The sequence below is a fragment of the Pseudooceanicola aestuariicola genome (assembly GCF_045763785.1).
GTDB lineage: Bacteria > Pseudomonadota > Alphaproteobacteria > Rhodobacterales > Rhodobacteraceae > Pseudooceanicola.
Genome location: NZ_JBJGSF010000002.1, coordinates 1 through 115,343, shown reverse-complemented (window position 1 = coordinate 115,343; position 115,343 = coordinate 1). Strand labels below are relative to the sequence as shown.

The 115,343-nt window shown below is 60.8% G+C and carries 100 protein-coding genes (1 of these 100 running past the window's edge); 45 read left to right on the top strand and 55 right to left on the bottom strand.

Features of this window, described 5'->3' with window-relative positions:
* On the bottom strand, nt 1-463 hold the 5' portion of the coding sequence (gene fliF / locus ACI3GR_RS08430; RefSeq protein ID WP_407493751.1) for a flagellar basal-body MS-ring/collar protein FliF. Its footprint begins 1,136 nt before the window's first position; the window shows 463 of its 1,599 coding nt (coding positions 1-463); the start codon lies at nt 461-463; its stop codon lies beyond the left edge, outside the window.
* A 123-nt stretch (nt 464-586) separates the two neighbouring features.
* Between fliF and ACI3GR_RS08425 the strand changes: the two genes are divergently transcribed.
* From ACI3GR_RS08425 to ACI3GR_RS08380, 10 genes are all read left to right on the top strand, one after another.
* Nucleotides 587-1,093 (top strand): flagellar basal body-associated FliL family protein, encoded by a 507-nt coding sequence (locus tag ACI3GR_RS08425; RefSeq protein WP_407493750.1) that lies wholly within the window; start codon nt 587-589, stop codon nt 1,091-1,093.
* A gap of 9 nt (nt 1,094-1,102) precedes the next feature.
* On the top strand, nt 1,103-1,468 hold the full coding sequence (locus ACI3GR_RS08420) for a hypothetical protein (protein ID WP_407493749.1): 366 nt from the start codon (nt 1,103-1,105) through the stop codon (nt 1,466-1,468).
* Nucleotides 1,468-2,070: a MotE family protein gene (locus tag ACI3GR_RS08415; protein ID WP_407493748.1), complete on the top strand. Its 603-nt coding sequence runs from the start codon at nt 1,468-1,470 to the stop codon at nt 2,068-2,070. The genes ACI3GR_RS08420 and ACI3GR_RS08415 overlap by 1 nt, the downstream gene beginning before the upstream one ends.
* 67 nt (nt 2,071-2,137) lie before the next feature.
* The gene (gene motA / locus ACI3GR_RS08410; protein WP_407493747.1) at nt 2,138-3,007 is read left to right on the top strand and encodes a flagellar motor stator protein MotA; all 870 of its coding nucleotides are present in this window, start codon (nt 2,138-2,140) and stop codon (nt 3,005-3,007) included.
* The gene (locus ACI3GR_RS08405; protein WP_407493746.1) at nt 3,004-5,211 is read left to right on the top strand and encodes a hypothetical protein; all 2,208 of its coding nucleotides are present in this window, start codon (nt 3,004-3,006) and stop codon (nt 5,209-5,211) included. Before motA ends, ACI3GR_RS08405 begins: the two co-directional genes overlap by 4 nt.
* Before the next feature lie 143 nt (nt 5,212-5,354).
* A complete protein-coding gene (locus ACI3GR_RS08400) occupies nt 5,355-5,996 on the top strand; it encodes a lysozyme family protein (protein WP_407493745.1) in 642 nt (213 codons plus the stop codon).
* A gap of 3 nt (nt 5,997-5,999) precedes the next feature.
* Nucleotides 6,000-8,072, top strand: a complete 2,073-nt coding sequence (flhA, locus tag ACI3GR_RS08395) for a flagellar biosynthesis protein FlhA (RefSeq protein ID WP_407493744.1) — start codon at nt 6,000-6,002, stop codon at nt 8,070-8,072.
* On the top strand, nt 8,069-8,842 hold the full coding sequence (locus ACI3GR_RS08390) for a flagellar biosynthetic protein FliR (protein ID WP_407493743.1): 774 nt from the start codon (nt 8,069-8,071) through the stop codon (nt 8,840-8,842). The genes flhA and ACI3GR_RS08390 overlap by 4 nt, the downstream gene beginning before the upstream one ends.
* Nucleotides 8,839-9,924, top strand: coding sequence for an EscU/YscU/HrcU family type III secretion system export apparatus switch protein (locus ACI3GR_RS08385; RefSeq protein ID WP_407493742.1), 1,086 nt, complete (start codon nt 8,839-8,841; stop codon nt 9,922-9,924). The genes ACI3GR_RS08390 and ACI3GR_RS08385 overlap by 4 nt, the downstream gene beginning before the upstream one ends.
* Nucleotides 9,921-10,304, top strand: a complete 384-nt coding sequence (locus ACI3GR_RS08380) for a hypothetical protein (protein WP_407493741.1) — start codon at nt 9,921-9,923, stop codon at nt 10,302-10,304. The genes ACI3GR_RS08385 and ACI3GR_RS08380 overlap by 4 nt, the downstream gene beginning before the upstream one ends.
* Nucleotides 10,305-10,315: 11 nt before the next feature.
* Here the strand turns inward: ACI3GR_RS08380 and ACI3GR_RS08375 are convergent, their stop codons facing one another.
* From ACI3GR_RS08375 to ACI3GR_RS08335, 9 genes are read right to left on the bottom strand one after another with little or no spacing between them, the layout of a single operon-like run.
* Nucleotides 10,316-10,813, bottom strand: coding sequence for a flagellar basal body-associated protein FliL (locus ACI3GR_RS08375; RefSeq protein WP_407493740.1), 498 nt, complete (start codon nt 10,811-10,813; stop codon nt 10,316-10,318).
* A 12-nt stretch (nt 10,814-10,825) separates the two neighbouring features.
* Nucleotides 10,826-11,551: a flagellar basal body L-ring protein FlgH gene (gene flgH, locus ACI3GR_RS08370; RefSeq protein ID WP_407493739.1), complete on the bottom strand. Its 726-nt coding sequence runs from the start codon at nt 11,549-11,551 to the stop codon at nt 10,826-10,828.
* Between the two features lie 15 nt (nt 11,552-11,566).
* Entirely contained in the window at nt 11,567-11,980 is a 414-nt protein-coding gene (gene flgA, locus ACI3GR_RS08365; protein ID WP_407493738.1) for a flagellar basal body P-ring formation chaperone FlgA, read from the bottom strand.
* Nucleotides 11,980-12,765 carry a flagellar basal-body rod protein FlgG gene (gene flgG, locus ACI3GR_RS08360; RefSeq protein WP_407493737.1) on the bottom strand — a complete coding sequence of 262 codons (786 nt, stop codon included), beginning with the start codon at nt 12,763-12,765 and terminating at the stop codon, nt 11,980-11,982. The genes flgA and flgG overlap by 1 nt, the downstream gene beginning before the upstream one ends.
* A 10-nt stretch (nt 12,766-12,775) precedes the next feature.
* On the bottom strand, nt 12,776-13,489 hold the full coding sequence (locus ACI3GR_RS08355; protein WP_407493736.1) for a flagellar hook-basal body complex protein: 714 nt from the start codon (nt 13,487-13,489) through the stop codon (nt 12,776-12,778).
* Between the two features lies 1 nt (nt 13,490).
* A complete protein-coding gene (locus ACI3GR_RS08350) occupies nt 13,491-13,757 on the bottom strand; it encodes a flagellar biosynthetic protein FliQ (RefSeq protein ID WP_407493735.1) in 267 nt (88 codons plus the stop codon).
* A 6-nt stretch (nt 13,758-13,763) separates the two neighbouring features.
* Nucleotides 13,764-14,051: a flagellar hook-basal body complex protein FliE gene (gene fliE, locus ACI3GR_RS08345; RefSeq protein ID WP_407493734.1), complete on the bottom strand. Its 288-nt coding sequence runs from the start codon at nt 14,049-14,051 to the stop codon at nt 13,764-13,766.
* Nucleotides 14,052-14,062: 11 nt separating this feature from the next.
* Nucleotides 14,063-14,455 (bottom strand): flagellar basal body rod protein FlgC, encoded by a 393-nt coding sequence (gene flgC / locus ACI3GR_RS08340; protein WP_407493733.1) that lies wholly within the window; start codon nt 14,453-14,455, stop codon nt 14,063-14,065.
* 4 nt (nt 14,456-14,459) lie between these two features.
* Nucleotides 14,460-14,849, bottom strand: coding sequence for a FlgB family protein (locus tag ACI3GR_RS08335; protein WP_407493732.1), 390 nt, complete (start codon nt 14,847-14,849; stop codon nt 14,460-14,462).
* An 85-nt stretch (nt 14,850-14,934) separates the two neighbouring features.
* Here ACI3GR_RS08335 and ACI3GR_RS08330 point away from each other — a divergent pair, with 85 nt between their 5' ends.
* Nucleotides 14,935-16,347, top strand: a complete 1,413-nt coding sequence (locus tag ACI3GR_RS08330; RefSeq protein ID WP_407493731.1) for a FliI/YscN family ATPase — start codon at nt 14,935-14,937, stop codon at nt 16,345-16,347.
* On the opposite strand, the gene ACI3GR_RS08325 is transcribed toward ACI3GR_RS08330, so the two are convergent.
* The 6 genes from ACI3GR_RS08325 to ACI3GR_RS08300 form a co-directional block, all read right to left on the bottom strand.
* Nucleotides 16,344-17,165, bottom strand: a complete 822-nt coding sequence (locus ACI3GR_RS08325; protein WP_407493730.1) for a DUF1217 domain-containing protein — start codon at nt 17,163-17,165, stop codon at nt 16,344-16,346. The two genes, ACI3GR_RS08330 and ACI3GR_RS08325, sit on opposite strands and share 4 nt — an antisense overlap.
* Nucleotides 17,162-17,566 carry a flagellar biosynthesis repressor FlbT gene (gene flbT, locus ACI3GR_RS08320; protein WP_407494876.1) on the bottom strand — a complete coding sequence of 135 codons (405 nt, stop codon included), beginning with the start codon at nt 17,564-17,566 and terminating at the stop codon, nt 17,162-17,164. The genes ACI3GR_RS08325 and flbT overlap by 4 nt, the downstream gene beginning before the upstream one ends.
* Entirely contained in the window at nt 17,566-17,940 is a 375-nt protein-coding gene (flaF, locus tag ACI3GR_RS08315; RefSeq protein WP_407493729.1) for a flagellar biosynthesis regulator FlaF, read from the bottom strand. The genes flbT and flaF overlap by 1 nt, the downstream gene beginning before the upstream one ends.
* Before the next feature lie 75 nt (nt 17,941-18,015).
* On the bottom strand, nt 18,016-19,566 hold the full coding sequence (locus tag ACI3GR_RS08310) for a flagellin N-terminal helical domain-containing protein (protein ID WP_407493728.1): 1,551 nt from the start codon (nt 19,564-19,566) through the stop codon (nt 18,016-18,018).
* A 211-nt stretch (nt 19,567-19,777) separates the two neighbouring features.
* Complete coding sequence (locus ACI3GR_RS08305) at nt 19,778-20,152, bottom strand: flagellar protein FlgN (RefSeq protein WP_407493727.1); 375 nt, start codon at nt 20,150-20,152, stop codon at nt 19,778-19,780.
* Entirely contained in the window at nt 20,145-20,426 is a 282-nt protein-coding gene (locus ACI3GR_RS08300; RefSeq protein WP_407493725.1) for a rod-binding protein, read from the bottom strand. Before ACI3GR_RS08300 ends, ACI3GR_RS08305 begins: the two co-directional genes overlap by 8 nt.
* Nucleotides 20,427-20,535: 109 nt before the next feature.
* Between ACI3GR_RS08300 and ACI3GR_RS08295 the strand changes: the two genes are divergently transcribed.
* The 3 genes from ACI3GR_RS08295 to ACI3GR_RS08285 all read left to right on the top strand — a co-directional run bounded on the left by ACI3GR_RS08295 (nt 20,536) and on the right by ACI3GR_RS08285 (nt 24,863).
* The gene (locus ACI3GR_RS08295) at nt 20,536-23,235 is read left to right on the top strand and encodes a flagellar hook-length control protein FliK (RefSeq protein WP_407493724.1); all 2,700 of its coding nucleotides are present in this window, start codon (nt 20,536-20,538) and stop codon (nt 23,233-23,235) included.
* An 11-nt stretch (nt 23,236-23,246) separates the two neighbouring features.
* A complete protein-coding gene (locus ACI3GR_RS08290; RefSeq protein WP_407493723.1) occupies nt 23,247-23,909 on the top strand; it encodes a flagellar hook capping FlgD N-terminal domain-containing protein in 663 nt (220 codons plus the stop codon).
* 72 nt (nt 23,910-23,981) lie between these two features.
* Nucleotides 23,982-24,863 carry a phosphotransferase family protein gene (locus tag ACI3GR_RS08285; RefSeq protein WP_407493722.1) on the top strand — a complete coding sequence of 294 codons (882 nt, stop codon included), beginning with the start codon at nt 23,982-23,984 and terminating at the stop codon, nt 24,861-24,863.
* Here the strand turns inward: ACI3GR_RS08285 and ubiB are convergent, their stop codons facing one another.
* Both ubiB and ubiE read right to left on the bottom strand, forming a co-directional pair.
* Nucleotides 24,864-26,402: a 2-polyprenylphenol 6-hydroxylase gene (ubiB, locus tag ACI3GR_RS08280; RefSeq protein WP_407493721.1), complete on the bottom strand. Its 1,539-nt coding sequence runs from the start codon at nt 26,400-26,402 to the stop codon at nt 24,864-24,866.
* The gene (gene ubiE / locus ACI3GR_RS08275; RefSeq protein ID WP_407493720.1) at nt 26,403-27,149 is read right to left on the bottom strand and encodes a bifunctional demethylmenaquinone methyltransferase/2-methoxy-6-polyprenyl-1,4-benzoquinol methylase UbiE; all 747 of its coding nucleotides are present in this window, start codon (nt 27,147-27,149) and stop codon (nt 26,403-26,405) included.
* Nucleotides 27,150-27,249: 100 nt separating this feature from the next.
* Here ubiE and ACI3GR_RS08270 point away from each other — a divergent pair, with 100 nt between their 5' ends.
* From ACI3GR_RS08270 to ACI3GR_RS08255, 4 genes are all read left to right on the top strand, one after another.
* Nucleotides 27,250-27,747, top strand: coding sequence for a hypothetical protein (locus ACI3GR_RS08270; RefSeq protein WP_407493719.1), 498 nt, complete (start codon nt 27,250-27,252; stop codon nt 27,745-27,747).
* A 7-nt stretch (nt 27,748-27,754) separates the two neighbouring features.
* Nucleotides 27,755-28,606, top strand: coding sequence for a bifunctional DNA-formamidopyrimidine glycosylase/DNA-(apurinic or apyrimidinic site) lyase (mutM, locus tag ACI3GR_RS08265; protein ID WP_407493718.1), 852 nt, complete (start codon nt 27,755-27,757; stop codon nt 28,604-28,606).
* Between the two features lie 65 nt (nt 28,607-28,671).
* Nucleotides 28,672-29,448, top strand: coding sequence for an enoyl-CoA hydratase (locus ACI3GR_RS08260; protein ID WP_407493717.1), 777 nt, complete (start codon nt 28,672-28,674; stop codon nt 29,446-29,448).
* A gap of 98 nt (nt 29,449-29,546) precedes the next feature.
* Nucleotides 29,547-30,335 (top strand): SDR family oxidoreductase, encoded by a 789-nt coding sequence (locus tag ACI3GR_RS08255; RefSeq protein WP_407493716.1) that lies wholly within the window; start codon nt 29,547-29,549, stop codon nt 30,333-30,335.
* A 31-nt stretch (nt 30,336-30,366) separates the two neighbouring features.
* On the opposite strand, the gene ACI3GR_RS08250 is transcribed toward ACI3GR_RS08255, so the two are convergent.
* Nucleotides 30,367-31,515, bottom strand: a complete 1,149-nt coding sequence (locus ACI3GR_RS08250; RefSeq protein WP_407493714.1) for an NAD(P)/FAD-dependent oxidoreductase — start codon at nt 31,513-31,515, stop codon at nt 30,367-30,369.
* 107 nt (nt 31,516-31,622) lie between these two features.
* Between ACI3GR_RS08250 and ACI3GR_RS08245 the strand changes: the two genes are divergently transcribed.
* From ACI3GR_RS08245 to gyrB, 8 genes are all read left to right on the top strand, one after another.
* The gene (locus ACI3GR_RS08245; protein WP_407493712.1) at nt 31,623-32,261 is read left to right on the top strand and encodes a helix-turn-helix domain-containing protein; all 639 of its coding nucleotides are present in this window, start codon (nt 31,623-31,625) and stop codon (nt 32,259-32,261) included.
* Nucleotides 32,262-32,366: 105 nt separating this feature from the next.
* The gene (gene rpsT, locus ACI3GR_RS08240) at nt 32,367-32,630 is read left to right on the top strand and encodes a 30S ribosomal protein S20 (protein WP_407493711.1); all 264 of its coding nucleotides are present in this window, start codon (nt 32,367-32,369) and stop codon (nt 32,628-32,630) included.
* 495 nt (nt 32,631-33,125) lie between these two features.
* On the top strand, nt 33,126-34,517 hold the full coding sequence (dnaA, locus tag ACI3GR_RS08235) for a chromosomal replication initiator protein DnaA (protein ID WP_407493710.1): 1,392 nt from the start codon (nt 33,126-33,128) through the stop codon (nt 34,515-34,517).
* A gap of 195 nt (nt 34,518-34,712) precedes the next feature.
* Nucleotides 34,713-35,831 carry a DNA polymerase III subunit beta gene (gene dnaN, locus ACI3GR_RS08230; protein ID WP_407493709.1) on the top strand — a complete coding sequence of 373 codons (1,119 nt, stop codon included), beginning with the start codon at nt 34,713-34,715 and terminating at the stop codon, nt 35,829-35,831.
* A 73-nt stretch (nt 35,832-35,904) separates the two neighbouring features.
* A complete protein-coding gene (gene recF / locus ACI3GR_RS08225) occupies nt 35,905-37,008 on the top strand; it encodes a DNA replication/repair protein RecF (RefSeq protein WP_407493708.1) in 1,104 nt (367 codons plus the stop codon).
* Entirely contained in the window at nt 37,005-37,442 is a 438-nt protein-coding gene (locus tag ACI3GR_RS08220; protein ID WP_407493707.1) for a VOC family protein, read from the top strand. Before recF ends, ACI3GR_RS08220 begins: the two co-directional genes overlap by 4 nt.
* Entirely contained in the window at nt 37,439-38,059 is a 621-nt protein-coding gene (locus ACI3GR_RS08215; RefSeq protein WP_407493706.1) for a LysE family translocator, read from the top strand. The genes ACI3GR_RS08220 and ACI3GR_RS08215 overlap by 4 nt, the downstream gene beginning before the upstream one ends.
* Nucleotides 38,060-38,191: 132 nt before the next feature.
* Nucleotides 38,192-40,609 carry a DNA topoisomerase (ATP-hydrolyzing) subunit B gene (gene gyrB / locus ACI3GR_RS08210; protein WP_407493705.1) on the top strand — a complete coding sequence of 806 codons (2,418 nt, stop codon included), beginning with the start codon at nt 38,192-38,194 and terminating at the stop codon, nt 40,607-40,609.
* Nucleotides 40,610-40,694: 85 nt separating this feature from the next.
* Here gyrB and ACI3GR_RS08205 read toward each other — a convergent pair whose 3' ends face one another.
* Both ACI3GR_RS08205 and ACI3GR_RS08200 read right to left on the bottom strand, forming a co-directional pair.
* On the bottom strand, nt 40,695-42,338 hold the full coding sequence (locus ACI3GR_RS08205; protein WP_407493704.1) for a sulfatase-like hydrolase/transferase: 1,644 nt from the start codon (nt 42,336-42,338) through the stop codon (nt 40,695-40,697).
* Nucleotides 42,335-42,844 carry a MarR family winged helix-turn-helix transcriptional regulator gene (locus ACI3GR_RS08200; protein WP_407493702.1) on the bottom strand — a complete coding sequence of 170 codons (510 nt, stop codon included), beginning with the start codon at nt 42,842-42,844 and terminating at the stop codon, nt 42,335-42,337. The genes ACI3GR_RS08205 and ACI3GR_RS08200 overlap by 4 nt, the downstream gene beginning before the upstream one ends.
* Nucleotides 42,845-42,983: 139 nt before the next feature.
* On the opposite strand from ACI3GR_RS08200, the gene ACI3GR_RS08195 reads away from it, so the two are divergent.
* A complete protein-coding gene (locus ACI3GR_RS08195) occupies nt 42,984-44,039 on the top strand; it encodes a TAXI family TRAP transporter solute-binding subunit (RefSeq protein WP_407493700.1) in 1,056 nt (351 codons plus the stop codon).
* Between the two features lie 48 nt (nt 44,040-44,087).
* The gene (locus ACI3GR_RS08190; protein ID WP_407493698.1) at nt 44,088-46,409 is read left to right on the top strand and encodes a TRAP transporter permease; all 2,322 of its coding nucleotides are present in this window, start codon (nt 44,088-44,090) and stop codon (nt 46,407-46,409) included.
* Nucleotides 46,410-46,422: 13 nt separating this feature from the next.
* On the opposite strand, the gene ACI3GR_RS08185 is transcribed toward ACI3GR_RS08190, so the two are convergent.
* Both ACI3GR_RS08185 and ACI3GR_RS08180 read right to left on the bottom strand, forming a co-directional pair.
* A complete protein-coding gene (locus tag ACI3GR_RS08185) occupies nt 46,423-46,818 on the bottom strand; it encodes a (R)-mandelonitrile lyase (RefSeq protein WP_407493697.1) in 396 nt (131 codons plus the stop codon).
* A 274-nt stretch (nt 46,819-47,092) separates the two neighbouring features.
* A complete protein-coding gene (locus ACI3GR_RS08180; protein ID WP_407493695.1) occupies nt 47,093-49,252 on the bottom strand; it encodes a DEAD/DEAH box helicase in 2,160 nt (719 codons plus the stop codon).
* Between the two features lie 245 nt (nt 49,253-49,497).
* On the opposite strand from ACI3GR_RS08180, the gene ACI3GR_RS08175 reads away from it, so the two are divergent.
* On the top strand, nt 49,498-50,379 hold the full coding sequence (locus ACI3GR_RS08175) for a sulfotransferase domain-containing protein (RefSeq protein ID WP_407493693.1): 882 nt from the start codon (nt 49,498-49,500) through the stop codon (nt 50,377-50,379).
* Here the strand turns inward: ACI3GR_RS08175 and ACI3GR_RS08170 are convergent.
* The 6 genes from ACI3GR_RS08170 to ACI3GR_RS08145 form a co-directional block, all read right to left on the bottom strand.
* On the bottom strand, nt 50,376-51,200 hold the full coding sequence (locus ACI3GR_RS08170) for a metal ABC transporter permease (RefSeq protein ID WP_407493691.1): 825 nt from the start codon (nt 51,198-51,200) through the stop codon (nt 50,376-50,378). The genes ACI3GR_RS08175 and ACI3GR_RS08170 overlap by 4 nt on opposite strands.
* Complete coding sequence (locus ACI3GR_RS08165) at nt 51,200-52,054, bottom strand: metal ABC transporter permease (protein ID WP_407493689.1); 855 nt, start codon at nt 52,052-52,054, stop codon at nt 51,200-51,202. Before ACI3GR_RS08165 ends, ACI3GR_RS08170 begins: the two co-directional genes overlap by 1 nt.
* On the bottom strand, nt 52,051-52,896 hold the full coding sequence (locus ACI3GR_RS08160) for a manganese/iron ABC transporter ATP-binding protein (protein WP_407494875.1): 846 nt from the start codon (nt 52,894-52,896) through the stop codon (nt 52,051-52,053). Before ACI3GR_RS08160 ends, ACI3GR_RS08165 begins: the two co-directional genes overlap by 4 nt.
* A gap of 5 nt (nt 52,897-52,901) precedes the next feature.
* Nucleotides 52,902-53,798, bottom strand: a complete 897-nt coding sequence (locus ACI3GR_RS08155) for a metal ABC transporter substrate-binding protein (RefSeq protein ID WP_407493687.1) — start codon at nt 53,796-53,798, stop codon at nt 52,902-52,904.
* Between the two features lie 144 nt (nt 53,799-53,942).
* Nucleotides 53,943-54,602: a YjbF family lipoprotein gene (locus tag ACI3GR_RS08150; RefSeq protein ID WP_407493685.1), complete on the bottom strand. Its 660-nt coding sequence runs from the start codon at nt 54,600-54,602 to the stop codon at nt 53,943-53,945.
* Nucleotides 54,602-56,638: a YjbH domain-containing protein gene (locus ACI3GR_RS08145; RefSeq protein ID WP_407493683.1), complete on the bottom strand. Its 2,037-nt coding sequence runs from the start codon at nt 56,636-56,638 to the stop codon at nt 54,602-54,604. The genes ACI3GR_RS08150 and ACI3GR_RS08145 overlap by 1 nt, the downstream gene beginning before the upstream one ends.
* Before the next feature lie 254 nt (nt 56,639-56,892).
* On the opposite strand from ACI3GR_RS08145, the gene glmM reads away from it, so the two are divergent.
* Together glmM and ACI3GR_RS08135 are read left to right on the top strand one after the other, a co-directional pair.
* The gene (glmM, locus tag ACI3GR_RS08140) at nt 56,893-58,233 is read left to right on the top strand and encodes a phosphoglucosamine mutase (protein WP_407493681.1); all 1,341 of its coding nucleotides are present in this window, start codon (nt 56,893-56,895) and stop codon (nt 58,231-58,233) included.
* Between the two features lie 12 nt (nt 58,234-58,245).
* Nucleotides 58,246-59,031: a metallophosphoesterase gene (locus tag ACI3GR_RS08135; RefSeq protein WP_407493679.1), complete on the top strand. Its 786-nt coding sequence runs from the start codon at nt 58,246-58,248 to the stop codon at nt 59,029-59,031.
* A gap of 2 nt (nt 59,032-59,033) precedes the next feature.
* On the opposite strand, the gene ACI3GR_RS08130 is transcribed toward ACI3GR_RS08135, so the two are convergent.
* From ACI3GR_RS08130 to ACI3GR_RS08110, 5 genes are all read right to left on the bottom strand, one after another.
* Nucleotides 59,034-60,422 (bottom strand): calcium-binding protein, encoded by a 1,389-nt coding sequence (locus ACI3GR_RS08130; RefSeq protein WP_407493677.1) that lies wholly within the window; start codon nt 60,420-60,422, stop codon nt 59,034-59,036.
* A gap of 70 nt (nt 60,423-60,492) precedes the next feature.
* Entirely contained in the window at nt 60,493-61,974 is a 1,482-nt protein-coding gene (locus tag ACI3GR_RS08125) for a calcium-binding protein (protein WP_407493675.1), read from the bottom strand.
* A 121-nt stretch (nt 61,975-62,095) separates the two neighbouring features.
* On the bottom strand, nt 62,096-62,956 hold the full coding sequence (locus tag ACI3GR_RS08120; RefSeq protein ID WP_407494873.1) for a glycosyltransferase: 861 nt from the start codon (nt 62,954-62,956) through the stop codon (nt 62,096-62,098).
* On the bottom strand, nt 62,953-63,633 hold the full coding sequence (locus ACI3GR_RS08115) for an ABC transporter ATP-binding protein (RefSeq protein ID WP_407493673.1): 681 nt from the start codon (nt 63,631-63,633) through the stop codon (nt 62,953-62,955). Before ACI3GR_RS08115 ends, ACI3GR_RS08120 begins: the two co-directional genes overlap by 4 nt.
* A 4-nt stretch (nt 63,634-63,637) precedes the next feature.
* Nucleotides 63,638-64,888 carry a KpsE/RkpR family capsule polysaccharide export protein gene (locus ACI3GR_RS08110; RefSeq protein WP_407493671.1) on the bottom strand — a complete coding sequence of 417 codons (1,251 nt, stop codon included), beginning with the start codon at nt 64,886-64,888 and terminating at the stop codon, nt 63,638-63,640.
* A gap of 82 nt (nt 64,889-64,970) precedes the next feature.
* On the opposite strand from ACI3GR_RS08110, the gene ACI3GR_RS08105 reads away from it, so the two are divergent.
* From ACI3GR_RS08105 to ACI3GR_RS08095, 3 genes are all read left to right on the top strand, one after another.
* Nucleotides 64,971-65,738 carry an ABC transporter permease gene (locus ACI3GR_RS08105; protein ID WP_407493669.1) on the top strand — a complete coding sequence of 256 codons (768 nt, stop codon included), beginning with the start codon at nt 64,971-64,973 and terminating at the stop codon, nt 65,736-65,738.
* Nucleotides 65,739-65,812: 74 nt separating this feature from the next.
* On the top strand, nt 65,813-68,062 hold the full coding sequence (locus tag ACI3GR_RS08100; protein ID WP_407493668.1) for a glycoside hydrolase family 99-like domain-containing protein: 2,250 nt from the start codon (nt 65,813-65,815) through the stop codon (nt 68,060-68,062).
* Nucleotides 68,040-69,041, top strand: coding sequence for a hypothetical protein (locus ACI3GR_RS08095; RefSeq protein WP_407493666.1), 1,002 nt, complete (start codon nt 68,040-68,042; stop codon nt 69,039-69,041). Before ACI3GR_RS08100 ends, ACI3GR_RS08095 begins: the two co-directional genes overlap by 23 nt.
* A 4-nt stretch (nt 69,042-69,045) precedes the next feature.
* Here ACI3GR_RS08095 and ACI3GR_RS08090 read toward each other — a convergent pair whose 3' ends face one another.
* The 18 genes from ACI3GR_RS08090 to ACI3GR_RS08005 form a co-directional block, all read right to left on the bottom strand.
* Nucleotides 69,046-70,395 (bottom strand): polysaccharide biosynthesis/export family protein, encoded by a 1,350-nt coding sequence (locus tag ACI3GR_RS08090; protein ID WP_407493664.1) that lies wholly within the window; start codon nt 70,393-70,395, stop codon nt 69,046-69,048.
* Nucleotides 70,396-70,583: 188 nt separating this feature from the next.
* On the bottom strand, nt 70,584-70,784 hold the full coding sequence (locus tag ACI3GR_RS08085; RefSeq protein WP_407493662.1) for a hypothetical protein: 201 nt from the start codon (nt 70,782-70,784) through the stop codon (nt 70,584-70,586).
* 140 nt (nt 70,785-70,924) lie between these two features.
* Nucleotides 70,925-72,664, bottom strand: a complete 1,740-nt coding sequence (locus ACI3GR_RS08080) for a DUF2793 domain-containing protein (RefSeq protein WP_407493660.1) — start codon at nt 72,662-72,664, stop codon at nt 70,925-70,927.
* An 89-nt stretch (nt 72,665-72,753) separates the two neighbouring features.
* Entirely contained in the window at nt 72,754-74,880 is a 2,127-nt protein-coding gene (locus tag ACI3GR_RS08075; RefSeq protein WP_407493658.1) for a GumC family protein, read from the bottom strand.
* A gap of 182 nt (nt 74,881-75,062) precedes the next feature.
* Entirely contained in the window at nt 75,063-75,284 is a 222-nt protein-coding gene (rpmE, locus tag ACI3GR_RS08070) for a 50S ribosomal protein L31 (RefSeq protein WP_407493657.1), read from the bottom strand.
* Between the two features lie 11 nt (nt 75,285-75,295).
* Entirely contained in the window at nt 75,296-75,679 is a 384-nt protein-coding gene (gene rplS, locus ACI3GR_RS08065; RefSeq protein WP_407493655.1) for a 50S ribosomal protein L19, read from the bottom strand.
* A 529-nt stretch (nt 75,680-76,208) separates the two neighbouring features.
* Nucleotides 76,209-77,000 (bottom strand): tRNA (guanosine(37)-N1)-methyltransferase TrmD, encoded by a 792-nt coding sequence (gene trmD, locus ACI3GR_RS08060; protein ID WP_407493653.1) that lies wholly within the window; start codon nt 76,998-77,000, stop codon nt 76,209-76,211.
* 3 nt (nt 77,001-77,003) lie between these two features.
* A complete protein-coding gene (rimM, locus tag ACI3GR_RS08055) occupies nt 77,004-77,504 on the bottom strand; it encodes a ribosome maturation factor RimM (protein ID WP_407493652.1) in 501 nt (166 codons plus the stop codon).
* Between the two features lie 191 nt (nt 77,505-77,695).
* Entirely contained in the window at nt 77,696-78,094 is a 399-nt protein-coding gene (gene rpsP / locus ACI3GR_RS08050) for a 30S ribosomal protein S16 (protein WP_407493651.1), read from the bottom strand.
* A 49-nt stretch (nt 78,095-78,143) separates the two neighbouring features.
* Nucleotides 78,144-78,449 carry a chorismate mutase gene (locus ACI3GR_RS08045; RefSeq protein WP_407493650.1) on the bottom strand — a complete coding sequence of 102 codons (306 nt, stop codon included), beginning with the start codon at nt 78,447-78,449 and terminating at the stop codon, nt 78,144-78,146.
* A complete protein-coding gene (locus ACI3GR_RS08040; protein ID WP_407493649.1) occupies nt 78,442-79,047 on the bottom strand; it encodes a GNAT family N-acetyltransferase in 606 nt (201 codons plus the stop codon). The genes ACI3GR_RS08045 and ACI3GR_RS08040 overlap by 8 nt, the downstream gene beginning before the upstream one ends.
* Nucleotides 79,047-79,610 (bottom strand): GNAT family N-acetyltransferase, encoded by a 564-nt coding sequence (locus ACI3GR_RS08035; RefSeq protein WP_407493648.1) that lies wholly within the window; start codon nt 79,608-79,610, stop codon nt 79,047-79,049. The genes ACI3GR_RS08040 and ACI3GR_RS08035 overlap by 1 nt, the downstream gene beginning before the upstream one ends.
* Nucleotides 79,607-80,164 (bottom strand): GNAT family N-acetyltransferase, encoded by a 558-nt coding sequence (locus tag ACI3GR_RS08030; RefSeq protein WP_407493647.1) that lies wholly within the window; start codon nt 80,162-80,164, stop codon nt 79,607-79,609. Before ACI3GR_RS08030 ends, ACI3GR_RS08035 begins: the two co-directional genes overlap by 4 nt.
* Nucleotides 80,161-80,703, bottom strand: a complete 543-nt coding sequence (locus ACI3GR_RS08025) for a GNAT family N-acetyltransferase (protein ID WP_407493646.1) — start codon at nt 80,701-80,703, stop codon at nt 80,161-80,163. The genes ACI3GR_RS08030 and ACI3GR_RS08025 overlap by 4 nt, the downstream gene beginning before the upstream one ends.
* A complete protein-coding gene (locus tag ACI3GR_RS08020; RefSeq protein ID WP_407493645.1) occupies nt 80,700-81,254 on the bottom strand; it encodes a GNAT family N-acetyltransferase in 555 nt (184 codons plus the stop codon). Before ACI3GR_RS08020 ends, ACI3GR_RS08025 begins: the two co-directional genes overlap by 4 nt.
* Nucleotides 81,251-82,768, bottom strand: a complete 1,518-nt coding sequence (ffh, locus tag ACI3GR_RS08015) for a signal recognition particle protein (protein WP_407493643.1) — start codon at nt 82,766-82,768, stop codon at nt 81,251-81,253. The genes ACI3GR_RS08020 and ffh overlap by 4 nt, the downstream gene beginning before the upstream one ends.
* A 262-nt stretch (nt 82,769-83,030) precedes the next feature.
* Nucleotides 83,031-83,732, bottom strand: a complete 702-nt coding sequence (gene pyrF / locus ACI3GR_RS08010; protein WP_407493642.1) for an orotidine-5'-phosphate decarboxylase — start codon at nt 83,730-83,732, stop codon at nt 83,031-83,033.
* A gap of 242 nt (nt 83,733-83,974) precedes the next feature.
* Nucleotides 83,975-84,277 carry a hypothetical protein gene (locus ACI3GR_RS08005; RefSeq protein ID WP_407493641.1) on the bottom strand — a complete coding sequence of 101 codons (303 nt, stop codon included), beginning with the start codon at nt 84,275-84,277 and terminating at the stop codon, nt 83,975-83,977.
* 200 nt (nt 84,278-84,477) lie between these two features.
* Between ACI3GR_RS08005 and clpB the strand changes: the two genes are divergently transcribed.
* The gene (clpB, locus tag ACI3GR_RS08000; RefSeq protein WP_407493640.1) at nt 84,478-87,096 is read left to right on the top strand and encodes an ATP-dependent chaperone ClpB; all 2,619 of its coding nucleotides are present in this window, start codon (nt 84,478-84,480) and stop codon (nt 87,094-87,096) included.
* 81 nt (nt 87,097-87,177) lie between these two features.
* Here clpB and ACI3GR_RS07995 read toward each other — a convergent pair whose 3' ends face one another.
* On the bottom strand, nt 87,178-87,669 hold the full coding sequence (locus ACI3GR_RS07995; RefSeq protein WP_407493639.1) for a fasciclin domain-containing protein: 492 nt from the start codon (nt 87,667-87,669) through the stop codon (nt 87,178-87,180).
* A gap of 332 nt (nt 87,670-88,001) precedes the next feature.
* On the opposite strand from ACI3GR_RS07995, the gene ACI3GR_RS07990 reads away from it, so the two are divergent.
* The 3 genes from ACI3GR_RS07990 to kdsA are packed head-to-tail and all read left to right on the top strand — an operon-like array spanning nt 88,002 to nt 90,573.
* Nucleotides 88,002-88,955, top strand: coding sequence for a KpsF/GutQ family sugar-phosphate isomerase (locus tag ACI3GR_RS07990; protein WP_407493638.1), 954 nt, complete (start codon nt 88,002-88,004; stop codon nt 88,953-88,955).
* Between the two features lie 8 nt (nt 88,956-88,963).
* Nucleotides 88,964-89,755: a 3-deoxy-manno-octulosonate cytidylyltransferase gene (locus ACI3GR_RS07985; RefSeq protein ID WP_407493636.1), complete on the top strand. Its 792-nt coding sequence runs from the start codon at nt 88,964-88,966 to the stop codon at nt 89,753-89,755.
* On the top strand, nt 89,752-90,573 hold the full coding sequence (gene kdsA, locus ACI3GR_RS07980) for a 3-deoxy-8-phosphooctulonate synthase (protein ID WP_407493634.1): 822 nt from the start codon (nt 89,752-89,754) through the stop codon (nt 90,571-90,573). Before ACI3GR_RS07985 ends, kdsA begins: the two co-directional genes overlap by 4 nt.
* 24 nt (nt 90,574-90,597) lie before the next feature.
* Here the strand turns inward: kdsA and ACI3GR_RS07975 are convergent, their stop codons facing one another.
* Entirely contained in the window at nt 90,598-91,722 is a 1,125-nt protein-coding gene (locus ACI3GR_RS07975) for a helix-turn-helix transcriptional regulator (protein ID WP_407493633.1), read from the bottom strand.
* Nucleotides 91,723-91,892: 170 nt separating this feature from the next.
* Between ACI3GR_RS07975 and ACI3GR_RS07970 the strand changes: the two genes are divergently transcribed.
* Genes ACI3GR_RS07970 through ACI3GR_RS07955 form a run of 4 tightly spaced genes read left to right on the top strand, consistent with a single transcriptional unit; the run spans nt 91,893 to nt 110,910 of the window.
* Nucleotides 91,893-108,212 carry a leukotoxin LktA family filamentous adhesin gene (locus tag ACI3GR_RS07970; protein WP_407493632.1) on the top strand — a complete coding sequence of 5,440 codons (16,320 nt, stop codon included), beginning with the start codon at nt 91,893-91,895 and terminating at the stop codon, nt 108,210-108,212.
* On the top strand, nt 108,209-109,864 hold the full coding sequence (locus ACI3GR_RS07965) for a ShlB/FhaC/HecB family hemolysin secretion/activation protein (protein WP_407493630.1): 1,656 nt from the start codon (nt 108,209-108,211) through the stop codon (nt 109,862-109,864). The genes ACI3GR_RS07970 and ACI3GR_RS07965 overlap by 4 nt, the downstream gene beginning before the upstream one ends.
* A gap of 12 nt (nt 109,865-109,876) precedes the next feature.
* Complete coding sequence (locus tag ACI3GR_RS07960; RefSeq protein WP_407493629.1) at nt 109,877-110,419, top strand: invasion associated locus B family protein; 543 nt, start codon at nt 109,877-109,879, stop codon at nt 110,417-110,419.
* A complete protein-coding gene (locus tag ACI3GR_RS07955) occupies nt 110,416-110,910 on the top strand; it encodes an invasion associated locus B family protein (protein WP_407493628.1) in 495 nt (164 codons plus the stop codon). The genes ACI3GR_RS07960 and ACI3GR_RS07955 overlap by 4 nt, the downstream gene beginning before the upstream one ends.
* Here the strand turns inward: ACI3GR_RS07955 and ACI3GR_RS07950 are convergent.
* A complete protein-coding gene (locus tag ACI3GR_RS07950) occupies nt 110,907-111,350 on the bottom strand; it encodes a DUF302 domain-containing protein (RefSeq protein ID WP_407493626.1) in 444 nt (147 codons plus the stop codon). The genes ACI3GR_RS07955 and ACI3GR_RS07950 overlap by 4 nt on opposite strands.
* Nucleotides 111,351-111,463: 113 nt before the next feature.
* On the opposite strand from ACI3GR_RS07950, the gene ACI3GR_RS07945 reads away from it, so the two are divergent.
* From ACI3GR_RS07945 to msrQ, 3 genes are all read left to right on the top strand, one after another.
* Nucleotides 111,464-112,969: an FMN-binding glutamate synthase family protein gene (locus ACI3GR_RS07945; protein WP_407493625.1), complete on the top strand. Its 1,506-nt coding sequence runs from the start codon at nt 111,464-111,466 to the stop codon at nt 112,967-112,969.
* 95 nt (nt 112,970-113,064) lie between these two features.
* Complete coding sequence (gene msrP / locus ACI3GR_RS07940) at nt 113,065-113,970, top strand: protein-methionine-sulfoxide reductase catalytic subunit MsrP (RefSeq protein ID WP_407493624.1); 906 nt, start codon at nt 113,065-113,067, stop codon at nt 113,968-113,970.
* 21 nt (nt 113,971-113,991) lie between these two features.
* The gene (msrQ, locus tag ACI3GR_RS07935) at nt 113,992-114,633 is read left to right on the top strand and encodes a protein-methionine-sulfoxide reductase heme-binding subunit MsrQ (RefSeq protein WP_407493623.1); all 642 of its coding nucleotides are present in this window, start codon (nt 113,992-113,994) and stop codon (nt 114,631-114,633) included.
* Nucleotides 114,634-115,343: the final 710 nt, after the last annotated feature.

The following is a 115,343-nucleotide window of genomic DNA, read 5'->3' as shown; positions in this document are numbered from 1 at the left end:
ACGGATTGGACCCGGCATTCGCGATATGAACCCGCGCCGCCTGAATCTGCGGAGAGGTGGCAATCGTTCGCGCCAGTTCCCCTTCTTTCGCGCGCCAGTAGGCTGCGTCAAACATCTGCGACGTCGTGCCGAACCCACTAAGCGAATCGAGCAGTTCATAGCCCTGGGAGTTGTTCCGCGGCAGCCCTTCACTGGCCAGCGTCATACGCAATTCGTCACGCGCCGCGCCTTCGACGTAAATGGCGCCGCCGCGAATCTCGTACAGGACGCCGCGCTGTTCGAGGGACCGAACAACCTCTCCGGCCTGACTGCTTTCCAACCCGGAATACAGCAGCGCCAGCCCGGGCTTGGTCGCAAGCCTGTATAGGGTCGCCAGAGTCACGGCGACGGCCACTATCGAAAGCAACGCGATCACGCGCCGCCGCATATCCATTCCCGTCCACAGATCGATGAACTGCTGCACTTCGGCCTCCTTGTCCGGGCAATTTTCTACCGCCCGCTGGAAACCCTTTTCGCCGATTGGCCTTAACAATCGGTTAGTTCCTCTCGGGTTATATCGCTGTCATCGAAAAATTCGGATGACGACATGGCGGATCAGGAAGAAGAACTGGAAAACGAAGCCCCGAAGAAAGCCTCCAAGCTTCCTTTGATACTTGGCCTTGTGGTGGCCTTGGTTGGCGGTGGCGGCAGCTTTTTCGCGATCTATTCCGGCATGTTGTTCGGATCAGAGCAGGCCAGCGAAGAGCAGGCCGAATCGGACGCCGCCAAGGACGAGATGGCCGAAAAAATGGCTCAGGTCGCTTACGTCGAGATTGAGCCGATGACGATTTCCCTAGGCCGCGCCGCTGACAATCGTCACCTGCGATTCCGCGCCAGCCTGGAGGTGCCGGTAACCTCGACCAAAGTCGTCGAAGCCATTCAGCCGCGCGTGATTGACGTTCTGAACAGCTACCTGCGGGCCGTCGAACTCAGCGATCTTGAAGACCCATCCGCCCTTGTGCGCCTGCGATCGCAGATGTTGCGCCGGGTTCAGGTCGTCGCCGGATCGGAAAATGTGAATGACCTTCTGGTCATGGAATTTGTGATGAATTGAGAGAACAAGATGGACATGATCGCCGATATTCTACTAGTCGCCGGGGCACTTGGGGCTGGCTTTTACTGCTATGTGCTGGCCCGGCGCCTGACCAAGTTCAACGATCTTGAAAACGGGGTTGGCGGTGCCGTGGCGGTGCTGTCGGCGCAAGTCGATGATCTGACCCGGATGCTGGCTGCTGCTCAGGCGACCGCGTCCGATTCTTCCGAGTCGCTGACCGCCTTGACGGACCGCGCCGAAGAAGCGGCCCATAAGTTGGAGCTTTTGGTCGCGTCTTTGCACGACCTACCGACACAGGCCGAACCGGACGAGCCGGAACAAAAGGTCGTTCAGCCTGTCTTTTCGCGCCGTATGGCCAGCGGAAGGGATCGCTGATGTTCGGCCTGAAGCGAAAACCGCGTAAAAAGCGCAGCAGAACGCGGGGAACACTGTTCATCATTTCCTGCCTGCTGATCGGATCGGCGCTTCTGCGTATCGGGGATGATGCGGGTCGCGCTCTGGCGAAGGTTGGCGAAAGCGATCGATCTGATCTGGTCACCGACGCATCGCCGCAGGCCTGTGAGCCGGAGCCTGACGTCGCCGCCATGTTAGAGGCGTTCAAGCAGCGTGAAGACCGTGTGGCGCTACGAGAGCAACAAGTTGCGGACCGCATGCGCGCGCTTCAAATTGCGGACACGGAAGTGACCCGCAAACTTGGTCAGCTCCAAGAAGCCGAAGAGGCCTTGCGCGCGACGCTCGCTTTGGCGGACACGGCGGCAGAGGATGATCTGTCCCGCCTGACCGCCGTCTACCAGAACATGAAGCCAAAGGACGCGGCCATTCTGTTCGAAGAAATGGACCCGCAATTCGCGGCCGGTTTCTTGGGTCGGATGGACCCGGCCGTCGCCGCTGGCATCATGGCGGGTCTGTCCCCGCAAGCGGCCTACACCATCAGTGTGATCCTGGCCGGTCGGAACGCAAATGTTCCGACGGAATGATCCCGTCCTGACCATATTTTAACCTGCGCCGGGCAAACTGCCCGAAGGAATCGAAACGGAGCCTTAGATGATCGGTTTTGTCGGGATCGGCGTGATCTTTGTTATGGTGTTTGGCGGCTACCTCCTTGCGGGGGGCAAGCTTGGCATCATCCTAAAATCGCTGCCGTTCGAAATGATGATGATCGGCGGCGCGGCTGTCGGGTCATTCCTTGTCGGCAACGACATGGGCACTGTCAAACATACGATGAAGGACGTTGGAAAGGTGTTCAAAGGTCCGAAGTGGAAGCACGAGGACTACCAGGACCTTCTGTGCCTTTTGTTCGAATTAATCCGCCTTGCCCGGCAGAATCCGGTCGCGATCGAAGAACATATCGAAGCGCCCGAGGAGTCTTCGATCTTCTCCAAATACACCAAGATCATGACCGACAAAGAAGCGATCGGACTGATCTGCGACACGATGCGCTCCGCCTCCATGAACTACGACGATCCGCATCAGGTCGAAGAAGTTCTGGACAAGCGGATGGAGGCGAACCTGCATCATGCCCTGCATTCCAGCCACGCGCTGCAATCCATGGCGGACGGTTTGCCCGCGTTGGGAATCGTTGCGGCCGTTCTTGGTGTGATCAAGACGATGGCCTCGATCGACCAGCCGCCGGAGGTTCTGGGTAAAATGATCGGTGGCGCGTTGGTCGGCACCTTCTTGGGCGTGTTCCTAGCTTATGGTCTGGTCGGTCCGTTTGCGGGCAAGGTGAAGGCCGTCGTCGAAGAAGACGCTCATTTCTACCACCTGATCCGAGAGGTGCTGGTGGCCAACCTTCACAACCACGCCACCAACATTTGCATCGAAGTGGGTCGTCAGAATACGCCTTCCCATAACCGCCCAAGCTTCTCTGACCTTGAAGAGGCGTTGAAAGCGGTCAAGCAGGACGCGGCATGATGCGGTACGTTGCGGCGATCTTTCTGCTCGTTATTCTGCCAAACTTTGGCTGGTCTCAGACCGTTTCTATCCGGTCAGGAGAGCACGATGGTTTCACCCGTCTTGTCGTCTACCTGCCCAATGGTGTCGAGGCTGACGTGACACGAACGGCAGCAGGATCTGAGGTCACCACCAGCCGCCCGGTGAGCTTTGATATCTCCGGCATCTACGACCGGATCGGCCGTGACAGATTCCAGAACGTAAGCATCGGACAAGGCGGGAAGGTCCTGAGCCTGAGTTACGAGTGTGACTGCCAACTCCGCAAAGAAGTGCTTGTCGGGAACGTATTGGTTCTTGATCTGGTGGGAGGAGAGCAACCCCCGACAGTTGTTCCCGAACCCCAAGTTGCAGCGCCCGTACTGCCCGTCGTGCCGGAAACCCCCAAGCCCAGCCTTGAAGACGCCCGCCGCCTGACAGAGGCCGTGACGATGTCTATGCCCAAGCCGGGCCCGGAAAGTGGTACTAACCGCCTCGCCCGGTTGGCTGAGCTTGAGCGCGCGATGATAGATCAGGTCGCCCGGACGGCGACGCAGGGCCTCTTGGATATTGCCGAGGGCGGGGTCGAAACGTCGACTCCTGAAAAGCCCATCGAGCCTACTCAAGAAAAGTCAGCATCTGATACCGAGCCGCAAAGCGACCAGAAGATATCGGGTGGCGCGCGGGTCCATACGTCGCTCTTGTCCGAAGACGAGACAACAGCGCCGGTAACCTCCGATGGGGTCGCATGCATTCCGGGGTTCGATTTTACGTCTTGGACCGAAGCCGGGGATTTCAACGCAGAGCTTGGCGCGCGTCGTGCCAAGGTATTTGGAGAGTTTGACAAGGTGGATGACAAGTCCGCCTTGGACCTTGCGAAATTCTATCTGGCGTTCGGCTTTGGGGCAGAAGCGCTGCGTGCCATGGACTTGATGATCAATCCCGAGCCGGACGTTAGGGTGTTGTCCTCGCTCGCTCGGATTGTGGATCTGGGGCACGATCCAAGGCCATCGCCCCTCGCTGGCATGACGGACTGCGACTCTGATATCGCGCTGTGGTCCGTTTTGGCGTCAAAACCGCTGTTGCATGAAACAACTGTGGCCAAATCAGCGGTTTTAAGGGCTTTGAACGCCCTGCCTGATGGCCTCCGCAAAAGCCTGGGTCCCGAGCTGGCCGAGAGATTTTTGTCCGCGGGCGATACCGAAACATCCCAAGCCGTTATGCGCATCTTGGAACGTTCCGATCCCGCACAATCGCGGGATGAGAAAATGATATCTGGGTTGATCGACTTGACCAAAGACGAGCCCGAAAAAGGCCGCGATCAGTTAACTGACGTGGTCGAGACGGCTAGCGAAAGGTCACCGGCTGCACTGATTGCATTGATTGACGATACTCTGTCGCGCGTTGATCCGATCGATCCGGAAATTGCCGAATTGGCAGGCGCATACATAGTCGAATACCGTACGACGCCTTTGGCGAATGACCTCGCAAAGGCAGAACTGCGGGCAAGGGCGGCGGCGGGCCAGTTCGAGGCTGCTTTCAGCCTGCTTGAAGACCGTTTGGATCAAGGATTGGTCACAGAGCCGGCAGTGCTTCGAAGTGAGATCGCCTCATACGTGTTGAAGGTCGGCTCTGATGAGCAGATCCTGCGTCATGGTCTGAACCTTGCACAAAATCATGCAGAGGATCTGTCGCCCCAAGTCAGCGTCGATCTGGCAGAGGCGTTGCGAGATCTGGGCTTCCCTGATGTTGCCTTTCAGCTTAGCGCGTCTTTGACCAATATCGCGGACGAACGCGGTCGCCTGGTTCGCGCAGAAGCGGCCCTGCTCGCCGGGCGTCCACAACGCGCGAAGGCCGAATTGATCGGCGTTGAGGGCCCCGAAGCTGATGCGCTTAGGGCCCGCGCGCAGGAAGCTGCGGGCGATTTCGCCGCGGCATCGCAAAGCTACGCGGCCACCGATCAACCTGATCTGGCGGAACAAAGTGCGTGGCGCGCTGGTGACTGGGATCAATTGCAAGGATCGGACGACACCTTGAACGCAGCGCTATCGACGCTGATGCGGTCAGATCGGCCTGAACCCACAGGCGGAATGATCGCTACCAATCGTCGCCTTCTGCAAGACACCCGCGCGTCGCGGGAAACGCTGCAGCAGATGCTGGATCGTTACGCGATTGCAGAGCAGGAATAATCGCTGTGACGGCGGCCGCGCTCATTCTTCAGTAAGGATTTTCGCAGAGACTGGAGGGGACTCGCAGAAGGCAGTTCTCTAAAATGATCAATATACTTGGGCGTTTTCTGTCCAGCAGGTATCGCGGCTTTGGGACGGCACTTTTGGTGTCCACGCTTGCGGCCCCTGCGGCTTTATTTTCAGCGCCAGTAAATGAATGTGATCGCGTCGCACGGATTGCGGCCCAGGAACACGGTGTTCCATTCAAAGTCATGGCCGCGATTGCCCGTGTCGAAACCGGGCGAACCATTGATGGTGACTTCCAGCCTTGGCCTTGGACACTCAATGTGGCCGGTGACGGGGCTCACTTTCCGACCCGGTCGGAAGCCTTGCAAGCTATGCATCACGTGACGGCGACGGGACAAAGCAATTTCGACGTCGGATGCTTTCAGGTGAATGCCCGGTGGCACGGTGATCAGTTTGACACGGCGCAAACTATGATCGACCCACTGGAAAATGCCCGCTATGCCGCTGGCCTTTTGGTCGAACATTTTGAGGTAACCCAAGATTGGACATTGGCCGCCGGTCGGTACCACTCCAAAACGCAAGACTTCGCGACGGCCTACATCGAGAAATTCACAGATGTACTGAATGCACTGCCCGACCTGGCGACCCCGTCCCGCCCGACCAGTAAACGAGAGAACAGCTTTCCTTTGCTGATCGTGCAGGACGGCGTCACCGTTCGAAGGGGCTCTCTTGTCCCGATTACGACCGACGCCAGCCGGTCGCGATTGATCGGAGGGTAGGGCATGGGCAAAGCGATTTTCCAGCCGACGATCCTTTTGGCGTTGGCCCTGATGGCGATCATCGTGATGATGATTCTGCCGATGCCGGCGATCGTGTTGGACGTCGGCCTTGCCGCCAGCTTTGCCCTGGCGATCCTGATTTTCACGGTTACGCTTTTCATTGATCGGCCATTGGACTTTTCGTCATTCCCGACGATCCTCCTAGCCTCGTTGATGTTGCGCCTGTCGCTTAACGTTTCGTCTACCAAACTGATCATCGGACAAGGTCACACCGGGACGTCGGCCGCCGGCGAAGTCATTGAAGGTTTTGCCGATTTCGTCATGGGCGGCAGTGTTTTTCTGGGGCTCGTCGTGTTCGGCGTGTTGCTGATCGTCAACTTCATGGTGATCACCAAAGGCGCCGCGCGTATGGCCGAAGTGGGTGCGCGTTTTGCTTTGGACGGGATGCCCGGCAAACAATTGGCGATCGACAGCGACATGTCCGCCGGTGCCATCGATCACGCCGAAGCGAAAGCCCGCCGTGAAAGGGAACAGCAGGAAACGACGTTCTTCGGGTCGCTCGACGGTGCGTCCAAATTCGTCAAGGGCGACGCGGTCGCTGGCCTGTTGATCACGCTTTTGAACCTGATCATGGGTCTGATCATGGGCGTGATCGTGCACAATATGCCGATCGGACAAGCCTTTGAAACCTATGCCATCCTGACCGTCGGTGACGGCCTCGTCACCCAGATTCCCGCCGTGATTATTTCGATCGCTTCGGCCCTCCTGTTGGCCCGCGGTGGCACGACCGGCGCGACCGACATGGCGCTGGTCGGACAATTGGGCCGCCACCCCGCGGCGCTGGCGACGGTTGCGGCGCTGATGTTCATGTTTGCGCTGGTTCCCGGTCTTCCCTTCCTGCCCTTCGTCGTCGGCGCAGCCACGCTCGCAGGTGCGGCTTGGGTCATTTCGCGCAAGAAGCCCGAGGAAGAGGCGAGCGAGACGCCAGATAAAGATCCCGAAACGCCGATGCAGAAGCCTTTGGGAGACTTGCTGGATCTTGATGATATTCATGTCGAGTTTGCGCCTGACCTTGTCGATCTGGTTCTGGATCCCGGCACCGGTTTGGACGCGCGTATCGCCAATATGCGAACTCACATCGCGACCCACTACGGCTTGATCCTGCCAGAGATTCGCCTGACCGACGACCCGTCACTGCCCGCTGGGTCGTACGTTGTGCGCCTGCAAGGCGTGGAGGTCGCGCGCGCAGCTCTGCGTCAGAACCACGTCATGGCTTTGTTGCCCGATGGGGGCGCCGACGTTCCCCCGGGCGAGGACGTCAGCGAACCGGTCTATGGGGCCGCTGCGCGCTGGATCCCCGAGCAGGATCAGGATCGTGCAGCCCTTTCGGGCGTCACCCTCGTGACCCCGACCGAGATTTTGGCGACCCATCTGTTGGAGCTGATCCGCCGAAACCTTCCCCGCCTGCTGTCGCTTAAATCTCTGCGCCGTTTGCTGGACGAATTGACCCAGCTTTCTGATCAACGCCGGGCAGAGGCGAACCGTAAGCTGCTGGACGAAATGATCCCAGACCGCGTTCCAATGGACGTGCTGCATCAAGTGCTGCGGTTGCTGCTTGAGGAACAGGTCTCGATCCGAAACATCCCCCTCATTCTAGAGGCAATTGCCGAGGCTCGGATGACCACGACTCAGCCTGAAGGCATCTGCGAACAGGTGCGCCAGCGGTTGGGTTTCCAGTTGGTGGGCAACCTACGCCGCGAAGACGGGACGATCCCGCTGATCCAACTTGCCCCGGAATGGGAAGATACGTTCAACACCTACCAGATCGATAGCGATCGTGGCGGGATTGACGTCGCGCTCCCGCCGGATCTGTTCAACATACTGGCCGCGAATATCGCCGAAAAAATCACTCAGGCCAACGATCGTGGCGTGTTCCCGGCGATTGTCACCTCGACCCGCCGCCGACGGTTCCTCCGCATGGTGATGAGTGCGAAAGCCATCAGCAATCCGGTCCTCGCATTCGAGGAAATTGGTCTGGATGCGCGGCCCTCCTTGGTCGGCGTGGTCGCCGCATGACCTCGGCCGCGGCACTTTTGGACTGGGCGAACGCCGGGCTGTGGCACATGGCCTTGGTGTTTCTCAGGGTCGGCGCCTTGATGGCGGTGATGCCCGGATTTTCTGAACAATCCGTTCCGGTTCGCGTTCGCCTTGGTTTGGCGATTGCATTCACCATGATAGTGGCGCCGGCCGTCGAACCTTTGACCCCGCAAGCTCCTTGGGCCTTGTCGGTCTTTCTAACTTACCTCACCACGGAAACCATCGCGGGTCTGGCATTGGGCATTGGGCTGCGGCTTTTCGTGATCGCCTTGCAGACCGCGGGCGCCATGGCCGCGCAGGCGACGTCGCTGTCTCAGATCGCGGGCGCAGCGGCCGAACCGCTTCCTGCCATCGGCCATCTGTTGGTTGTGGGCGGTCTGGCGCTGGCGATGATGATGGGTCTGCATGTGGCTGCAGCGGAATACTTGATCGGCAGCTATCAGGTTCTACCACCGGGTCGGTTTCCGCAGCCTTCTGATCTGTCCCAATGGGGCATCGCGGGCGTGGCGCACGCGTTCTCTCTGGCCTTCACGTTGGCCGCGCCTTTTGTGATCGTGTCGGTGATCTACAACATGACGCTGGGTGTGATTAACCGGGCGATGCCGCAGCTGATGGTGGCCTTCGTCGGTGCACCTGTCATCACGTTTGGCGGTCTTGCGCTGTTGTTCCTGTTGATGCCCACCATTCTGATTGTCTGGCGCGATGCGTTTTTCGGCTTCATGATCAATCCCTTCGGTGCGCAACCATGAGCGACGAAGACACCGGCGACAAACCGCACGAGCCGACACAGCGCAAGCTTGAGAAAGCTCGCGAGAAAGGCGAAATCCCGCGATCACAGGATATTTCGGTCGCGGCCTCATATGCTGGATTGGTGCTGGCGGCGACCACGGTCGGTGCAACCGGCCTTGGGTCCATCGGCACGTCCTTGATGGTCTTGTTGGACCGCGCGGAGGAGTTCGACCAGCTGTTCCTATCCGGCGCGGCTGCCGCACCGATGATGGGCTTGATGGGTGCCATCGTCTTGGATTTGGCTCCGCTATTTCTGATCCCGGCGGCCGTCGTGCTTTTGGTGATCGTCTCTCAAAGGGCGTTTCTTGTGACGCCCAGCAAGATCGCGCCCAAGATGTCGCGTATTTCGATCCTGCAGAACGCCAAGAATAAATTCGGTCGCAATGGCCTGTTCGAATTCGCCAAAAGCTTTGTCAAATTGTCCATCTACTCGGTCATCCTCGGGATCCTGATGGGGGCCCGCCTGCCGGAAATGGCAGGAACAGTGCGCACCAGCCCGGGCCTCGCCATGGGGTTGCTGATGCGGCTGTGCGTAGAGTTCATGATGATCGTGCTCGCGGTTTCCTTGGCGATCGGCGGGGTCGATTTCCTGTGGCAAAGGGCAGAGCACATGCGCAAAAACCGTATGTCCGACAAGGATATGCGGGATGAGCACAAAGAGGCTGAAGGCGATCCGCACATGAAAGGCGAACGCCGCCAGCGGGCGCAGGAGATCGCCATGTCGCAGATGATGGCGGACGTGCCCAAGGCCGACGTGATCATCACGAACCCGACGCACTACGCCGTCGCCCTTCAGTGGAGCCGCCTTCCCGGTGAGGCTCCGGTTTGCGTCGCCAAAGGTGTGGATGAGATCGCGGCGACCATCCGACAAATCGCGCAGGAATCCGGCGTTCCGATCCACCGTGACCCGCCCACCGCACGTGCGCTGCACGCAACAACCGGGGTCGGGGATGAGATCGATCCAGCGCAGTATCGCGCCGTCGCGTCGGCAATCCGGTTCGCCGACCAGATGCGCGTGCGTCGCAAGAAGGGCTGGAAATGACCGATTTTTCTGATCTCGCCCGGATTACGGACGCGGCCTTCCAAGCTGATCTGGCCAAGCTGCGCCAACATGCCCGCGACGAGGCGCGGGTGCGTCAGGCGATTGCGGACCTTGATCGACAGATGGAAGACGCGATGGCAGCCCAGACCGAAGTGCTGTCGCCTTGGAAAGCGCTTGGTGCCGATCAGGCGTGGCGCAGCTGGATTATGCGTAAGCGATCCGAGGCGAACATGCAGTTGGCCCGTGTCCTTGCCCGTAAGGCAGAGGCCGCAGCGCGGGTAAAGCTCAGCTTTGCGCGTAATCAGGTCGGCGATGAACTGGCGGCCCGTCAAAAAGAAGAAAGCCGCCAAAGGCGGCTTTCGAAGCTGTCACAGTATTAAAGGGTCGCGCTTTAGCTGTCCTGCCGCGCGATGTCCGTGATCAGGACATCCAGCAGCTGATCCCCCATGACATGCGATCCCGCTTCTTTCAAAGAGTTGCGCAGCACGTCGAGCGTGTTCGAATTGGTGAACGCGCCCTGAAAACCGCCTTGGTTGGCGTGGTCGAACATCTCTTGCAGAAAGACATCGCGCAGCTTGGGTTCCCGCAGGAACACCGTTTCGCGCGCGCCGAGCTTGACCTCCACGCTGATCGACATGACCACCAAGGCACCAACACGGCCGTCCGCAACGACCGGAACGATGAACTGGTTGTTCAGTTTCACATATTCGCGGTCTTCGGGCAGCACCTCTTCTTCGGGCTCTTTCGCCACGGGGGCCCCGGTGCCGTCGCCGCATGGATTGTTCATCGCCATATCTTCAGGCTGCGGCGCGGGGCGTAGGGCCAGCCCGGCTCCCGCGCCCGCCCCGATTCCCAAGATAATCAGGATAAGAGGAAGTAGCTTTTTCATGACAGGCCTCGCTTAGAACGGCAGGATCATGTCGGCGACCTGCTTGCCATACCGCGGCTGCTGCACATCGGTGATCTGCCCGCGGCCGCCATAAGACACGCGCGCGGAGGCGATCTTGTCGTAGGTGATTTCGTTCTGGCGCGAGATATCCTCGGGCCGGACATAGCCGGTGACGATCAGCTCTCTCAGTTCGAAATTCACGCGGACTTCTTGCGAACCTTCGATCTGAAGAACCCCGTTCGGCAGCACATCGGTGATTACGGCCGCCACGCGCAGGGTCAGCTTTTCATTCCGCCGAACCGAACCATTGCCGCTGGAATCGCTGCTCGACCCTAGCTGGACCGCGTTCGCCATCGAGGCGCCATCCGGCAGTTCAGTGTCGATGCGTTGCGGGATCCCCAAAAGCTGCGGCACCTGCATGCTTTCGTTGCCGCTGCGCGACCGGCTGGTGGAATTCGAAATCTCGGCTTTTTCGTCGATTTCGATCACGACCGTCATGATGTCACCCCGTTTGACCGCGCGGCGATCCCCCAGCAGCGATTGACGGTTATCCATCCACAGCGATGCGCCGACGACCGGTGGTTCTTCGATCGTGCGGAAGGGCAGGCCGGGGTCCATCATCGCGTTGTGTTCCGTCGACGCGCGCGTTGGGGTGAAACTGGGCGGCTTGCCCAGATGGTCCTGACGCCCGCAGGCTGAAAGAGCGATCAACGCAAGAAAAAAGCTAAGTCTAAGCATATGAAACCTTGGAGTTTATTGAACCAGGACAGAGCCGTCCGGCTGGACCTGTCCGGTGACGGAGTTTCGGGATTGCATGTTCATGACGCGCACCGCCTCTCCGACAGAGGCGCGCCCCAGGGCGCGCCCTTCGGAGCGGATGGTCAGGCCGTTGCTGGCATAAACCAGCGGCACGATCTGGTTTCGGTCGATCACGGCGGCGGGGCCCACATCTTCGGGCAGGATCGGCCGCCCGGCGTAAAGAACCACGCGGGTTTCCTGCCCGATCAGCGCGTCGATATCGGCAAACGTCCCGGCCATATCCTGATCCGCCGTCGTCAGATCCGCAGCCGTCAGAATGGTCTGCGGCCGCACGGTCCGCGCCGCGACGACGATATCCGCCATCGCCGACGGGGCGATACAGATCAGAACAGTGGCGAGACGCAGCATCAGCGGACCTGTGTCGTCGCGCCCAGCATCTGGTCCGCCGCCGTGATGACCTTGGCGTTCAGCTCGTATCCGCGCTGCGCTTCGATCAGTTCCGTGATTTCACGTACGGCGTCGACGGTGCTGTCTTCCAGATAGCCCTGCCGAACCGTGCCCAGACCATCCAACCCGGGGGTTGAGGCATTGGCGGGACCGGAGGCTTCGGTCGGCACGAAGAGGTTCGACCCGATCGCCTCCAAACCCTTGGGATTGATGAAGCCGGACATGGTGAACTGCCCCAACAGCTGCGCCTCGGTCCCCGCTTCGAAGTGGCCATAGACCTCTCCGTCAGGGTTGATCGAAATGGATCGCGCGTCCGCGGGAATGACGATTTCGGGCGACACCGGGAAGCCATCAGAGGTGACGATCAGCCCTTCTCCGTTACGCTTCAACGACCCGTCACGGGTATAGGCGGCCTCTCCCGAAGGGAGCGTGACTTCAAGATATCCGTTGCCTTCGATCGCGATATCCAGATCGCCGCCCGTGTTCGACAGCGCGCCCTGTGCCAGTTGCATCGAAACCGATGCCGGCCGGACGCCAAGGCCCAGCTGCACGCCCGTTGGCAGGACCGTCCCATCAGAGGCGTTGATCGTTCCGGCGCGCGCCATCTGCTGATAGTGCAGGTCGGCAAACTCTGCGCGGCGTGCGTTGTAGGCGGTCGTGGACATGTTCGACAGGTTGTTCGAGATCGTCTCGACCCGCATCTGCTGCGCGGCCATACCTGTTGCCGCGATTTTCAGGGCTCTCATCGAAGCCTCCTTATTTTACGAATGTCTGGATTGCGCTTCGGACGCGTTCATTTTCGGCGTCCAGAAAGCTCTGCCCCATCTCATAGGCGCGCTGGACTTGGATCATCCGCGCGATCTGCCCGATCGGATCGACGTTGGAGCTTTCGACAAAGCCCTGCACGACCCGGGGATTTTCAACCGGTTCAGTGCCGCCTTCGGTTGCGAACATCACGCCGTCTTCGCGGATCATGGACATCGGGTCGGTGGGCCGGACAATGCCAAGTTGACCGATGGGCACGCCGTCGGCCGACAACGTCCCGTCTGCCGCGGCACTGATTTTACCGGCATTCGGGGGCACAAACATCGGCGCGCCGCCGGCGTCCAAGACGCGGAACCCGTCGTTTGTCACCAAGTCCCCTTCAGCCGAGGCGTTGAAGGACCCGTTCCGCGACAGACGCTCTCCCTGAGGTGTTTCGATCAGGAAGAACCCGTCGCCTTCGATCGCGAAATCAAAAGGGTTCTCGGTCTGCGTCAGCCCGCCTTGCATCATCGAGGTCTGGCGAACGTTCGCGTTGGCCATCGACACCGACGGCCCGTTTGGCACGCGCTGAACGTATTCGGAGAATATCAGCCCTTCTTGCCGGAACCCGGTGGTCGCGGCGTTGGCGATATTGTTGGCCACAACCTGCATCTCGCGCATCAGACCGGACTGTCGGGTCAGCGTCGTATAGGCGGTATTTTCCACGTTATCCTCCGATGATCAGCGGGATCAGGCGGTCCTGAAAGAAGGACACCAGTGTCTGAGTCATGAACCCCATCGACACCCAGAAAACGGCCACGATCGCGGCCAGTTTTGGCACGAAGGTCAGCGTCATTTCCTGAATCGAGGTCAGGGCCTGAAACAGGCCGATCGCAAGACCCACGACCAGCGCGACAGTCAGGATCGGCACCGAGGTTATCACCGCGATCCAAAGGCCCTGCCGCAGGGTGTCAAAGAAGATGGCCTCGTCCATTTGGGATCAGACCGGCATCCGCAGAATTTCTTGGTAGGCTTCGACCACCTTGTCACGGACGGTCACGGCGGTTTCGACCGCCAGTTCCGTCTGTGCCAGTGCTTGCACCATGGTGTGCGGATCAGCCTGCCCGACCATGGCGGCCTTGGCGGCTGCTTCGCCTTCGTAAAGCGTTGCGGCAAAATCCTTGGCCGCTTCGCGAATGACCGCGCCGCCGCCAGAGCCGGGGATCGGGTCCGTGGCGGCGCGGGTGTTTGCGTATTTCTGGGCCGCATTCAGGGCGCGAATATCCATTCTGGATCTCCTTATCTGCGTAACAGTTCCATCAGGCTGGACGACATTTGCCGCGCCTGATCGAACATTTTCAGGTTTGCTTCGTAACTGCGCTGCGCCTCTCGGGCGTCTGCGATTTCGATCACCAGATCGACGTTCGATCCGTCAAAGTGACCGGTTTCATCGGCCATGGGGTGCGACGGGTCATAGACCCGCGCAAGGTCCGACTGATCGAGTTTTACCCGACCTGTCTTCACCATCCCCTCGGCCTGTCCGGCGGCCACGACGTTTTCGAAGGGCACGGTTTTCCGCCGGTATCCCGGGGTATCGGCATTGGCGATATTTTCCGACACGTGGCGCAATCTTTGCGCCTGGGCTTTCAGCCCGCTGGCCGACACCGAAAGGGAATTCTGGAAATCTGTCATCTACTTACCTCCGCCCAATAGAGGTGCGCAGGATCGTAAGTCCGCTGCGATAAATGGTGATCGCGCGCTGATGCTGGCGCTGCGCCTCAACCCCTTTCAGCATCTCTTCTTCTAAAGAGACGGAGTTGCCGTTTGGGCTGACCTCGGCCGTGGTATCCGTGAACGGGATGATATTGCGGGCGCTGCCGCTGGTCGCATTCAGATGTCCGCTGCGGGACGCGCGCATGCCAGTTGGGCCGCCGCCTTGATAAACGTCGGTGAAGGCCGCGACGGTTTTGGCGCGGTATCCGGGCGTATCTGCGTTCGCGATATTCGATGCGATCACCGCCTGCCGTTTTCCGGCGTGGCTGGCCATCGCATGCGCTGTGCGAAACAGGTCCAATGATGTGAACATCGGGGCTTCTCCCTCGAGTGGTTTCAATCAAGGCTTAACGTTGATTCCTTTAAAAAGAGTTCCTGAGTGCAGAAGGATTCTCTGGATGAAGCAAAATGCTTTCGCGGGTCTGCGGGCCGAATTGGAAACGCTATCCTCCGTGCGACGGATCGGACGGGTCGCCGGTGTCGAAGGTGCGGCCCTTAAAATATCGGGTCTGGGCACGGCCCGCATGGGCGATCAGGTGCGGTGTATCCGCGTCGACGGCACCTTTCTCGGAGGAGAGGTGATCCGCATAGAAGACGATATGGTCACCGTTCTGCCTGACGATTCGACCGATGGCGTGTCCCGTGGGGATCGCGTGACCTTGCTCGGGCCCGCACGAATCGCCCCGCATGATGGGTGGATCGGCCGCGTGGTCGATCCCTATGGCGAACCCTTGGACGGGCGGCCCTTGGTTAAGGGACACAGCGCCCGCGCCTTGCGCGCACCACCTCCGAACCCCGCCAACCGCGGTCGTCTGGGCGCGCGTTTGGAAACCGGGATGGCCGTGTTCAACACGATGCTTCCGTTGGTCGAAGGCCAGCGGGTCGGCCTGTTTGCCGGGTCCGGGGTCGGGAAATCCAGCCTTTTGGCGCATTTCGCTGGCCGGATGGAGGCGGACGTGGTCGTCGTCGCACTGATCGGCGAACGGGGTCGTGAACTGAAAGATTTCGTCACGGACGCATTGGGCGAAGAGGGTATGAAACGGGCGGTGGTGATCGCCGCGACCTCTGACCGCTCTCCTCTTGTTCGTCGCCGGTGTGCTTGGACGGCGATGGCCGTGGCGGAACATTTCCGCGATCAGGGCAAACATGTGCTGTTTCTGGGCGACAGCATCACCCGCTTTGCAGAAGCGCATCGAGAGGTCGCGGTCGCCGCGGGCGAACCACCCGCCTTGCGCGGCTATCCGGCGTCGACCTCTCATACGATTATGCAGTTGTGCGAACGCGCAGGGCCGGGCGTTGAGGGATCGGGCGCGATCACGGCGATCCTGACGGTGCTGGTGGCCGGGTCTGACATGGACGAACCGGTGGCTGACATCCTGCGCGGCGTTCTGGACGGCCACGTGGTGATGGACCGTAAGATTGCAGAACGCGGGCGATTCCCGGCCATCGACGTGTTGCGATCCGTGTCTCGAAGTCTGCCCCATGCGGCCAGCGATGATGAAAATAAGACCATCGAGCAGGCCCGGACCTTGCTAGGGGCCTATGCACAGAACGAACTGATGGTCCGTGCCGGCCTCTATTCCGAAGGCAGCGATCCGGAGCTGGATGTTGCGATCAAGGCCTATCCAGAGCTTGATGCCTTCGTGTCCGAGAAAGAGGCGAATGCCGTCAAGAATTCCTTCGACAAACTGCGCCTGATTCTACGGAGGACAGGTTCTGGACGTCAGGCGCCCCAAGCAGGCCGGGCGATGTCCGGGCAGCAATCCGCGCCACAGTCCGTGGCGCGCAAAGCCCTGCCCAGGGCCGGTTAACGGCCCGAGAGCCCGCGTGCAAAGGTTGCTGCGCCTTGCAGAAGGCTTAGCGCGACATTGCTGCTGCTCGACGCTTGGATATCCGCGACCTGACTGCGCAGCAAAAAGCGCTGGACGAGTTTCGATACCTGCTCTGGATCGGAGAATTGGGCGATATCTCCACTGCCCAACTGTCGATCAGCGCGGTCACGAAAAATCTCCATTTGCTGGTCCAGATCCAGCTGGCTGAAGCTGGAGGGCAGGCCAAGAGCCGTTTCGAAAACCTGCCTTAGGGGCGCATTGCCCATGACTTTAAGCCACTTCGTCGTCTCGCCCGATTTACGTGTGGCAAGATCGCCAAGCTCACGTTCGGCGTTCAGGGCAAGGCGCAGGGATTGATCCTGCTCTCCCACCGCGACCTCGAATTGCTGGCGGCGGAATTTTTCGGTGATTTTTGGTCCGAAGTCAGAAATTTTCGAAAGGGGCGTCGCATCGTTTCCGAAACCAAACGCGCCGGCTAAATCCTTGTAGCGTGAATCAGTCAGGCGATTGGCCAGCGCATCTTGTTTGATGACGCCATCTTCCAGAATGCGCTTGATAAAAAAGCGGTTGTTGATGTCGTCTTGAAGCCCAAAGGCCCCAAGGGCCACGCGAAGAAGCCGGCGATCGCTCACCAGCTCCTCTGCAGTATTGATGTCGCCGATCTTGGCCTCGAAATACTCCGTATCCCGAGTGATCACCGGGTCCGCATCATGAACCTTGGTCTGTGTCGGCATGGTGCTTTTCAGCAGATTCCATGCCGCTACCCCAGAACCAGCCAGGATTGGTTGGAAGCTCATGCCAGTTTCGGCCGCAAAAGCCGCTCTTCCCTGGGCAGCAACGCGCGCAGAGATTTCAGACACTGATAATATTGAGCGTCGAGAACGGACGTGGTCGCATCCGTCAGCAGTTTGCGGCTGTCCGGGTCCGTCAGGATCTGGCTCAACTCCTCGATCCGGCGCAGCAGTTGCAGCTCCGTATCTTCGGGGTCAGCGTCACCCGTCAGAACCAATTGCGCCAGATAGCACACGCGGCGCACCGGTGTGTTGGCGTCGTCAGGGTGGATCGCGTCGCGCAACCGTAGAATATTGACGTTCGGCGTGACGATCGACAGCCGCGACCGGCGGTCGCCGTTTTCGATCACCGCACCGTTGATAAGAACCCGTTCCTTGGGTCCAAGTTTTAGCACCAGCCCTCCCATCATACGCCTCCCTCTTTTCTGAGGCCGCGCATCACGGCCGAGTTGATTTCAACCAGCGGGGCGACCGTCGCCTCGCGGCGGAGCACCTTGCTGCTGTGCTCCTGCGTGAATTCGGCCAGATAGAAAATCCGTGCGCGCAGCTCTTGCGGTAGCGGGTTGGCCTTGTCGGCGACATCGGTGGCCAGAATGGTCCACAGACGCCGGTTGTCATGAATGGCGTGGCAGAGTTGGTTGAACCCTTTACGCCCTTGTTTTGCGGATGCGATCAGCCGATGGGTGATCTTAGCCATTACTTCGTATTCTGTGCCTCGCGCGGTTCGCGTCGGGGCGGCGGCCTGACCATAGGCGCGCTGTGCCAGAGAGTGTGCGGTCACATTCTGTCCTTCCGGTTAAATCTTTGTCTCAGGCAGGTTGCCCGGGCCGCGTTTCGCGGCCCGGACGATCACCTCTTACCGGAAGAGCGAGAGAAGGGCCTGGGGCGCCTGGTTGGCGATCGACATGGCCTGAACCGACAGCTGCTGCTGAACCTGCAGCGCCTGAAGGCGGGCCGAGACCTCTTCCATGTTGGCGTCGACCATGGAGCCGATGCCGGACTTGAGGCTGTCGGTCAGCTTGCCGATGAACTCCGACTGGGTTTCGATGCGGCCTTCAACCGAACCGAAGGCTGCAGCGGCATCGATGGAGCTGTCGATGAACGTCTCGATGTTCTGCAGGGCAGCGGCTGCGCCGTTGTCCGTGGTCACATCCAGATCGTCCAGGCCAGCCAGACCACCGGTGGCGGTACCGCCCGCGTTACCGTCAACGGCCAGGCTAAGGTCAGCACCGTCGTTGTCCAGCTGCAGAACCCACTGTTCGTTGTCGCTGTCGTAGGTGACCTTAGTGGTCACATTCGCCAGGCCAGCACCGTCGACGGCGGTCTTCAGGCCGCGCGCAACGTCTTCAAACGTTTCGTTCTTGCCTGCGACGTAGTCGTAGTTGGTGCCGTCGATGGACACGCGATAGCCGTCACCTTCGGACACGGCCGCAGTGGCGGAGAATGCAACCTCGGATGCGCGTGCTTCCAGCGTTTCGCCAGAGAAGCCTGCGCCACCCGCCGTTGCACCACCTGCGTTCACGTCAAACGTCACAGCCGCGTCGGACGTGGTCATGTTGACTTCAACGTCGTCGAACTTCGACAGGGACGAGATGGTGATCGTGTCGGTTGCCACGGTCGCGGTGATGTCTTCGATGCCAGCGGCGTTCAGCGCTGCGGTGATACCCGCCGCGATGGAGTCGTTGGTGTTGCCCGAAGCGGCCGAGGTGAAGGTGACCGTTTCGCCTGCAACCTGCAGGTTGTAGGTGTTGGACGAACCGGCGGTACCTGCCGCGACCTGAATGGTCATCGTGTTGGCAGAGTTCGAGAATTCGTCACCCGCAACACCCGCCAGGCTGTTGGAGCCGAGCGTTTCCGAAATGTTGCCGGCCAGCGTCGCGCCGGTGCCCATGACACCTGCGTCATAGGTCATGTCTTGGCGGGTCACGGTAATGTCGGAGGACGAAACGGAGCCGTCGTTCGCGCGATCGAGCGACGACAGAACGTTGACGTCGTCGGTCCCGCTCAGCAGGTTCAGGCCGTTGAATTGCGCCGCGCCGACAACCGATTTGATCTGGTCGGTCAGGGCCGAAATGTCGGTCTGGATCTTGTTGCGGTCGACGTTGCTTTCGTTGGCCGAGATGATCTTGCCCTTCATCTGGGTCAGCAGATCGGTCACGGTTTCAGATGCGTTACGGGCCACGGCGACAGTGGATTCACCCAGCGACAGGGATTCGGAAATGGCGTTGAAGCCTTTCACGTCGGATTCCATCACCTTGGAGATCGCCCAGACGGCAGAGTTATCCTTGGCGCTGGCAACCCGCTTACCAGTCGAAATCTGGCTTTGGGTTTCGGTCATGGAGTTGTTGACCGATTTCAGCGTTTGCAGCGCCACCATGGCACTGTTGTTCGTCAGAATGCTGGACATGCATTGGTTCCTTTGATGTTGGGTGCTTTTGCACCCGTTGCACATTCCGCCCCCCTAAGAGGGCGAATTTTGTTGTCGTTCTGACGTGTGCAGGAACCGGGTCTTTCCCGGTGCCGCGCCATCCGTTGGGATGCCAGGGCACAATGACCAACAGACCCTAATGGAACCCTAAATCCCCTTCCTCAAATACTTTTCATTTGAATGAAATGCGTCAGGCTCGTTTTTCGACCTTGTTTTCGCTCAACGCGGGCAGAGAGGATTTGTGCCCAAATTCATCATAAGTTTCCAGTGACTTACGGATGCGGCGCAGGGTGGCGAACCGATTTGCCACCGACCGGATGCCCTGCAGCGCACTATCCAAAAGCGCTTGATTGCGAATGGCTTTGCCCTGCAGCGCCTCCAGCCCTTTGTTGGCAGGTCCTTCCGTCTTGGCGATCTCCTCCAACAGCTGTTCCTTGCGTTCCAGCAGCATCGAAAGCTGCTGAAGATCGCCTTCCACCAGTGCTGATCTTTCGCGATCCAGCAGTGTGTCGAGTTCTGCAAACGGGTCCTGAGACCCCTGAGTATCAGTCATGTGTTCAGTCATTCTGTCTGTCCTTCAAAGCTTGAAATAGAGATTCCGTCAGTCCGATTCCGCCCGCGCGAACCAACTGTCGGGCCTGTTCGTCGCGCATAAACGACGCGAACTGATCTTCACCGTGGCCACCGCCGAAAGACGACTGAGATTCGCCCAATCCGGCGTGTTTCAACATTTCGGAAAGGAACGAGGCCTCAAGCTCCTCAGCCACTTTGTGCAGTCGAAGCTCCTTGGCGGGGGATGCGGGCTTTGCCGCGAATCCTCCGAGTTTTTCGGATTGCATGGATATCTCCAATTCTCATCACATTTGGGGATTTTGCCCGAGATCGGTAAAGGATCGGTAACCGGAATCAGAGAGAGTGACCCCAATCGGAAGAATTCCTGAGGCCACGATGAACATCGATCTGATCCCAATACTAAAAGTGTCTGCGCCCGCGGCACCGAAAGGTTCTGTCGACAAAGACGGGGCTGACTTCTCGATGCTTTTCTTCGCATCTGAGGATCAGGACCAACCGCTTGCGACGCCTGAAGTGCTGTCCAAAACCGAAGGCGATGGCGCTGAAGCAGAAAACCAGCCGATCGCAAAGGTGGCGACGCCTGACGAGGGGTCGGAAGTTGAGCCATCGGATTGGGCCGACGGTTTGTTCGATGATCTCGCGCCGGTTTCGGAGCAGGAAGTTGTGCGTAAGACAACGCTCCCCACGGCTGCAATCGCTTGGCCTGTTTTCGAAGAAACCGTTGAGCGTACCTTGCCGATCGACCGCCCTGTGTCTGCAGTTGCGACAGAGAACAAGGTAGGCATTTCCAAAGCCGGTGAACTGGCGAAGGTGAATGTCTTCGTTCCGAACGAGTCGATTGGAGAAGAAGTCCCTCTTTTTGAGAAAGCCAAAAGCTCGATTGAGGCAGACGGTGAAATTAAAGTCGACAGCAGGCCGACAGAAAGAATGTCCCGCAGCGGTCAAACAGGCTTTGATGAGACACCGTCTAAGCGCCCTGGGCGAACAGCCGGCGAGGGGCAGCGCATTGAGCACGTAAATTCCAATGCCGATCAACCCGCAGCGTCTATGATGCCGCAGCAAAAAAATGACCCTACCGCCGCCGTGCCGCAGCAATCTCGTTCGCAGCGGCCCGAAGTCGCGGACCAACCTCCGCTCGTTTCTAAATCAAAGCCGACGACCGAGGCGCCCGCACCGGTGATGGTTGCGGGTGGGGAGGTCAGAACTGCGACTGCATCAAACAATGAACTACCGTCATCTGAAGGGCGTCGCGTTGCGCCGGTAGCTAGCCGGGAACAAGAGGCTGAAATGAATGTACCTGTGCGACTTCATAGCCGTGCGGCTCGGACTGACGGGTCTCGGGTCATGCCCGAGAACGCCCGCGATGTCGCTTCTGTTGGCTCGCAACCCAAGGCAACTCGGGGGGGCCATACTCAAGCCACACCAGATGAATTTCGACCGAATTCGTTGAGCGGCAACGGCCGGAGTACACAAGCGCCCCGCCTGCCGACAAATGACTTCAGGGCTGAAAATTCGTACGCCCTGTCCGATCGGAATGAAAAATTATCTCAATCAACAGCGGGCCTGACAGCGGAAACTGTCAGCGATTTGCGATTGTCCCTTCGGCGTATCCCACCCTCAACAATCTTCACTAAGGGGCAGGTGGTGTCCGTCAAAGCACCCGGTGACGCCGATGGCTTGGCCGATCGCGTTAAATTATGCGACATCGCTACGGGCGCAAAAGATGACGTCTCTGAAGCTGTCCGAACCCGCCGGTTCGCCAAAAATGAAATGCCTGCGGACATCATCAGGACAACATCTGTCTCGGCCCCTGAAGAGGCCGTTGCTTTGGCCAAGTTCGCTGCCAGTGAGAGAGCCGCGGTTGCGAAAATAACCGAGCAAGGCCCGCGGGGCTTGCCGGACAAAGTTGCAATGCATCCGAACACGGCGACCGATAACCAGCTGCGGACCAACCTCAAAGCCGGTCAATCAGTTGGCGCAATGGATTTAGAATCGCCATCTCCTATGGCGACGACACTCAGGTCTCAGCCGGTCGAACCGCCGCGGGCAAACAATTCGGTATCGGAGGGTACGCGTCCGAATCGAATTTCGGAGCAGGACACCGCAATGCATTTCAGCACGCCCAACACGCCTGATGATCAAAAGCGACCGGCAGAGATCGCCAGCCTGTTTCCGCCAAAGACTACAGAGGCTAAGCTCGCTTCCTCTGCGGTCGACATTCGGGTGAGAGCTGCCGATCAGGCCTCTGAAATTCCGACTCGAACTTTGCCCCAAGCCGAGCAGGAACAAAACGGTCCGGCACCCCAACCAAATGTGGCGCCGGTCGTGGCACCTGTTTCGAAGGGTTCAGACACCTTCAAAATCGTTCCCGACGAAGCTCTGGTTGCGACTAAAATCAAAGCGGACGGTGATCGTCGCGGGCACGCCGAGCCACTTGAAGTCGCGGATGACCGGCCCGAGAGAATTGTTCAGGACGATAGCCGTATTGAGCCGCGCGCGCCGATGCGAACAATCACGACCAATACTCCGCAGCAGGTCACAATAGAACCGATATCCACGCCCGTTGAGACTATCGCATCTCATGGCGGCGAGGACATTCTACCACAGGTCCGAGCCGAAGGGCTCGGCGAACAGGCGCGACCTTCGCCGTCTACAATGACTTCTCCTATACGCCCGGACATGGGGCCGCGGGTGGCGGAGCAGGTGTACCACGCCACGAAATCTCTGCCGGAAGGCGCGATTGAGATCACTCTGAAGCCCGAAGAATTGGGCCGCGTTCGGATGCAGGTTACCGCGGTTGACCAATCGGTGACCCTGACCATTACGGCAGAGCGGCCAGAAACACTCGACCTGCTGAGAAGACACATCGATCAGTTGGCGCAAGACTACAAATCGCAGGGCTTCACCGATGTGCGCTTTGATTTTGCGACCGACGGTGGAGAAGGCGATGCCGCAACCAACGGGCAGGGCCAGACGGAGCGCAATGACTTAACCGGATTTGGCGCTGAGCCAGAACAAACGACACAGGACGCGCCGACGCTGGCTTCGGTCGACGGCCTCGACATCAGAATATAAGGAGCGGAATAATGGAATTATCATCCGTCACGACGTCCCAAACGGCGTCCAAAACCGCCGCGCAAGATGGAAACAAAGCGGTCATCAGCTCGGACTTTGAGACGTTCCTGAAAATGCTGTCGACCCAGCTTCAGAATCAGGATCCCCTCAACCCGGTCGAATCTGCCGATTACGCGGTGCAGCTGGCGACCTTCTCTTCGGTCGAACAGCAGGTTCTGACGAACAATCACCTGCAGGACCTTGCAGAGCGCATCCAGGTATCCGGGATGAGCGATCTTGCCGGTTGGGTCGGGATGGAGGCGCAAAGCCTCTCGGCATCCTATTACGACGGGGAGCCAGTGACCGTTCTGCCCGATCCGCCCTCCGCCGCAGATCGTGCGGTACTGGTGGTGAAAAACGCGTCTGGCAACGTCGTGTATCGTGACGATCTGCCTTTGACGAATACGCCCTATCAATGGTCTGGCGACATGATCACCGGGGCGAAGGCGCCAACGGGAACCTATAGCTTCGAGGTCGAAAGCTCTGCCAACGGAGAGACTTTGTCGACTGATCCGGTGTCGACATATGGCCGGGTGATCGAAGCGCGACGCACGGACACAGATACGATTCTGGTGCTGGAAGGTGGCAACACGGTCAGCGCGTCCGAAGTCACCGGGTTGCGCGCGGCGCAATAATCCGCGCCTTGCGATAAGCGGCGGGCTGGATTAGCGATCCCGGGATGAGTTCAGACCCAGCCCGATCGCCCTATGTCCGCGCCGCTTGATACACCCCCGCTGTCCTTGATCGCGGCAGTGGGCGCGACCCTTGGGGCCAAGGTCGTCGGCTGGCATCCGCTGCACGGCGGCCGAACGAATAGGCTTTGGCAGGTTGAATGCAGCGCCGGGGCCTTTGCGGTGAAGCTTTACCATCAGGCCGCAGCGACCCCATTGTTCCCCAACGATCCTGCCGCGGAATTTTCTGTGCTGAAAAGCTTGCAGGGATCGACCCTGGCGCCCGAGCCGTTGGCTTTGATCCGGGGCGATTTCGGTACTGCGCTGATCTACACCTTCGTCGCAGGGTTCGGATGGTCAGGATCAGCGAAACTGGCCGGGCTATTGCACGCGGTGCATCAACAGCCCACGCCGGCAGGTTTGAGAATGCTGCCATCAGGGTCGGACGCCTTATTGGCGCAGGCCAAAGCCATTCTTGGCCAGTGCAAAGGCGATGTGAACGACGTCTTTGAAAGCCTCGAAACTCTTGGCTCCGGATCAAAAGTTCCGTCGGTCGAAGCGCCCGGTCTGATCCATACGGATCCCGTGGCGACGAATATCATTGAAACCGACAGTGGCCTGACGCTTATCGACTGGCAGTGCCCGGCGATTGGCGATGCCTGTGAAGACCTTGGCATCGTCCTGTCGCCCTTTATGCAGCGCAGTTACCTTGGTCGGCTGCTTAGCGCTGCGGAACAGGCTGAACTGTTGGCGGCCTATCCGGACAAGGAAACCACCCGGCGCTATCGTCAGCTCGCCCCGTTCTTCCATCTGCGCATGGCGGCCTATGCCAAATGGTGCATCGACGCGGGCCGGGGTGCGACCGAAGGCGACGTCCAAGCTGAACTTGCCGCCGCAAACCAGACGCTAGGCGCCTGATCAGAGAAGCGCTGCCACCGCGGACGCCACCGCGGCCCCGACCGCGACACCGCCAGCAGCCCAGAAATAGGGTTTGCGACTGCCACGATTTTTGTACCGATTGTCATCGACCGAATTCATCTGCTGGATCAGCAGACCCTGCACCAGATGCGGCAGACGCGGGCCAAAGCGTGCCAGAACTTCGCCTGTCCGACCAAGATCACGCACCAAGGCACGCGGACCAAGATTGCGGCGAATGTAGGCTTCGACCACCGGCTGCGCGACTTCCCAGATGTTCAGCTGGGGCGACAGCGACCGGGCAACGCCTTCGACAACAACCATAGTCCGTTGCAGAAGGATCAGTTCGGTCCGCGTTTCCATGCCAAAGCGTTCGGTCACGTCGAACAGGTAAGACAGCAGACGTCCCATCGAAATCTTGGTCGCGTCCATGCCGAAAATCGGCTCGCCCACCGCGCGCAGGGCGCGGGCAAATTCATCGACATCCCGGTCGGCGGGCACATAGCCTGCCTCGAAATGGACCAGCGCGACGCGGGTGTAGTCGCGTTTGATAAAGCCATAGAGGATCTCGGCGTAGACCCGGCGGGTGTATTCGTCGATATGCCCCATAATGCCGAAATCATAGGCAATGATCCGACCGTCCGGCGCGACCTTCAGGTTGCCCTGATGCATATCCGCGTGGAAATACCCGTCGCGCAGCGCATGGTTCAGGAACAGGGTCAGGACCCGTTCGCCCAGCTTGTTGCGATCATGTCCGGCGGCGTCCAGCGCATCGTTGTCGCCCATCGGGCTGCCGTCGACCCAAGACATCGTCATGACGCGGCGGCCGCTTTGCTGCCATTTGACCTGAGGCAGGCCAAAGCCTTCGTCGCCCGCGGTATTCGTCTGGAAGGTCGAGGCAGAGGCCGCTTCAAGCCGCAGGTCCAGCTCTCCTCGGACGACGCCGTCGAAATGGGCGATCACATCGCTGGGCCGTAGGCGACGCGAGGCCGGAGATAGGAACTCGATGATCGAAGCGGCCAGATAAAAGGCGTCGATATCCTTGCGAAAGGCGCGTTCGATCCCGGGGCGCAGCACCTTCACGGCCACTTCTTCGCCGGTCTCGGCTAGGCGGGCGTGGTGCACTTGGGCGATCGAGGCGGCCGCGACAGGTTCAGAAAACTCCGAATAAATCGCGTCGACGCTTTCGCCCAGTTCATCTTCGACCGTTTCTTTCGCGGCTTCGATGGAAAACGGCGGCAGCCGGTCCTGCAGAACACGCAGCTGTCGCGCCAGATCGTCTCCGACAAGGTCGGGCCGTGTGGAGAGAACCTGACCGAACTTGATGTAGGCAGGGCCTAGCGCCGTCAGCGCACGGGTCGCGGGCGGCATGGAGGGGTCGCCCTTGAGCCCTAGCCACTGAATGGGCCACCCGGCGATGCGGGCCGCCATGCGAAGCAGCGGCGGCGCCTCGTAGGCGTCCAGAATGATCTTCATCGCGCCGGTGCGTTCCAGCGTGGCACCGGTCCGCAGCAGTCGCCAGATATTGTGTGGACCGCGCATCTAGATTTTCCATCCCGAATGCAGTGCCGCGATGCCTAGCGTCAGGTTGCGGTACTTGGCCTGTTCGAAACCAGCGGTTTTGACCATATCCAAGAACGTATCCTGATCCGGGAACTGCCGAATGGATTCAACAAGGTACTGATAGCTGTCGCGGTCATTGGCGATCACCTGCCCCATCGCCGGGATCAGGTTGAAGGAATAGCGGTCATAGGCCCACTGCAGCGCGGGCGTCGGGATCTTGGAAAACTCCAGCACCATCAGGCGGCCACCGGGTTTCAACACGCGGAAGGCTTCGTTCAGCGCTACTTGTGGGCGGGTCACGTTCCGGATGCCGAAGCTGATCGTGTAGACGTCAAAGCTGTTGTCGGGAAACGGCAGCGCCATCGCGTCACCCACAACCCAGTCGAGCTGCGCACCCATTTGTTCAGCCTCGGCCCGTTGACGACCGGCGACCAGCATCGGTTCGGTCAGGTCGCAGACGGTAGCATGGCCCTGACCTGCGCGTTTAAGGAACCGGAACGAAATATCGCCCGTCCCCCCGGCTACGTCCAACAGACGCTGCCCGCGGCGCGGCGCCAGCCAATCCATCATCGCGTCTTTCCAGATGCGGTGAATGCCAAGGCTCATCACGTCGTTCATCACGTCATAACGGGATGCGACGGACGAAAAGACGCCCTGAACCTTTCCGGCCTTCTCCCCCTCGGGGATCGTTTCAAAGCCGAAATGCGTGGTATTTTGATCACTCATGAAGGTGCGTTAACCCTGCCCAAGAATAGCCTGATTTCACTGCCATAGATGGGTCAGAGACACAAACCGTCAAATCGGCGCATGAGAGGGCTGAAGCGGTATGGAGCAGGTACAATCCATCGTATTACTCGCCCTGGCGATCCTGTTGTTCGTTGTGCTGATGCGCATGTACAGCCGTTTGCCCCGTCTGGACCTGTCGCCTGACAAGGATCCGGCACGCTCGGAACATCACGTCACAATCCCCGTTCGCATGGCTTGCGCGGTACTGACGATGGCTGTGTTGCTAAAGATGGCAGAGCTGGCCCAGACCTCGCGTCCCGCAATGATCTGGGGTGGGGCGATCCTGCCGATCCTTGCCTACGTCAACGCCTATTGCTGGCAGTTCAAGGCGATCCTGCAGGGCAGCGACCTGACGATCATGACCCCGTCCTTCAAAACCAAGACCTTCGATCTGACCCGTCTGATCGATGTTCAGTCCGAAGCGCATGGCACCTATCGCCTGCGCTTCCAGGGTGGCCATACCGCGACGCTCGTGAAATATGTGAACGGTCACGATACGCTGCGCCACGCATTGGATAAGGCGCAGCCCTACTACTAGGTCGCCCATGCCCGAATTGCCCGAGGTTGAAACCGTCCGCACGGGGCTTGCCCCCGCGATGGAAGGTCAGGTGATTGCCCGCGCCACCGTCAACCGCCCCGATCTGCGCTGGCCCTTCCCTGAACGCATGGCCGAACGTCTGACCGGCGCGCGGGTCGAACGTCTACGGCGGCGGTCCAAATACATTCTTGCCGATCTCGACCGCGGGGAAAGCCTGCTGATCCATTTGGGGATGTCGGGGCGCATGACCGTGTCCGGCGATCCCTTGGGGCAGTTCGTGCACGACCATCCAGCGGCAGAGAAGCATGACCATGTGATCTTTGACATGGCGAACGGGGCGCGCATCACCTTCAACGATCCCCGGCGTTTCGGTGCGATGGATCTGCTGGAGACTGCCAATGCGGAAACGCACCCGCTGCTGGCCAACATCGGGCCGGAACCCTTGGGCAACGCGTTTAACGAGGCCTATTTCGTCGCGGCCGCCAAATCCCGCCGCAGCCCGATTAAATCGGTCCTTCTGGATCAGAAACTGGTCGCGGGCTTGGGCAATATCTACGTCTGTGAGGCGCTTTATCGCGCCCGTATCGCACCGACGCGCCGGGCCGATCGCATCTCTGCCTCCCGTCTGGCATCGCTTGTTCCGATCATCCGCGACGTGTTGACCGAAGCCATCGCAGCAGGCGGATCGTCCTTGAAAGACTACCGTCAGGCGGATGGCGAACTGGGGTATTTCCAGCACTCATTCGACGTCTATGGCCGCGAAGCCGAACCCTGTCGCACCCCCGACTGCGGCACGCCGATTCGCCGGGTCGTTCAATCGGGCCGCTCATCCTTCTACTGCCCGCAATGCCAAAGATAACTTGATCCGTGGGGGTAAGCTGTTAGTGAATCTCCCTTAACGCTCACAACGGATTGGCCGACCTCATGGCATACGAGACGATCATCGTCGAAATCGAAGACCACATCGCATTGGTTAAACTGAACCGTCCCGACGCGATGAACGCGTTGAACGAACAGGTCTTCAAGGAATTGGCCGACTTCCTGACGTCGGCCCAGACCAACGACAAGGTCCGCTGCATCGTCATCACCGGGACCGAGAAGTTCTTTGCCGCCGGTGCCGACATCAAGATGATGTCCGAGTTGAGCTTTGTTGATGCCTTCACCGGCGACATTTTCAGCGAAGAAACCGCGCAGATCATGCGCGTCCGCAAGCCGATCATCGCGGCTGTCGCCGGCTACGCGCTGGGCGGCGGGTGCGAATTGGCGATGCTGTGCGATTTCATCATCGCTGGTGACAACGCCAAGTTCGGCCAGCCCGAGGTGAACCTAGGCATCATGGCGGGCATTGGTGGCACCCAGCGTCTGACGCAAGCGGTTGGCAAAGCCAAAGCGATGGACATGAACCTGACCGGCCGCTTCATGGATGCAGAAGAGGCAGAGCGCGCAGGGCTGGTAAGCCGCGTGGTGCCCTGCAAGAAGCTGATGGAAGAAGCGATGGGCGCCGCGGCGAAAATCGCCGAAAAGTCGATGATCACCGTCATGGCGATCAAGGAATCCGTCAACAAATCCTTCGAAGTATCGCTGTCCGAAGGTCTGATGTACGAACGCCGGGTATTCAATTCGCTGTTCGCGACCGAGGACCAGAAAGAAGGCATGGCCGCCTTCTTGGAAAAGCGCGAACCGCAGTTCCGCGACCGCTAAGGCCGCTCATGACCGTCTATGCAAAAGCCGTCCCTTGGGGCGGCTTTTCTTTTGGGCCGTAACCCGCTTTGATGGCCAGACAAACCGGAGGATAGCACATGGACATCACAGGCAAGGTCGCCATAGTTACGGGCGGCGGACAGGGGATCGGCGCGGCGCTGGCACGGGCGCTGGCGGATGCGGGGGCAAAACATGTCTGCGTCTGCGACCTGAACGGCGACAACGCCAAAGCCGTCGCGGCCGAGATCGGCGGCACAGGCCTGCAGGTCGATGTGCGGGATGCGGCCCAGATCACGGCCATGATTGATCAGATCGAGGCGGATCATGGCCCCGTCGATCTGATGTGTTCCAACGCTGGTATCGCGAATGCCTTTGATCTGGCGATCACCAATGCCGCCGGGGCCACGCCCGAGGAATGGCAGATGGCATGGGAGGTCAACGTGATGGCCCATGTGCACGCCGCCAACGTATTGATTCCGCGCATGATCGAACGCGGGTCTGGCTATTTCCTTCATACGGTCAGCGCGGCGGGCCTTTTGTCCCAGATCGGCAGCGCAACCTATTCCACGACGAAACACGCCGCCGTGGGCTTTGCCGAAAACCTTGCCATTTCGCATCGTGATCAGGGGATCCGGGTGTCGATTCTGTGCCCGCAGGGTGTGGCGACGCCGATGCTGACCGGGATCGGGGCCGAAGGCCCTCAGGCCGGGGATGGGGTCATCACGGCCGAGGCGGTGGCGCAATCGGCGTTGGAAGGCATCCGCAACGAAGAGTTCCTGATTCTGCCGCATCCGCAGGTGCAGAGCTATATGGAAGCCAAGGTCGCGAACTATAACCGCTGGATCGGCGGCATGGCCAAATTCCAGCGTGGGTTTCGCCAAGGATAAGGGTGCTCGGCAGGGCGGGCCGAAGCCTGCCCTACGTGGGCCAGATCCAGTTTCGGTTGTCGCGGTCGGGGGCCAGTCTTGTCAAATTCAGGCCGGTCTCGATCAGGTCCTCGTCCAGTGCCGCGCCTGAAACCAGATGCGCCGTGATCTGGGACAGGGCCGGGGCGGTCTGGACCCCGAACCCACCCTGTGCCGCCAACCAGAAAAAGCCGGGCACCTCGGGATCAAAGCCGCAAACCGGGGATCGGTCTGGCGCAAAAGTGCGCAACCCAGCCCATTTCGATTCGATCCGGCGGACATCCAGATCGAAGGCGGTGGTGACGCGATCGATTGCGATGGCGATCTCCATCTCTTCCGGCTGCGCATCGGTTGGATCAGACAGCGTTTCGTTGGCGGGGGAGGCCAAGAGCATCCCGGCTTCGGGCTTCAGATAAAACCGCTCATCCGCGTCCACGATCATCGGAAGCTGGCCCACGTCCAGTCCTGCTGGCGGCCGCAGCGTAACCGCGCTACGTCTGAGCGGACGCAACCCAAGCGGCTGCGCACCCGCAAGTGTCGCGACATGATCCGCCCACGCCCCGGCGGCATTGACGACAGTGCTGGCTGTCACAGCCTCCGCCCCCAGTTGAACCCGCCATCCCGCGCCCTCACGGTGAAGGCCCGTGACCTCTTGTCCAGTCCGGACATGTCCGCCGTCCTGACGGAATCGCCGCAGATAGCCTTGCACAAGGGCATGCACATCAACATCCTGCGCCGCCCTGTTGGCGAACCCGCCCGCCACATATCCCGGCCTGAGAATCGGAATCTCTGCCTCCAATGCCTTAGGCTCAATCCATTCCAAGAGGTCCGATTCTAGCGCGTCATAGTCTGCCCTTAACCGAAGCAGTTGATCAGAGCGTGCGATCAGCACCAGCCCTCGCGGAGACAGCAACGGGTGGTCGCAAAAACCATCGGGCGGGCTGCGCAGGAAGCGATCGGACGCATGGGTCAGCGCGCGGATCACGTCGTTGCCGTACGTCTGCGCCAAAATCGCGGCGGATCGTCCGGTGGCGTGATAGGCGGGCTGTGCCTCTTTTTCGATCAGCAGAACCCGCGCAGACGGGGCCAGCGCGGCCGCCGCCGACACACCAGCAATGCCTGCGCCTATGATGGCGACATCGAATGTGGAATCATGTGGCATACGGCACCCCGACTGGACGTCTGGCGCCCAGCCCTAAATTAAAAACAGGCATCGACTAACAGTGTTTCCGATAGGAAAAAAGGAAATCGCCGCAGGGGAGAGTTCACATGCCTGGCACCCAACCGAATCCGACTGATCGAGCCGCCCTCGACGACAGTCGCCAGACCTTGGGCGCGCGGGTGAAATACCTGCGCGAAACCCGGGGGCTGACCCTGCAGACTCTGGCGGATCGCAGCGGTCTGGCCATTTCCACCATATCCAAGATCGAACGCGGGCTGATGGCGCCGACGTACGACCGATTCTCGGGCCTTGCGCAGGGGTTGGGCGTTGACGTGGCGGAATTGTTTGCCGATCGCGGCAGGGAATTCGAAACGGGCACCATCGCCGTGGCGCGACAGGGGGATTTTGCCTTTCACCAGACGGAAAACTACACCTACGAAATGCTGTTCCCGGATGTGCACGGCAAATCCATGGTGCCGATGCGCGGGACGCTGAAGCCGCGTGAGACCGTCCATTTCGATCATATGGTACGTCACCCGGGCGAAGAATTCCTGATGGTTCTAACGGGTCGGGTCGTCGTGCAATTCGAAGGGCAGGACGAGCTTGAGCTGGACGAAGGCGACTGTCTGTATTTCGACAGCGGGCGCGGGCACCTTTATGCTGCAGAGGGGCAGGAAGAGGCGCGGATCCTTGTGGTATGTTCGACATCAGGCGACGGATCGGGCGATGACTTGGGACCAGTTTGACCCATTCCCGCAGTTCCCGGTCCAAACCTGTTGACTTTGCGGCGAGTCGGCCCTATCAGCGCGGCTTCAGAACACACGTAACCCAAACCATGGGACGAAATCACTATGGCCAATTCGCCTCAATCCAAGAAGCGCGCCCGTCAGATGGTTCGCCGCACGTCGGTGAACAAGGCGCGTCGCTCGCGCATCCGTACCTTCCTTCGTTCGGTGGAAGAGGCGATTGCGTCGGGTGACAAAGAAAAGGCATCTGCAGCCCTTCAAGCCGCTCAGCCCGAGCTGATGCGCGGCGTGTCCAAGGGCATCGTGCACAAAAACACTGCCTCGCGGAAAATGTCCCGCCTGGCCGCACGCGTGAAGGCAATCGCCTGATCTGACGCTCAAGTCTTTGAACACCAAAGGGGCATCGCGAAAGCGGTGCCCTTTTGTCATGTGGCGCTTTCGCCACCGGAATCGGATTCGATTTCAAACAAGTCTGAGTCAAGCGCTTCTTGCCGTTGCGCGCCTCGCGCAGCAGTTGCTAAGTTCATTTCAGCGATTCACGTCGTCTTGGGGTGCTCAGCGATTCTGGGCCAGAGTTGAGAAAGCTGCCGACGCTTAAATAAAAGCGCGCTGCCATAAGTATCAGCCTGGTTACCGAACCGGTCGAGCAGACGGTAATTGCAACTTTGGGTTGCGCGGTAGGGGACTAATCCGCGCATTCGGTTGCAGTTCCTGACAACAGATTGCCAGACCTTTTGGCTGCTCCTGCTGCGGGAGCGGTCTGGGTGTGGTCTGTCCTAAGTCAATGCGATCGCTGCATCGAACGGGTCGGTGCAGGACATATAGGCGTGTTGGTTTGAAAGCATCTGGGGGCAAAGAAGTAGAATGACAAAAGATCAATGGGGCGCAGTAAAACAGAATCTTCTGAAGAACGTCGGGCAACATAATTACAAAAGCTGGATCGAACCGCTGGTGCTGGTTCAGACCGACGAAGGCGTGGCCACGATCGGTACGCCCAACACCTATGCAGGCACCTATGTGTCGCGCAATTTCGGTGATCTGATTCTGTCCGAGGTGTCGGCCGTCAGCACCGGTGTGCGCCGTCTGGAATTCGTCGTCAGCGAAGCCGCCAATACCAACATTGCAGAACCCGCCCGCCCTGCGCAGGTCGAAGTCGAGCCCAAAGCCGCAGCTGCCGCGGCCGCGCCGGCCAAACCATCGGCCTTGGATGCGATGCTGCAGCCAGCGCCGCTGGACCCGCGCTTTACCTTCGACAGCTTCGTCGTCGGCAAGCCGAACGAACTGGCCCATGCCGCGGCCCGTCGTGTCGCCGAAGGCGGCCCCGTCACCTTCAACCCGCTGTTCCTGTATGGTGGCGTCGGTTTGGGTAAAACTCACCTGATGCACGCCATCGCGCATGAGCTGCAGAAGAACCGTCCCGAACTGACCGTCGTCTATCTGTCGGCAGAACAGTTCATGTACCGTTTCGTTCAGGCGATCCGCGAACGTCGCACCATGGATTTCAAATCGCTGTTCCGCACGGTCGACGTTCTGATGGTCGACGACGTTCAATTCATCGCCGGTAAGGACAGCACGCAGGAAGAGTTCTTCCACACGTTCAACGCGCTGGTGGATCAGAACAAACAGATCATCATCTCGGGCGACCGCGCGCCGGGTGAAATGACCGATATGGAAGAGCGTATTCGGTCGCGCATGCAGTGCGGGCTGATCGTCGACCTGCACCCGACCGACTACGAACTGCGTCTGGGCATTCTGCAAAGCAAGCTGGACGCCTATCGCCTGCAATATCCCGAACTGAAGATGGCCGACGGCGTGCTGGAATTTCTGGCGCACCGCATTTCGACCAACGTCCGGGTGCTCGAAGGCGCGCTGACCCGTCTCTTCGCCTTCTCGTCGCTGGTGGGCCGTGAGATTACGCTGGATCTGACCCAGGAATGTCTGGCCGATATCCTACGCGCGTCCGAGCGTAAGATCACCGTCGAAGAGATCCAGCGCAAGGTGGCCGAGCATTACAACATCCGCATGTCGGACCTGATCGGCCCGAAACGTGTCAGGACCTATGCCAGGCCTCGTCAAGTCGCGATGTATCTTGCGAAACAGCTGACCTCCCGGTCCTTGCCCGAGATTGGCCGCCGTTTTGGCGGGCGTGACCACACCACCGTGATCCACGGCGTCCGCCGCGTGGAAGAGCTGAAGCAGCAGGATGGTCAGATCGCCGAGGATATCGAACTGCTGCGCCGCGCGCTTGAGGCGTAAATCGCGCCTTTCGCTTAGCGAAAGCACAGGAATTTCAAAAGACCGGGCCATCGCGCCCGGTCTTTGCTTGATGCCCCCGGGAATGCGGGTAAAAACCAACAAAACACTTGTGCTGACCCCTGAAACGGGTAGCTTTCCGGTCCCGGCATCGGCAGGCTTTGATCTGACGGGCAGCTTTGGACAGGAGTAAGGGTCATGAAACTCAGCATCGAACGCGCCGCGCTGCTTAAGGCGGTTTCTCAGGCGCAGTCGGTTGTGGAACGCCGCAACACGATCCCGATCCTTGCCAACGTCCTGATCGAAGCCGAAGGGAACGAAGTTCAGTTCCGCGCGACCGACCTGGACATCGAGGTGGTCGACAAGGCCCCCGCCATGGTCGAACGCGCAGGGGCCACGACGGTTAGCGCCGTGACGCTGCATGAAATCGTCCGCAAACTGCCCGATGGCGCGCAGGTCACCCTGTCCGAAGACAGCGCCGCCGGTCGTCTGACGGTGACGGCGGGCCGGTCGAACTTTAACCTCGCCACGCTGCCCAAAGAAGATTTCCCGGTCATGGCGACCTCGGAATATGCGTCGAACTTCTCGGCCCCGGCACCTGTGCTGCGCCGCCTGTTCGACAAATCGAAATTCGCCATCTCGACCGAAGAGACGCGGTATTATCTGAACGGCGTCTACATGCACATCGCCGAAGGCGAAGATGGCCGCGTGCTGCGCTGTGTCGCCACCGACGGTCACCGTCTGGCCCGCATCGATGCGCCGCTGCCGGATGGCGCGGCTGATATGCCCGGTGTGATCGTGCCGCGCAAAACCGTGGGCGAATTGCGCAAGCTGCTGGACGACGACGACATGCAAATCGCCGTGTCTGTCAGCGAAACCAAGGTCCGTTTTGCAACGCCGGAAATCACCCTGACGTCCAAGGTCATCGACGGCACCTTCCCCGACTACACCCGCGTGATCCCGCAGGGGAACACCAAGCAGATGGAAGTCGACGCCGCTGATTTCGCCAAGGCCGTGGATCGTGTGGCGACCGTGTCGTCCGAACGGTCGCGCGCAGTGAAGCTGGCGCTGGACGAAGACCGTCTGGTCCTGTCCGTGAACGCGCCGGACAGCGGCGCCGCCGAAGAAGAATTGGCCGTGGCCTATGGCGACGAACGGCTGGAGATCGGGTTCAACGCGAAATACCTGCTGGAGATCGCCTCTCAGGTCGATCGTGAAAACGCGGTGTTCCTTTTCAACTCGGCCGGTGATCCGACCCTGATGCGCGAAGGTGGCGACACCTCGGCCATCTACGTCGTCATGCCGATGCGCGTCTGAGCTGTCGTATGACCCGCTGCGCGGGTCTGCCTTCGGCGAGAGTATTTTTTTGAAAGATGAAGATGGGGGATGCATGGGGACGCTGTGTCTGACCCGGCTGACCCTATCGCATTTCCGGTCGTATCGCCGTGGTGTGGTCGAGGCGGATGGTCGGCCTGTGGCCATTCACGGCCCGAACGGCGCTGGTAAGACATCACTATTGGAAGCGGTGTCGCTATTTTCGCCGGGGCGCGGGCTGCGGCGGGCAGGGGCAGAGGATCTGATCCGGCGGCCCGAAGCCTTGGGCTGGAAGCTGACAGGTGTGCTGCGCTCGCTGCATAATGTGCATGAGCTGGAGACCATGGCCGAACCCGGAACGGCCCGGACCGTGCGGATTGATGGCAAGGCGGCGTCGCAGGCCGCATTGGGCCGGGTTGCGCGGATCCTTTGGCTGGTGCCGTCGATGGACCGTCTGTGGATCGAAGGGGCAGAAGGGCGGCGGCGATTTCTGGATCGCATGACGCTGAGCTTTAATCCGGCCCATGCCGAAGCGTCGCTGGCTTATGAAAAGGCCATGCGGGAACGCAATCGGTTGCTGAAGGACATGGTGCGTGACGAGCACTGGTATGTCGCACTGGAATCACAGATGGCAGAGGCGGGCGCGCGTATCACCGCCCACCGGGCCGAGGCGTTGTCCCTTATCGCCGCCGCCACCAGTGACACCGCCTTTCCCGCCCCCGATCTGGCGATGAGCCACGCGGAGGGCGAATTGCCCGCGGACGAACTGGCGTTGAAAGCCGCGCTGGCCGATGGGCGCAGGCGCGATCTGGCGGCCGGGCGCACTCTGATCGGGCCACACCGCGTGGATCTGGAGGCGCAATGGGCCGCCAAAGGGATCGCGGCCAAGGATGCCTCGACCGGAGAGCAGAAGGCTTTGCTGATCTCTCTGATCCTCGCCAATGCGCGGGCTTTGGCGGATGACTTTGGCGCGCCTCCCATCCTGCTGTTGGATGAGGTCGCCGCCCATCTTGACGCCGACCGGCGCGCCGCCCTTTATGACGAGGTCTGCGCCCTGAAGGCTCAGGCCTGGATGACGGGCACGGGGCCGGAGTTGTTTGCGGAACTGGGCGAGCGCGCCCAGCATCTGCGGATTACGGACACGGCGGGCGAAAGCCAGATTGAGAAGGATACGCCATGACACCGCAACGGGTGAGCCTGATAACCCTCGGGGTCGAGGATCTGGCCCGGTCGCGCGCCTTTTACGAGGCGTTGGGCTGGCAGGCCGCGGATCAAGCGCCGGGCGTGGTGTTTTTCCGGCTGCATGGCATGGCGCTTGGTCTGTTTGGCAAAGACGATCTGGCCAAGGATCAGGGTCGTCCCGGCGCGCCGCTTGGTATCGGCGCCGTGACCTTGGCGCAGAACTTTCAAGATCGCGACGGGGTCGACGCTGCCTATCAGGCCGCCATCGACGCGGGCGCGACGGAACTGAAGCGCCCGGAGGAGGTCTTTTGGGGCGGGTATTCGGGCTATTATTCGGACCCGGACGGCCATGTCTGGGAACTGGCGTATAACCCGTTCTGGACCGTGAACGACGACGGCACCCTGACGATCCCGGATCCGCAACGCGAATGACCCTGACCGCAACTGAACTGGCGTTTTACGCCGGGGCCCTGTTCATCCTCTTTCTGACGCCGGGGCCTGTCTGGCTGGCCCTAACCGCCCGCGCCTTGTCGGGCGGGTTTCATTCCGCATGGCCGCTGGCGCTTGGCGTGGTGGTGGGCGACGCGCTGTGGCCGCTTCTGGCCGTGCTGGGGGTTAGCTGGCTGGTGGAACAGGTGTCGTGGTTCATGACGCTGCTGCGCTTTGTCGGGGCGGCGATGTTCCTGATCATGGGGATCCTGCTGATCCGCAATGCCGACAAGACCATCGCCAGTGACAGCCGTCTGACGCGGCCGGGCATGTGGGCAGGGTTCATCGCCGGTCTGGTCGTTATCCTGGGCAACCCTAAGGCGATCCTGTTCTACATGGGCGTGCTGCCCGGGTTTTTCGATCTGACGAACATCACGAAATGGGACATCGCGGCGATTATGGGCGTGTCGATGGCGGTGCCGTTCATTGGCAATCTGATCTTTGCGCTGATGGTCGACCGGGTGCGGCGATTGCTGGCCTCTGGCACCGCGATGCGGCGGACGAACACCATCGCGGGCGGGCTAATGATATGTGTCGGGCTGGTCATTCCGTTCACCTAGATCCGGCGTCTGCCGCGCCTTGTGGTCATGACAAAGCTGACGCGGCTGAAACCACAAAATATTGTGGCTGAGACGTGACATTGCCCTGCCAGAACGGTATAAAATCCTACGAATATAGGGGATGTTTTCCGCATGGCTGATCCGCAGCAGGACGTACCGTCATACGACGCCGATTCCATTAAAGTTCTCAAAGGCTTGGACGCTGTTCGCAAGCGGCCCGGCATGTACATCGGCGACACCGACGACGGGTCGGGTCTGCATCACATGATCTATGAAGCCGTCGACAACGGAATTGACGAGGCGCTGGCCGGTCATGCCGACTTTGTCCGGGTCAAGATCCACGCCGATAATTCGGTGTCGGTGCGCGACAACGGTCGTGGGATTCCGGTCAACATGCACTCCGAAGAGGGCGTATCCGCGGCCGAGGTCATCATGACCCAGCTGCACGCCGGCGGTAAATTCGACCAGAACTCCTACAAGGTGTCCGGCGGTTTGCACGGCGTGGGGATTTCCGTGGTGAACGCCCTGTCCGACTGGCTGGAGCTGCGCATCTGGCGCGACGGCAAAGAGCACTACGTCCGCTTCGAAAACTCGCAGACCGTGGCGCCGCTTGAAGTGGTGGGCGATGCGAATGGCGAAAAAGGGACCGAGGTACGGTTCCTGTCTTCGACCCAGACCTTCTCGAACCTCGAATACAATTACGACACGCTGGAAAAGCGCCTGCGCGAACTGGCCTTCCTGAACTCTGGCGTGCGGATCGTGCTGGAAGATGAACGTCCCGCCGAACCGCTGAAGACCGAATTGTTCTATGAAGGCGGCGTGAAGGAATTCGTCAAATACCTCGATCGGTCGAAACAGGCGATGTTCGAAGAGCCGATCTACGTCGAAGGCGAGAAGGACGGCATCGGGGTCGAGGTCGCGATGTGGTGGAACGACAGCTACCATGAAAACGTCCTGCCCTTTACCAACAACATCCCGCAGCGCGACGGCGGCACCCACATGGCGGGTTTCCGCGGCGCGCTGACCCGGACGCTGACGAAATACGCGCAGGAATCCGGTATCGCGAAACGCGAAAAGGTTTCTTTCACCGGCGACGACGCGCGCGAAGGTCTGACCTGCGTTCTGTCTGTCAAAGTGCCCGATCCCAAGTTCTCGTCCCAGACCAAGGACAAGCTTGTGTCCTCCGAGGTGCGCCCGGCGGTGGAAAACCTCGTGGCCGAAAAGCTGGCCGAATGGTTTGAAGAAAACCCCAATGAAGCCAAGGCGATCGTCGGCAAGATCGTCGAAGCCGCGCTGGCCCGTGAAGCCGCCCGTAAGGCCCGTGAACTGACCCGCCGCAAGACGGCCATGGACGTGAACTATCTGGCTGGGAAGCTGAAGGATTGTTCGGAAAAAGACCCCTCCAAAACCGAAGTCTTCCTGGTCGAGGGTGACTCCGCCGGTGGCTCGGCCCAGACGGGTCGGGATCGGTCAACGCAGGCCGTTCTGCCCCTACGCGGTAAGATCCTGAACGTGGAACGCGCCCGGTTCGACCGGATGCTGGGGTCGCAGGAAATCGGCAACCTCGTCATGGCGCTTGGCACCGGCATCGGCCGGGACGAGTTCAACATCGAAAAACTGCGCTACCACAAGATCGTCATCATGACCGACGCTGACGTCGACGGCGCGCACATCCGGACCCTGCTTCTGACCTTCTTCTATCGCCAGATGCCCGAACTGATCGAAGGCGGCTACCTGTATATTGCGCAGCCGCCGCTGTATAAGGTTTCGCGTGGTAAATCAGAGGTTTATCTGAAAGATCAGGCCAGCCTCGAAGACTACCTGATCGCTCAGGGGACCGAAGGCGCCGTGCTGCGTCTGCCCGATGGAGAAGAGATCACGGGCAACGATCTGGTCCGTGTCGTCGAAGGCGCGCGTCAGGTGAAACGCATCCTCGACGCCTTCCCGACGCAATACCCGCGCCACATTCTGGAACAGGCCGCCATCGCCGGTGCGTTCGAAACCGGTCAGGCCGACGCCGACCTGCAAGGCGTCGCCGATAAGGTCGCCGCCCGTTTGGACCAGATCGCCGCCGAATACGAACGCGGCTGGCAAGGGCGCATCACCCAAGACCACGGCATCCGCCTGTCGCGCGTGCTGCGCGGCGTGGAAGAGTTGCGGACTTTGGACGGCGCAGTCCTCCGCTCGGGCGAGGCGCGTCGCCTTGGCCAGATGACTGAGAACCTGCGCGGCGTCTACACCGACCCCGCCAAGCTGGTCCGCCGTGACCGTGGGCAGACGATCTATGGCCCGCTGGACCTCTTGGCCGCGATCCTCGAAGAGGGTGAGCGCGGACTGCAGCTACAGCGCTATAAGGGTCTGGGCGAAATGAACCCCGACCAGCTGTGGGAAACCACGCTGGACCCCGAAGCGCGCACGCTGCTGCAGGTCCGGGTCGAGGATATGGCCGAAGCCGACGATCTGTTCACCAAGCTGATGGGTGACGTCGTCGAGCCGCGTCGTGAGTTCATTCAGGCCAACGCGCTGAACGTGGAAAATCTGGATATTTGAACCCAATTGCCCATCAAATCGAAAGGCCTCGGCTGGACCAACCAGCCGAGGCCTTTCTTATACCGGGCCCGAAAAGACCGCGCACTTATCGCCCGACAGGCTCCAGATCCTCGAACCTGATGCCGGTTGCGGCGTGGTATTCCGCCTCGTCCCAGAAACCGATCAGGATGCCGGTTTCTGCGGCTTTCTTCTGCCGCTCCAGCACTGCAGGAGTCGCGGTGATCCGGGTGTGATGGCGGGTGGCCCAATCCAGTAGGGCGGCCTCCATCCGCTCACGAACAGCGATATGCTCGGGCGTCTGTGATGCACCTAGGTCGTGCACTTCGCTCGGGTCGGTTTCCAGATCGAACAATACAGGCCGGAACCCCTCGCAGCGAATGTATTTCCAGCGCCCATCGAAGATCATCTTCGTGTGTGCATCTTCCTGCTTTTGCTCCAGCGTGCGGGCCATGTCGGACCAGTGATAGTCGTGTTCGCTGATCGCGTAAGTGCGGGCGAACCCCGGCTCTCCGTGCAGCAGGGGGGTCAGGTCGCGACCTTCGATCACATGCGGTTTCGGCTTGCAGCCCAAAGCGTTCATGAAGGTGGGGGCCAGATCGATCATCTCGACCAGCGCGTCAGATACGCCGCCCCGCGTGCTATCGGCCTGAGGCCGGGGATCGGCGATGATCAGCGGCACTTTGACCGCTATCTCGTGATAGAAATCCTTATCGCCCATCCAGTGATCGCCCATGTAATCCCCATGGTCCGAGGTGAAGGCGATGATCGTGTTTTCGGACAGCCCCTTTTCGTCCATCCACGCGAACAGCCGCCCCAGATTATCGTCCAGCTGCTTGATCAGTCCCATGTAGGCGGGGATCACGTGTTCGCGGACATGGTCGCGCGAAAAACTTTGGCAGACACGCGCCTGTTGGTAGGCCTTCACCAGCGGATGATCGGTGTCCTTTTCATCCTCGGACCGGACGGGCGGCACGATATGACTTTCGTCGTACATGTCGTGGTAGGGCGCCGGGACGATGTAGGGCCAGTGTGGTTTGATATACGACAGGTGGCACATCCACGGACGGCCATCGGCGGTGGCCTGCTCCATGAACTCCATCGCGCGGTCGGTCATATAGGCGGTTTCCGAATGCTCTTCGGGCACATTGGCGGCCAGCCGAGAGTTCTTGAGCAGCCATGCCGACAGCAGCTCTCCGTCCTCGTCGAGGCCGGAGTTGGCGAAATCGCCCCAAGGGTTATTGGATTCGTAGCCGTGCGCGACAAGATAATCGTCGTAGGCCGACCATTGTTGGCGCGGGCTGTCGGGGTGCAGACCGTCGTCGCGATCAAACGCCTCGAACCCGCATTCAGAGGCGCGGACGCCAATCTCGCTTGTCGGATCGATCCCCAGCCATGCCATCCCTTCGGCATCGGCGGTCATATGGGTCTTGCCCACCAGAACGGCACGGGCGCCGGCTTCTCTCAGGTGGTCGCCCAAGGTCGGCTCTCCGATCCGAAGGGGCATGCCGTTCCACGTCGACCCGTGGCTGCGCACGTAGCGCCCGGTATAGGCCGACATACGCGACGGCCCGCAGACTGGTGACTGCACATAGGTGTTGGTGAACCGAACGCCTCGAGCCGCCAATGCGTCGATATGCGGCGTCTTCAGATGCGGATGGCCGTAACAGCTAAGGTAATCGAACCGAAGTTGGTCGGCCATGATCCAAAGAACGTTAGGGGTGTCGGTCATTCTGCGGCCTCCGCATTCAGGATTTCGTCTACCGGTAGATGAAGGAACTCTTCCAATCGGTCCAGAAGGCCCGCGAAGGCCCGAATTTCGTCTTCGGAAAAGACCTGTCGCAGCATGGCGCGGCGCCGCGCCATGATCGGGGCGGCGGTCTGATACGCCTGCAGCCCCTGTTCGGTCAGTGCCACGATAGTTTGGCGGCCATCTTCGCTCGATCGCTCCATCTGGACATAGCCCTTGCGCTTCATCTCGGGCAGCGCGCGGCTAAGCAGGGAATGATCGGTGCGCTGAAGTGCCGACAGATCGCGGATGGTCATCGGGCCTGCCTCGTGCAGGTCCCAAAGGGTGCGCCATTCCACGATCGACAGCCCACCGCCCAACTGCAGCAACTGCTGACCCTGCTTGCGCGATGATGAATAGACCGCAGGCAGGCGCGAAAACAGGTTCAGGTCTTCGCGGGTCTGCCGCCGGCGAATCCGATCGCGGTCGATCTGTGCATCCAGGCTCATGTCTCTCCTCCGATGCCTCTGATAAGACCTGAAAAAAATTTACGTGACAAGTCATATATTTTCTGCCAGCGTTTAGGGGCCAGGTCTCGTCAGGGATCGGCCGCCTTTGGAGGAAGGCGCAAAAAACAGGGAGGATTCCATGATCAGACAGACCATTCTGGGCGCTGTGCTGGCCGTTGCACCCATCGCGGTTGCAGCCCAAGCGACGCTGACCGCCGAAACGACCACGCCCGGCTCGACCCCGCATTACATCGACACCACGCTGGCCGCCATTCTGGACAGCACCGGTGTCGCCAACCTGCAGATCACCGAAGGCGCGACGCTGACCAATTCGGTTCAGGCCGTGGCCGAAGGCCGTCTGGACATGGCGCCCGCGCCGCTGATCCTGCCCTTCCTTCTGTCGCGCGGCATTGGCCCCTACAGCGGCATTGGCCCGGAAAAGGGCGCGGAACTGGCGTCCAACATCCGCGTGTTGTTCTTCAACGCGGCTTCGGCGCAGATCCTCGGCTACTACAACAGCAACCCGGTCGAAGACATCCGCGATCTTAGCGGCCTGCGCATCTGGAACGGCCCGCCGCGTGGTGCTGCCCTGACCTCGGGTCGGGCGATGATCCAGCTGCTGTCCGGACTGAAAGACGGCGAAGGTTATGAGGGGATCCAGAACCCTTGGCCCGATACTGTGTCCAGCATCACTGGTGGTGGCGCGGACGCCTGGACCATCCCCGAAGGTCTGCCCTCGGGTCGTCAGATCGCTATCGCTGCCGCGGGCGGTATCACCATCCACGACGTGCCGTCCGACCTTTTGGCCAGTGAACTGGGTCAGCAGATCGTCGCGGCTCCGGGCCACGCGCCGTACTCTGTCCCGGTCGAAGAAGTGCGCGCCGCGTACGAAGGCAACGACATCACCATCGTGACCGACGACGACACCTTCGACAGCTTTGCCACGGCCTTTGGGCAGATCGTGTCCGCCTCTATGGACGAACAACTCGTCTACGACATCACCAAGGCGTACCTCGAAGGGCAGCAGCGGTTCGTCACCGGATCCCCGCGCGGGGCCTTCCTGATGATGAGCTTTGGTGACCTTGATGGCACCAGCCAAGGGGCCTGTGGCGCCGTACAAATCAAGATGCATCCCGGCGCGATTCGCGCGTTTGAGGATGCCGGCCACACGGTCGCAGACTGTCTGCGTCCGTAACTCTCACGGGGCCGCGTCACGCGGCCCCTTTTTTCCAAGTGACATGCCATGACCGATTTCTCAGCCGTGAAAAAGCCGTTGGGCCAGCGGATCGCTGTCTGGCTCGCCCTGATCCTTGTCGTCGTCGGCATGGTCAACACCCTGCCGGAAATTCCGGGCCTACAGGATCTGGCCCGTGACCTGACCGGGCGCCAGTTCTTCCGCGTGTCGAACTTCCCGACCGAATATTTCTACCCGCCGGTTTTCCTGCTGATGATGGTGATCGTCGCTTTGGATTCCAGCGTCTACCGCGCGTGGCGCGAAACCCGCCCCAATCTGGCTTGGCTTGGCTTTCTGCTGGATGCAGGCCTGATCTTGGCCGCGTTTCTGGCGGCCTTCGGATACCTTGTCGAAGTCGATAGCATCTGCCTGATCGACCAGATCACCGGCGAACGCGCACGGCTAATTCAAGATGCCGCCGAACGGTCTGCCGGTGTGATCCCCGGCATCTCGTTCGAGGCCGAAGTCCCGGCCTGTCAGGCCCGGTTCGGCATCTGGATCATCCCGCTGCTTTTCACCATTATCACGTTGTTTTTCTTGTATAACGTCCGGGTCTGGGGCCTTCCGCTGGTGGCTGTGGCCAGCGTGGTCGTGATCTATACCGTCGGCACCGCGCTGATCTGGATGTTTGACCTGTCTGACAACAACTTCCTTCTGACCAAGCTGGGCGCAGACAGCGGCGATGTCGCCGCCGCGGCGATCCAGAAGGCAACCAACGTCTTCATCACGCCCGACGGTTTCATGGGCCGATTCATGGAGATCGTGGTCAGCCAGGTCTTTCCCTATGTGATCCTTGGCGCGCTTTTCGGGTCGTCCGCGGGCGGCACGTCGCTGATCAAGCTTGCGGTGATGAGCACCCGACGCCTGCGCGGCGGACCGGCCCATGCCGCCATCGTATCCTCGGCCATGTTCGGCACCATTACGGGCGGGCCGGTCACGAACGTCTTGTCCACCGGGCGCCTGACCATCCCGATGATGCAGCGTAACGGATTTTCCCCCCAGTTCGCTGGCGGGGTCGAGGCGGCAGCTTCGTCCGGCGGGCAGATCATGCCACCGGTCATGGGCGTGGCGGCCTTCGTCTTGGTGGCGCTGACAGCGGTGCCTTATGACAAGGTCATTACAGCGGCTTTCCTGCCGGCGATGTTCTTCTTTTTCTCGATCTTTCTGGCGGTCGTGTTTCAGGCCCGCCGGGAAAAGGTCGAACCGATGCGCGACATTCCCGATGACCTGCTGATGAACAAACAGGACTGGCTGAACCTGATCATCATCTTCGTGCCGATCCTGACGATCCTGTTCCTGCTGCTGGGCAACAAGGACGCCTTGGGCAACAGCGCGCTCGCGGCGATCCTGCCGACGGGTGTGATCCGCACGATCACCAATTCCACCGGCGATGCGGTTTCTGCCGGATGGTGGGCTGTCGTCGTTCTGCTGCCTTTGCTGTTCCTCGACCCCGCCACGCGCGCGCGCCCGTCCAAGGTGCTGGTCTCGCTGGCCGATGGTGGGCTGCTGCTGTCGCGGTTGTTCCTGCTGCTCTTCGCGGTGTCGATCATCTCGGCCTTCCTGAACGAAAGCGGCCTGACCGGAGAGCTGACGCGCGCAGTCACCTCGTGGCTGGAAAAGGCGCAGGTGCTTCACATCTTCGGGTTCGAGCTTCACATCGTCGGCGGCGTCTACCTGATGCTGGCGCTAAGCTGCGCGATGTTCTGTGCGATCCTTCTGGGCATGGGGATGCCAACCGTTCCGGCCTATGTGAACGTGGCGCTGCTGCTGGGGCCGTTGCTGGCCAACCTTGGCGTCAGCTTTTTCACCGCGCATATGTTCGTGTTCTACTTTGCCGTCGCGTCCGCCATCACGCCGCCGGTTGCCATTGCCGCCTTTGCGGCCGCGTCGATCACCCGGACGGAACCGATGCGCACCGGTGTCGCCGCGGTTCGGGTCGGCATTGTCATGTTCACGATCCCTTTCGTCTTCGCGTGGTACCCCGAACTCCTTCTGATCGAAGAGGCGGTGACCATCACCAGCGACACGGGCCAACGCGCGATGATCGAAGGCTATTCGGGGCAGATCGAATGGGCATCACTGGGCTGGCTGACCGCGCGTCTTGTGCTGGCGCTGTATCTGACCGCGTCGGCCTTGGCGCGCTTCGACCGGGGTCCGATTGCGCGGTGGGAAATGGCGCTGCGCCTTGGTCTTGCGCTGCTGGTCCTGTGGAAGACCCCGACCATCATGTGGATCGGGATCGTTCTGGGGCTGGGCCTGATCGTCATGCATACGTTGATGGCGCGCAACGCCGAAAGCCGCATGGCAGAAGAACGCCCGGTCACAACCTGACCGGGCGCCAACCTCAACCTTCGTAGTCGCTGTCCGACACCTTTTCCATCCAGGTCACCGGCGTGCCGTCGATGCTTTCCTGAATGGCGATATGGCTCATCGCGGTGTCGGGCGATGCCCCGTGCCAATGCTTCTCGCCAGCGGGAAACCAGACAACATCGCCCTGAGAGACCTCTTCGATCGGTCCGCCTTCTCGTTGAACGCGGCCACGGCCAAAGGTGACGATCAGGGTCTGGCCTGCGGGGTGCGTGTGCCACGCGGTCCGCGCGCCCGGTTCAAAGGTGACATGCGCACCGCTGGTACGTCCCGGCTCTTCGGCCTGAAACAGCGGATCGATCCGCACGGTGCCGGTAAAGTAATCCTCGGGTCCGGGGTTCGAGGGCATGCTGCCGGATTTGATGATCTTCATGGTGGTCCTTTCCCTGCGCCAGACGCAGCTTGGCAAAACGGTAGATCAGCGCGCGGCAGATCGGTGATTTGTCGAAGGATTATATCAGCGACACTTCGGAATATGTGGGCCGCGAGTGCCCTTGCTAGGACGGATGTAGTGCGTGGCCAGCGAACGGATAATCGCCGAAAGATAGAACCCACATATGAATGCGCTTCATCAATGGCGGACAACTGAAAAACACAAAAGCCGGGGCATGACCCCGGCTTCTATTTCTGTGGATCAGATCAGGGCGTTACCGCCGCTTGCCCTTTGGCCCGTCTGACTTGGCCGCTTGCCGTGCCTCGGCGCGGGCTTTGTTCTTTTTGCTGTTGGCCTTGCCCTTGGGGGGCGGCGGCCCCTTGCCTGCGCCCTTGGATGGCGCACCCTTGGATGTGGGCTTGCGCGATGGCCGCGATTCTCCGCCCTTGGGGGCGTCCGCCCGCGACGCTTTCGGCGCAAAGGTTGCGCCCGGTTTGCCAGCGCGCGGTTTCCCTGCATCTGGCTTGCCAGAATCCGGCTTATCCGTCCGCGGCTTGTGCCGTGGCTTGCCCGCAGCGCGGTGGACGGCAGGGTCAGTCGCCTCTGCCCGATGCTCTGGCTTGGGCTTGCGCGGGGCCGGTTTCGCGTCTGCTCCGTATTCTCGTTTGGTCCCGTATTCCCGTTTAGGCTTGTGCGGCGCAGGTTTCGCGTCCGCCCGATGTTCGGGCTTGGGCTTGCGAACCCGAGGCTCGGGCGCGTCATTGTAATCGATGGGCGGCGTGTCGCGCTTGGCCGGTCCCGACCGAGGCTTGGGCCCGCGACCCGGTTTGCCGCCGCGCTTGAATGCGGGCAGTTCCGGTTCGCCCTCGACCCGCTGAACCTGTTTGTTGCCTTCGATCGTCATGTTCGCGCCGATCGCCGACAGGAACCCCTGAACGCTGTCTTCGCGGATCTGGAAATAGGATTGATCGTCGGCAATGCGGATCGCGCCAATATCGTCCTTGGTCAGATCGCCCGCCTTGCAGATCATCGGCAGCAAATGCCGAGGAGAGGCCGCCTGATTATGCCCCTCGGACAGGGAAAACCACACGCTGGGGCCAAAGTCGCGGCGCGGCTTGGGCTGGGCAGCAGCGCCAGCGGCAACCGCGCTCAGCTCTTCTGGGGCGGAATGGCGCAGCTTGTACTGGCGCAGGTAGGCGACGGCGATCTGTTCCGGTGTAAACGCCTCAATCAGCTGCGCAACAGAGGCGCGTTCGCCTTCCGTCACCTCGGCCTGCCAATCATCTGCGCCCAGCATCCGCTGTTCGTCCTGTGCGTCGACCTCTGCCGCCGAAGGGGCAGGGCCCCAGTCGGCGGTCAATTTGGCGAATTTCAGAATGCGCTCGGCCTTTTTCCGGGCCGACGGCGGCACGATCAGCGCGCTGACCCCCTTGCGCCCCGCGCGGCCCGTCCGGCCCGAGCGGTGAAGCAGCGTTTCATGGCTGCTGGGCAGTTCGGCGTGCACGACAAGATTTAGGTTCGGCAGGTCGATCCCGCGTGCGGCCACATCCGTGGCCACGCAAACCCGCGCACGCCCGTCTCGCATGGATTGCAGCGCGTTCGACCGTTCGCTTTGCGTCAACTCGCCCGACAGCGCCACGACTGAAAAGCCACGGTTCGACAGGCGGGTGGTCAGACGCGCGACCATGGCGCGGGTGTTGCAGAACACGATGGCATTCGGCGCCTCATAATACCGCAGCACGTTGATCACCGCGTTTTCGGTGTCATGCGCCGCGACTGGCATGGCGCGATATTCGATGTCGGCGTGCTGTGTCCGTTCGCTGACGGTCGAAATCCGCTCGGCCTCTCGCTGGTAGCTTTGGGCCAGCTTGGCGATCGCATTGGGAACGGTTGCCGAGAACAGCAGCGTCTGGCGCGTGTCCGGCGTTTCTTCAAGAATGAACTCAAGGTCTTCGCGAAAGCCCAGATCCAGCATTTCGTCCGCTTCATCCAGAACCACAGCGCGCACAGCGCTAAGGTCAATCGACCCGCGCATGATGTGATCGCGCAGACGCCCCGGCGTGGCGACGACGATATGCGCCCCACGGGCCAGCGCGCGGCGTTCGTCGCGCATGTCCATGCCGCCCACGCAGGACGCCAGAACCGCGCCCGCATCCGCATATAGCCAGCCCAATTCGCGTTTCACCTGCATCGCCAGTTCACGCGTCGGCGCGATGATCAGCGCCAAGGGCGTTTCGGCCCCGGCAAAGCTGTCGTCGTCGCCCAGCAGAACCGGCGCAATGGCAAGGCCGAACCCGATGGTCTTGCCCGACCCGGTCTGCGCCGACACCAGAAGGTCGCGGCCCTCCAGCTCGGGTTGGGTCACGGCCTGTTGGACGGGGGTCAGGACGTCATAGCCCTTTTGGGCCAGCGCATTTGCAAGGGTCTGTTTCAAGGTGACGGGTCTTTTCGTGGATCAGAATGGCGGGCGATTGGCTTTGGCCCGCGCGGAAGCGTCGGGCAATATCCGTTTGGGCCCCCTTTGTATAGCGCATTATACGCGATTTGCCTTAATCCTTGGTGTCGCGCCACACCTAGGGCGGTTCACCGCGCAGCGATCAGACCCTTTGACAAGCCGTGGCCTCCTTTGCTCTGATCGGATGCATTTCCAAACGACCATTTTCAACCCGCAGGTATTCGATGACCCAAACCTCGTCCCGACCGCAGTATTTCGGGCCTTTGACCGATAGCACCCGATGGGATGCGGTGACGCTACGCGACGACGACGTGATTGTGGTCTCACCACCCAAATGCGGGACGACATGGATGCAGACGATCATGGCGCTTCTGTTTTCGGGTGATCCGCAGGTCGTGCCAGAGTTTTCGATGAACATGCCGTGGATCGACATCCGCGTCCGCGATATGGCCGAGGTGACGCAAAGGCTGGACGCAAGGCCGGGCCGACGCAGTTTCAAGAGCCACACGCCTATGGATGGCCTGACCGTGGGCGATCAGGGCCATTGGATCTGTGTCTTCCGTCATCCTTTGGATGCGCATTTTTCCTTTCGCAAACACGTGCAGAATATCCCGATCCGCTGGTTTGACGACTGGTATCCGGCAAATGACCCGCGCGCGACGTTCCGCCATTTCCTGACCGGAGAGCCCGCCGGGTTCGACTGTGATGCCATGCCCTTGGCCCATATCCTGCCTCACTACACAGCGGCCAAAGCGATGGCCGACAGGCCCAATGTCACGCTGATGCACTATGCGGATATGAAACGGGATTTGCCGGGCACCTTCACCCATTTGGCGGATGTTCTGGGGATCAGCCACCCCGAAGCGGTGATGCAGCAACTGATACAGGCCGCGACCTTTGACAACATGAAACGGAACGCCGACCGCTTTGCCCCGTCAGGCGGCAAAGGGTTCTTCAAATCCGACGCGGATTTCTTTCATCGCGGCACGCACGGCCAATGGCAGGGTCAGCTGACCGACGACGAACTGGCCGCCTATGACGCGATGATGGACGCGCACTTGTCGCCAGCGGATCGCAAGTGGCTGGAGCAGGGATCGACCGCTTAGACCTGCGCGGCTTTGTCCCGAAACCGCCGCACCGTCAGTGCAATCAGGAACAGCGCGGTCAGGATCAGAACGACGGTCGGGGCAGGGGCCGCGTCCAGCCAAAACGACGCATAGATCCCCGTGATCCCTGCGACCCAGGCGACAAGGATCGACACCATCAGCATCGCGGAAAACCGTCGGGTCAGCAGAAACGCAATCGCGCCGGGTGCGATCAGATAGGCGACCGACAGGATAATCCCCACCGACGACAGCATCGCGACGATGGTCGCCGACAGGATCGCCAGCAGACCATAATGCAACACCCCGATCGGCAGTCCGATCATCCGTGCCTGAATGGGGTCGAAACTATGCGCCAGAAAATCCCGCCACTTCAGGCCAAGGATCACCGCCACCGCACCCGAGATTAGGCCAGCGGTCCACAGATCCTCAACCCCGACGCCCAGCATGTTGCCGAAAAGGATGTGATCCAGATGCAGGTCAGACTCGATCTGCGTGTACATCACGATGCCTGCGCCAAACATGCCAGCGAAGACCACGCCCATCACGGTGTCCTGCTTGATCCGCGAATGATCCTTGATGAACCCGGTGCCCACGGCACACAAAAGCCCCGCCAGAAACGCACCGATAATCAGCGGAATGCCTGCCATGTACGCCAGCACCACGCCGGGCAGCACCGCATGGCTGGTGGCGTCACCCATCAGCGACCAGCCTTTCAGCACCAGAAAAGTGCTAAGCATCGCCGCTGCGGGGGCGATCAGGGTGACCACCAGAAAGGCGTTCTGCATAAAGGGAAACTGGAAGGGGATCAGCAGGTCGCCCATCACGTCGCATCCCTGATGGCAGAGCGCGCCCGCAGCCGCGCCGCCAGCATTCCGTGTTTCGGGGCAAAGACCAGCGCGATCGCGAACAGCAGCGTTTGCAGGCAGACGATCACGCCCCCCGTAGCCCCATCGAGGAAATAGCTGACATAGGCGCCCACGGCCGAGGTGATCGACCCGATCAGCACCGACAGAACCAAAAGGCGGGGAAAGCGGTCGGTCAGCAGATAGGCCGTCGCGCCCGGCGTCACCACCAATGCGATCACCAGAAAGGCCCCGACCGTCTGCATGGCCGCGACGGTGCAGGCCGACAGCAGTGTAAAGAACACCAGCCGCAGCGCGGTGACGTTCAGCCCGATGGATCTGGCGTGCGCTTCGTCAAAAAACACTGCCAGCAGATCGCGCCATTTCGCCAGCAAAACGATCAAAGACACACCGCCGATAATCGCTAACTGGATCGTATCACCCGGCGTGATGGCCAGAATATTGCCCATGATGATCGTCTGAATCGATACGGCCATGGGATTCAGCGACACCATGAAAAGGCCCAGCCCGAAAAAGGCGGTAAAGATCAGCCCGATCACCACGTCCTCTTTCAACCCGGACCGTTGCCGTAGAAACAGCATCGCCAAGGCCGCCAATCCGCCCGACAAAAACGCGCCCACGGCAAAGGGCAGGCCCAGCATATAGGCCCCGGCAACCCCGGGCACGACGGAATGAGACAGCGCATCGCCGATCAGGGACCAGCCCTTCAGCATCAGGTAGGCCGACAGAAACGCGCAAACCGCCCCGACAAGGGCCGAGACCCAGATCGCATTGGTCATATAGGCGTATGCGAATGGCTCTAGCAGGATCATTTCCGATCCCGTGCCGTGTGATGGCGGTCATCATATATGACCAAAGGCCGCTCATCATCGGTATAGACCTCTAGCCGCCGCGGGTCTTCGTCGTCATGCAGGTGCGTGCCTTCCAACAGGAAGTGGCGAAGGACGCCGCCGAACGCCTCGCGCAGGTTGTCGGGGGTAAAAATCTCTCCGACCGGGCCATGCGCCAGCACCGTGCCTTTGACCAAAACCACTCGGTCGCAGAACTCTGGCACAGACCCAAGGTTGTGGGTCGCCACCAGCATCACCCGGCCCTCTTTGCGCAGATCGCGCAGCAGGGCGATGATCTGTTCTTCGGTCTTCACGTCGACGCCGGTAAAGGGTTCGTCCAGCAGGATCACCTTGGCGTCTTGCGCCAGCGCCCGCGCCAAAAATACCCGCTTTTTCTGCCCGCCCGACAGCTCTCCGATCTGGCGATGGCGGTACTCGGTCATGTTCACGCGGGCCAGTGCATCGGCGACCGCATCGCGATCTTGTTGCCGTGGACGACGCAGGAACCCCATGTGGCCGTAACGACCCATCATCACCACGTCTTCGACCAGCACCGGAAAGGTCCAATCCACGTCTTCGGCCTGCGGCACATAGGCGATGGCCTGACGTTTCATCATGTCGCGAACCGGCTGACCCAGTACTTCGATCTGGCCCGAGGACACCGGGACAAAGCCCATAATCGCCTTGAATAGGGTTGATTTGCCCGCGCCGTTGACGCCCACCAATGCAGTGATCGTCCCGGTGGGGATAGCAAAGCTGGCATCCCGCAGCGCCGTATGCCCGTTGCGATAGGTGACCGTCAGGCCGGTGGCGGAAATGCCCATGTCACTCAAGGTTGCAGGCCTTCCAATATGGTTTCCGAGGTGACGCGCAGCAGGTCCAGATAGCTGGGCACCGGCCCGTCCGATTCACTGATGCTGTCGACATAAAGCACCCCGCCATAGGCCGCGCCGGTTTCCCGCGCGACCTGCCGCGCCGGTTTGTCCGACACGGTCGATTCAGAAAAGATCGTCGGGATGGCATTATCGCGCACCGTATCGATGACCTGCCGGACCTGCTTGGGCGTGCCCTGCGCGTCGGCGTTGATCGGCCACAGGTAGACCTCTTTCAGATCGAAATCGCGGGCAAGATAGGAAAACGCCCCTTCCGAGGTGACCAGCCAGCGGCGATCCTCTGGCAGGGCGCGGATCGCGTCACGCAGGGGTCCGATCACGTCTGCCATCTGGGTTTTGTAGGCCTCGGCATTGGCAGCATAGGTGTCGGCGTTGTCCGGATCGGCCCCGGACAGCGCGTCGCGGATGTTGTCCAAGTAAATCTCGGCCGAGGTCAGCGCCATCCATGCGTGCGGGTTCGGCTTGCCGTCGTAATCCCCGCCCGAGATCGAGATCGGATCGACCCCTTCGGACACGGTCGCGGCAGGCACGTCGCGCAGGTTGGACAGGAACTGTTCGAACCAGCGTTCAAGGTTGAGACCATTCCATAGGATCAGATCAGCCCCCTGCGCCCGCACCAGATCGCGCGGGGTCGGGGCATAGCCGTGGATTTCGGCGCCGGGGCGGGTGATTGACACGACCTCTGCCGCGTCACCGGCAACGTTCTGGGCCATGTCGGCAATCACGGTAAAGGTCGTGACGACTTTGAGTTTATCATTTGCCCAGGCAGGTGCGACGGCCCCCACCAAGCTAAGAATGGCCAGAGTTTTCACGACAATCCGGCGAAGCGGCATAAGGATATCCTGTGTCATACGGCTCGTTTATGAGAATGGTTCGCAACTGTCAATCAAGATGCGATCTATTCGCAACTGCTGCGTAAAGTTTGAACACGCGCCAACCCCAAAGAGTTCCCGGCGACGGCCAAACTGTCGTGAAAATCAGCGGATGTGTTCGATCAGGTAGGATTGCAGGCCCGGGCTGACCCATTGGGTCGACACAGCAATACGCCCACCTGCGCCAAGCGTGTATTTGTTGGTAAAGCTCAGGCCTTCGCCCGAACAGCTCTCCACCACTTCGGCGCCCGCGCGCGCATAGCTACAGTCGAACCGATAGGGCACCAGCTGGTTTTTCCCGTCCAGATACTTGTGCGTCCGAACTGCGGTGCCGGACCCTGCGCGAATACGCTCTGACACTCCGCTGACGTCTGCCGCCATCAGATCGTATCCCAGACCCCGGCTGGCGATCAGGATCCCGTCGCGCAGGGCAAAAGTGATCTGGTCGGGCGTGATGTAGGTTTCAACGTTCTGATTAACCGACGCACGTGACAGGATCGACGACACGGGCACCCGAAGCGAAGACACCAGAAGCAGCGGAACATTCCCGCTTTGCGCCCGGAACTCGGGCGTAATGGCGGCGCGAAGCTGATCGCGCGTCGCCGTCGGGGCCGGCGCCTTGTTGCGCGTGACGGTGGCCTTCAACAGGTCGAGGGTTTGCGAATTACCGACCGTGTCGCTGCCGGTGCTGCAGGCAACAAGAAGCCCGGTCAAGGCCACGGCCATCGCGGTCCGCACAACATTTTTCCCAGTGGTCCAGAACATCACCGCCAGAACCTCCCCCAGCTTTCGCGCAGCTCGGGCTGGTGATAGCTTCGAACGTTTTCATACAACCGGTTGTCGACCTTCAGGCGTGCCCCACCATCGCGCGACAGCGACTGGATCGTGCCGGTATAGACCTTGGTCGACGGCTTGCCGGTGAAATAGCTTAGCGGGACCGACACCCGGATGCCTTTGTCGAACGACCCTTCGCCGAACTGCTGGGCCGAGACGTTGGTAAAGGTGGCATAGGCCCCGACGCGCCAGCCATTGGCGAATTCGCGGTCCATGGCAAAGGTCGCGCCCCAGTCACCTGCCAGATACCGACCGGCATCAACCTGACCGTGGAACCCATTGCCAAAGTCGTAATAGGCCGAAGCATGGCCAGTGATCACCTGGTAATTCCGCAGGCCCAGACCCTGATAGGCACGCTGCTGCACCGCGTTCACCTCTAGCCCGAGGGCAAGACGGCTGTTCACTGGCTTCCACAAAACCTCGCCCGAGACACCGGCGTACATGGTTTCAAGATAACCTGCGGTGACCCGGCCATAGAGGTTTTTGCCCGGCCGGAAATAGGACGCCAGGGTCAGCTTGGTCAGCGACGTGCCGTTCACAGAATACTGTCCAGCATTGCGTCGAACGGCAGGTAAGCTTGAAGGTTTGATAATACTCGACGGACCACGGTTGCCGACAAGGCGCTGATCCAATTGCCCCGACAGGATCAGCCCCGGGCGGATCACAAACTCACCCTTCGCACGGATGCCCAGATCGGCACGCACGGGCTGGGCCGGATCGAAATAGCTGGCCTTCACATAGGGTCCCAGCGAAAAGTCGTACCGCGGGAACTGATCCGCCAGACGGTCATCCTTGGCGGGCGTCGTCGTATGATCCATGATGGCCGCGCGCGCCAGCATCTGGTCCGCGCCATTGGGATCGTTTTCGAACACCTCAAGATCATCGCGCTGAACGACCACGGCCGAGGTCGGCACACCGTTGACCATAGGCACGATCCGGAAGGTGTTGACCGAAGACGGCGTCGCATGCGTCAGGACCCGGGCGGTCCGTCCGATCGCCTCGGCCCGCGCAAGGTAACGTTCGTTCCGGATGTAGACGGTGACTTCGCGGCCGGTATATTTGACGCCTTCAACCTGAATACCGCTTTGCTCCAGAATGGTCGCCAGACCGTCGCGCAACTGGGTTTTGATCGGTTCGTTGGTGGTCCAGCCAAGCGCTTCGGCCGATTTCCGGTCGCGAAGCTTAACTGGAATCGGCGCCTCTTCGCTGCCGCCGGGCACGGCGCCACGCTTGGGGTTCAGCTGGAAGGTCAGGCCCAAGCCGATTGTATCACCGTACAGGTAGTTCAACTTAAGGTTCGCGCCCTCGGCCAGTTTGTAATCCAAGCCGAAGTTCATCGGCGATTTCCGCTGGAACAGGTTGCCAACGGTGGTTTCCCGGGCGTAGGCGTCGGACGAATACTCTGCCTTCAGCGTCAGCCGGTCCGTCGCTTGAAAGCTGAGGCCACCAAAAAGCGCGGCGTCACCACGGAACCATTCGCCAACCTCAGCAATGCCGCCCAGGCCGGCTGTGCCGGTTGGCCGCGTATTGAACCGCGGGTCAATAGCTCCCAACGGGTTGGAAAATCCGCCATGCGTCGCCAGTCGACCCCAGCCGATGCCGCCCGTGACTTTCAGCCGAGGCGTCAAAGACTTCGTGGCGACGACGTACTCGCCGGAATACAGGCCGGTGCCGATGAAATCCTGCAGGCCGATCGCCACGGCGGGGCGATAGCGCCCCTCGTCCACGATGCGATAGCGCAGATCAAATGACCGGTCGAACGTTGCGTTGCCGGCAGACCATCGATCGATCCGTGAATACCGGAAAGACCCCGACAAGCGCGGCGTGATCTGGAAGGTCATCGTCGCGCGGGTGCTGCCTGCGAAATGAGACACCGAGGTCGCAATCTCTGCGTCAGGCGCGCTCTCTGCCGTGGGCATGTCGATCAGGCCCGGAACACCGTAGGTATTGTAGGTCGGTCGTGCCACGTCCTGCGCCAAAGAGGACGTCCCCAAACCTGCGCAAAATACGGCAGAAACAGCCAATTTTGTTAATGCAGATTGCACGTTAAAGCCCCTCACCAAACCTTTGGGCCACCTTAGACATCATGCCCTCAGACAGCAACGCCACATTTCCCGTTGTCGCGATCCTGCCACAGGCACCGGTTGCGCCCTTTGCTGGACTTGCACGTCGCACCATCGTAACACAAGCCCCTGTAAAACGACCCTGACCGGAGCAGTTAATGACACGTTCTCTTTTTGGTACCGATGGCATCCGGGGCCGGACGAATACAGACCCGATGACAGCCGAAATCGCGATGAAGATCGCTGCGGCGGCCGGGCGGTATTTCCGCCGTGATCAACAGGACCACCGCGTCGTCATCGGCAAGGACACGCGCCTGTCGGGCTACATGCTGGAAAACGCGCTGACCGCAGGGTTCACCTCGACCGGGATGAACGTGTTCATGCTTGGGCCGGTCCCGACCCCGGCCGTTGGTTTCCTGACCCGGTCCATGCGGGCGGATGTTGGTGTGATGATTTCCGCCAGCCACAACCCGGCCGAGGATAACGGGATCAAATTCTTCGGCCCCGATGGCTTCAAACTGTCCGACGATGCCGAGATCGAGATTGAGCGGTTGATGAACGAAGGCGTCGAACTGGCCCATCCGCAGCGCATCGGGCGCGCCAAGCGGATCGACGACTCGGGCGCGCGTTATATCGAATACGTCAAAACCACTTTCCCGCGCCAGTTCCGTCTGGACGGACTGCGCATCGTCGTCGACTGCGCAAACGGTGCCGCACACCGGGTGGCCCCTGCCATTCTGTGGGAATTGGGCGCCGATGTAATCCCGGTGGCGAACACGCCCAACGGACTGAATATTAACGAAAACTGCGGCTCCACTCACCCTGAAACGGCTGCCGCTCGGGTGCGCGAAACACGGGCGAACGTCGGTCTGTGCCTCGATGGGGATGCGGATCGCCTGATCCTGATCGATGAAACCGGAACCCCCGTTGATGGCGACCAGCTGATGGGCTTGATCGCGTCGCGCTGGAAGGACGACGGGCGGCTTTCGGGCGATACGCTGGTCACCACGGTCATGTCCAACCTTGGGCTTGAACGTGCGATGAACGACCGTGGCATCGGGATGGAACGCGCTCAGGTCGGCGACCGCTATGTCGTTGAAAAGATGCGTGCATCAAACTTCAATCTTGGCGGAGAGCAATCCGGCCATATCGTCATGACCGACTACGCCACGACTGGTGACGGGCTGGTCGCCGCGCTTCAGGTTCTGGCGGCCATGGTCGAAACCGGCAAGAAGGCCAGCGAACTGACCCGCGTGTTTGATCCCGTGCCGCAGGTGCTGCGGAACGTTCGCTTTGCCAAAGGGTCAGAACCGCTAAAGGCGGACGAGGTCCAGCAAGCGATTGCCGACGGTGAAAAAGCGCTGTCCGATTGCGGCCGTCTGCTGATCCGCAAATCCGGCACGGAACCCCTGATCCGGGTAATGGGCGAAAGCGAAGATCAGTCCAAGCTGAACGATGTCTTGGAATCGATCTGTAAAGCCATTGAAAAGGTTGGGTAAAGGCGCGCTGATATGGTCTTCAAACGGTTGAAATCGCTTTTCGCGACCTCCCCGAACAACCCAAAGGCGTTGTCGGGCGTCGCCACCCGCGACACGATCTTCGCGCCCGATACGCCCTTTTGCGCCATCGGCGATATTCATGGTCGCTTGGACTTGCTCAAGCCGCTGTATGAGCGGCTGCGCTCGACCTACGGCACTGATACTCCGGTAGTTTTCCTCGGAGACCTGGTGGATCGTGGCCCGAATACCGCAGGCGTTCTGTCCTATGTGCAGGGTCTCACCGAAGGTGACGCGGACCACAACATCACCATCATGGGCAACCATGAACAGATGATGCTGGAATTTATCGACGATCCGGCAGGCAACGGCACCCGCTGGCTTCGCTTTGGTGGGCAGGAAACCCTGCAATCCTTTGGGATCGCCGCTGACACCACACCGGACGATGCCGAAGACCTCGTCGATCTGGCGGACGAATTCGAACAAGCCATGCCCGAAGGCATGATCTCTTGGATGCGGAACCTGCCTGCGCTTTGGTCGACCGGTAACATGTACTGCGTCCACGCCGGGATGAATCCAGAGGTCGAGCCGACCGCCCAGAAACCGCGCACCCTGATCAACGGGCACCCGGATTTTCTGACCAAGGCGCGCAGTGACAGGGCCACAGTGGTGCATGGCCACACGGTGATGGAAGATGCGGCGATCTGGGATGGTCGCGTCTCTCTCGATACCGGGGCCTATTATACCGACAAGCTGACCGCCGCTTACATCGAACCCGGCAACTGCACCTTTATCGACTAGGCTCAGCCGATCAGGTCATAGCCCTGACCCGAGATCATTAGGTTGATGTCGGGTTGGGCCGCCCCGTCGATCAAGGCCCAGATGATCTGGCCCGTGCCACGATAGATCACGAAGGCCTCGGCCACATCGGCGGCACCCGCATCCGCCTTATGCGCGAGGTTCACTTGGAAATCGTCGCCCGTCGCGGCGCCGCGCCCCCAGACCAGAACATCCCCTTCAGCCGCATCGTAGTCCTGCACCCAATCTGATCCGTGGTCATAGATGCCGAGGTGAAAAAAACGGTCGGCCCCGTCACCCCCATTCATCCGGTCATATCCGAAACCGCCGTTCAGAAAATCATTCCCGTCCCCGCCAAAGATCAGGTCAGACCATGCGGCACCCGACAGGGCATCGTCGCCGCTTTGCCCGATCAGGTCATCGACACCGAACCCGCCTTCGATCGTGTCGTTCCCGGCCCCGCCATAGACCAGATCATTGCCGTATCCAGCGTCAATATTGTCATGACCCGCGCCACCATAGATGACATCCCGCAGGTCCAGATCGCTGTCGCCGCCAAAGATCATATCGTCGCCATCGGCCCCGTTCAGCGTATCCGCCCCGTCACCCCCGAATAGCCAATCGCCACCGCCGTTACCGCGCAGGATATCGTTGTCGTCATAGCCACGGGCAATGTCACCATCTGCCCCGCCGGTCAGAATGTCAGCCGTGTCCGCACCGGTGAAAGTCGCGCCCGATACCGGCGCAGCCCCGGTAATCGCGCCGCCGCGCATTTCGAACCCCCAGGTCCCGGCTTGCCCGCTATTCCCGATGGCGGAGGCTAAATCTGCCGCGTCGCCCCCAAGTTCGACCATTTGCGGCAAACGGACCCCGCTTAGCCCTGCCCAGGCACCGGCATCGTCATCCAGACTACCCATGGTCCAATCGATCCGCTCATAGCGCAACTCGATATCGAAATCGCCGATCCCCTGATCGCTGAGCCTTAGCTGGAATAGGTTCGTCTGATCAGCGTCCCTGCGATAATGGCCAACGTCTTCCCATGTGATGGTCACATGCCGGCCGACATCGTCGATATCCACCCAGATTGGCCCGCTTTCCGTGCCCTCGCCATCCAGACGCGTATCCACGTCGGCCCAGAATGGCGCAATGAAATCGGCGACCGGGGCGGCCTCAACCAAAGACGGATAGGCCTCCAGCCCCGAACCGAAAGACAAGACACCGTTCGTACCGACCCAAAGATCGGTCCCGCCGTAATGGTTTCCGAAATAGGTCAAACCACTGGTAAAGACCGAACTGGCGTCGATGCGGAATGCCCCGTCGTCGGAGCGGGTCAGCGCCAGATCGCCAAGCCCTGCAGCCCCGCCAAGCCCGCGGATCACTTGTCCTGTTGGCATGCCCCGACCCCCCCGTTTGCCTAACGACGACTATGCTCTGAAGGCGTTAATTTGCGGTGAAGGTGCGGGATCAAAACAGGAACATATCATTCGTTATGTCTTCCGCATTGATCCGCTGCCCGTCATGAGAAATCAGACGCAACGACTGATCCTGATACTGAAGTATCGCGCCGTCATAACGTTCCTGAACTGTCAGGCTCGAGGCATCGTAAATGCGGCCCCAGTCGCTGACATCCAGCCGATCGACGCCAAGTTCGAAATCCCGCACCTCATCCCGCATGAAGTCGCGGTCAAAGATAAACGTATCGGCTCCGGCACCACCCGTCAGGATGTCGCGCCCGTCCCCTCCGGACAGCACGTCGTCGCCGTCTCCGCCTGATAGCGTGTCGTTGCCGCCGTTCCCCCAGATCAGGTCATTCTGCGCGCCGCCCGTCAGGGCTTCGCCGGACGCCGCGCCGATCACCGACCCCGCAATCGCGGAGGTATCGACCCGCGCCAGCGTCAACCCGGGTTGCCCTGCCGCGATCACTTGGACTTCGCCGCCGAAGTCAGCCACAGTCAGCGCCGTGATGTTCTCCAACGCGCCGCCCGCCTGATTGGCCAGCGTGTCATGCTGAAACAGGGTGCGATCCGGCAGAATTTCCAGCAGGCTCAGCCCGTCGTCAGCGCCGCCTGCGACCAGAAAGCCCCGATCGCCAACTTCAAAAGACGTCACCGCATCCACTCGTGCAAAGCGGCTGTTCAGCGTGTCGTAGGCGTGGTCTTCGACAAACAACACGCCCATGTCATTCACCCGCACGAGGCTGAGCGACGACGACCCGACCGCCCCCACAGCCACGTAATCGACGCCCCCCGCCTGAACCGAGGTCACGCTATCCAGCCCCGACAGCCACATCCCGTCCTTGGCCCCAAGCGTATCCACCAGATGCGCCTGCCCGTCGGCGCCAATCAGGTAAGAACTGATGCCCCCTTCGGTGGTCGAGCCGGTGATCAGAAACGTACCGGCGTCATTTTTCACATGCGCCAGATCGGCCACGTCACCCAAAGCCGTCTTGGCGTGGTCCGTCAGCGCGTCACGCTGGATCAGGTTCGTCCCGCTCTGCTCATAGATCACCAGCCCCTGCGCATCGCGCGCGCCTGCCGCGATGAAAGAGGTGCCATCAACCTCGAACCCATGCAGCTGTGACGCCGGGGCATCGATCGTGCGACTGATTTGCCCGGACAGGCGGCCTTCGTCCCCGATGCCCACAAAGCTCACCCTTGCGTCTTCAACCGCCGTGGTCAGAACCCGAACCGAACTACCCGTGTCCACGATTTCCATGTCGGACACACGGTAGGTTCCGCTGGTTCCGGTGACGTGAAAACTGGCGGGATTGGCCATGTCCGCGCCTTCGATCAACCGGGTGCGGGTGACGGTGCCTTGCGCCTGCGCACCAGAATAGAGCCACTGAATGTCCAGCACCGGATCGCTATAGACCGCCAAGGTCTGGATCGATCCATAGATCGCCGCATTGTCCCCAACCAGCGCGTTTCCCCAAGTCAAAGCAACCATCGTAACCCCCGAATGTGTTTCGAGGGGGTGAATGCATGTCGTCAGTGATTGCGCTGGGGCGGAACGCGGGCGAAATCGGGGCCACGCGCGAAACTTTGGACAAAAACCACGTCAGATATTCTTAAACCTTTCTCGTTGATCCCTCCTTTTCTGCCTGTCGATGGGCGTGCTGGTCACCAATGATACGCTGGGCTTGGTTCAGAATTTGCTGATTGTCCGGCGTCAAAGCATCCCCAATCCGGTCAAGCGCGGTCACTACCTCGCGTACCCGGCGCAGATGCGTTCCGTCGGCCAGCCATCTTATCCGTCGCGCCATACCCCAACCGCGACGCGCGCCGAACAGGTTCGCCCCATGCTGGCGGTACAAAATTCCCGGAATAGGGTCGAAATTGACAGATCCGCCGCATCCCAAAACCAAAGCGTAAATCCACCAGTCGGGACAGCTTGGCATGTTTCTAATGCGCGGTAACATCGCCTTGATAAGGCGCGTGGCCAGTGGATTGAGTATCGTCGCATTGGCCGGCGCTGCGTTCATGACAAGCGCATTTCGGAAGGTCGTACTATTGGGCATCCAAAGCGGCTTTGAAGACGACAACTCTGCATCTGTTGCCATCCGCCGAACGACGTGCAGCGCTGGGCCAGTGGCTGCGTGGAGGGATGCCAATCCCCGCTCAATCCTGTCCGGCAACCACACATCGTCCTGATCGCAAAACGCCCAGTACCCGTCAGGCGCGTGGCTGATTAGATGCCTAATGTTTGCCGGGTATCCTTCGCGCGGCCCTTCGACGATAGAAACCTCGAAGGGAACTGCCCGCTCTGCCTGCTTGATGATTGCCCTCGTCGCATCGTCGGACCCATCGTCAGAAATCACCAGCCGATCCGGAGGGCGCGTCTGCATAACAAGACTGTCGATCTGAGCTGCCAGATACTCCGCGCCACTTTTTACGGGCATCAAGACTGTCAGAGGCTCAATCCGTCTCATGTCAGCCAAGGCGGTCGTTGTCCCCGCATCAGATAGCCATGATGTTCAATCGCCTTGGCAACCCGCGCGTAGAAAAACAGTCGCCCGTTTTCCAGCACGGCCCCAGAGGTGCACAACCGTGCCAACAACTCCATCGAGTGAGAGACGATCACCGCACTTGACCGTGACAACCGCGCTCTCAACATGTCCTCGCTTTTTTCGCGAAAAGCGCCATCGCCGACAGAGGTAACTTCGTCGATCAGATAGACATCGAACGGCATCGCCATCGACACGGCGAAAGCCAGCCGTGCTTTCATGCCGGCAGAGTAGTGGCGCACCGGAGCCTGAAGGAACGATCCCAGCTCTGCAAAGTCGGCAACGAAATCCGTCATCGCGCCAGTGTCGATCCCATAAACCCGCGCGGCGAACCGGGCGTTCTCCACTCCTGTCAAATCGGGATGAAAACTTCCCTGAAATCCGACCGGCCAAGACACAGACCCGCTACGGACGACCCGTCCTTTGTCCGGTCTCATGGTGCCTGCAATCATCCGCAAAAGGCTCGATTTGCCAGCTCCGTTGCGTCCGATCAGGGCCATGGCCTGACCCTCGGGGAACACGAAATCCAGATCACGCGCGACGATCGTGGTGGCTCCGCCGGATCGATAGGCTTTCGTCACATTCTGCAAGGCCAGTGTCATCAGGTTAGAACCTGTCCCGCAGCGAATAGACTATCAGCATTACGATCGACCAACACAGTACTAGCCCCGCCGCCACACTGGCCAAAATTGCCCACCGCTTTGGATACACGGACTTTTCTGCCAGCGTAGGCGGGCTATAGGACGCCAGATATCGTGTCTGTCGATCCGCTGCCGCTCGGTTCGCCTCATGTGCTGCCAGCGCCAGTGCATAGGCCTCTTGCGCGATCTCGACCGCGACTGTCAGTTCCTCGTACCGCCCCATCAATCGGGCCAGATCACGCGGTCCTTGGGTGTCGCCCAGTCGTGCCCGTTCCTGCTCAATCCGGTTCCGCAAAACCTCAATCCGCAGCTCGGCCTGTCCGACCCGCGTGTCATTGATCGCACCGCGCCGTGTCCCTTCGCCACCGCGCACCGTTCGACGCAGCAGTTCCATCCCGACGATCTCATCTGCCAGAGCTTGCTGCAGTTGATGGATCACCCCCATCTCACCGGTCAGGTCAGCCATTGGGTCAACCATCTGGTTACGAACGCGGAATTCGGTCAGCGCCCGTCGCGCATCGGACAGGCGCTGGCTCGCGAGGCTCAATTCAGTCTGCGAATGGGCCAGACGGTCCTCTCGGGCGATACTGCCAAGACGGTTGATCAGCGCGTTGCTCGCTTGTTCGACCTCTCTGGCGATGGACTGAGCCGCCTTTGGCGCAAAACCCCTCACCTCAACCTCCAGCAAGCCGGGACCGGTTTCGTAGGACACGTGAACCATACGCCGCCAGTAATCGGTCATATCCTCAATCGAGGCCTCTTCTTTCAGCGCAAAAACCGGGTCCGTTGCATGATGTTCCGCCCACAGCGCACGCAAATCCACCTGCGAATCCACCGCCTCGACCAGAGCCTGCGAATCCAAATAAGCGTAAAGAATATCGGCATCCTTGCTCGACGATCCTGCCAGGGCCGAGATGCCGGGAACCGATGACAGCAGTCCCGCTGCGCTCTCCTCTCCTTCTGCGTGGATCACGAATCCGAAGGTCGAACTGTATTGGTCCTGCGCACGATCAAAGAGGTACCAACCAACCACACCGGCCACGCCGGGGACCATCGCCAGAAAGATCAGAAGGGACACCACATGCCGCATGCGCAACCAAGCGCGTGCGGCAGTGGGCTGTCGGTGTCCAGCCGGAACGAGCACCGGGAAGCCATCGGGCAAACCACCCGCCTGACGCGGTTTCGTGTTTGAAACAGCCTTTCGCTGCACAGACATAGCAATCCCCATGTTGCTAATTTGTTCTTCAGGTTTCAGGTCTAGTCTGCAGGCGTGAAGAAATGGCTAACAGGGTGGCATCATGCGAAGTCACGCAGCTTTCAGGGCGATTGGGGCGCTGATAATCCGAGAAATCGCAACAAGTTACGGGCGGACGCCCGGCGGTTATCTTTGGGCGCTGCTCGAACCCATCGCAGCGGTCGGATTGCTCGCGACGATTTTTTCGATCGCCTTCGATGCGCCACCTCTGGGAAGGGATTTCGCGCTATTCTACGCCACCGGATACCTGCCCTTCGCTTTTTACAGTGACCTAAGCCATAAGATCGGCGTCGCACTGCGATATTCGCGCCCCTTGCTCGCCTATCCGTCGGTCACATGGGCCGACGCGATTACCGCACGTTTCCTGTTGAATTCCCTCACTCATTTGATCGTCGCGTCGATCGTAATCTCGGCGATGCTGGTACTGTCAGACCAACCTGCGCCAGACATTTTGCTGTGCGCAACGGGCTTTCTGCTGGCGGCGGGAATTGGACTGGGATTCGGCACGCTGAACGCGTTTCTCTTTGAATTCTGGCCAATCTGGGAACGGCTCTGGTCCATCCTGAACCGTCCGGCGTTCATATTGTCTGGCGTATTATTTTTGCCGGATGCCGTGCCGCCGCCATTCCATGATCTGATCTGGCTGAATCCCTTGGTGCAAGCGATTTCTTTCTTAAGGGCGGGCGTTTACCAAGGTTACGCCCCGCCAGAGCTGAACGGGACGATTGCCTTGTTTCCAGCGGCGGTCGCGATGCTCTTTGGTCTTCTTCTGCTGCGCAAAACAGCGCGCGATATTCTGTGGCAAAACTAGGGCGAAATCGTGGCAATTTTCAGCACTGATTAACGGCTTTCTTGGATGATTGGCTTGAATAGAGGGAATCATCCATGGTCGAGCTTCGGCGCTTATCAAAACTCAAACTGGCAATGCGGGCCCTACTGCCTGCGCCGAAAATGATCTCAACGTCCCGGCAGGCACGCCGGTCCGGGCATTTCAATCCCATGTTCTATCGCGCGCAGATCAAGGCTTTGCACCCTTTCTGGCGCATTTTTCCCATGCGTCATTATTGGTTGAGGGGGGAGCGGATGGGGCTTTCCCCATCCCCTAATTTTTGCCCTTTGACCTATCTGAAACTGAATCCAGACGTGGCGCAGTCTGGCATGTCCCCCTTGTGGCATTTCTTGCAGTCGGGGCAGGCGGAGGGGCGGCCAAATAAAGCCACCAAAACGGAGAAGCTTCCGTCCTACGCCGGTTCTATCCCAAGGTTCGACCCCCGCCGCGAACGCGCGCCTTACGCGGTTCATCTGCACCTTTATTATCCTGACCTATGGCCCGAGTTCGCGCAGCATTTATCACGGATGAAAGTCGCTTATGATCTTTACGTCACACTGACGTGGCGCGGCGCAGAAACGGAATGGCTGACCGATCAGATCAAAGACGCCTTTCCGAACGCTCAGGTTTTTCCGGTTGCTAACCGCGGTCGCGACATCCTGCCGTTCGTTTCATTGGTCAATGCGGGTGCCTTTGATGGCTATGACGCCGTATGCAAACTGCACGGCAAAAAGTCCCCGCACCGCGATGATGGGGACGCCTGGCGACAGCATCTGGTTGAGGGGATCTTGCCTTCAGACACACTGCCGCGTGACCTGTCTTGGTTCCTGTCGGATAACGATGCCGCTTTCTGGGTTGCGGACGGGCAAGCCTATCCTGTTCGGCAATGGTGGGGCTCAAATCGCCCGACGACGGACGCGATGTTGCGACGTGTCGAACTGAATGGGCAGCCCGACACCTATGTGTTCCCCGCCGGATCGATCTATTGGCTGAAACCTCTGATGATCGGCATGATCAAGGGTATGAAACTGACCACGGACCTCTTTGAGGTTGAAGAGGGGCAGATTGATGGGACGCTGGCGCACGCGTTTGAAAGGGGCATCGGTGCAATAGCGGCCGCAGCTGGTCAGAAGGTCGTGCAAACTGCAGATCTCAAGCCAGCCTACGGGCCGCCACCCCGCCGGCCCAGTTTTGTCTCGGCTTTTTACCTTCCGCAATTCCACCCGATTGAGGAAAACGACGCTTGGTGGGGCCCGGGCTACACCGAATGGTCCGCAGTCGCACGGGCCGGGTCGGTCTTTCCGGGACACCTGCAACCCGCGCACCCGGCCGATTTGGGGTTTTATGACCTGCGGCTGACAGAGGTTATGGGAGATCAGGCACGTCTGGCGCAGGGTGCCGGGATCGACGCTTTCTGTGTCTATCATTACTGGTTCGGGGGAGATCGGCTGCTGGAAAGCCCGCTAGATCGGCTTCTAAACCGACCCGGCATCGCATTCCCCTTCTATCTCTGCTGGGCCAACGAAAGCTGGCGCAGAAATTGGGATGGCCTGAGCGGAGAGGTGTTGATGCCGCAGGATTATGCCGCCGGTTTCGAACGGCACCTTGTATCGTCGACGCTGCCGTACATGGCCGACCCCCGCTACCAACGTCCCGACGGACACCGGCCGCGTTTCGTGATCTACCGCCCTGAGGATCTGCCCGACCCCGTGCAAAACATAGCAAGGCTACGTCGTGCATGGCGCGACGCGGGTGTCGGAGAGGTTGAGTTGGGAGCCGTCTCTTTCCACCTCGCCGGTCCCTCTGATGTGCCGCATGATCTATTCGATTTCTGGATCGAGATGCCGCCCCATGGCCTAGTGGCCTCAAACGCGTACCTGTTCGGCGGCGCGGATGGGAACCTGATGGGCGACGGCGCCCCGGGACCCGGCTTCAACGGGCTTATTTACGACTATCAAGCCATCGCGCGTCGCAGCACGGACCCGAAGTACCGCGCGAAACTGCCCGACAGGACCATCCCGGGCATCATGCCAAGTTGGGACAATACCGCCCGCCGAAAGAACCGCGCCCATATTGCAAAGGGGGCTAATCCCGCCACCTTCCGTGCGTGGCTGACCGATGTGCAACAGACGTCTCTACAGAATGGATACCGGGGAGAGCTTTTCATCAACGCGTGGAACGAATGGGCAGAAAAAGCGATGTTGGAACCCTGTCAGACATTCGGACGGTTGAACCTGGATGTGTTGGCGGAGTGCATCTGCGCGAACGCCCTCGGCGCGGAGGTTGCGGAAGCGCGAAATGCCTAGGCTCATTCTCCATATCGGCACCCACAAAACCGGCACGACGAGCGTGCAGGACCAGATGTCTTGGGTGCGGGCCAGCTTGGCCCGGAAGGACGTGGTCTACCCTGACCTTTCCCCACACACTGGGCATCACGGCCTGCTAACCGATTGGATCAAACTCCCCAGAGCCTATGACTTGCCCGAAGGCGGACGACACCAGCTTCGTGAGCTGGCTGAGACTTTTCGCGGTACCGGCCAAACCATTTTCCTGTCCAGCGAAGAGTTCTCTCGCGAAGGCGGGCCGGGGGGCAGGGTCGACTTCGCTGAATTGCGGGCGATCTTCTCAAACTACGAGACGACAGTGCTTTGTGTTCTACGAGAGCCGATAAGCTTCCTTCAGTCTGTCTATCTTGAAATCTCACGCCATAAACTGCCTGCCCGCCCGCCAGAGTTTTTGGCCAGCGCACTCTCAACAGGTCAGGCTGACGGCCTTTGGTGGGACTACGGCCGTTTGTACCAGCGTTTGCGCCAGGATTTTGCAGCCGATGAAATTCGCCTTATCAATTACGAGGCGGCAAAGGCCGCCCCCAGCGGTGTCATCGGACGTCTATTGGACGAAGCGAACATTCATGTCGAAGAGCATCTGGACCTCTTGCCGTGGTCAAACCTATCACCTGGCATCTTGCCAAGGTGGGCCGCTCAGGTGGTCGCTGGCTGGACGGTACCGAACGATCCGCTCATCCTTGCCGCGCAGGAGGCGTTTGATCTGGAGTTCGGCGACCTACGGCAATCCTTGTTCACTCAGGAAGAACGCGTTCAGGCCGCAAAGGTCATTAATCGCTGGACGGCCAGTTTTTCCGCATCTTTGGCCAAGGATCAAAAAGCGTTCGACCTTTCCAGATGGCAGGACTCTTCAACCCTGATGGATCGATCCCATCTAACCGCGGAATACTGGATCCGCCTTGCCAGACGCCTGTCCTTCCAACTTGGCCAGGCAGCCTGACAGATCAGTTGTTGGCGATGGCCGTACCCGTGCTCAGCAGCGTCGGCAACAGCTGCTGCAGCGCGCGGTTCCAGCGCGTGATGGGCTGTTCGGCGATAAAGACGATATCGTTGGGACGCATCTCAAGCTGCGTGGCCAGCACGAAGTTCACCGCATTACGAGCGTCCAGATGCAATGCCGTGACCTGACCCAGACGCGCCGGATCGGAGGACCCGCGAAGTACGTAAATCTGAGACGGATTGCCGGTCTGGTTCGAGAACCCACCGCCAGAGTACAGCGCATCCGCAAGGCTGGCCTGACGACCAAAGGGCAGCGGGAAGCGGCTTGGGGTCGTCACCTCTCCGCCAAGGTAGACATAGTCGCGATCGACACCGTCAAGATCAATCCGGTCTTTGTAATTCCCGCGGGCCTCGTCCAAGGCGGCACGGCGCAGGTTCACTTCGGCCTGCAACTCGGCCAATGCCTGCGTGCGCGCTGTCTGCTTGAACTGCGCCAATGCGATCTGTTCGGCGAAATAGGCCTGCGCGCGACCCAGCTGGTATTCGGTATCCACAAAAATACTGTCGCCGCCGGTCAGCCGCAGTTTCTGCAGGTTCGGACGCTTCAGGTATTCCTGCAGTGGAATCTGGTACAGCGTCCCGTCGCGATACACACGGATCGACGCGTAATCGAGGTCTTCAGTTGCGATACCGCCCGCCGCCGACATCGCCTGATCCAAGGTCAGGCTGGTCAACGTGATCGGCACGACGGTCGGGTTGGACACCGCGCCGCCGATTGCCACGCGTTTCGAATTGAACTCGGCGATTTCGACACTGAAGGACGGATCGATCTGATTCTCGACCAGCCGCTGGAACAGGGTCGCTTCGGCCTCTTCCAAGGTACGGCCTGCGACCGCGACGCGTCCAACTTCTGGGATCGCGATCGAGCCGTCGTCCTGAACCGTATACCCCTGACGCCGGTTTTGCGCGGCAAGCAGACCGGACAATTGCTCAACTGTCGATGCGTTCCCGCGCGTGGCCAGCAACAAGACGTCCCCGACACCAATCGTGTACGGCGTTTGCGGGACCTGCGGCGGCGGGTTCAGGGTCAAGGTCGCCGGGCGATTCTGCTGTTCGATCGAAGCCGGAGGCGTCGCGCCGATGCCGCGGCCAGCCGACGGACCGCCCGCATTGGCAAAGAAAACCGAAGGCAATTCTTTGGGGTCATAAGGGGTGCTGTTCGCAACCTTAATGGACTGCGCGGTCAGGGGCACGATCTGCACCTTGCCGTCTTCTTCGGTAACCTTCGGGGAAACATAGACCGCGCCGCAGCCAGATAGCAGAATAGTTAAGGCTATGACACGTAGAGATTTCATTGATTCCCCCAATTCCACCGGCCTTTTGTTTCGGCCATATTCTTTGGGCAATCAAGGCTTGGGCGACGGTTCTTTCCATTCATGTGCGAATGTGGCCATAGGGCATCTGACAACCGCTCAGAAAGATAATTTAGAAAAACAAAAGGCCCCGCCGATGGCAGGGCCTTCCGTAAGCTTGGGTCTGAAGATCAGGTGCCCGATGCGTTGTCTGCTGCTGCGACAACAACCGCAACCACGGTCAGGCCGATGATTGCAGCGGCAGGACCAAAGGCAGAGCCAAGAAGACCAACCTGAGTCGACACGGTCGGCTGCTCGGCGGTTGCGTTGTTGGCGGACGCGCCGGTGGCGGCCATTGCTGCGACGAGCGAAAGTGCTGCGATGCGCTTCATAATGAACTCCTTAAGGTTAATAGGTGCATGCTCTGAAAGGATAGGGCGCGATGCCAGCTTGGGCAATGATCTATTTTATTTCCCTTTAAAATCGTCGAAAAAATGCGCACGACCCGTCAAATTGCGATGATTTTGTGACGCTAGGGCAGGGGGATAACCTGTGTCGCGGCGGTGATCAGCTGAATATCGCCGGTTCCCACCGAAGGCTGGGGCACATACACAGAACAGCCGCCGGAGGTGAGTCGGTCAATCACGCCAAGCTCGGTCCGTCGGACGTTGGCCGCCGCGATCCAGACACGCTGGCCCGCTCCGGTATCTGGGAAACCTCCCGCCCCGCCAGGAACCAAGGACTGGTTCGGAATCCATGCCAGACGGATACCGATACATCCGGGCGCGAAATTCAGGCTTTGGTCTTCGCCCGAGCGGTCTTGGCCCCCGAGATATCCGATGATGCGATACCAGGTGTCCGCAGTGTCCAGCACATGTTGTTCTGCGATCAATTTGAAGGCCCGCCCCACCGCGGTATTGGCAACAGGCGTCCCGGCCGGCCACGTGCCCGCACCATCGTCCGGGTTGCCCATAGACGTCGGAAACCCGGATTGTAGCGTGACCACATGGGACACCTTGTTCACGCCAGTGGTCAGGAACATGCCCGTATCCGCGTGGCGCGTGTAATCGGTATATGTGCGCCCGGCGCTGTCCCGATAGGCAAGGATCGCAATCCCTAGGTTCCCGGCGTCGGTATCGGTGTCGTTCCATCCACTAGCATCGACCAGATGAATCTCGGTATCGCCGGGGGTCAGTGGGGCGGCTAGCGTGGTCAGGCTGTCGATCCCGCCGGATTTGAAGCGTACATTGTGGTGTGCGGCGATCTCGTGCCCATCGGCATCGATGCAGACGGCGCCAAAGCTCTGCGTTTGCCGGTCCTCCTGCGCGAAGCCAGAGAAATCGCCAGACATGCCTTCCTGTCGGATCAGACAGGATACCTGATAGCAGGCGTTGGGATCGACGGGGATAACCTCTGCCATGTCATGACGACCAGAGGCGTAGCCTGCGTAGGAAAACGCAGCGTGAGTTCCCGGTCCGACAGCCGGGTCACGGGTGAATGCGGCGGGATAATTGTAGTCTGACCGAAGGCTGCCAAGGCTATTGGCAAAAAGCCCCCCGTCACGACTGGCAACATAGGCGGCGGTTGCGATTGCGCTATCCGCAAAATTTGCCGGGGCAAGGCCGGTTGCGCCATTCGGGAAATGGATCTGCCCCGTGGCCGGATCTGCTGTCAGGCTGGTTTGAAACGCGGCACCATCGGCGCTGACCTTGATGGCAAAAGCATCGTCGCCGATGATCCCCATCTCGGCCCGGCCGGACCAACCGGATTGGAACAACAGGCTGGCCGTATCGGACGCTCCCGCCTTGTTCAGTTTCAGCTGATGCCCCGCGCCGGAATGCGTCAGCAAAGTCGCCGGAGAGGACACCGTCAGCCGGTTGGTCACATCTGCCGTCGCGTTCACGCCGACCTGCGGCAGGTTCTGCAACTCTGGCAGATCGACCTGCCAGTCTGCCCCATCATGCCGATATTGTTGTCCCGTGTCGCCGACCCAAGCCGCCCAGCCCGCCCGAGGGGAGAGGAAGACCCAGGCCTCCCCGCTCCACATCGCGATGTCACCGTCGTGGCCCGACCACGTGCCGCTGCCTACTGATGGCACGATGTACCTGTCACCCTCTTCGGGCGCGCCGGGGGCGGAGGCTGTCGTCGCACTGATTACGGACAGTTGGACCAGTGCGTCGAGGCGCAACAGCGCCTCATTATGGGTGACGTGTTTCTGCGCCTGTGACGGTTGCAGGTAGGGCAGGGATAGATTGGCGGATTCGTCTGACATGCGAGCCTCCCGAAGGTTATTCCGGAAGGATACTGTGACGTGGTTAACAAGACCCTATGGCACCGTGCGCAGGGTCGTTTCAGCCAAGCCTAGTTGGAATAATAGCTGTCGTAGGAACCGTAGCTGTCACCGTAGCCGTAGGCCTTCATGCCACGCTTGTTGATTTGCGTCAGCACGATCCCGGTGACTTTGACGTTCACGCTTTTGAACGACCGAAGGCCTTCGGCCACCTGCCGTTTCGTGGTCGAATCCCATTTGACTGCGTACATGATCGCGTCCACCGATTGGCCGATCACACGCGCATCCGGAACGGCAAGAACGGGCGGCGTATCGACGATGATGTAATCGTAATGCGCGCGTGCTTCGTCCAGAAAGCTGCGGAATTTTTCTGACGAAAAGACGTCAGCAGCATTTACCTTGGATTTCTCACCGATCAGCACGTCCGCACCAAGCTGTTCGTTGTAGTGAACAGCGTCAGCAAAGGACACCTCTCCGGACAATACCGCCAGCAAGCCCTTGTCGGACTTAATGTCGAAGTACTGAGAGAATACGCGCTTGCGGATGTCACCTTCGATCAGCAGCACCCGGTTGCCCATCGCGGCCATGTTCTGGGTCATCGCCAAGGAGTTGGTCGTCTTACCTTCACCCGGAATAGAGGATGTCGACATGATCACCTTAGGCGGATTGTCGAGGTCGGCGAGAAGGACGGAGGTGCGCAAGTTTCGGATCGCCTCTGCCGCGCCAGAGTTCGGCTTGTCCGAGAAATAGTTCAAAACGTTCTTTCGTTTGCGTGCCGGGATCAACGGAATTTGACCGATGACCGTCAGACCGGTGGATTTCTCGACGTTTTCGGCAATGCGGTAGGTGTTCTGCGATGCTTCGCGGACCAAAACGAAGGCCGCGCCCGCAATCAGACCCAAGATCATCGACAGCGCCAGCACCTGCGCCTTTTTCGGTGCAGAGGGGCCCACCGGGACAACCGCACGCGACAGGATGCGCCCGTCGGCCTGCTGGATGCCCTGCTGCACGCTGGTTTCTTTCAGGCGGCTCAGGAAATGTTCATAGATCAGGCGGCTGGCTTCGGCTTCGCGCTGGAACTGCTGCAGGTTGACCAGTTCGGTGGACTGACGTTCGATCCGGTCCGACAGTTCTGCGATGGAATTGTCCAAAACGGCCATCTGATTGGCAACGCGGCTGGCGTCCTGCGCGTTTCGCATAACGATGGTGCTATAGCGCGAATTGAACGCATCGATCGCGGTTCGGTCACCGTCATTCGCGTCAGCCACCAGAGAGTTCAGAACGTCGTCTTCTGCAGCAGCACTTCGAAGGTCAAAGCTTTCGCCCTGATTGCTGTCGAGCGCCGTCTTACGTAGCTCCAGCGCCTCTAGCTGTTCGGTCAGTTCCGCGCGACGATCACGGAGCTCCTTGATCTGCCGGTTCAGGGCATAAAGGCCTTCGGGGCTGATCAGGTCGGTATTTGCACTGAACGCCTTCAGTTCCGTCTCGGCGCGCTCCAACTCAATTCGCAGGTCCGATACGCGATCGGTCAGCCAGACGGTGGCCTGAGCGGTCCTCTCGAATTTCACGTTCACCTGGTCTTCGAGGTATAGCTCGGCCAGACGGTTCGCCATGCGGGCGGATTTACGCGGGTCTTGGGTGACCACGCTAATGCGGAACACGAAGGTCTGGCGGGGGTTCGAGGCACTGATCGTGGCCAAGACGTTGTCCACGACCTTGTCAAAGATCACCTGCGGATCCTGCGGGGTGCCGGTCACGTCCTGACGGAAGATTGTGCCGCGCACCCATTTAATGGCATTCCCGATGGAAAATCCGCTGGTGTCGCGCAGGGTAGGATTAAATTCGGGGTCGTTTTGCAGCCCGAGATCATTCACCAATTCGGTGACAAGATTGCGGGATCTCAGAACCTCGATTTCCGTATTGATCGTCTGCTGATCCCCGCCCAATCCGGTCATCACGCTTTCGATGTCGACGATCTGTTCTTCGCGGCTTTCCAGTGCCAGCGCCGCAGTTGCGGTGTAGACCGGCACCGCTTTGACAAAGACGTAATAGGCCCCAAGAAACAGCGTGATGGCAGTACAGGCCGCAATGATCCATTTGCCCCGCCAAAGGGTCTGAACCAATTGCCCCAGATCGATTTCGTCACCGTCATCGTGAGACGGCTGGTAATCGGTCATTTGCGGTTGGGAATTTGCCATGTGCCTGTCCGAAAGCTCTTGTTAGGCAAAGCATTTCCCACAACTGCCCGTTGAAAGCAATGCTAAGTCACGAATGTCTGATGCCTGTTCAGTGTTTCCATATTAAAATCGGCGCGTTTCAGCTTTGGAAACAAAAAACGCCGCCCCGAAGGACGGCGTTTCCGAAAAATTGGCGGCGGGGTTTAGAAGCCCAGGCCGGCGTATTTGTTTTTGAACTTCGACACGCGGCCGCCAGCGTCCAGCAGGCGGGAGGAGCCACCGGTCCAGGCCGGGTGCACGGTGGGGTCGATGTCCAGCGACAGTTGATCGCCTTCGGCACCCCAGGTGGAGCGCATCTTAAAGACAGTACCGTCGGTCATCTTCACGTCGATGAAGTGATAATCGGGATGGGTATCTTTTTTCATGTCGCCGATCCTTACGCGTTTGCGCCCGACTTGGGCTTGTAGTTGGAAACCTCGGCGATACGCGCGGATTTACCACGGCGCGAACGGAGGTAGTACAGCTTCGCACGACGCACGCGGCCACGGCGGACGACTTCGATGCTTTCGATGTTCGTGGAATAGAGGGGGAACACACGCTCCACGCCCTCACCGAAGGAGATTTTCCGCACGGTGAACGAACCAGCGATGCCGGAACCGTTCTTGCGCGAAATGCACACACCTTCGTAGTTCTGCACACGGCTGCGCGTGCCTTCGGTCACTTTGTAACCGACGCGGATGGTGTCACCCGCTTTAAAGTCGGGGATGGTTTTCCCCAGTTCGGCGATTTGTTCCGCCTCTAGCTGTGCGATCAGGTCCATCGCAATTCTCCTAAATCCAGCGGTTTTCCCGCGTTGATTACCGCCTCATAGCTCTGGTCTTCTTGTCGGGTCCCGCGTTGCAGCCCGCCAGAGGTAAGGTCACGTTCTTCTTTGCTTCGGTTGACTGTCTCGGAGGCCGGGAAGAACCGGGTCCTTGGCAACAGGCAAACGGTCCGATGGGTCGTATCGACCCCGGACGGGCGGCGTATAGGCGGGATTCGCATTTCGATCAAGGGGAAAGGGGGTTGAGGCCCGACTTGGAAGCGGTCTGGTGGACCGTTTCGGGGCCGAAGGGGCGGAGCGTCGGGGGCTTCCTAGCGCGCGTTGGTGATTTGACCCGGTGCATCCGAGAGTAGCAAGGCCCGGAATCGAGGCACGCAGTGCCGCCGGGCCATCGCCCGTCCGCCCCCTCGGGCGGGCGATTGAGTGACGTAAGCGAGGCGATTGAGGTTCTAGCTTTCACGGATAGATAAAGTGGCGACCACAGATGTGTTTCGCCCACCCGGCGGACGGGCGATGGCCCTATGTTTCAAGATTCCCTCTTATACGCTTCCCATAAATCCGGCCGACGCTCCTGCGTCAGCCGTTCCGACTCTGCCTGACGCCACTTCTCGATCTCACCGTGATGGCCGGACATCAGCACATCAGGAATCTTGTGGCCACGCCATTCGGCCGGGCGCGTGTACTGCGGATGCTCAAGCAAACCGTCGGAAAAGCTTTCGTTCTCAGTACTTTCTGAATTTCCCAAGACCCCTGGCAGCAACCTCACGGTCGCGTCGATCATGGTCTGTGCGGCCAGTTCTCCGCCGGTCAGGACGAAATCGCCCAATGACACCTCGGTGATGCCGTAGTGCTGGATGACCCGTTCATCCAAACCCTCGAACCGACCGCAGATCATCGTCATGCCATCTGCTTTGGCCAAGGTCTGTGCCATCTTCTGATCGAACCGCTTGCCGCGCGGCGACAGGTAGATCAGCGGCCACAGACCATGCGCGCTGGCCATGGCGCGGTCGATGGCGTTGCCCATGACGTCAGGCCGCAGGACCATGCCGGCCCCGCCACCCGCAGGCGTATCATCGACGTTGCGATGCCGCCCGTCGCCGAAATCCCGCAGGTTAACAGTATCCAACTGCCACTTGCCGTCCGCCAAGGCCTTGCCGGTCAGGCTTTCGCCCAGAACACCCGGAAATGCCTTTGGGAACAGGGTGATCACCCGCGCCGTCCACACGCCAGGCTTGGCCGCGGGTTCGGCCATCAGGTCGGTCGGGCGCAGGGTTGGGCGGATTGACTTGGTGCCGTGCGATCGTGTGGGGGCGGCCATGGATTAAAACAGCCCGTCCGGCGGATCGGCCACGACCTTGCCTCCGGCCAGATCGACCGTGGGCACGCAGATGCGGGTGAAGGGCAGAAGAACCGTGTTGCGAAGGCCCGGCCCCTGAATTTCCAAAAGATCCCCCGCGCCATGATCCATGACGGCACGGATGGTCCCGATCTCGGTCCCGCCGGTATCCACGACCCGCAGGCCGATCAGGTCGGCGTGGTAATATTCATCTTCCTCCGGCGCAGGCAGCCTGTCCCGAGGGGCGAACAATTGCACGCCTTTCAGCGCGTCACCCTGTTCCTTGGTGGCCACGCCGCCCAGTCGGGCCGCGAAGCCGTTCTTGATGGGGCGTGTCAGCGTGACGGTATAGCTGTTGCCAGCCTCGTCCGTCAGCGGCGCGTAATCGGCGATGGCCGAGGGTTCAGCACAAAAGCTTTTCAGCCGAACTTCGCCTTTGACCCCGTAGGACCCGGCGATTGCACCGACAATGACCTGATCGCTCATCCCGTCACCTGCACACGATATCACGCAAAATTCCGGCCTCTTCCAAACAGTTTTCGGCCTGACGTTCCCGTTCATAAAGCATGCCCGCGCCAAAGGCGATGGACAGCAGCAAAAGGGTTCGGACGGGGCGAAAGAGCATGGGCAATCAGCCGGTTCCGGCCCGGATCAAACCGGGCCGGAGAGGGCAGAAATTATTCTGCGGTTTCTTCTGCGGCAGCTTCTTCAGCAGGCGCAGCAGCGGCTTCGGCAGCTTCGGCGGCCTTGGCAGCTTTGGCTTCGGCGCGGTCCTGAGCGGCCTTACCGGGCGTACCCTTCTTGGGGTTGTTGCGCTCTTTCTTCTCAACAACGCCAGCTGCTTCGAGGAAACGTGCAACGCGGTCGGTCGGCTGTGCGCCTTTGTCGAGCCATGCCTGAATCTTCTCGACGTCCATTTTCACGCGGTCTTCCGAATCTTTGGGCAGCAGCGGGTTGTAGGTGCCCAGCTTCTCGATGAAGCGGCCATCGCGGGGCATACGGGAATCCGCAGCAACGATGCGATAGAAGGGGCGCTTTTTGGAGCCGCCGCGGGCGAGACGAATTTTCATAGCCATTGTGAGTTTCTCCTATGTGAATGGCGTTAGTTTGGCGGGTTGGGCCGCCTTACGATTGGTGTTGCCGGTGATGCCGGATCACCTCCTGAATGATGAAGTTCAGGAATTTCTTGGCGAAATCGGGGTCCAGATCGGCCTCGATCGCAAGAGTTTCAAGTCGCGCGATCTGCGCGGCTTCTCGGGACGGGTCCGAGGGCGGAAGGTCATGTTCGGCCTTCAGTTTGCCCACGGCCTGCGTGTGTTTGAACCGTTCGCCCAGCGTGTAGACAAGGATCGCATCCAGCCGGTCGATGCTGGCGCGATGGCCTTTCAGCACTTCGGCCGCGCGGGCGACGACGTCATCGGTGTCAGTCAATGGCGTATCCTTTCGGCTTGAACAAAGGGTTCTGGTACGACTTCAGCTCCAGCTCGATCCCGTCGGTGATCTGGCTGTTTTGCAGCTGTGCGGGGCTGGGGTGGCGATAGCAGACATCGTGGCCGTCCACTGTCGGCGCCTCTGGATCCTTTTTCGCGCCAAGCCGTTCGGCCAGACGGACGGAATCCAGGTTCTTCGGGTCCAGATAGCTGACCGCGCCTTCCCAGCCCAACTGGGTGTAGAAATACTTGCGCGCGGCGTTTGTCGCCTCCAGCGCATAGCCATGTCCGGCCGTTTCCGGCCAGATGATCCATGCGATTTCCGCTTCTGGCCACTGCGCCGGTTTCCAGCCGCCGGCCATGCCCAGGGTCGCGTCGGTTTTACGGTCATGGATCATCCACATGCCGTAGCCGCGGATCTGCCAATGGCCGATTTCAGCCGCGTAAAGCATCCAGGTCTCGTAAGCATTAAGCGGACCGCCCATGAACCGTGACCGGTACGAGCTGAACGTATGCTTGAAGTTCGGATAATCCTCGGGCTCTGGGCCGCGCAGGATCAACCGCTCTGTTTCGATGACCGGGATGGACTTCTGAGGCATCAGGCGTCGCCCTCGGGTTCGGGGAACCGCCATGCCGCCATGGTGTCGCCGTGGGGCAGATCGACGGTGTCGTCTTTCTGTGCGCCCATGCGTTCGACCATCTTGATCAGCGGTCCGTGATCCGCGCCAAGGATGCTGATCGGCGTCTTGATCCCGAAGTGCTCAGCCGCGGCCTTGCGGGCGGCTTGGATCGCTTCGGTCGCAATGCCTTGGCCGGAAAACTGGTCGTAGATCACCCAGATCATCTCGGGCTCGGGCCAGCCGTCGGGCTGCGTCAGGCCGACGATGCCGAGCTGCGTACCGTCGTGACGGCTTTTGATGATCCACAGGCCAAAGCCACGCAGGTGCCAGTGACCCACGCCGGAACACAGAGCTTCCCAGCTTTCCAGCCGGGTGCGAGGGCCGCCGACATAGCGCGATGCCTCGGACGAGAAGTAATCGTCCAACTCGTCCAGATCGTCGATGGTCCCAATTTCCAGCAACAGGCGTTCGGTTTCGATTTCCGGAAACGTCGTGTCTGCCTTGGCTGCGGTCTGTGCGCTGCGGGGTTTCGGGGTAATCATGCTGCGGCCTCCTGTACGGAAGGGTGGCGGTAGATCAGGCAGGGTTCGCCCAATAGCTCTGACTCCCGCTCGACCACTGCGCCAAGGCGCTCGGCCAAAGCACGAGAGCGGATATTGTCGGGGTGGATCGGGCTGATCACGCGATCAAGGCCCAGATCACGGGCGGCATAGGCACGGATCGCCAGCGCGGCTTCATACGCCAGACCACGGCCTTCACCGGCGGCGAACATGTGCCAGCCAAGTTCCGGTTCGGGCCAGCCCACGTGGTTGAGCATGCCAATCCGCCCAACGGCCTGACCGGTGGCTTTTTCTTCCAGCGTCAGAAAGCCGTAGCCGTTCCAGATCCAGTGACCAATGGCGCGGCAGAACCCGCCCCAGACGTCAAAATCGGATGCGGCCGGGCCACCGATATATTTCGTCCGCTCCGCATCTTTCGCAAAGGCGCAGACCGCGTCGAAATCCCGGCCCTCGGGGCCACGAATGATCATCCGCTCCGTCTCGAACCGGGGGGCGGGGATGTCGTGTGCGGGCATCATGCGGGGAAGGGCGGTCATGCGTAAGCCTCCGCCCCGCCGTTCACCAGCGCGTCGGGCGCGGGGTGACGGTAGACATGCAGATGGCCCAGACGCGGATGATCGAATTCGGATTCCTTTGCTGCCCCCAGACGGGTTGCGACACGGGCCGAGGCCTCATTCGCGGGGGCGACCAGCGAAATCACCGTGTTCCAGCCCAGAACGTCATAGGCATAGGCGCGGGCAGCTTCGGCGGCTTCGGTGGCATAGCCTTTGCCCTCGGATCCGGTGAACAGGTCCCAGCCAATCTCCGGCTCTGGCCAGCCCTCGGGGTTCCAGATGCCGACCATGCCCACGGCCTGATCGTTCGCGCGGTCCGCCACGATCCAGCGACCATAGCCCAGAAGCTGCCAGTGCCCCGCTTCGGTCGCCAGCTGACGCCAAGCGCGTTCACGGTCCAGCGGGCCGCCGATAAACTTGGCGCGGTCCGAGGCATAGAATTCGGCGAAGACGTCGAAATCACGCTGTTCCGGCGCGCGCAGGGTCAGGCGTTCGGTTGTCAGAACGGGGATCGCGGTCATACCAACCCCTCCAACAGCTTCTTGCCTGCCGCGGTGCGGGGCACGTGCCGCCAGATGCGGAATTCGCCTGCCATTTCGTGCACAAACGTACCTTCCGCCCGCGCCCCCAGCTTTTCCACCAGCTTGGTCGAGGCCGCGTTGCCCGGATCCACCAGCGAAATGACCGATGGCCACTTTGCATCCGTGAACAGCCAGTCAAGGATCGCCCGCGCCGCTTCTTCGGCGTACCCGTTCCCTTCGGCCCCTTCGACCAAATTCCACGATAGTTCCGGTTCGGGCCAGCCCTTTGGGAACCATGGGCCCACAAGGCCAAGTGCATTGCCGGTGGTCTTGTCGATCACGGCAAACATACCGTAGCCGCGCAGGTGCCAATGGCCGATGATGGTCGCGACAGACCACCACGTCGCCTCGGCATCCGGGTGATGATCAAGGAAATGAGGCGCCTCCGGGCCCAGAAACGCGGACACGGCGTCAAACTCGGGTCCCGCAGGGGACACGAGCCGCAGCCGTTCGGTTTCGATCACCGGAAAAGGGGGCGCCGCAACGATCATTTCTTTTTGCCGAACCCGCTAAGACCCGGGGGCAGCGCGCCGCCACCCAGACCCGGAAGACCGGGCATCTTGCCCATGGCACCGGATTTCTGCATCTGCTTGGCCGCCTGTTCGATGGCGCGGCTGTCCATCTGCGACGGGTCGAACCCTTCGGGCACATCGCCGCCTTTGCCGAACATACCTTTCATGGCCTGTTTCAGCATGCCGCCTTTGCCCATCTTTTTCATCATGTCCGCCATCTGGCGGTGCATTTTCAAAAGCTTGTTCAGGTCAGACACTTCCATGCCGGACCCTGCGGCGATCCGCTTTTTCCGGCTGGCCTGCAGCAGTTGCGGGTTCGCACGCTCCATCTTGGTCATCGACTGAATCATGGCGATCTGCTGTTTGATCACCTTGTCCTCGAACCCGGAATTCTTAGCCTGAGCCGCCAGTTTCCCCATGCCCGGCATCATGCCCATGATGCCTTCCATGCCGCCCATCTTGAGCATCTGTTCCAGCTGCATCTTCAGGTCGTTCATATTGAAACGGCCCTTCTGGAACCGCTTCATCATCTTCTCGGCCTGTTCGGCTTCGATCGTTTCCTGCGCCTTTTCGACCAGCGCAACGATGTCGCCCATGCCAAGGATACGACCCGCGATCCGGTCCGGCTCGAACGTCTCGATCGCGTCCATTTTTTCGCCAAGGCCGACGAAACGGATCGGCTTGCCGGTTACGGCACGCATCGACAGGGCTGCACCACCACGCCCGTCACCGTCCATCCGGGTCAGGACCACGCCAGAGACGCCGATCTTGTCATCAAACTCGGTCGCGACGTTCACTGCGTCCTGACCGGTCAGACCGTCGACCACCAGCAGCGTTTCGCGCGGGTTGGCCACGTCGCGCACGGCGGCGGCCTGGGCGATCAGTTCCTGATCGATGTGCAGACGGCCCGCGGTATCGAGCATGTAGACATCGTAACCGCCCAAGGATGCCTGCGTCTTCGCGCGCTTGGCGATCGCAACCGGGTCTTCGCCTTTCACGATCGGCAACGTGTCCACGCCGATCTGGGTGCCGAGGATCTGAAGCTGCTCCATAGCCGCCGGACGGTTCACGTCGAGCGAGGCCATGAGGACCTTCTTGCCCTCTTTTTCCTTCAAGCGTTTCGCCAGCTTGGCGGTGGTCGTTGTCTTACCCGAACCCTGCAGACCGACCATCAGGATCGGTGCGGGCGGGTTGTCGATCTTCAGCTTGCCGGGGTCCGCATCGGGATCGCCCGCCAGAACGTGCACCAGTTCATCATGGACGATCTTAACGACCTGTTGACCGGGCGTGATCGACTTGGTCACGGCCTGACCGGTCGCCTTGTCCTGCACGGCTTTGACGAAATCCCGCGCGACAGGCAGGGAAACGTCAGCCTCAAGCAGCGCAACACGCACTTCGCGCAGCGCGGTTTTGACGTCTTCGTCGGACAGGTTGCCCTGTTTGGTCAGACGGTCAAAGACGCCAGAGAGGCGGTCGGATAGATTTTCAAACATGCCCCGGCCCTCCTAGACCCGTTACTGACAATGCCTTCCCATGTGGGGAAAGGCGGCTCAAACGACAAGCGCACCAGTGGGCGCATCGCGCTGACTGGTGGCGATCCCCTCAACACCGGAGGGGACCGGAATCAACATAGACTCCGGGTATTGACGGGGCGTTTAGGCGCTGGGCCCCCTTGTGTCAAGGAAACGACGGGTTTCGCGCTGCCGCCAAGTATCCCCGGGGTCAGGCCGCAGGCCCAGCGGCAGCGCCCCTAAGTTATATCTTCCGAATTTCGTCTTGAATCGTCTGTGCGGCCACGCGCGGACTGTCGGCCTGCCAAATGGGCCGGCCCACTACGATATGATCCGCGCCATCGCGAATGGCCGAAGAGGGCGTCGCCACCCGTTTCTGATCGCCCAATGCCGCGCCCGTGGGCCGGACGCCGGGGGTGACGATCAGCCGACCAACGGAATTGGACAGCGCGCGCACATCTGCGGCTTCTTGTGGGGAACAGATGATGCCGTCGGCCCCGGCCTCGAACGCCCGCGACGCGCGCTCGATGACCAGATCGCGCGGTGTGCCGTCGATCATCATGCCGTCGTCCAGATCGCCGCGATCCAGCGACGTCAGGATTGTTACGCCCAAAATCTTGGTGGCCGTTCCCGCAGCGCCCTCTTTGGCGGCGCGTACCACGTGCGGATCGCCGTGGACGGTGAGGAAATCAATGTCGAACTGGGTCAGCCCGCGCACTGCGGCCTCGACCGTGGCGCCGATGTCGAACAGCTTCATGTCCAGAAAGATGCGCTTGCCGTGGTCTTGCTTCAGTTCATTCGCCAAGGCCAGACCGCCGCCCGTCAGCATACCTAGGCCGATCTTGTAGAAACTGACCGAATTGCCAAGTTGTTCGGCCAAAGACATGCCCATGAGGGCGTTTGGCACATCAAGCGCGACGATAAGCTTGTCGGAAGGTTCAGTCATATCGGCCCCCATCGTGGTTTCCGACTTGTCCTGCGCCGGGGCGCAGTGGTCAAGGGGCAGATCAGCGCGGTGCTGTGATGGATGGCCTTTTGGTCAGCCCTATCGGAAAGAAAAGAACCGGAGGCGACCCTCGCGTCTCGGGCAAACGGGGGTCGCCTCCGGTCCGGAACCCGGCGTGGCAGCGCCGGGCAACATCCCCCTTGGTGGGACAGGCAACCAAGGGGGAATTCGTGACCGCTGATTTATGCGGCGCGACCAAGCATCCGCTGCCACAGCGCGTCGGTGGCGCTGATGACCTCGGCGGGGATATGCGTGGTCAAAACATTCTCGGGACGGCGCGAGACTAATCCCTTTACGTCGCGGGCATGGCGACGCTTGGCCAGCTCGACCAGCCGACGTGCGGCAAGGGTGCTGTCCATGTCCATGGGTGCGCGAAGCGAACAGGGGTAGGTGAAAATCTCGCCACCTTCTACGATGGAAACACGGGCCTCGAACGCGCGGGCCGCGGGGTTGTAGGTGACATTCTGGATCTGGGTGGACTGCATGTGCCCCTCCTTCCTGCTTGATGGCCCCTATATGGGGGTCCTGTGCTTAAAAAACGCGAGATGAGGCAAAAAGTTTCCTCAAGCGAAATCACATCGGCTTGAATCCGCGCATACTGCTTCCCACATCTTGAGGGAGGTTCCGCGGCGGTACGCCTAATCAGGGTGCAGCCACTTGGGACGCTTTTGAAAAGGAGAAGACCATGGACTTAAGTAAGTTCACGGAACGGTCGCGTGGGTTCGTTCAGGCCGCCCAGACCATTGCGATACGTGAAAACCATCAGCGCCTGACACCCGAACATATTCTGAAGGCCCTTCTGGACGATCCCGAAGGTCTGGCCAGCAACCTGATCACCAAGGCAGGCGGCGATGCAAAGGCTGTGAAGACCTCGGTCGATGCAGCATTGGCGAAGATCCCCGTCGTGACCGGCGGTGACGATCAGGTCTATATGGACAACGCCACCGTGCGTGTTGTGGCCGAGGCCGAGAAGGTCGCCGAAAAAGCCAAGGACAGCTTTGTCCCGGTCGAACGTCTGCTGACGGCGCTGGCGCTGGTGAAATCCGCCGCCAAGGACGCGCTGGAGGTCGGTGGCGTATCGGCGCAGAAGCTGAACGAGGCCATCAACGACGTCCGCAAGGGCCGCACGGCAGACAGTGCCACCGCCGAAGATACCTTCGAGGCGCTGGAAAAGTATGCCCGCGACCTGACCAAGGCCGCCGAGGAAGGCAAGATCGACCCGATCATTGGCCGGGATGACGAAATCCGCCGGTCGATGCAGGTTTTGTCCCGCCGGACCAAGAACAACCCCGTTCTGATTGGTGAACCGGGCGTGGGTAAAACCGCGATTGCCGAAGGTATGGCCCTGCGCATCATCAACGGCGACGTGCCCGAAAGCCTGAAGAACAAAAAGCTTCTGGCGCTGGACATGGGGGCCCTGATCGCCGGTGCGAAATACCGGGGTGAGTTCGAGGAACGCCTGAAAGCCATCCTGAAGGAAATCGAAGGGGCGGCTGGCGAGATCATTCTGTTCATCGACGAGATGCACACGCTGGTGGGTGCCGGTAAGACGGATGGCGCGATGGACGCGGCCAACCTGATCAAGCCTGCGCTGGCCCGCGGGGAGTTGCATTGTATCGGTGCGACCACGCTGGATGAATACCGCAAGTACGTTGAAAAAGACGCGGCTCTGGCCCGCCGGTTCCAGCCTGTGATGGTCGAAGAACCGACGGTTGAAGACACCGTGTCGATCCTGCGCGGCATTAAGGAAAAGTACGAACTGCACCATGGCGTGCGGATTTCGGACAGCGCCTTGGTGGCGGCGGCGACCCTGTCGAACCGCTACATCACCGACCGCTTCCTGCCCGACAAAGCCATCGACCTTGTGGACGAGGCCGCGTCGCGTCTGCGGATGGAAGTCGACTCTAAACCAGAGGAATTGGACGCCTTGGACCGTCAGATCCTGCAAATGCAGATCGAAGTCGAAGCGCTGAAACTGGAAGACGACGACGCCTCCAAATCGCGGCTGGAAAAGCAGGAACTGGCCTTGGCCGAACTGCAGGAGAAATCCGCAGAGATGACCGCCAAGTGGCAGGCAGAGCGTGACAAGCTTGGTGCCGCGCGCGAGCTGAAGGAACAGCTGGACCGTGCCCGTGCCGATCTGGAAATCGCCAAACGTCAGGGTGATCTGGCCAAGGCGGGTGAGCTGTCTTACGGCGTGATCCCTCAGCTGGAAAAGCAGCTTGGTGAGGCCGAGGACCGCGAGGCCGAAGGTGTCATGGTCGAAGAGGCCGTGCGCCCGGAACAGATCGCGCAGGTGGTCGAGCGTTGGACGGGGATCCCTACGTCCAAGATGCTGGAAGGCGAGCGGGAGAAGCTGCTGCAGATGGAAGATGGCCTGCACAAGCGCGTCATCGGCCAGAACGCCGCCGTCCGCGCCGTGGCCAATTCGGTCCGCCGTGCGCGTGCTGGCCTGAACGACGAGAACCGGCCGCTGGGCTCGTTCCTGTTCCTCGGGCCGACGGGCGTCGGTAAGACCGAACTGACCAAGGCCGTGGCCGAGTTCCTGTTCGACGACGACAGCGCGATGGTCCGCATCGACATGTCGGAGTTCATGGAGAAGCATTCCGTGGCGCGTCTGATCGGCGCCCCTCCGGGATACGTCGGCTATGACGAAGGCGGTGTGCTGACCGAAGCCGTGCGGAGGCGGCCCTATCAGGTCGTCCTGTTCGACGAGGTCGAAAAGGCGCACCCGGATGTTTTCAACGTGCTGTTGCAGGTTCTGGATGACGGCGTGCTGACCGATGGTCAGGGCCGCACCGTGGACTTCAAACAGACGCTGATCATCCTGACGTCGAACCTTGGCGCGCAGGCGCTAAGCCAGCTGCCCGAAGGGGCGGATGCAGGTGAGGCCAAGCGCGACGTGATGGACGCGGTCAAGGCGCACTTCCGGCCTGAATTCCTGAACCGTCTGGACGAAATCATCGTCTTTGATCGGCTGGGACGTCAGGACATGGGCGGCATCGTGGATATCCAGCTGTCGCGTCTGCTGAAACGGCTGGCAAACCGCGACATCCGGCTTGAACTGGATGATGCGGCACGCAAATGGCTGGCCGATGAAGGCTATGATCCGGTGTTCGGGGCGCGTCCGCTGAAGCGGGTGATCCAGAAGGCCATTCAGGATCCGCTGGCCGAGGCGATCTTGGCCGGCGACGTCAAAGACGGCGACACGGTGCCGATCAGCGCCGGGGCCGAGGGCCTGATCATCGGCGACCGCGTCGGCACGACCGACCGCGGCAAACCGGATGAGGCGACAGTTCACTAACCTGACGCCTGACCAAAGAAATAGGCCCGCCAGATCGCTCTGGCGGGCCTTGTGCCGTCCGGGGACACGTTGTTGAGGAGTTTACATGGACGGCATCAGCACGGAATCGATGACGTGAATTACGCCGTTCGATGCCATGACGTCGGGGGTAACGACGGTTGCGTCGTTGATCATGACGCTGTCACCCAGCGAAACTTCGATTTCAGAGCCTTCGACCGTCGCGGCCATCATGCCGTCGGACAGGTCGGTGGATTTCACTTCGCCCGCGACGACGTGATAGGTCAGGATCTGCGTCAGCTGGTCTTTGTTTTCCGGCATCAGCAGCGTGTCGACCGTACCCTCGGGCAGGGCGGCAAAGGCTTCATCGGTCGGTGCGAAGACGGTGAACGGGCCTTCACCCTTCAGCGTTTCCACCAGACCGGCAGCTTCGGCTGCGGCCAGCAGGGTCGAGAAAGAGCCAGCTTCCATCGCCGTGTCGACGATGTCTTTTTCGGCGGCATGGGATGCGGCGAAGACGGGGCCAGCCATCAGTGCGGTAGCGGCGGTCATAGTCAGTAGCGTTCTGCGAAACATGAGTTCCTCCTAGCGTTGATATGCCGGTGTTGGCATCGCGAGAGTTACGGGGCCTCATTGACGTCGGATCACGCTCAAAAAACCGCGAGCGGGTCTGGAAATTTGCCGACGCGCGCTAAGCTGCGGGGCTTTGGAAAATCGAATGACATCTATGTGATCCGAAGACCGATTTTTTCGTATGATCCGGGGCGTTTTACCCCCGACCCACTGGCCTGATCCGCCGCGCGTGCTGGTCGAAACCGTGCCACGCGAAGGCTCAAAAGCCAACGGTATTGGACAGGGGGGCGGATCGGCGGTATCACCCGGCCAAGACACGTCCCGGAAGGCCATTCATGACAAACTCCGCGCTTTCAATCGCCAGAGAGGTGCTGCGCACCGAAGGCGCTGCCCTTGGTCAACTGGCCGAAGAACTGACCGAAGACTTTACCGACGTGATCGATGCGCTGCTGGCCGTCAAAGGCCGTGTGATCGTGTCGGGCATGGGGAAATCCGGTCATATCGCGGCCAAGATCGCGGCAACGATGGCGTCGACGGGCACGCCCGCGCAGTTCGTCCATCCCGGAGAGGCGAGCCATGGCGATCTGGGCATGATCACCCGCGCGGATGCGGTGATCCTGATTTCGAACTCGGGCGAGACCAAGGAACTGGCCGACATCATCGGCCACACGCGGCGGTTCGACATTCCGCTGATCGCGGTGACCAAGAACGCGAACAGCACCATGGCTACACAGGCCGACCACCTGCTGAAACTGTCGGACGCGCCAGAGGCCTGTTCCATCGGCATGGCGCCAACGACCTCGACCACGATGACGCTGGCCTTAGGCGATGCGTTGTCGGTGGCGCTGATGAATGCGCGCGGCTTCCAGCAGGCCGATTTCCGCACTTTCCATCCCGGTGGCACGCTGGGCGCGCAGCTTCTGACGGTGCGCGCGGTGATGCATAAGGACGACGCGCTGCCCGTCGTTAGCCCTGATACGGGCATGGGCGACACCTTGGTCGAAATGTCCGCCAAAGGGTTCGGCGTCGTCGCGGTCACCGATGGCGGCGCGCTGCAGGGGATCATCACCGACGGTGACCTTCGCCGTAACCTGACCGGCCTGCTGGACCGCACTGCGGGAGAAGTCGCCACGGCCAACCCCCGCACCATCTCGGCCGACATTCTGTTGGTCGAAGCGCTGGGGATTATGAACGACAAGAAGATCTCGGCCCTGTTCGTCGTCGACGACGCGGGCCAGTTGGAGGGGCTGGTGCATATCCACGACGCCCTGCGCGCAGGTGTAGCATGATCGTCCCCATGAGAACTGTCGTCTTCATCCCCGCCCGCTATGCCTCAACCCGGTACCCGGGCAAGCCGCTGGTCGAACTGACCGGGGCAAGCGGTGAAAAGAAAAGCCTGATCCAAAGGTCTTGGGAAGCGGCCAAGGCTGTCGATGGGATCGACGCGGTCTATGTCCTGACCGACGATGACCGCATCCGCGACGCGGCCGAGGCGTTCGGCGCGGATGTGATCATGACATCGTCCGAAGCCCGCAACGGCACCGAACGCTGCGCCGAAGGGGTGGCCAAGCTAGATCACACCCCCGACATCGTGGTGAACCTGCAAGGCGACGCGCCGCTGACGCCCGCGTGGTTCGTGTCGGACCTTGTGGCCCATATGAAAGCAAAGCCAGACGCGCAGATGGCGACGCCTGTTCTGCTGACCGACGCGGAAACGCTGGCCAATTTCGTCACTGACCGGAAGGAAGGCCGCGTGGGCGGCACCACGGCGGTGATGCGCGGCGATGGTACGGCGATCTATTTCTCCAAAGAAGTGCTTCCTTACGTCGGATCGCTAGAGGCCCCGCCGCAGGTCTGGCATCACGTCGGGTGCTATGCCTATCGTCCCGGCGCGCTGACCGCCTATGCCGCGTGGCCCGAAGGCCCGCTGGAAAAGGCCGAAGGGCTGGAACAGCTGCGGTTTCTGGAAAACGGCTGGCCCGTTGATTGCGTCGCGGTCGAAGGTAAGGGCCGGGTGTTCTGGGAACTGAACAACCCCGTGGATGTAGAGCGGATCGAATCCGTGCTGAAAAAGGAAGGCATCGCATGAAGACCGTCAAAGTCGGGCAGATCGAGGTTTCGAACGCCAACCCCTATATGCTGATCGCGGGCCCCTGCCAGATGGAGAGTCTGGATCACGCGCGGATGCTGGCCGAAAAGATCGCCGCCGCCGCCGATGCCGCGAACCGTCCGTGGGTGTTCAAGGCCAGCTATGACAAGGCGAACCGGTCGTCCCTGTCGGGCAAGCGTGGCTTGGGCATGGAAAAGGGTCTGACGGTGCTGGACACGATCCGCCGCGAATTCGGCTGCCCGGTTCTGACCGATGTGCACGAACCCGGCCATTGCGCCCCCGCGGCCGAAGTTGTGGACATCCTGCAAATCCCCGCCTTCCTGTCGCGCCAGACCGATCTGTTGCTGGCCGCGGGTGAAACCGGCAAAGCGATCAACATCAAGAAGGGTCAGTTTCTTGCCCCATGGGACATGGTGCATGTGGCGGAAAAGGTCGCGTCCACCGGGAACGACAACATCATGCTGTGCGAACGCGGCGCGTCCTTCGGGTACAACACTCTGGTATCGGACTTCCGGTCGCTGCCGATCATGGCGCAGACCGGATACCCGGTGGTTTTCGACGCGACCCATTCGGTGCAGCAGCCCGGCGGTCAGGGTGGATCGTCCGGCGGTAAGCGTGAATTCGTCGAACCGCTGGCCCGTGCCGCTGTCGCAATTGGTGCCGCCGCGCTGTTCATCGAAACGCACGAAGACCCGGACAATGCGCCGTCTGACGGGCCGAACATGGTGCAAATTGAAAATCTTGGTCCGCTGTTGAAACGACTGGCGCAGATCGACGATCTGGCCAAGAGCTTCTAAGCTGATATTAGACCCTAAACCGGGCTAAATCAGGGACGAAACCAGCGCGACCAGCTGCGCCTGACGGCGTGTGCCGGTCTTATCGTAGATGCGTGACAGATGTGTGCGGGCGGTCGACAGGGTGATCCCCAACCGTTGCGCAGCGGCTTCACGTCCGTCACCGCGGGCGATCTCCAACGCGACGCGCGCCTCGGCCCCCGTCAGGCCAAAGCGGTCTTGCAGTATGGTCAGCGCCTGATCCTGACGTTTCCGCAGATCATGCACCACCAGCAGCGCAACAGGGGCGTGCGGATCAGCGTGGCGGGGATCGTCGCCATGATGGCCGGTCCAGGGCGACACGTCGATCCGCGCAACGGGCGTGCCATCCCCATCGGCAAGGCTGAGCGTGCCGCCCCGCAACGACGCGCCCGACCGTCCGCAGGATGCGATCAGACCCATCAGGCGGTCTGCGGCGATCGGGTCATTTAGGGTCACAATCCCCTTGTTTAGGGTCAAAAGACCACTTGTAAAGGCCGCGTCCGGATCGGTGCTTTGCGGATCACGCCCCGCAGAGACGGGCCGCCCAGCCCGGTCGACGGCCAGCACATGGCTGGCCCCCTGCGTCGCAGTCATGCGAGACGAGGCCTGCGCCAGATCCAGCCGGGTCAGGCGGCGCTGAATATCGATCGCGCGCACAAAATGCGGCTGCAACAGGCGGAACAGGCGCTGCGCCTCTTCCGTAACCTCATCGCGCTTGGCATTGGCCTGCAGAACCAGCGCGGCACGGGCATCGCCTTGGACCAACAGGTTGGTTGCAATACGGTCCGCGCCCAGACCCGAATAGCGCCAGAAGTCATTGTGAAATTCAGACCCTAAAAAGGCGTTTTTTCCACATTCCGCAAGAGAGGTGAAAACCCCCACCGGCGAATGATTGGCAAAACTGACGGTCGGATCCTTTGACCACCAGTGGTCCGAATAGGCCTGCGCGACATTTGGGTCGGCACGGGGCGCGGTCACCTCGGCCAGATCGAGGTCCGGGTCCAGCAGGACCAGCGCGCAACTTTCCATACCGCATAGATCGGCCACGGAATTCAGCGCAGCGGCCCAATCCCCGTCGCCCGACGCGGCGGCGTAAATCTGGTCAATAGAACTGGTATAACGATCAAACATCAAAACCTTAGGCGATCAGCCGTTAATAAAGTAAAAGAGTTCAGCCGATTGCCGAGTCAGTCAATTTATTTCTGGCCGACAGATTATTTCAGCGGTTTATCGGACGTTTGTACGATGTTTTTTGGGGGACCCCCGGTCACAAAAGGACACTGACCTGGGGATGTTAAGAAGTGACGCGTTTGACTGGGGCCTATTTTCCCGTGCCCGGGAACTCGCATCCTGTGATGCTGCGGACCGCGTATTGCGCGTTCCTGTCGGTGACTCTTGCTCTTGCCCCCACATCTGCCGCGCTGTCCCAAGTCGTTCCCGACGGTCGGACAGCCACAACCGTGACGGGCCCCGGAGCCACGCTGGACGTGCGGACCGGGACGACCTCGGGCGGGTACGGGGTGAACAGCTTTTCGCAGCTGAACGTGAATTCGGGCCAACAGGTCAATGTCCATGTGCCCACTGGCATGGCGGGCACGGTCAACCTTGTGAACGGTCCGCGCAGCCAGATCAACGGCACCCTGCGCAGTGTTCAGAATGGCCAGACCGGCGGTAACATGTACCTTGCCAACCCCAACGGTTTCACCGTGGGGCCGGGCGGGCGTGTGGTGGCCAATGGTGTGGGCATGTCCACGCCGACGCAACGCTTTGCCGATGGCATGTTCGACGAAAACGGCGCGCCGCGCACCGGCCATGTCAGCGCGCTGGTTGGCGGCACAGCGCCGCAGTCCGGGGCGGGGATAACCGTCGACGGGCAGGTGCACGGCGATACATCCGTCCGGTTGCGGACTGGCGGGGACATCCAGATTTCGGGGCAGGTCACAGCCGGGGCGCGTCACAGCCAGATGGCGGGGGCTGTGAACTTAGGCTCGGTCAGCTTGCAGGCGGGTGGCAATGTGCGGATGGCGCCCGGTGCTAAGGTCCGCGCGGGGGGGCCCAGCGCGGGCGGTACGGTTGATATCCGTGCGGGCGGTGACATCCGCATGGACGTGGGCGCGCTGGTCGAGGTCGAAGGCCTGAACGCCGACGACGCAGGGACCGCGATCCTGTTTGCCGACAACAACGCCTACCTTGGCAGCGGCGCGGTCGTCTCGGCGGCGGCCCTTGGTGAGGGCGACGGTGGCTTTGTTGAGTTCTCGGCCAAGAACCTTGTCGAACTGGGCGGCGACCTGATGGCATGGTCCGCAATGGGCGACGGCGGCACGGTCTTCATCGACCCGGCGACCTTCACCCTGTCGGCGGACGTGTTCACGATGGGCGCGGATTACATCGTGCAGGTGTCCGACTGGATCGAGGTTGATCCCGGCGTCACCATTTCGACCCGCACATATAACGTCACCCCGGTCACCACGGGGGATGCGATCACCATGGCCTCGACCGGGGCCTCAGGTGATATTCTGTTCGACGCGCCAGAAATCACCATCGGCGCAGGTGCGCGGCTATTGGCCTTTTCCGATAACAGCGCCTTTGCCGGCGGGGATATCCTGTTGTGGGCGCATGAGGTCGATTGGGTCGATGTCGCGCAAAGTATCGTGCCGATTGGCACCGCCTCGATCTCGGTCGATGAGGCTTTGATCTGGGGTAAAACCGTCACGCTGCTGGCCGAAGCGTCGACGGATGACATCCTTGATACACCGGGTGCCGTGACGGATTACGTCAACGACACCATCGGCACCACGGGCGTTGCGCGTCTGGACAATTGGATCGCGAACAAGGCGGCGGATTACGACACGGCCCTGTCGGCGATCCTGTCCGATATCGACAGCCTCAACCTTGGCGCCTACGTCACCGCGAAGGCGCGGACCGAGGTGTACGGAAGCACCCTGATCGCCAAGAACAGGGTCGAAATTCGATCTTCGGCCACCACCACCGTCGATCAGGATCCGGCGGATGAGACGCTGGCCTTTGCTTGGTCCCGCACCGTGACCGAGGCTGAAACCCACGTCGAACGGAGCCGCATCGTCGCGGGCGGCAAGTTGATCGTCGATGCCCAGACGCATGAGACGGTGAACCTTGTCGCCGAGGCGGGCGGCACCGAGTCGCCGGAACATACTGCCATCGCCGCATCGATCCGCGAAACCAAGGCCGAGGCGGTTGTCGCGGACTCCGGCTATGGCGCGCGGGCCTTCCCCAACGCGCCCTACGGTTTCAACGACATTGAAACCGGCGGCACGGTCGAGGTGACGGCGAAATCCACCAAGGACGTGTCGGTCGTCGCTCACTCGGGCGGGAATGGTGATGGCACTGGCACGGCGCTGGCGGGGTCTTTCGAAGTCTCGACCACCCGCGCGGCTTTGGGCGTGCAGGTCAGGACCGACGACAAATCGATCAGCGTCACGGCTGATACAATCTATGACCAGAACACGGTGCTTGCCGAAACCGGGGATTTCGATCTGTCCGGGTCGCCTGCCACAGGCGGTTGGGACGGGACCGTTATGGATGCTGCGGTCGCCGATCTTCGCAGCAATATTGCCGAAGGATTGGGCTTTGGTGACCTGATAAACGGCGCGTCCGTCGTTGCCGTTCGGTCCGAAACCACGACCCAAGCCGACTTTGGCAGCGGCACCTACGACAGCCTCCGCTATGGATACACCCGCGACCTGACCAGCGCGTCCTTCTTTCCGTCGGATGGTGAGGCGGGCGCGGATGTCACCGCCACGCTGCGTGCCACGACTGATCTGGGCGACAGCAGCTATATCGCGCGGGTGGAAAACGACACCGAAGCCAACCGCAGCCGTGGCGGCACGGTCACCTTCGTCGATGATACCCGCCAGACCGTGGCCGATGCCGATGGCTTTGCGGCCTATGGCGCACCGGAGGTCGACATTTCCGCAACCCTGACCGGCACGCTGCGCGCCGAACAGGAAACCGGCACGGGCGACAGCCTTGCCGTAGCCTTTGGCTGGCTGCGCACGAATTGGACCACACACGCGATCCTTGACACCTACTTTCAGGCAATCGACGGGCTGTACCTAAACGCGTTGGAAGAGGTCGAACTGGCCAATGTTCAGAAAGCCGAAGCCGAGGTCGAGGCGGAACATGGCGCGGGCAACTATGGGATGGTCACGACGAAATACAATTCGGACGTGATCGCCGAGGTAAGCTCTATCAGCTCGACCAGACGCAGCTATTTCGACCCGGACTATGACTACGGCGCGCTTAACATCCTTGCCCTGTCCAAAACCAGCATCGAAACCGAAGCTGTGCGCAACGGGTCTCTGGAAGGTGAGACGGGCATCCAGGGGGCGATCACCGGGGCGTTCCTCTTCTCCTCCGGGTCGGTGCAGGCGCTTTTAGTGCCGGGCGATTACGGCAACTGGAACGAAACGTCTGACACATATGTCGAAGCGCGGGATGAGACTTGGCGGCAGGTGGTCGCCAATGCCAGCGCCAAAAGTGATGCGAACATGGGCGTCGGGGCATTGTCCTATGACGCGTATCGCCGTGACACCACGGCGGTGATCGAAGGCGCGGGTTTCTTCAGCAATGTCGAAAATGTTTCCGTTGAAGCGATTAGCGCCACGCATGCGTCAACGGTTTCGATCGGACGGGTCGAGGGGGAAGAAAAGTTCGGCGGTGCGCTCCTCGGCTCAATGGTGGTCGATGATCGGGATGTGACCGCCTATTTCAACAATCTGGACCCATACGGTGCACCGGTCGTCGAGATCGAGAATTCGCTCGCAGTCGAAGCGACCCGCGACGACAGCATCATCCTGATGCAGGGCACCAACGCCAATTCCGATCAGGGGGCAGGGGTCGCCCTTGGCACTGTGCTCGTCGGCGGCGCAACGACCGCCACGGCCGAACTTTATGGTTCGACGGTTATCAAGGATTGGATCTACGGCCCCGATCCGGAGCTTGGTCTTGATCCCGAATTGGGTTTCGATCCTGAGCTTGGCTTTGATCCTGAATTCGGCTTTGACCCTGAGTTTCCCGGTGAATACTTCGGCGACCCGATTGCAGGCGACGGGTTGGGCAAGCTTAAGGTCTTTGCCGAAAACAACACCAAGGCGATGGACGTCTCTCTTGGCGCCAGTTCCTCCGGAGAGCTGAGCTTCTCTGGCTCCATGTCCTATATCAATCTGGGGACCCTGCCCGAAGGGACCGAGGTCAAGGACAGCGCACAGGCCATTCTGGACGAAGGCTCCAACCGGGATGAGGACGCGCGGCAGGCCGCCGAAGGCGTGCGCGACCATTTCGTAACCGCCTATACCGAGGCCGGAGCCCTTGGCGGCGCGTCGTTGGACCCGACCGTGAACCGCGACAGCGTGATCGCGGCGCGGCTGAACATGGATGGCTTCCCCACTGCCAACACAGTCGATGTCGAAGCGCGCGATAACCGGATGGGTGTCGGGGTGGCCGGTCAGCTTCAGGCGGGTCTTGTGTCCGATGCCATTCAGGTGACGGACAAGTTCTTCTCGATCGACGATATCACGACCAAAGGCATCGATTTCTCTTTGCGGCCTGAAACGGTGGGGGAAGCTTACGGTACGGCGGTGGATGTCATCGGCACTGGCTTCAAAGCATCCTTGGCGCTGACCGAATTCAAATCCCAGATCGCAAACAGCCCCAGCTTTGCAACCGAAGCCAAAAGCTTTGGCGCGGCTTTCAGCCAGGTTATCATCGGCGGCGCGCTGGTGGCAGAGGCACAATTGGCCGATGGATCGGCTGGCAGTTACAGCAATACCGGCAACGCGTCGCTGGACGCCGACCAGATCACCATCAATGCCGAAAACGCGGCCCGCGCCCATACCATCGCCATGGGTGTTCAGGCCGGCGACACGACCTATGGCGCGTCCATTTCGCATAGCCGTCAGAACCAGATGACCGCAGCCAGCGTGTCGGACGTCATCCTGACCGGGACGGGCATCAATATCGGGGCGGAAAATACCACGCGCACCTCGGCCATCGGCGGGATCGCTCTGGCCGCTTGGGGGGCAGAGGCCGTTGGCGCCACCGTCACGCTTGTCGACATGGACGCGGCGACGCTGACACAATTGTCTGACGCCACGATCATTGGCGACACCATCGACATCTTTGCCGATGATGCGGGCACCGGACTAAGCGTCAGTCTTGCGGGCGGCGGCTCTCCGGCCAGCGGGGCGCTGATCGCGGCTATTTCGGCCACATCGCAGCGGTCGTTGGTGCAGGCGCTGGTTCAGAACACCACCATCCTTTCCTACGAAGAGATCGAGATCGAAATCGAACAGGACGCGCGGTTGCACGCGGTGACGCTTCAGGGTGGCGGCGCGTTGAAAGCGGGGGCCGGGGCGGCGATTGCCGATGTCAAGCTGGCCGGCGTGACCGAAGCGGTGATCGACGCCTCTTCCCTGACATCGGGCACCGACACCACCGTGCGGTCTTGGTCCGACCGCAACGTCGGGGCGGTCGCGGCAGGCGCGAACGTAGGATTGGACGCAGGCGTCACCGGATCCATCGCACTGGTCACCCGCGAAGAGCTGACCCGCACACTGGTGACCGACAGCACCATTGACGCCGGCGGGTCGATCTTTGTCGAAGCCAAATCTAGCGTCGACTTCGGTGCCCTTGGCGGCGGCGGCGAAGGTCTGTTTGGCCAACTGGGGCTGCCAACGATTTCGCTGGCCGGTGGCGCGAATGCGGCCTTCGGGATCTCGGTCTCTGTCATCCGCTCGTCTTCGGTGACCGAAGCGCTTGTCAGCCAGAATTCCGAATTGACCGCAGAAAATCAGGTGGTGGTCGAGGCGGACAATGACACCGACCTGTCAGTTCTGGCGATGTCGGCCAGCGCTTCTGGCAGCGCCGCCATTTCGGCGCAGGTGCCGGTGCTGGTCGTCCGGGATTCGGTTCTGGCCTCGATCATCGGGTCCGAAGTCGGCGCGACCGATCTGGATATCCTTGCCACCAACGACACCGATATCGACCTGATGTCCTTTATCGCACAGGTGTCGGGCGGGGGCACGGGCGGCGCAGATATCGAATCCATCACGCTGGACAAGACGACCACCGCAGAAATGACGGCGACCACCGTCACGGCTGACGGCGCTGTGACGGTTCAGGCACTAGCGCCGGATCAGATCACGACAACCTCCGCCTCGTTTGGGGCGGGGGCCAACTTCTCGGTCGCGGGTGTGGTGCAGGTTATCAAGGCGACGTCCGACACCCACGCCTTTGTCGACATCAGCGATATCGACGCCGGATCCCTGCTGATTGAGGCCGAAGCCGATCGCACCCTGACCCAGACCGCCGTCAACGTGAACATCGGCGGCCAAGCGGGCGTGGGCGGCATGGTGCTAAGCCTGCGCGCGGACGACGACGTCACGGCAGAGGTGAAAGACGGCGGCACGATCACCAATTCGCTGATCACCACGACCGGGGCGGCGGATGTCAAAGCAAGCTCTGACCTGACGCTGAACAGCACGGTCATCGGCGGCAGCGGCGGCACATACGCGGCGATTACCGGCGCGTTCCAGATCGTCAAAAGCTATCAGACCGTGAAATCTCGTATCGGCGATTACACCGATCTGACGGCAGGCTCGGTCTTGGTCGACGCCACGCAGGTGTTCAACCAGACCTCGGCCGTGGGCAACGGGTCGGGCGGCGGGGTGGCTATCGGTGCATCGCTGCTGGCGTTCAAAGGCGGCAACACCGTACTGGCCGAGGTTGCCACCAACGCCGATGTCACGGCAGACACGACCGTTGACGTCACGGCCAACGCCGAACGCAACATGACGGTGAACACCGTGTCGATCGGCGGCGGCGGCCTTAGCTTTCAGGCGGCCGCAACGATCATCGCCTTTGGCCGCAGCACGCAGGACGACAACACCGACGAATTCTATGCCACGCTGAACGACGACCTGAACGACCCCGACGCTATGGGCGAAGGCGGGGCCTATGGTCTGGGTGACAGCCGCACCACCGAATTGCTGGCCGAAGGCGTCGCCGCGCGGCAGGCGCAGATCGACGCGCTGGACGTGGTGCCGGACACGGTCGAGGCGCGGGTCGACACCAAATCCACCGTTTCTGCGGGCACCACCCTGCGCGTTCTGGCGGATGAAACCGGGCTGCTGGACCTAAGCGCGGGGGCCGCCTCTGGCGCGACGGGGGCCTTTGCGGGCGGCCTGACGAAACTGCGCGCCGGAACGACTGTCAAAGTTACGCTCGCCGATTCCGCAACGCTGAAGGCGGGGTCGCAAGTCACCGCCCGTGCGCGATCGACGCTGGATACCGGCACGCCTTATGCCGTGGCCGGGGCCGGCGGGATGATTGGCCTGACCGCCGCCGTCGCGGAAACCCACGCGAACCGGGATGTCACCGTGACGCTTGGCACCAACACGCAAATCTATGGCACGTTGGGGTTCACCCCCAATGTCACCATTCGCGCCCGCGAAGACAGCGCCACCCGCGCCAAGGCCGACAGCGCCAGCGTCGGGGCCGTGGCGGCGGGCGCGGTCTTTGCCACCGCGCGCAACGACAGCACCGTCGGCGTGGATTTCGACATCAGCGCCACCGGCAACCCCACGGCAATCTTCGCCAATGACCTTGTGATCGAGGCGAAGCGCACCGGCGAAGTCGAAGCCTTGGGCTGGGGCGCTGCGGGCGGCGCGCTGGCGGCGGCGGCAGGCGTCGATGTTCTGGCCGAGGATCTGTCGCTGACCACAATCGATCTGGACCGCGCGAGCCTGACCAGTATCGGCGACATGACCATCACCGCCTTCAGCGCGGGCGGAGTGAATTCGCAGGCCACCGGCGCGGCGTTGTCGCAACTGGCTGCCGTGGGCCTGACCTTCGCCAAGGCCGTGCGCGAATCCGACGTCGAGATCCTGGCAGATGGCGCGCAACTGGGCGCTGACGATCTGACCGTTCAGGCCCGCGACGCAGAAGGGGAAACCAAAAGCACCGCCTCTGACGTGACGGCGCGCACATGGTCGGCATCGGTCGCAGGGGCGGCGTCTTTGGGCGGGGCGGAAACGCGGGTCATCAACACCTCGGACGTGACCGTAGACCTGACGTTGGATGCCCTGCTGATCGGTGGCGATGCAGACCTAAGCGCCACGACGAACTCTACCATTCTGGCGGACAGCTTTGGCGTCACGGCAGCCTTTTACGCGGGCGGCGCGAACCATGTCTTTGCCGATCACGACGCCGACGCCGACCTGACGCTGACCCTGACAGAAGCGGCTTATATCGGGGACGTTCTGCGGCTGGATGCGACGTCGCTGGACGATGTGGAAGTTGACAGCACCTCGGGTCGCGGCGGCGTCTATACCGTCTATGCGTCCAAGGCTGATCTGGATGTGACTGGCGATACATCCGTCACCCTGAACGCGGGCGACGATTTGGTGGTCGAACGGCTGCTGACGATGAACACCCTGCGTCGCGTCGATGTGCAGAACCAAGCCAACAGTGCCAGCGCCAGTATCGCCGAAGCGGGCGCGACCCTGATCGACACTGATGTGACCACCGACAGCGACATCACGGTGTCCGGCACGGTCACGGCCAAGCGCTACAACATGTCGGTCACCACCGACATCGACAAGTTGGACCCCGGGTACTCCGGCAAGATCGGGTCTGCCGGTCTGGCCAGCGGCACGTCGTTGGACACGGAAACGCGGGTCAACGTGGATGCGGATATCACGGTGGCCTCGGGCGCGGTGCTTAATCAGGCGGGCGATACCGGCACGCTGCCGGGTGTGCGGATGGCCGTCACCTCGGCCTATGACCTGATCGATAGCGTCAAGATCGACACGGGCGGCGGGCTTCTGGCGCCCTCGGCCCGGACGCTGGTGGACCTTGAGAAAAGCAATACCGGTATCACCATCGGCAACGCGGATATCCTGACCGAACGCGACATCGACTTTTCCGTCGTGACCGAGGCGGACGTATCGACTGAAGCCTACGTCAACGTCTATGGCATCGCTGGCCGCCCCTATGCCGAGGCGATTTCGCGGATCGACAGCGACCAGCTGATAAACATCCAGTCCGGTGCCAAGATCATCGCGAACCGGGGCGAAGTGCGCATGGCCGCCGGGGGCCCGGATGGCGGCGAACAGGCGTTTGATGTCGATGCCGAACTGCGGATTTGGAACGCCACGGTCTTTCCGGTGACCAAGGATCCGGTCGCCATTTCGACGCTGGATCAGGTCAACCGCATCGTCGTTCGCAACGGGGCAGAGGTGCGGTCTTCCAACGACCTGCGGCTGAACACCGGCGCGGGGACGACGGATGTCTACGCCTATGGCATCGCATCTGATCTGTATGATGAGGTGGCCGAAGACGTGGTGAACTTCTTCGGGTCGCTGGTCGGTGCGGACGAGGTCACGCTGGACACTGAAGTAGGCGCCACCGCCGATCGCAGCCGCAACCTGATCGAGGTGAACGGCGAAGTCGAAGCCGGGACCAACTATTACCAGTACCTGCGCGCCGATAATGACGGGATCGACCTTAGCACCCTGACCGACGGCATCGTCGCAACTTGGGAAGAAGGCTACGACCTCGTCTCGGATCTGGAACAACAGCTGGAAGATTTGAACGACAGCCTCGAAGACGCCGAACCCGCTGAGGCCGAGGTGACGCTGGCCCTGATGGCGCGGCTAGAGGCGACTTTGGCCGAATTGGGCGACGACACCATCGGACGACTGCTGATCGAAAGCGCCTATGCCTCGGCCGGGGACGTCATCACCACGGGCGATATTCTGACCGGCACGGGCAGCATCCTGTCGCACGGGGATGCGACGATCCAGATCGTGAACTCTGGCCCCGCCATCATCGAAGTGCAGGAAGCAACGATCCCCTATCGCGGCGGCGGGCTGGTGACGCTGAACGATATCGTCGTGACCGAGGCCGACACGCTGGCCGACATCCGCGCCACGGTGATCGGTCAAAAGCACGGGTCTTACAAAGACGACACGCCACCGGACGTTGCGCTGGATATTCTGGCCACCGCAGACGTGGGCGTGGCGGCGGAAACCTCGATCGCGATTTCCAACCAATACGCCAATCAAAACGGGATCAGTGGCGATCTGTATGTGACGGGTGACATCACCAACCTGCGCGGTCGGGTCGATCTGTTCACCGCCGACGGTGACATCGTAATCATGGACGCCACCGTCGACGCGGCCGAGGTGAACATTCAATCCGGCGGGGATTTCCTGTTGGTCGGCTCTGATCCGGACGCGTTGCAAAATCTGGGCGGCGCGCCGATTTCGTCCTACGCGCCGTTCTTCTACCTTGATCAACTGAACCATCCGGCAGGCGATTGCTTTGGCACCGAATGCGCGGGTTACACCGAAGAGGTCGACGCCGGCGACAGCGCCATCATCGCGTCGGGAAGCGTGCATATCTATGCCACCGGGTCGGTAAACATCTCGGGTCTGATCCAATCGGGCATTACCGACTACACGATGGAAATTCACGATTGGCTGCCCGATCTGCTGAATTTCGTCGATCAGTCTGACACGATCATCGACCTCTACAGCCCTGACGGGTTGGGAGAGACGCCGGGTGAAGTCCTGTTCGGCCAGCACCCCGTGCCCACGATCGAAGGCAATGTCTTCGTTCGTTATGACACCGTTGCCGAAACTATCGTCGTTGACCCCGTGGTGGCCAAGGGCGGGTTGATCGACATCGTGGCCCGCGTGATTTCGACCGGCGGCGGCAAACTGTCGGCGGCGTCTGGCTATGCCAAGATTAATCTGGTCAACGAAACCACCATTCCGATCGTCTTCAACGATATCTCGACCGGCTATGACAACGGGTCGGTTGCCAAGATCTCGATCACCGATTTGAACCAGCCCAACAGCTTTTTGTTTGGCGGGTTCCGTAAAACAACCTTTACGCAGGCCGCCGATGGTACCGTGACCAAATCGGTCAATAACGGCACCGCGTTGAACGTCGTCACCACGGACGCCGTGCCGGAATACACGATCGACCAGCCGTGGCGCGTGATCATGTTGCTGAACGATATCGAAGAGCGTCTGGACGGCACATATGATCTGAAAGACACCAACCCTGGTAGCCGCACGACGGACTACGAGATTTACCGTGAATTCGGTGAGATGAATGCAAACGGCGTGATCGAAGTCGTCGCGACAGAGCATGAGCATACGTCGCTGAATAACGTCCGTTACATGCAAAACGAAGACGGCGACCCCATCGTCGAAACCTATGTCGTGCTGGGCGAAGAAACCGCGCTTGAAGCTTTCCTCGACACCATTCTTCCTGCCGGGATCAGCCACGAAACCGCAATGTGGCTAGAGCCGGAGACCTACGCCTTTATCGACCGGTCGCAGGTTCTAGACGCGGCCATCGAACACAGCTGGCAGAACAATTGGCGTTATGACGAGGATCTGGGCCAGTACACCCGGTTGGATTTCCAGGCCTCGACCGATGCCAGCTATAACGTGCACTACATTCCCGCTGACCGCCCGATTGAAATCGATTTTCACGGCTACGACACCAGCCTGCTGGAGGTGTTTTCAGAAGGCGATATCGTCTTTGGCGGATCGGTCTACAACCGCAACGGCGTGACCCGCGTCGACTCGGCTCAAGGCACGATCTACACCAACTCCAACACCAATCCGTTTGAAACCAACCGCCTGCAACTGACCGCTGCGGGCGACATCGGCCAGCGTCGCATGTACACGGCAGGCTCGGCTTACGGCTCGAACTCTATCATCCTTGCGGACGGGACGGTTGCCAGCACTGGCGGCCTGCCGGGCTTTGGCAGCTTTGCCGATTTTACGCCCAAGAATACGATGAAGATCGATCAGGCGCCGGGCTTTGGTCTTGATGTGGTCGCCGACGGTCACGTCCTGATCGAAGAGCAGACCGGCGATATGGAGCTGCTGCGCGCCTGGAGCAACCTGAGCGAAATGGAACTGGTCGCGCAGGGCGGTATCCTGCTGCATCAGAACTCTCTCTATGCGACGGAACTGATCCTTGCGCCCAACGGTCTGGAACTGACCGCGACCTCTGGCGCGATCGGGGCCTTGGATGCGCCGCTGACCATGCGGACCACGCATCTGGACGCCAGCGCCGGGTTCGACATTAACCTGTGGCAGTACGGCGACTGGACGCTAGCACTGGGCACCGTCGCCAGCGCGTCCGGCAATGTCACCTTGCTGGCCGATTTCGCGTCGATCGAAGATGCCGACACCACTGCCGTGATCGACCGCCGCGTCGAACAGAACCTGCTGGATGATCTTTGGGATGAACTGGGCCTGCGTGCCGTGAATTCCGATGGTGAGGCGGAAACGGACCGTCTGGACGCCGTCATCGCGGGCTATGAAGAAACCAAGCGGACCGAATATTTCGACTACTGGAACCAGCGGCTCAGCTACGACAAGGGCGAATATGTCGTCCAAGACTATGACCCGGCCTATCAGGTGACCTTCGATGAAGGCACCCGCGCCATGTACGCGATGACTGGCCTGACGGATGCGCAGATCGACGTGCTGGAAGACGAGGCGACCGTCCGGTTCCACAGCCTGCACCCGCTGTATTTCAAACAACCCTACGACCCGGATTACACCTACACCGCCAGCACGCAGGTGATCGAAGACCTGAGCCGTCAGCTGCACTGGACCGAGGCACAGTTGAAACGCGGCCTGCGCAAATCGCTGGTCCTCGACGTGACGGATACCGAACCGGTGGTCGAGGCCGCGAATGTCAGCGGCGTGAACGTGAACCTTGCCTCGGCGGGCAACATCGGGGCCAATCTGGATGACCTGACCATCGACCGTGACGCGCCGCTGGATGACGCCGCGCTGCTGGCACTGTGGACGGCGGAAAAGCAGGACATTGCTATTGGTCCCAACCTTATTCATGTCGCGCAGCGCGATGATCTGGATATCGAAGCCTCGGGCCACGTGATTGCCGCGGCGACGGGCGATGTCTTCCTTGGCTCCGAAGGTGATCTGGCTTTGGCCGCCGTCGTGGGCAGCGGCAATGTCCGCGTGAAAACCGGCGGCGGCATCATGATGCACGACGCCGCGGGTACCGATGGCCGCGTGTCCGGCACCGACATCGTGCTAGAGGCCGGGACGGGCGGCATCGGCGCATTGGGTGGCCCGATCCTGTTGAACCAGTTGGAAGGTGGCCGTCTGGTCGCCCGCTCTGACGGGGCGGTCCGGATTACAGCCCCCAGCGGCAACATCGGCGTATCCGAGATATTCTCGGACAACGGCGTCGTTCTGTCGGCCCTGACCGGGTCTATCCATGATGCGAACACCGATCCCTACGCTGACATTCTGGCCGACAACGTGGTGATGTTCGCGGGCATTGAAATCGGTCAGGAAGGCAACCGGCTAGATCTAGAGATGTATGGCGGGGCGGGGAATCTGTCGGCGGTGACGCTGCTTGGGATGGCGAACGTCGGTGTGGTCAGCGGTGACGTGACGGTTGGCATCTTCGGCTCTGCCATCAACGATGCCAAGCTGCGGGTCTTTGACGGTGACCTGACGCTGGCCGGTATCAGCGATCCGATGCTTGCTGACCTCTTCACCCCCGAAGTCGCCGATGACATGGCGGCGATCGAACTGGCCCTGAACGCCTCTCTCGACGGGTTCAACGGGGTGGCTGCAGGTGGTCAAAGTGTCAGCCCGCTGACCGGCAACCCGCAGCAGAAACAGACCGATGAGCTGTTGATCAGCCTTGGCGTGCCGACCTCTGAAACTGGGCTGGCCCACGATTTGCAGCCCATTCTGGACACCGTCGGCAGCAGCTTTGCCGGGGCCAATCTTTTCGCCGCCAATACGAATGAGGCGCCCGCCAACCCGGCCTCCTATCCTGCCATTCCGGCGATGCACGCAGGCCGCGATCTGGTCGTGGTCGTGTCGGGGGACGTCACGGGCCGCGACGGTTTTGCGCTGGACATGTCCGCCAGCACCGAAGCCCGGATCGAGGTCGGTGGCGCATTAGGCAGCGCGGGCAATTACATCGTCACCAATTTCGACGGCGGCACCAGTGATGTGGCCACGTTGGTGATGCAGCAGTTCGAAGGCGCGACCGCGACCTCTGACATCTACTTGGCCAACGTGAACCCGCTTCTGGTCGAAAAACTGGCGTTCAACGGTCAAGGCAGCGTGCGCATCATCGCCCGTGACAGCGTAGAGCTGGCAACTAGCGCCGAGATCAGCACAGGCCAGCTGGGTCTGGCGGCGATCGGCCCTGCAGCCGATATCACGCTGGGCGCAGGCATCTTTTATGACGTCGACCATCTGGCGTTGCTGTCCACCGGCGACGTAACGCTGGCCGCGCCGTTCCAGACCACGCTGGCGGGCGATCTGACGATCCTTGCGCGCAAGGTCCAGCCGCAGGACGGCTGTGCCACCTGCGCGACCATCGTGCTGCAGGGCGACCGCGATCTGAACATCGTCACGGCCGAAGCCATCACGCTGAACGCCGTTATCGCCGAACGCATGACGCTGGCCACCACGGGCGGCGGCGCGATCACGATTGGTCAGGTCATCGCAGGCGAAAAGGCGACGCTGGCGACGAAGCTGGGCAATGTCGCGCTGACCAACGCCATCGCCGATACCATGGTGATCCGCGCGAACGGTGCGGTTCTGGACGGCTCTTACGGCGCGGTCGGTACGCTGGATATTGCCGCGCTTAGCATTGGTCAGGGGCGCAGTGCCCCGCTGACCTTCGACGGCCTTAGCCTGCCTGCGTCCTTGACGCTTTACGGGAAATACGGTGTCTCGACCGCCTTCACCGGGGCGCGGCCGCAGGGGTACGAGATCGCAAGCCTTTCGACCGGCGCCTTGGGCACCGGCATCTATGTTAAGGCAACGACCCAGTTCACCGGCCCGCTGACATTGAACGACGTCGAAAGCCTTGGCGCGCTGATCGAGGTGCGGGCGAACGCGCTGAACGTCAACGCCGACGTGACCAGCGACGGAGGAGAAATCATCCTGCGCAGCCTTGCCGGCAACCTGACCATGGCGCCGATGACGGTGGTGGATGCAGACAACGGGCCGATCACCCTGACATCGTCCAACAACCTTGTGCTGTCGGCGGTCAATACGGTCGGCGGCGACCCGGATCGCCCGATGATCCTGATCTCGGCCACCGAGGTTCTGTCGACGGCCGAGGTCAACCGCACCCGCATCGCCGCCGCCTTTGCCGATGCGCTGACGCAAATCTATGCCGGGGCCATCGACGCGCCCGGGCCTGCGGGCCTCGACATGGCGGTCGAGCGTCTGTCGCTGACCGTTGATACGGGCGACGCGCATGTGATCCTGACTTCGGCGGGCACGCGGATCGAACGGCTTGAAAACCGCGGCAGCGGCCTGATCGATCTGGTCAGTCTGTTCGATCTGGAGTTCACGGATGCCGAGGTCACCTCGACCGGCGGCTTCAGTGGCGCGTTCGGTGATGTGATCGTCACCGCGCTTGCGGGCGATATCACCGGTAACATCATCACACTGAACGCTGGCCAGTTCTCTGCCCATGCCTTCGACGGGGCGATTGATCTGAATATCCGCGATATTGACGTCGCGGGCGCAGCCATCGGGGCCAGCGGCGCGATCACACTGGCCGACCTGAACGGCAACCTGTTCGCTGATTACGTCCTGTCCGAAACCCGCGGCGTCACCATCAACGCCACGGGCGATATCAACATCGGATCGGTCGGCCTGCGCGACGACGGCACGCTGGATGGGAATAAGGTGACCTACAAACTGATGCCCTCGGGCGCGGTGCAAGAGACGCTGCCAGAGGGCACCTTCCTGCTGACCCCCGGCAGTTACCGCGACATGACGGCCGCCCCACCGGGAACGCTGACGATTGTCGAAGCTGGCGGAGACACTGGGTCTGGCGGCGACACTGGGTCCGGCGGCGACACTGGGTCGGGTGGTGACACTGGGTCGGGTGGTGACACTGGGTCAGGTGGTGACACCGGGTCTGGCGGCGACACCGGGTCCGGCGGTGACACCGGGTCTGGTGGAGACACTGGGTCTGGCGGTGACACTGGGTCGGGTGGCGATACTGGGTCGGGCGGCGACACCGTGTCTGGCGGTGACACTGGCTCTGGCGGAGACACTGGGTCCGGCGGAGACACTGGATCGGGCGGAGACACTGGGTCTGGCGGTGACACTGGGTCTGGCGGCGACACCGGCTCTGGTGGAGACACCGGGTCCGGCGGAGACACTGGATCTGGCGGTGACACTGGGACTGGCGGCGATACCGGATCTGGCGGTGACACTGGGACTGGCGGCGATACCGGGTCTGGTGGTGACACTGGCTCTGGCGGCGACACGGGCTCCGGCCCCAACCCCATTTTTGCGCCTGTTGGGGGCGGATCGCCTCCGCCTCTCTTCTCCGGACCGACACCATTCTTCGCCCCGGGCCGGCCAAATCTGAGTCAAAATGGCATCGGTGGAGGAGGAGTTCCCGGTCCGACCATAACAATTCTTAACGGCGCCGGCGGAATAGGGCAGGGTACCCCCGGAACCGGCCCGGGCCAGAGCAGTGACCCAGAGGCCGGAGAAGAAGACGATCCGGAGGAAGAGGCAGGATGAATTCTGGACACTCGGGCGCCGTCACGGTCAGGCTGATCTGTCTGGCCGGGGCATTGGCAGTCTGGACGGCTGGCCCTGGGGCCGCGCAGGCCCTTGAACCTTCCGATGAGGCGAAGGCCCTTGCCGAAGAAGCCGCAACCGCGCCCGGCACAGCAGCACAGTCCACCGCTACTGCCACGGCCACAAAGCAGGCAACGGCCGCCACACCGCGCAAGCCTAAGACACCGGTCATCCCCCGCATCCGCAGCGTGCAATTCGTCAACGGGACGTCTTATTTGAACTCTGAAGAGGTCAAAGCCGCCGTCGCCCCCTTCGTCGGTCAGCGCGCCACGAACGCGACTTTGGCAAACCTTCAGAATGCGGTGAACGCGCTTTATGTGCGGGAAAACATCGGCCTCGCCCAGGCGGTGGTCGAAAACGCGCAGGGCGGCACGATCCGCATGCGCCTGATCGAGGCGCGCTTGGGCAATGTCATCTATAATGCGCCGGGCCTGTCGGACGACTATCTGGGATATCGCCTTGGGTTCGCGCCGGGACAACTGGCCGATACGCGCCGCCTGACATCGCAGCTACAACGATTTGGCTGGACCGATGGGTTGCAGGCCGACGCGACATTCGCCCCCGGCGCGGATGTCGGCACCACCGATCTGACCATCACCTATCCGCCGATCAAACCCGTTACCGGCTACGTCGCACTGGACAATTATGTCAGCCAGACGAACGGCAAGGCGCGCCTGTCCTTCGGGGTGACCCGCAATTCGCTGACTGGGCGCAATGATCCGCTGTCGCTGGCCGGCACCGTGACAGAAGGGACGCGTAGCCTGACCCTGTCTTACAGCACCGTCGTCAGCCCCGGGGGCGACCGGCTGGGCGTTGTGCTGAATTACGAACGCGGACGCGTCACGGCGGCGCCTGCGCGCGAAAGCCGGAAACTGGGCGCGACGGTGACCTATTCGCATCCGCTGGCCCTGTCCGACGACCGCCGCCTGTATCTGACGGGTGCGCTGGACGTGTATGACGAAAGCGCCAAGCTGGCGGGTGTCACCACCTCGGACCAGCGCGGCGCGGCGATCAATATCGGGCTGACCAGCCAGCAGGCTGCGGGTGATGGCGTCTTTGGCTGGGCGCTTGGCGTGACCGCGGGGCAATATTCCGATCGCGTCACTGGCGGGACGAACATCGGCAGCGCACGCGTCAACGGATCGCTGGATTGGCGTGGCCCGATCAGCGAAGGCATCGTTGCCGTGATGGCCGGGGCCTTCCAAGTGCCCATTACGTCCAACCTGCCGGCCCATGACAACTTTACCGTTACGGCCGCACAGATCGTGCCGGGCTATGACGAAAGCATCTCGGCCGGGCCGGGGGGCTATTGGCTGCGCGCCCAGATCGAAAGCGCACAATCCATTGGCGGGTTAGGGCAAGACGTGGACATGCGTCCCTATGCCTTCGCCGCCATGGGCGAGGCGTTCAACCTTGCCGGGGGCACACTGGTCGGGCAGGGCACCGCTGCCGCGATCGGGGTTGGGATGACCGGACGGATCAACCAGACCGTCGGGTTCGATGTACAAGTCGCCGCGCCGCAGACCCGCGTTTTGGGGTCAGGTGGCAAAGGCACAGTGACCATCAGCGCGGCTGTTTCTGCTGCCTTCTGATCAGAGGATAAAATGACATTCTTTCGCACATTCTGCACCAGCTTCGCCCTTTTAATCGCAGGCCTCGGCACCGCACAGGCCCAGAATGCCAGCCCTGACCGCGTGGCCAACGGAACCCGGTTCGGCGCCTGGACCGTCAGCTGCGAAGCTTTGGCCGTGAACGAAACCGCCTGCGTCCTGAGCCAGCGTCTGGTGCGCCGCGCCGACAATGTCTTTCTGGCAGAGCTTCTTGCCTTTCAAAGCGCCAGTGGGGATCGGGAGTTTCTGATCGCCCGCGTGCCGAACGGGGTTTACCTGCCTGCTGGCTTTGCCATGAAACCCGCAGAAGGCGAGGCCGAAGAAACCCGGTTCGTCTGGCAGTCGTGCAACAACGACCTGTGCGAAGCGCTGATCGAGCTGACGCCGGAAAAGACCGAAAGCCTTGAAGCGGCCGAGCGTCTGGTCGCAGGCTATCGCCCGCGCCTTGGGGCTGAGCCACTGGTTTTCGCGCTTAGCCTGTCGGGTTTGCAGGACGGGCTTACCGCATTGGCTGCCAGCACCAAACCGGCCGAGTGATCCGGGTTCGTCGGGCATTCCTGACGGCCGCGGCGGCGCTGGTTCTTGGTGGAACCAGCCTGACCGCGCAGCAGGTCGACCGCTTTGGCGATTGGCTGCTGGTTCAGTTCCCCGACCAACGGTGCCGATTGGCGCAGACGGTTCTGTCACGCCGGTCCGGCAATGAACTGGTCGAAATTTGGCTGGATGAGGAACCCCAAGGCACGGCGGTCATCTCGGCCCGGGTGCCGGTCGGTGTCGATCTGGCCGCGGGCATCGCCTATCGCCATCCCTCCCGACAAACGGCCGTGCCTTTGATCTGGCAGATGTGCGGACCGGACAAATGCTTGGCCCAGGCACAGATCACCGCCGATGAACTGACCCGCCTGCGTCGCGGCAACCTGATCACGCTGGCCTTCGTGCCCGTGCGGGGCAGCCGCGCCTTGCGGGTCGCCGTGTCGCTGCGGGGTGTCACTTCTGGCCTGCGCGCACAGGCCGCCTGTCGCGGTTAGTCCAGACCGATGGCCGTCCGGGCGATCCCGTCCAGCATCGCTTCGACCTTTTTCATCGCGCCGTCCGGATAGCTGCGAAAGCCGATCACGGTTTCATCGGGCGCATCGGGGCGGACAGCGACGAAGATAGTGTACGGGCAGAACATCACGTTCTGCCAATCCGCTTCCATCACCTCGCGCGACACCTGCGCCGAACAAAAGGAATAGATGTCCGCCTGTTCAAAGATCACGACGTCCGATCCCACGTCCGCGCGGGTCCGTTCCAGCATGTCGCCGGTATGGCTGACATGATCCACAACCAGACCGGCGTCGATGATCGCGTTTTCCAGACCAAAGGTGACGTCGTCAAAGCTTTGATCGGTGGTGTAGCTGACCATGTCGTCGGCCTGCGCGATGCTGGCGCAAACGATGATGGCGGCAGCGGCGATATAAGTTTTCATAATGAACCCTCCCTTACGGCAATTAGGGTGACTTGCTGCCGCAACAATATACCATAACTTCCACGAGCAGATCGCATGGAGCCATGCGACATATCGCAACAAGGGAATATGTAATGGGATTCGTCGGCACCGCAGTAGAATATCTGGCGCTGGTTTTTTTGGTCGTGATCGGGTTCGCGGCGCTGGCGGTGCTGGTGCTGTTCTTTCTGGACCGTTTCCAGACGCAGGACGCGATCCGCCGGAACTATCCGGTGATCGGGCGGTTCCGGTACCTGTTTTCGACCTTGGGCGAATTCTTCCGGCAGTACTTTTTCGCCATGGACCGCGAAGAGATGCCGTTTAACCGCGCGCAGCGGGATTGGGTGTATCATTCCACCACGGGACAGGGGAACACGGTGGCCTTTGGGTCGACGCGCAACATCTCGATCCCCGGGACCCCGATCTTTGTGAACTCGGCCTTTCCACCGCTGGACGACCAGTTCGCGGCAACGAAACCCTTGGTCATCGGGCCCTACTGCAAACAGCCCTACGATGCGCCGTCGATCTTCAACATCTCTGGCATGTCCTACGGTGCCATTTCCCGCCCTGCGGTCGAAGCACTTAGCCGCGGCGCGGGCAAGGCGAACATCTGGATGAACACCGGGGAAGGGGGGCTGTCGCCCTATCACCTGACCGGCGGCTGCGACATCGTCTTTCAGATCGGCACTGCGAAATACGGGGTCCGCGACGAAGATGGCAACCTGAGCGACGACAAGCTGCGCGAGATCGCGGCGAAGCCTCAGGTCAAGATGTTCGAATTGAAGATCGCGCAGGGCGCCAAACCCGGCAAAGGGGGCATCCTGCCCAAGGAAAAGATCAACGCCGAGATCGCGCGCATCCGCGGCATCCCCGAGGGACAGGACAGCCTGTCGCCCAACCGCCATCCCGATATTCGCAGCTTTGGGGAATTGCTGGATCAGATCGGGCATATCCGACGGGTCACCGGCAAACCCGTTGGCTTTAAGACCGTGATCGGATCCTCCGACAGCTATGCCAGCCTGTTCGAACAGATCCTTGAACGCGGTGCTGTTCATGCGCCCGACTTTATCACCATCGACGGCGGCGAAGGCGGCACTGGCGCCGCGCCCATGCCGCTGATCGATCTGGTGGGCATGCCCTTGCGCGAAGCATTGCTGCGGATTGTCGATCTGCGCGACCGCTTTGGCCTGCACGACCGCATCCGCATCGTCGCCAGCGGCAAGCTGGTGAACCCGTCCGACGTGGCCTGGGCGATTGCCGCCGGGGCGGATTTCGTCACCACGGCGCGCGGCTTCATGTTCTCTCTGGGATGCATTCAGGCGCTGAAGTGTAACAAGAACACCTGCCCCACCGGGATCACCACGCACCAAAAGCACCTGCAGCGCGGGCTGGTCGTCGAACAAAAATACGAACGTGTCGCGAATTACGCCAAGCAGATGATCAAAGAGGTCGAAACGATCGCCCATTCCGTCGGCGTCAACGAACCCCGAAAGATGCGCCGCAGCCATGTCCGCGTGGTGCAGGACAATGGTGAATCCGTCCTGCTGTCAAAGCTGCGCCCCAACACCGATGCGGGCGATGTGAACAAGCTGCACCTCTGATGGGAATGTTACAGGTTATGCCAATCGAGTGATTGGCGTAACTTTTCACCGCTCTAGTTCGTATTGTTAAGTGACAGTAGCAACCGGAGGGTGACATGGCCCGCACATGGACAAGCAAATTCAAGGATCACCACGTTACAGACAAATCGCTGTATCTGAACCGACGCCAGCTGATGGCCGGCGCAGCGGGTCTGGGGTTGGGGTCGATTGCTGGCCCGGCGATGGCCGCCCCCGAGGGGCTTGAGCCGAACCCGCTGGAAGACATCACCAACTACAACAACTATTATGAGTTCGGGACCGGCAAGACCGATCCCGCACGGTACGCCGATGCGCTGACGACCGAACCTTGGACCGTCAAGATCGACGGGCTGGTCGACAATCCCGGCGACTACCAGATGGAAGACATCCTCGCGAAGGCCCAGATCGAAGAGCGGATTTATCGTCTGCGCTGCGTTGAAGCATGGTCGATGGTGATCCCGTGGAACGGCTTTACGCTTGGCAGCCTGCTGGAACGCGCAGGCGTGCAGTCGGGCGCGAAATACGTTGCCTTCGAAACGGCGACCCGGCCCGAAGAAATGCCCGGCCTGCGCTACCCGGTTCTGGACTGGCCCTACCGCGAGGGTCTGCGCCTGGACGAGGCGATGCACCCGCTGACCATTCTGGCCACCGGCATCTATGGCGAAGACATCCCGAACCAGAACGGCGCGCCCCTGCGTCTGGTGGTGCCGTGGAAGTATGGCTTTAAATATATCAAAAGCATCGTCCGCATCACCCTGCAGGAAGAACAGCCCTTCACCTCGTGGAATGATGCCAACGCGCGTGAGTATGGGTTCTATTCCAACGTGAACCCAACGGTGGATCACCCCCGCTGGTCTCAGGCCACGGAACGGGTGATCGGCAGCGGCCTGTTTGGATCGCGCCGGGAAACCGACATGTTCAACGGCTACGGAGAAGAGGTTGCGGACCTCTACGCCGGTATGGACCTCAAGGCGAATTACTAAGGCCGTTAGGACCAAATCCAGATGCCACAGGACACAACAGCTCAGCCGTCCCTGAAGGACCGCATTGTGCAGCCGATCAATGAAGGTGCGCGCAAGGTTCCAGCGTGGCTTTTATATATAGTATCGGTCATTCCGCCGGTTTGGCTGTTCGTGGCCGCGCTGATGGGACAGCTGGGGGTCGATCCGGTCAAACGGATGGAACATCAGATGGGCGAATGGGCGCTTTGGCTTCTGATCGCCGGGCTGGCTATCACGCCGCTGAGGAAACATCTGGGCATCAACCTGATCAAGTTTCGCCGGGCGATTGGTGTCATCACCTTCTTCTATGTCCTGTGGCACTTTCTGATCTGGCTGGTGTTGGACGTGCAGATCATGTCCCAGATACTCGCCGACATTATCAAGCGTCCCTATGTGACCGTCGGCTTTGCGGCCTTCATCATGCTGATCCCCCTGGCGGTGACGTCGAACAATTGGTCGGTCCGCAAACTGGGCCCCGGCTGGCGTAAACTGCACGAACTGGTCTACGCGGCCGTGATACTGGGGGCGCTTCACTACATCATGCTGGTGAAAGGCTTTCAGCTAGAGCCCTACATCTACATGGCGGTCATCTTGGGTCTGTTGGCGCTGCGTGTGCCGGACTGGATGAAACGCTGGAAACGATAAAACGAACACCCGTGCCAAGGCGCGGGTGTTTTTCTTTGCCCAAAAATGAATCGCACCGCGTGAATCGCAAGTGAATCGCCCGAAGCAGGGGCAGATTCCGTTTGGACTCTGCTCTCTCTTGGGGGTAAACCTGTGGGTAACTCAATATGTAGGGTTTCCTCACGGGAACGAGAGCAGAAGTCCGACGCTAACAGAACTGGAAGCTGAAAAATCGTCAGCTCTAAGTATCTGAAATGACGTGATAATCGTCTTCTTTGAAAAAAAGATGACGGTTTCTCGAAAAAACTCCTTGCGGATATTTGGCCCCGGACGTAAATACCCCCTCACCGGCGGCGCTGAGGCGCCAACGGGACGCCAGACGGAACGACGGAGCGCTGCTCTGAAGGGACAGACGGCAAGACACACAGAGATGAGTGACGCGGGTTGCGCCAGATGATTGACGGCGCTTCCGGTGGATTTTGTCTCTACGCTATTTGAAATCGATGGTATCTGAAGAGATATGTGGGCGGTTTGGTTCATTTCGATGAACAAACAACTGCACATATAGTCTCGCACTCTTAGGCTCCGGCCGATGATAGAGTGTCAGCTTCACTGTTTGGACGGTTTCCGGTTTCTTATGAAACCAGAAGCACAACAAACAGAATTCTCCGGTCATGCCGGCCGGAGAGAAAATGTGCAGAGGTTCGAACGTCAAGGATAAGCTGGTAACA

Bases quoted from the DNA above. Each gene is read 5' to 3' on its own strand.
- ACI3GR_RS08425 (WP_407493750.1), top strand. From the start codon at position 587: ATGGCGGATCAGGAAGAAGAACTGGAAAACGAAGCCCCGAAGAAAGCC.
- ACI3GR_RS08420 (WP_407493749.1), top strand. From the start codon at position 1,103: ATGGACATGATCGCCGATATTCTACTAGTCGCCGGGGCACTTGGGGCT.
- ACI3GR_RS08415 (WP_407493748.1), top strand. From the start codon at position 1,468: ATGTTCGGCCTGAAGCGAAAACCGCGTAAAAAGCGCAGCAGAACGCGG.
- motA (WP_407493747.1), top strand. From the start codon at position 2,138: ATGATCGGTTTTGTCGGGATCGGCGTGATCTTTGTTATGGTGTTTGGC.
- ACI3GR_RS08405 (WP_407493746.1), top strand. From the start codon at position 3,004: ATGATGCGGTACGTTGCGGCGATCTTTCTGCTCGTTATTCTGCCAAAC.
- flhA (WP_407493744.1), top strand. From the start codon at position 6,000: ATGGGCAAAGCGATTTTCCAGCCGACGATCCTTTTGGCGTTGGCCCTG.
- ACI3GR_RS08390 (WP_407493743.1), top strand. From the start codon at position 8,069: ATGACCTCGGCCGCGGCACTTTTGGACTGGGCGAACGCCGGGCTGTGG.
- ACI3GR_RS08385 (WP_407493742.1), top strand. From the start codon at position 8,839: ATGAGCGACGAAGACACCGGCGACAAACCGCACGAGCCGACACAGCGC.
- ACI3GR_RS08380 (WP_407493741.1), top strand. From the start codon at position 9,921: ATGACCGATTTTTCTGATCTCGCCCGGATTACGGACGCGGCCTTCCAA.
- ACI3GR_RS08375 (WP_407493740.1), bottom strand. From the start codon at position 10,813: ATGAAAAAGCTACTTCCTCTTATCCTGATTATCTTGGGAATCGGGGCG.
- flgH (WP_407493739.1), bottom strand. From the start codon at position 11,551: ATGCTTAGACTTAGCTTTTTTCTTGCGTTGATCGCTCTTTCAGCCTGC.
- flgA (WP_407493738.1), bottom strand. From the start codon at position 11,980: ATGCTGCGTCTCGCCACTGTTCTGATCTGTATCGCCCCGTCGGCGATG.
- flgG (WP_407493737.1), bottom strand. From the start codon at position 12,765: ATGAGAGCCCTGAAAATCGCGGCAACAGGTATGGCCGCGCAGCAGATG.
- ACI3GR_RS08350 (WP_407493735.1), bottom strand. From the start codon at position 13,757: ATGGACGAGGCCATCTTCTTTGACACCCTGCGGCAGGGCCTTTGGATC.
- fliE (WP_407493734.1), bottom strand. From the start codon at position 14,051: ATGGATATTCGCGCCCTGAATGCGGCCCAGAAATACGCAAACACCCGC.
- flgC (WP_407493733.1), bottom strand. From the start codon at position 14,455: ATGACAGATTTCCAGAATTCCCTTTCGGTGTCGGCCAGCGGGCTGAAA.
- ACI3GR_RS08335 (WP_407493732.1), bottom strand. From the start codon at position 14,849: ATGTTCACATCATTGGACCTGTTTCGCACAGCGCATGCGATGGCCAGC.
- ACI3GR_RS08330 (WP_407493731.1), top strand. From the start codon at position 14,935: ATGAAGCAAAATGCTTTCGCGGGTCTGCGGGCCGAATTGGAAACGCTA.
- ACI3GR_RS08325 (WP_407493730.1), bottom strand. From the start codon at position 17,165: ATGAGCTTCCAACCAATCCTGGCTGGTTCTGGGGTAGCGGCATGGAAT.
- flbT (WP_407494876.1), bottom strand. From the start codon at position 17,566: ATGGGAGGGCTGGTGCTAAAACTTGGACCCAAGGAACGGGTTCTTATC.
- ACI3GR_RS08310 (WP_407493728.1), bottom strand. From the start codon at position 19,566: ATGTCCAGCATTCTGACGAACAACAGTGCCATGGTGGCGCTGCAAACG.
- ACI3GR_RS08305 (WP_407493727.1), bottom strand. From the start codon at position 20,152: ATGACTGAACACATGACTGATACTCAGGGGTCTCAGGACCCGTTTGCA.
- ACI3GR_RS08300 (WP_407493725.1), bottom strand. From the start codon at position 20,426: ATGCAATCCGAAAAACTCGGAGGATTCGCGGCAAAGCCCGCATCCCCC.
- ACI3GR_RS08295 (WP_407493724.1), top strand. From the start codon at position 20,536: ATGAACATCGATCTGATCCCAATACTAAAAGTGTCTGCGCCCGCGGCA.
- ACI3GR_RS08290 (WP_407493723.1), top strand. From the start codon at position 23,247: ATGGAATTATCATCCGTCACGACGTCCCAAACGGCGTCCAAAACCGCC.
- ACI3GR_RS08285 (WP_407493722.1), top strand. From the start codon at position 23,982: ATGTCCGCGCCGCTTGATACACCCCCGCTGTCCTTGATCGCGGCAGTG.
- ubiB (WP_407493721.1), bottom strand. From the start codon at position 26,402: ATGCGCGGTCCACACAATATCTGGCGACTGCTGCGGACCGGTGCCACG.
- ubiE (WP_407493720.1), bottom strand. From the start codon at position 27,149: ATGAGTGATCAAAATACCACGCATTTCGGCTTTGAAACGATCCCCGAG.
- ACI3GR_RS08270 (WP_407493719.1), top strand. From the start codon at position 27,250: ATGGAGCAGGTACAATCCATCGTATTACTCGCCCTGGCGATCCTGTTG.
- mutM (WP_407493718.1), top strand. From the start codon at position 27,755: ATGCCCGAATTGCCCGAGGTTGAAACCGTCCGCACGGGGCTTGCCCCC.
- ACI3GR_RS08260 (WP_407493717.1), top strand. From the start codon at position 28,672: ATGGCATACGAGACGATCATCGTCGAAATCGAAGACCACATCGCATTG.
- ACI3GR_RS08255 (WP_407493716.1), top strand. From the start codon at position 29,547: ATGGACATCACAGGCAAGGTCGCCATAGTTACGGGCGGCGGACAGGGG.
- ACI3GR_RS08250 (WP_407493714.1), bottom strand. From the start codon at position 31,515: ATGCCACATGATTCCACATTCGATGTCGCCATCATAGGCGCAGGCATT.
- ACI3GR_RS08245 (WP_407493712.1), top strand. From the start codon at position 31,623: ATGCCTGGCACCCAACCGAATCCGACTGATCGAGCCGCCCTCGACGAC.
- rpsT (WP_407493711.1), top strand. From the start codon at position 32,367: ATGGCCAATTCGCCTCAATCCAAGAAGCGCGCCCGTCAGATGGTTCGC.
- dnaA (WP_407493710.1), top strand. From the start codon at position 33,126: ATGACAAAAGATCAATGGGGCGCAGTAAAACAGAATCTTCTGAAGAAC.
- dnaN (WP_407493709.1), top strand. From the start codon at position 34,713: ATGAAACTCAGCATCGAACGCGCCGCGCTGCTTAAGGCGGTTTCTCAG.
- recF (WP_407493708.1), top strand. From the start codon at position 35,905: ATGGGGACGCTGTGTCTGACCCGGCTGACCCTATCGCATTTCCGGTCG.
- ACI3GR_RS08220 (WP_407493707.1), top strand. From the start codon at position 37,005: ATGACACCGCAACGGGTGAGCCTGATAACCCTCGGGGTCGAGGATCTG.
- ACI3GR_RS08215 (WP_407493706.1), top strand. From the start codon at position 37,439: ATGACCCTGACCGCAACTGAACTGGCGTTTTACGCCGGGGCCCTGTTC.
- gyrB (WP_407493705.1), top strand. From the start codon at position 38,192: ATGGCTGATCCGCAGCAGGACGTACCGTCATACGACGCCGATTCCATT.
- ACI3GR_RS08205 (WP_407493704.1), bottom strand. From the start codon at position 42,338: ATGACCGACACCCCTAACGTTCTTTGGATCATGGCCGACCAACTTCGG.
- ACI3GR_RS08200 (WP_407493702.1), bottom strand. From the start codon at position 42,844: ATGAGCCTGGATGCACAGATCGACCGCGATCGGATTCGCCGGCGGCAG.
- ACI3GR_RS08195 (WP_407493700.1), top strand. From the start codon at position 42,984: ATGATCAGACAGACCATTCTGGGCGCTGTGCTGGCCGTTGCACCCATC.
- ACI3GR_RS08190 (WP_407493698.1), top strand. From the start codon at position 44,088: ATGACCGATTTCTCAGCCGTGAAAAAGCCGTTGGGCCAGCGGATCGCT.
- ACI3GR_RS08185 (WP_407493697.1), bottom strand. From the start codon at position 46,818: ATGAAGATCATCAAATCCGGCAGCATGCCCTCGAACCCCGGACCCGAG.
- ACI3GR_RS08175 (WP_407493693.1), top strand. From the start codon at position 49,498: ATGACCCAAACCTCGTCCCGACCGCAGTATTTCGGGCCTTTGACCGAT.
- ACI3GR_RS08170 (WP_407493691.1), bottom strand. From the start codon at position 51,200: ATGGGCGACCTGCTGATCCCCTTCCAGTTTCCCTTTATGCAGAACGCC.
- ACI3GR_RS08165 (WP_407493689.1), bottom strand. From the start codon at position 52,054: ATGATCCTGCTAGAGCCATTCGCATACGCCTATATGACCAATGCGATC.
- ACI3GR_RS08160 (WP_407494875.1), bottom strand. From the start codon at position 52,896: ATGGGCATTTCCGCCACCGGCCTGACGGTCACCTATCGCAACGGGCAT.
- ACI3GR_RS08155 (WP_407493687.1), bottom strand. From the start codon at position 53,798: ATGCCGCTTCGCCGGATTGTCGTGAAAACTCTGGCCATTCTTAGCTTG.
- ACI3GR_RS08150 (WP_407493685.1), bottom strand. From the start codon at position 54,602: ATGTTCTGGACCACTGGGAAAAATGTTGTGCGGACCGCGATGGCCGTG.
- glmM (WP_407493681.1), top strand. From the start codon at position 56,893: ATGACACGTTCTCTTTTTGGTACCGATGGCATCCGGGGCCGGACGAAT.
- ACI3GR_RS08135 (WP_407493679.1), top strand. From the start codon at position 58,246: ATGGTCTTCAAACGGTTGAAATCGCTTTTCGCGACCTCCCCGAACAAC.
- ACI3GR_RS08130 (WP_407493677.1), bottom strand. From the start codon at position 60,422: ATGCCAACAGGACAAGTGATCCGCGGGCTTGGCGGGGCTGCAGGGCTT.
- ACI3GR_RS08125 (WP_407493675.1), bottom strand. From the start codon at position 61,974: ATGGTTGCTTTGACTTGGGGAAACGCGCTGGTTGGGGACAATGCGGCG.
- ACI3GR_RS08120 (WP_407494873.1), bottom strand. From the start codon at position 62,956: ATGAGACGGATTGAGCCTCTGACAGTCTTGATGCCCGTAAAAAGTGGC.
- ACI3GR_RS08115 (WP_407493673.1), bottom strand. From the start codon at position 63,633: ATGACACTGGCCTTGCAGAATGTGACGAAAGCCTATCGATCCGGCGGA.
- ACI3GR_RS08110 (WP_407493671.1), bottom strand. From the start codon at position 64,888: ATGTCTGTGCAGCGAAAGGCTGTTTCAAACACGAAACCGCGTCAGGCG.
- ACI3GR_RS08105 (WP_407493669.1), top strand. From the start codon at position 64,971: ATGCGAAGTCACGCAGCTTTCAGGGCGATTGGGGCGCTGATAATCCGA.
- ACI3GR_RS08100 (WP_407493668.1), top strand. From the start codon at position 65,813: ATGGTCGAGCTTCGGCGCTTATCAAAACTCAAACTGGCAATGCGGGCC.
- ACI3GR_RS08090 (WP_407493664.1), bottom strand. From the start codon at position 70,395: ATGAAATCTCTACGTGTCATAGCCTTAACTATTCTGCTATCTGGCTGC.
- ACI3GR_RS08085 (WP_407493662.1), bottom strand. From the start codon at position 70,784: ATGAAGCGCATCGCAGCACTTTCGCTCGTCGCAGCAATGGCCGCCACC.
- ACI3GR_RS08080 (WP_407493660.1), bottom strand. From the start codon at position 72,664: ATGTCAGACGAATCCGCCAATCTATCCCTGCCCTACCTGCAACCGTCA.
- ACI3GR_RS08075 (WP_407493658.1), bottom strand. From the start codon at position 74,880: ATGGCAAATTCCCAACCGCAAATGACCGATTACCAGCCGTCTCACGAT.
- rpmE (WP_407493657.1), bottom strand. From the start codon at position 75,284: ATGAAAAAAGATACCCATCCCGATTATCACTTCATCGACGTGAAGATG.
- rplS (WP_407493655.1), bottom strand. From the start codon at position 75,679: ATGGACCTGATCGCACAGCTAGAGGCGGAACAAATCGCCGAACTGGGG.
- trmD (WP_407493653.1), bottom strand. From the start codon at position 77,000: ATGGCCGCCCCCACACGATCGCACGGCACCAAGTCAATCCGCCCAACC.
- rimM (WP_407493652.1), bottom strand. From the start codon at position 77,504: ATGAGCGATCAGGTCATTGTCGGTGCAATCGCCGGGTCCTACGGGGTC.
- rpsP (WP_407493651.1), bottom strand. From the start codon at position 78,094: ATGGCTATGAAAATTCGTCTCGCCCGCGGCGGCTCCAAAAAGCGCCCC.
- ACI3GR_RS08040 (WP_407493649.1), bottom strand. From the start codon at position 79,047: ATGCCTCAGAAGTCCATCCCGGTCATCGAAACAGAGCGGTTGATCCTG.
- ACI3GR_RS08035 (WP_407493648.1), bottom strand. From the start codon at position 79,610: ATGATTACCCCGAAACCCCGCAGCGCACAGACCGCAGCCAAGGCAGAC.
- ACI3GR_RS08030 (WP_407493647.1), bottom strand. From the start codon at position 80,164: ATGACCGCCCTTCCCCGCATGATGCCCGCACACGACATCCCCGCCCCC.
- ACI3GR_RS08025 (WP_407493646.1), bottom strand. From the start codon at position 80,703: ATGACCGCGATCCCCGTTCTGACAACCGAACGCCTGACCCTGCGCGCG.
- ACI3GR_RS08020 (WP_407493645.1), bottom strand. From the start codon at position 81,254: ATGATCGTTGCGGCGCCCCCTTTTCCGGTGATCGAAACCGAACGGCTG.
- ffh (WP_407493643.1), bottom strand. From the start codon at position 82,768: ATGTTTGAAAATCTATCCGACCGCCTCTCTGGCGTCTTTGACCGTCTG.
- pyrF (WP_407493642.1), bottom strand. From the start codon at position 83,732: ATGACTGAACCTTCCGACAAGCTTATCGTCGCGCTTGATGTGCCAAAC.
- ACI3GR_RS08005 (WP_407493641.1), bottom strand. From the start codon at position 84,277: ATGCAGTCCACCCAGATCCAGAATGTCACCTACAACCCCGCGGCCCGC.
- clpB (WP_407493640.1), top strand. From the start codon at position 84,478: ATGGACTTAAGTAAGTTCACGGAACGGTCGCGTGGGTTCGTTCAGGCC.
- ACI3GR_RS07995 (WP_407493639.1), bottom strand. From the start codon at position 87,669: ATGTTTCGCAGAACGCTACTGACTATGACCGCCGCTACCGCACTGATG.
- ACI3GR_RS07990 (WP_407493638.1), top strand. From the start codon at position 88,002: ATGACAAACTCCGCGCTTTCAATCGCCAGAGAGGTGCTGCGCACCGAA.
- ACI3GR_RS07985 (WP_407493636.1), top strand. From the start codon at position 88,964: ATGAGAACTGTCGTCTTCATCCCCGCCCGCTATGCCTCAACCCGGTAC.
- kdsA (WP_407493634.1), top strand. From the start codon at position 89,752: ATGAAGACCGTCAAAGTCGGGCAGATCGAGGTTTCGAACGCCAACCCC.
- ACI3GR_RS07975 (WP_407493633.1), bottom strand. From the start codon at position 91,722: ATGTTTGATCGTTATACCAGTTCTATTGACCAGATTTACGCCGCCGCG.
- ACI3GR_RS07965 (WP_407493630.1), top strand. From the start codon at position 108,209: ATGAATTCTGGACACTCGGGCGCCGTCACGGTCAGGCTGATCTGTCTG.
- ACI3GR_RS07960 (WP_407493629.1), top strand. From the start codon at position 109,877: ATGACATTCTTTCGCACATTCTGCACCAGCTTCGCCCTTTTAATCGCA.
- ACI3GR_RS07950 (WP_407493626.1), bottom strand. From the start codon at position 111,350: ATGAAAACTTATATCGCCGCTGCCGCCATCATCGTTTGCGCCAGCATC.
- ACI3GR_RS07945 (WP_407493625.1), top strand. From the start codon at position 111,464: ATGGGATTCGTCGGCACCGCAGTAGAATATCTGGCGCTGGTTTTTTTG.
- msrP (WP_407493624.1), top strand. From the start codon at position 113,065: ATGGCCCGCACATGGACAAGCAAATTCAAGGATCACCACGTTACAGAC.
- msrQ (WP_407493623.1), top strand. From the start codon at position 113,992: ATGCCACAGGACACAACAGCTCAGCCGTCCCTGAAGGACCGCATTGTG.